Source organism: Microcoleus sp. S1D4, from assembly GCF_036700765.1.
Classification (GTDB): Bacteria; Cyanobacteriota; Cyanobacteriia; order Cyanobacteriales; family Microcoleaceae; genus Microcoleus.
Genome location: NZ_JAUBPP010000005.1, coordinates 115,343 through 208,393 on the forward strand (window position 1 = coordinate 115,343; position 93,051 = coordinate 208,393).

The 93,051-nt window shown below is 45.5% G+C and carries 89 protein-coding genes, 1 tRNA gene and 1 pseudogene (1 of these 91 running past the window's edge); 37 read left to right on the forward strand and 54 right to left on the reverse strand.

All coding sequences use genetic code 11. From position 1 onward, the window contains the following. On the reverse strand, positions 1-814 hold the 5' portion of the coding sequence (locus QT998_RS07510) for an ATP-binding protein (RefSeq protein WP_333092262.1). It extends 491 nt beyond the left edge of the window; 814 of the gene's 1,305 nt are visible here — the first part of the coding sequence; it begins with the start codon at positions 812-814; the stop codon falls past the left edge of the window. Positions 815-940: 126 nt separating this feature from the next. On the opposite strand from QT998_RS07510, the gene QT998_RS07515 reads away from it, so the two are divergent. Then, a complete protein-coding gene (locus tag QT998_RS07515; RefSeq protein WP_333092263.1) occupies positions 941-1,264 on the forward strand; it encodes a TMEM14 family protein in 324 nt (107 codons plus the stop codon). 233 nt (positions 1,265-1,497) lie between these two features. Here QT998_RS07515 and QT998_RS07520 read toward each other — a convergent pair whose 3' ends face one another. After that, positions 1,498-2,520, reverse strand: a complete 1,023-nt coding sequence (locus QT998_RS07520; protein WP_333092265.1) for a hypothetical protein — start codon at positions 2,518-2,520, stop codon at positions 1,498-1,500. 120 nt (positions 2,521-2,640) lie between these two features. Here QT998_RS07520 and QT998_RS07525 point away from each other — a divergent pair, with 120 nt between their 5' ends. Then, positions 2,641-4,125, forward strand: a complete 1,485-nt coding sequence (locus QT998_RS07525; protein ID WP_333116109.1) for a hypothetical protein — start codon at positions 2,641-2,643, stop codon at positions 4,123-4,125. 227 nt (positions 4,126-4,352) lie between these two features. On the opposite strand, the gene QT998_RS07530 is transcribed toward QT998_RS07525, so the two are convergent. Together QT998_RS07530 and QT998_RS07535 are read right to left on the reverse strand one after the other, a co-directional pair. Beyond that, on the reverse strand, positions 4,353-6,875 hold the full coding sequence (locus QT998_RS07530; protein ID WP_333092268.1) for a protein kinase domain-containing protein: 2,523 nt from the start codon (positions 6,873-6,875) through the stop codon (positions 4,353-4,355). A 391-nt stretch (positions 6,876-7,266) separates the two neighbouring features. Beyond that, the gene (locus QT998_RS07535) at positions 7,267-7,464 is read right to left on the reverse strand and encodes a hypothetical protein (protein ID WP_333116111.1); all 198 of its coding nucleotides are present in this window, start codon (positions 7,462-7,464) and stop codon (positions 7,267-7,269) included. Positions 7,465-7,594: 130 nt separating this feature from the next. Here QT998_RS07535 and QT998_RS07540 point away from each other — a divergent pair, with 130 nt between their 5' ends. After that, positions 7,595-8,833 carry a glycosyltransferase gene (locus QT998_RS07540; RefSeq protein WP_333092269.1) on the forward strand — a complete coding sequence of 413 codons (1,239 nt, stop codon included), beginning with the start codon at positions 7,595-7,597 and terminating at the stop codon, positions 8,831-8,833. Between the two features lie 282 nt (positions 8,834-9,115). Here the strand turns inward: QT998_RS07540 and QT998_RS07545 are convergent, their stop codons facing one another. The 10 genes from QT998_RS07545 to QT998_RS07590 form a co-directional block, all read right to left on the reverse strand. Beyond that, entirely contained in the window at positions 9,116-11,383 is a 2,268-nt protein-coding gene (locus QT998_RS07545; protein WP_333116112.1) for an FdhF/YdeP family oxidoreductase, read from the reverse strand. A 217-nt stretch (positions 11,384-11,600) separates the two neighbouring features. Then, the gene (locus tag QT998_RS07550; RefSeq protein ID WP_333116115.1) at positions 11,601-16,787 is read right to left on the reverse strand and encodes a WD40 repeat domain-containing protein; all 5,187 of its coding nucleotides are present in this window, start codon (positions 16,785-16,787) and stop codon (positions 11,601-11,603) included. Between the two features lie 494 nt (positions 16,788-17,281). Beyond that, on the reverse strand, positions 17,282-17,587 hold the full coding sequence (locus QT998_RS07555) for a hypothetical protein (protein WP_333092273.1): 306 nt from the start codon (positions 17,585-17,587) through the stop codon (positions 17,282-17,284). 515 nt (positions 17,588-18,102) lie between these two features. After that, on the reverse strand, positions 18,103-18,795 hold the full coding sequence (locus QT998_RS07560; RefSeq protein WP_194011497.1) for a response regulator transcription factor: 693 nt from the start codon (positions 18,793-18,795) through the stop codon (positions 18,103-18,105). 391 nt (positions 18,796-19,186) lie between these two features. Beyond that, the gene (map, locus tag QT998_RS07565; protein WP_194011501.1) at positions 19,187-20,014 is read right to left on the reverse strand and encodes a type I methionyl aminopeptidase; all 828 of its coding nucleotides are present in this window, start codon (positions 20,012-20,014) and stop codon (positions 19,187-19,189) included. 326 nt (positions 20,015-20,340) lie between these two features. Further along, a complete protein-coding gene (locus QT998_RS07570; RefSeq protein WP_333092274.1) occupies positions 20,341-22,428 on the reverse strand; it encodes a hybrid sensor histidine kinase/response regulator in 2,088 nt (695 codons plus the stop codon). Between the two features lie 7 nt (positions 22,429-22,435). After that, positions 22,436-23,143: a chemotaxis protein CheB gene (locus tag QT998_RS07575; protein ID WP_333116120.1), complete on the reverse strand. Its 708-nt coding sequence runs from the start codon at positions 23,141-23,143 to the stop codon at positions 22,436-22,438. Further along, positions 23,115-23,942 carry a CheR family methyltransferase gene (locus QT998_RS07580; protein ID WP_194067749.1) on the reverse strand — a complete coding sequence of 276 codons (828 nt, stop codon included), beginning with the start codon at positions 23,940-23,942 and terminating at the stop codon, positions 23,115-23,117. Before QT998_RS07580 ends, QT998_RS07575 begins: the two co-directional genes overlap by 29 nt. A gap of 404 nt (positions 23,943-24,346) precedes the next feature. Then, the gene (locus QT998_RS07585; protein WP_333116123.1) at positions 24,347-30,163 is read right to left on the reverse strand and encodes a HAMP domain-containing protein; all 5,817 of its coding nucleotides are present in this window, start codon (positions 30,161-30,163) and stop codon (positions 24,347-24,349) included. Between the two features lie 329 nt (positions 30,164-30,492). Continuing rightward, positions 30,493-32,547, reverse strand: a complete 2,055-nt coding sequence (locus QT998_RS07590) for an FAD-dependent oxidoreductase (protein WP_442921948.1) — start codon at positions 32,545-32,547, stop codon at positions 30,493-30,495. An 830-nt stretch (positions 32,548-33,377) separates the two neighbouring features. Here QT998_RS07590 and QT998_RS07595 point away from each other — a divergent pair. The 4 genes from QT998_RS07595 to QT998_RS07610 all read left to right on the forward strand — a co-directional run bounded on the left by QT998_RS07595 (position 33,378) and on the right by QT998_RS07610 (position 35,908). Continuing rightward, complete coding sequence (locus tag QT998_RS07595) at positions 33,378-33,548, forward strand: hypothetical protein (protein WP_333092279.1); 171 nt, start codon at positions 33,378-33,380, stop codon at positions 33,546-33,548. Positions 33,549-33,663: 115 nt separating this feature from the next. Continuing rightward, on the forward strand, positions 33,664-34,176 hold the full coding sequence (locus tag QT998_RS07600) for a hypothetical protein (protein ID WP_333116128.1): 513 nt from the start codon (positions 33,664-33,666) through the stop codon (positions 34,174-34,176). A gap of 93 nt (positions 34,177-34,269) precedes the next feature. Next, entirely contained in the window at positions 34,270-35,034 is a 765-nt protein-coding gene (locus QT998_RS07605) for an HpcH/HpaI aldolase family protein (protein WP_333116130.1), read from the forward strand. Positions 35,035-35,239: 205 nt separating this feature from the next. Then, positions 35,240-35,908 (forward strand): 2OG-Fe dioxygenase family protein, encoded by a 669-nt coding sequence (locus QT998_RS07610; RefSeq protein WP_333092283.1) that lies wholly within the window; start codon positions 35,240-35,242, stop codon positions 35,906-35,908. Between the two features lie 119 nt (positions 35,909-36,027). Here QT998_RS07610 and QT998_RS07615 read toward each other — a convergent pair. Beyond that, a pseudogene (locus tag QT998_RS07615) lies at positions 36,028-36,350 on the reverse strand (Uma2 family endonuclease); the annotation flags it as partial. 113 nt (positions 36,351-36,463) lie between these two features. On the opposite strand from QT998_RS07615, the gene QT998_RS07620 reads away from it, so the two are divergent. From QT998_RS07620 to QT998_RS07630, 3 genes are all read left to right on the forward strand, one after another. Continuing rightward, on the forward strand, positions 36,464-37,042 hold the full coding sequence (locus tag QT998_RS07620) for a Uma2 family endonuclease (protein WP_333092284.1): 579 nt from the start codon (positions 36,464-36,466) through the stop codon (positions 37,040-37,042). An 86-nt stretch (positions 37,043-37,128) separates the two neighbouring features. Beyond that, positions 37,129-37,440, forward strand: a complete 312-nt coding sequence (locus QT998_RS07625) for a DUF4258 domain-containing protein (protein ID WP_333092286.1) — start codon at positions 37,129-37,131, stop codon at positions 37,438-37,440. 2 nt (positions 37,441-37,442) lie between these two features. Next, positions 37,443-37,691: a YgiT-type zinc finger protein gene (locus QT998_RS07630; RefSeq protein WP_193974639.1), complete on the forward strand. Its 249-nt coding sequence runs from the start codon at positions 37,443-37,445 to the stop codon at positions 37,689-37,691. 107 nt (positions 37,692-37,798) lie between these two features. Here QT998_RS07630 and QT998_RS07635 read toward each other — a convergent pair whose 3' ends face one another. Both QT998_RS07635 and QT998_RS07640 read right to left on the reverse strand, forming a co-directional pair. Continuing rightward, positions 37,799-38,200: a hypothetical protein gene (locus QT998_RS07635; protein ID WP_333116133.1), complete on the reverse strand. Its 402-nt coding sequence runs from the start codon at positions 38,198-38,200 to the stop codon at positions 37,799-37,801. A gap of 33 nt (positions 38,201-38,233) precedes the next feature. Beyond that, positions 38,234-39,169: an ATP-binding protein gene (locus QT998_RS07640; RefSeq protein ID WP_333116136.1), complete on the reverse strand. Its 936-nt coding sequence runs from the start codon at positions 39,167-39,169 to the stop codon at positions 38,234-38,236. Positions 39,170-39,384: 215 nt separating this feature from the next. Here QT998_RS07640 and QT998_RS07645 point away from each other — a divergent pair, with 215 nt between their 5' ends. Then, entirely contained in the window at positions 39,385-39,900 is a 516-nt protein-coding gene (locus QT998_RS07645) for a hypothetical protein (protein WP_333092291.1), read from the forward strand. Between the two features lie 71 nt (positions 39,901-39,971). After that, positions 39,972-40,286 carry a hypothetical protein gene (locus QT998_RS07650; RefSeq protein WP_333092292.1) on the forward strand — a complete coding sequence of 105 codons (315 nt, stop codon included), beginning with the start codon at positions 39,972-39,974 and terminating at the stop codon, positions 40,284-40,286. Positions 40,287-40,390: 104 nt separating this feature from the next. Here QT998_RS07650 and QT998_RS07655 read toward each other — a convergent pair whose 3' ends face one another. The 15 genes from QT998_RS07655 to QT998_RS07725 form a co-directional block, all read right to left on the reverse strand. After that, complete coding sequence (locus QT998_RS07655; protein ID WP_333116139.1) at positions 40,391-41,284, reverse strand: hypothetical protein; 894 nt, start codon at positions 41,282-41,284, stop codon at positions 40,391-40,393. A gap of 75 nt (positions 41,285-41,359) precedes the next feature. Then, a complete protein-coding gene (locus QT998_RS07660; protein WP_333092295.1) occupies positions 41,360-41,581 on the reverse strand; it encodes a hypothetical protein in 222 nt (73 codons plus the stop codon). Then, positions 41,582-41,755, reverse strand: a complete 174-nt coding sequence (locus QT998_RS07665) for a hypothetical protein (protein WP_333092296.1) — start codon at positions 41,753-41,755, stop codon at positions 41,582-41,584. Next, a complete protein-coding gene (locus QT998_RS07670; protein WP_333092297.1) occupies positions 41,752-42,126 on the reverse strand; it encodes a DUF433 domain-containing protein in 375 nt (124 codons plus the stop codon). The genes QT998_RS07665 and QT998_RS07670 overlap by 4 nt, the downstream gene beginning before the upstream one ends. A gap of 62 nt (positions 42,127-42,188) precedes the next feature. Beyond that, on the reverse strand, positions 42,189-43,184 hold the full coding sequence (locus tag QT998_RS07675) for an AEC family transporter (RefSeq protein ID WP_333116143.1): 996 nt from the start codon (positions 43,182-43,184) through the stop codon (positions 42,189-42,191). A 375-nt stretch (positions 43,185-43,559) separates the two neighbouring features. After that, a complete protein-coding gene (locus QT998_RS07680; protein WP_194010468.1) occupies positions 43,560-43,766 on the reverse strand; it encodes a glycogen debranching protein in 207 nt (68 codons plus the stop codon). A 281-nt stretch (positions 43,767-44,047) separates the two neighbouring features. Next, complete coding sequence (locus tag QT998_RS07685) at positions 44,048-44,533, reverse strand: GNAT family N-acetyltransferase (protein ID WP_194067756.1); 486 nt, start codon at positions 44,531-44,533, stop codon at positions 44,048-44,050. Between the two features lie 338 nt (positions 44,534-44,871). After that, on the reverse strand, positions 44,872-45,945 hold the full coding sequence (locus tag QT998_RS07690) for an RNA polymerase sigma factor, RpoD/SigA family (RefSeq protein ID WP_333092300.1): 1,074 nt from the start codon (positions 45,943-45,945) through the stop codon (positions 44,872-44,874). Between the two features lie 85 nt (positions 45,946-46,030). Next, complete coding sequence (locus QT998_RS07695) at positions 46,031-47,281, reverse strand: IS110 family transposase (protein ID WP_333116146.1); 1,251 nt, start codon at positions 47,279-47,281, stop codon at positions 46,031-46,033. Positions 47,282-47,533: 252 nt separating this feature from the next. Further along, entirely contained in the window at positions 47,534-48,025 is a 492-nt protein-coding gene (locus QT998_RS07700; protein ID WP_333116149.1) for a hypothetical protein, read from the reverse strand. 13 nt (positions 48,026-48,038) lie between these two features. Beyond that, the gene (locus QT998_RS07705) at positions 48,039-48,815 is read right to left on the reverse strand and encodes a hypothetical protein (RefSeq protein ID WP_333116152.1); all 777 of its coding nucleotides are present in this window, start codon (positions 48,813-48,815) and stop codon (positions 48,039-48,041) included. 5 nt (positions 48,816-48,820) lie between these two features. Beyond that, positions 48,821-49,222 (reverse strand): hypothetical protein, encoded by a 402-nt coding sequence (locus QT998_RS07710; RefSeq protein WP_333116155.1) that lies wholly within the window; start codon positions 49,220-49,222, stop codon positions 48,821-48,823. Between the two features lie 30 nt (positions 49,223-49,252). After that, positions 49,253-49,843 (reverse strand): HAD-IIIA family hydrolase, encoded by a 591-nt coding sequence (locus QT998_RS07715; RefSeq protein WP_333116158.1) that lies wholly within the window; start codon positions 49,841-49,843, stop codon positions 49,253-49,255. Positions 49,844-49,937: 94 nt separating this feature from the next. After that, the gene (locus tag QT998_RS07720) at positions 49,938-50,939 is read right to left on the reverse strand and encodes a hypothetical protein (RefSeq protein WP_333116160.1); all 1,002 of its coding nucleotides are present in this window, start codon (positions 50,937-50,939) and stop codon (positions 49,938-49,940) included. A gap of 36 nt (positions 50,940-50,975) precedes the next feature. Next, positions 50,976-51,227 (reverse strand): hypothetical protein, encoded by a 252-nt coding sequence (locus tag QT998_RS07725; protein ID WP_333116163.1) that lies wholly within the window; start codon positions 51,225-51,227, stop codon positions 50,976-50,978. 173 nt (positions 51,228-51,400) lie between these two features. Here QT998_RS07725 and QT998_RS27425 point away from each other — a divergent pair, with 173 nt between their 5' ends. The 4 genes from QT998_RS27425 (at position 51,401) to QT998_RS07745 (ending at position 53,169) form a co-directional block, all read left to right on the forward strand. Next, a complete protein-coding gene (locus QT998_RS27425; RefSeq protein WP_442921944.1) occupies positions 51,401-51,595 on the forward strand; it encodes a ribbon-helix-helix protein, CopG family in 195 nt (64 codons plus the stop codon). 230 nt (positions 51,596-51,825) lie between these two features. After that, positions 51,826-52,104 (forward strand): HU family DNA-binding protein, encoded by a 279-nt coding sequence (locus QT998_RS07735; RefSeq protein WP_333116167.1) that lies wholly within the window; start codon positions 51,826-51,828, stop codon positions 52,102-52,104. A gap of 105 nt (positions 52,105-52,209) precedes the next feature. Continuing rightward, a complete protein-coding gene (locus QT998_RS07740; protein WP_333116170.1) occupies positions 52,210-52,602 on the forward strand; it encodes a hypothetical protein in 393 nt (130 codons plus the stop codon). Between the two features lie 33 nt (positions 52,603-52,635). Further along, positions 52,636-53,169, forward strand: coding sequence for a hypothetical protein (locus QT998_RS07745; RefSeq protein WP_333116172.1), 534 nt, complete (start codon positions 52,636-52,638; stop codon positions 53,167-53,169). A 4-nt stretch (positions 53,170-53,173) separates the two neighbouring features. Here the strand turns inward: QT998_RS07745 and QT998_RS07750 are convergent, their stop codons facing one another. Beyond that, a complete protein-coding gene (locus QT998_RS07750) occupies positions 53,174-53,860 on the reverse strand; it encodes a hypothetical protein (protein WP_333116175.1) in 687 nt (228 codons plus the stop codon). A gap of 2 nt (positions 53,861-53,862) precedes the next feature. Further along, positions 53,863-54,435 (reverse strand): tyrosine-type recombinase/integrase, encoded by a 573-nt coding sequence (locus QT998_RS07755; protein ID WP_333116177.1) that lies wholly within the window; start codon positions 54,433-54,435, stop codon positions 53,863-53,865. 213 nt (positions 54,436-54,648) lie between these two features. On the opposite strand from QT998_RS07755, the gene QT998_RS07760 reads away from it, so the two are divergent. Genes QT998_RS07760 through QT998_RS07775 form a run of 4 tightly spaced genes read left to right on the forward strand, consistent with a single transcriptional unit; the run spans position 54,649 to position 59,621 of the window. Further along, positions 54,649-55,194: a hypothetical protein gene (locus tag QT998_RS07760; protein WP_333116180.1), complete on the forward strand. Its 546-nt coding sequence runs from the start codon at positions 54,649-54,651 to the stop codon at positions 55,192-55,194. Continuing rightward, positions 55,194-56,015 (forward strand): hypothetical protein, encoded by an 822-nt coding sequence (locus QT998_RS07765; RefSeq protein ID WP_333116183.1) that lies wholly within the window; start codon positions 55,194-55,196, stop codon positions 56,013-56,015. The genes QT998_RS07760 and QT998_RS07765 overlap by 1 nt, the downstream gene beginning before the upstream one ends. After that, positions 55,948-58,092: a hypothetical protein gene (locus tag QT998_RS07770; protein WP_333217964.1), complete on the forward strand. Its 2,145-nt coding sequence runs from the start codon at positions 55,948-55,950 to the stop codon at positions 58,090-58,092. Before QT998_RS07765 ends, QT998_RS07770 begins: the two co-directional genes overlap by 68 nt. Next, positions 58,092-59,621 carry a hypothetical protein gene (locus QT998_RS07775; protein ID WP_333116187.1) on the forward strand — a complete coding sequence of 510 codons (1,530 nt, stop codon included), beginning with the start codon at positions 58,092-58,094 and terminating at the stop codon, positions 59,619-59,621. Before QT998_RS07770 ends, QT998_RS07775 begins: the two co-directional genes overlap by 1 nt. Here QT998_RS07775 and QT998_RS07780 read toward each other — a convergent pair. Next, entirely contained in the window at positions 59,613-59,822 is a 210-nt protein-coding gene (locus QT998_RS07780; RefSeq protein ID WP_333116190.1) for a hypothetical protein, read from the reverse strand. The genes QT998_RS07775 and QT998_RS07780 overlap by 9 nt on opposite strands. Before the next feature lie 175 nt (positions 59,823-59,997). Between QT998_RS07780 and QT998_RS07785 the strand changes: the two genes are divergently transcribed. The 3 genes from QT998_RS07785 to QT998_RS07795 all read left to right on the forward strand — a co-directional run bounded on the left by QT998_RS07785 (position 59,998) and on the right by QT998_RS07795 (position 61,365). Next, a complete protein-coding gene (locus QT998_RS07785; protein WP_333116193.1) occupies positions 59,998-60,318 on the forward strand; it encodes a hypothetical protein in 321 nt (106 codons plus the stop codon). A 75-nt stretch (positions 60,319-60,393) separates the two neighbouring features. Further along, positions 60,394-61,071 carry a hypothetical protein gene (locus tag QT998_RS07790; protein ID WP_333116195.1) on the forward strand — a complete coding sequence of 226 codons (678 nt, stop codon included), beginning with the start codon at positions 60,394-60,396 and terminating at the stop codon, positions 61,069-61,071. Positions 61,072-61,074: 3 nt separating this feature from the next. Next, on the forward strand, positions 61,075-61,365 hold the full coding sequence (locus QT998_RS07795; RefSeq protein ID WP_333116196.1) for a hypothetical protein: 291 nt from the start codon (positions 61,075-61,077) through the stop codon (positions 61,363-61,365). 337 nt (positions 61,366-61,702) lie between these two features. On the opposite strand, the gene QT998_RS07800 is transcribed toward QT998_RS07795, so the two are convergent. Then, positions 61,703-61,996: a KGK domain-containing protein gene (locus QT998_RS07800; protein ID WP_333116198.1), complete on the reverse strand. Its 294-nt coding sequence runs from the start codon at positions 61,994-61,996 to the stop codon at positions 61,703-61,705. A gap of 317 nt (positions 61,997-62,313) precedes the next feature. On the opposite strand from QT998_RS07800, the gene QT998_RS07805 reads away from it, so the two are divergent. Next, positions 62,314-62,520 (forward strand): hypothetical protein, encoded by a 207-nt coding sequence (locus QT998_RS07805; RefSeq protein WP_333116203.1) that lies wholly within the window; start codon positions 62,314-62,316, stop codon positions 62,518-62,520. A 180-nt stretch (positions 62,521-62,700) separates the two neighbouring features. Further along, positions 62,701-63,141, forward strand: a complete 441-nt coding sequence (locus QT998_RS07810) for a hypothetical protein (protein ID WP_333217966.1) — start codon at positions 62,701-62,703, stop codon at positions 63,139-63,141. A 255-nt stretch (positions 63,142-63,396) separates the two neighbouring features. On the opposite strand, the gene QT998_RS07815 is transcribed toward QT998_RS07810, so the two are convergent. The 6 genes from QT998_RS07815 to QT998_RS07840 form a co-directional block, all read right to left on the reverse strand. Then, positions 63,397-63,468 (reverse strand) — tRNA-Met (locus QT998_RS07815). A 120-nt stretch (positions 63,469-63,588) separates the two neighbouring features. Then, a complete protein-coding gene (locus tag QT998_RS07820; RefSeq protein ID WP_333116208.1) occupies positions 63,589-65,268 on the reverse strand; it encodes an ABC transporter ATP-binding protein in 1,680 nt (559 codons plus the stop codon). A gap of 519 nt (positions 65,269-65,787) precedes the next feature. Further along, positions 65,788-66,372: a TFIIB-type zinc ribbon-containing protein gene (locus tag QT998_RS07825; RefSeq protein ID WP_194010472.1), complete on the reverse strand. Its 585-nt coding sequence runs from the start codon at positions 66,370-66,372 to the stop codon at positions 65,788-65,790. Between the two features lie 34 nt (positions 66,373-66,406). After that, positions 66,407-66,817 carry a heterocyst frequency control protein PatD gene (gene patD, locus QT998_RS07830; protein ID WP_194010473.1) on the reverse strand — a complete coding sequence of 137 codons (411 nt, stop codon included), beginning with the start codon at positions 66,815-66,817 and terminating at the stop codon, positions 66,407-66,409. 45 nt (positions 66,818-66,862) lie between these two features. After that, a complete protein-coding gene (locus tag QT998_RS07835; RefSeq protein ID WP_333118590.1) occupies positions 66,863-67,063 on the reverse strand; it encodes a hypothetical protein in 201 nt (66 codons plus the stop codon). Beyond that, a complete protein-coding gene (locus tag QT998_RS07840; RefSeq protein WP_333217968.1) occupies positions 67,060-67,341 on the reverse strand; it encodes a hypothetical protein in 282 nt (93 codons plus the stop codon). The genes QT998_RS07835 and QT998_RS07840 overlap by 4 nt, the downstream gene beginning before the upstream one ends. 70 nt (positions 67,342-67,411) lie before the next feature. Here QT998_RS07840 and QT998_RS07845 point away from each other — a divergent pair, with 70 nt between their 5' ends. Next, the gene (locus QT998_RS07845; protein WP_333118593.1) at positions 67,412-69,685 is read left to right on the forward strand and encodes a RelA/SpoT family protein; all 2,274 of its coding nucleotides are present in this window, start codon (positions 67,412-67,414) and stop codon (positions 69,683-69,685) included. 98 nt (positions 69,686-69,783) lie between these two features. On the opposite strand, the gene QT998_RS07850 is transcribed toward QT998_RS07845, so the two are convergent. From QT998_RS07850 to QT998_RS07860, 3 genes are all read right to left on the reverse strand, one after another. Continuing rightward, the gene (locus QT998_RS07850) at positions 69,784-70,140 is read right to left on the reverse strand and encodes a type II toxin-antitoxin system PemK/MazF family toxin (RefSeq protein WP_333118594.1); all 357 of its coding nucleotides are present in this window, start codon (positions 70,138-70,140) and stop codon (positions 69,784-69,786) included. Then, a complete protein-coding gene (locus QT998_RS07855) occupies positions 70,134-70,388 on the reverse strand; it encodes a hypothetical protein (protein ID WP_190657718.1) in 255 nt (84 codons plus the stop codon). The genes QT998_RS07850 and QT998_RS07855 overlap by 7 nt, the downstream gene beginning before the upstream one ends. Before the next feature lie 91 nt (positions 70,389-70,479). Then, on the reverse strand, positions 70,480-71,400 hold the full coding sequence (locus QT998_RS07860) for a glycine betaine ABC transporter substrate-binding protein (RefSeq protein WP_333118597.1): 921 nt from the start codon (positions 71,398-71,400) through the stop codon (positions 70,480-70,482). Positions 71,401-71,442: 42 nt separating this feature from the next. Here QT998_RS07860 and QT998_RS07865 point away from each other — a divergent pair, with 42 nt between their 5' ends. Next, the gene (locus QT998_RS07865; protein WP_333093046.1) at positions 71,443-72,810 is read left to right on the forward strand and encodes an aldehyde dehydrogenase; all 1,368 of its coding nucleotides are present in this window, start codon (positions 71,443-71,445) and stop codon (positions 72,808-72,810) included. Positions 72,811-72,956: 146 nt separating this feature from the next. Here QT998_RS07865 and QT998_RS07870 read toward each other — a convergent pair whose 3' ends face one another. Beyond that, complete coding sequence (locus tag QT998_RS07870) at positions 72,957-74,150, reverse strand: tetratricopeptide repeat protein (RefSeq protein ID WP_333133138.1); 1,194 nt, start codon at positions 74,148-74,150, stop codon at positions 72,957-72,959. A gap of 101 nt (positions 74,151-74,251) precedes the next feature. Between QT998_RS07870 and QT998_RS07875 the strand changes: the two genes are divergently transcribed. Together QT998_RS07875 and QT998_RS07880 are read left to right on the forward strand one after the other, a co-directional pair. Further along, on the forward strand, positions 74,252-74,398 hold the full coding sequence (locus tag QT998_RS07875; RefSeq protein WP_333118599.1) for a hypothetical protein: 147 nt from the start codon (positions 74,252-74,254) through the stop codon (positions 74,396-74,398). 344 nt (positions 74,399-74,742) lie between these two features. Continuing rightward, complete coding sequence (locus tag QT998_RS07880) at positions 74,743-75,093, forward strand: 4a-hydroxytetrahydrobiopterin dehydratase (RefSeq protein ID WP_333118601.1); 351 nt, start codon at positions 74,743-74,745, stop codon at positions 75,091-75,093. 8 nt (positions 75,094-75,101) lie between these two features. Here the strand turns inward: QT998_RS07880 and QT998_RS07885 are convergent, their stop codons facing one another. Beyond that, positions 75,102-75,851 carry a response regulator transcription factor gene (locus QT998_RS07885; RefSeq protein ID WP_333093049.1) on the reverse strand — a complete coding sequence of 250 codons (750 nt, stop codon included), beginning with the start codon at positions 75,849-75,851 and terminating at the stop codon, positions 75,102-75,104. 596 nt (positions 75,852-76,447) lie between these two features. On the opposite strand from QT998_RS07885, the gene QT998_RS07890 reads away from it, so the two are divergent. Continuing rightward, entirely contained in the window at positions 76,448-76,702 is a 255-nt protein-coding gene (locus QT998_RS07890) for a DUF6761 family protein (RefSeq protein WP_194010481.1), read from the forward strand. Positions 76,703-77,071: 369 nt separating this feature from the next. Here QT998_RS07890 and grxD read toward each other — a convergent pair whose 3' ends face one another. From grxD to QT998_RS07905, 3 genes are all read right to left on the reverse strand, one after another. Beyond that, positions 77,072-77,392 (reverse strand): Grx4 family monothiol glutaredoxin, encoded by a 321-nt coding sequence (gene grxD, locus QT998_RS07895; RefSeq protein WP_194010482.1) that lies wholly within the window; start codon positions 77,390-77,392, stop codon positions 77,072-77,074. Between the two features lie 199 nt (positions 77,393-77,591). Continuing rightward, the gene (locus QT998_RS07900) at positions 77,592-77,852 is read right to left on the reverse strand and encodes a BolA family protein (protein WP_194010483.1); all 261 of its coding nucleotides are present in this window, start codon (positions 77,850-77,852) and stop codon (positions 77,592-77,594) included. Between the two features lie 42 nt (positions 77,853-77,894). Beyond that, positions 77,895-78,518 carry a hypothetical protein gene (locus QT998_RS07905; protein ID WP_194010484.1) on the reverse strand — a complete coding sequence of 208 codons (624 nt, stop codon included), beginning with the start codon at positions 78,516-78,518 and terminating at the stop codon, positions 77,895-77,897. Positions 78,519-78,731: 213 nt separating this feature from the next. Between QT998_RS07905 and QT998_RS07910 the strand changes: the two genes are divergently transcribed. The 3 genes from QT998_RS07910 to QT998_RS07920 all read left to right on the forward strand — a co-directional run bounded on the left by QT998_RS07910 (position 78,732) and on the right by QT998_RS07920 (position 82,062). Further along, positions 78,732-79,052 (forward strand): type II toxin-antitoxin system HigB family toxin, encoded by a 321-nt coding sequence (locus QT998_RS07910; RefSeq protein ID WP_333118603.1) that lies wholly within the window; start codon positions 78,732-78,734, stop codon positions 79,050-79,052. Between the two features lie 158 nt (positions 79,053-79,210). Beyond that, the gene (locus QT998_RS07915; RefSeq protein WP_333093052.1) at positions 79,211-79,609 is read left to right on the forward strand and encodes a helix-turn-helix domain-containing protein; all 399 of its coding nucleotides are present in this window, start codon (positions 79,211-79,213) and stop codon (positions 79,607-79,609) included. Between the two features lie 125 nt (positions 79,610-79,734). Continuing rightward, positions 79,735-82,062: a S8 family serine peptidase gene (locus QT998_RS07920; RefSeq protein ID WP_333118605.1), complete on the forward strand. Its 2,328-nt coding sequence runs from the start codon at positions 79,735-79,737 to the stop codon at positions 82,060-82,062. Positions 82,063-82,431: 369 nt separating this feature from the next. Here the strand turns inward: QT998_RS07920 and QT998_RS07925 are convergent, their stop codons facing one another. Both QT998_RS07925 and QT998_RS07930 read right to left on the reverse strand, forming a co-directional pair. Next, positions 82,432-83,163 (reverse strand): WecB/TagA/CpsF family glycosyltransferase, encoded by a 732-nt coding sequence (locus tag QT998_RS07925; protein WP_333093054.1) that lies wholly within the window; start codon positions 83,161-83,163, stop codon positions 82,432-82,434. 202 nt (positions 83,164-83,365) lie between these two features. Further along, entirely contained in the window at positions 83,366-83,506 is a 141-nt protein-coding gene (locus QT998_RS07930) for a hypothetical protein (RefSeq protein WP_194010489.1), read from the reverse strand. Between the two features lie 114 nt (positions 83,507-83,620). Here QT998_RS07930 and QT998_RS07935 point away from each other — a divergent pair, with 114 nt between their 5' ends. Continuing rightward, on the forward strand, positions 83,621-86,830 hold the full coding sequence (locus tag QT998_RS07935) for a glycoside hydrolase family 15 protein (RefSeq protein ID WP_333118606.1): 3,210 nt from the start codon (positions 83,621-83,623) through the stop codon (positions 86,828-86,830). A 212-nt stretch (positions 86,831-87,042) separates the two neighbouring features. Here QT998_RS07935 and hisB read toward each other — a convergent pair whose 3' ends face one another. Both hisB and fabI read right to left on the reverse strand, forming a co-directional pair. Next, complete coding sequence (hisB, locus tag QT998_RS07940; RefSeq protein WP_442921550.1) at positions 87,043-87,681, reverse strand: imidazoleglycerol-phosphate dehydratase HisB; 639 nt, start codon at positions 87,679-87,681, stop codon at positions 87,043-87,045. 298 nt (positions 87,682-87,979) lie between these two features. Then, positions 87,980-88,756 carry an enoyl-ACP reductase FabI gene (gene fabI, locus QT998_RS07945; RefSeq protein ID WP_194068175.1) on the reverse strand — a complete coding sequence of 259 codons (777 nt, stop codon included), beginning with the start codon at positions 88,754-88,756 and terminating at the stop codon, positions 87,980-87,982. A 318-nt stretch (positions 88,757-89,074) separates the two neighbouring features. On the opposite strand from fabI, the gene ntcA reads away from it, so the two are divergent. The 3 genes from ntcA (at position 89,075) to QT998_RS07960 (ending at position 92,928) form a co-directional block, all read left to right on the forward strand. Further along, positions 89,075-89,740, forward strand: coding sequence for a global nitrogen regulator NtcA (gene ntcA / locus QT998_RS07950; protein WP_442921548.1), 666 nt, complete (start codon positions 89,075-89,077; stop codon positions 89,738-89,740). Positions 89,741-89,817: 77 nt separating this feature from the next. Beyond that, positions 89,818-91,527, forward strand: coding sequence for a DUF3084 domain-containing protein (locus QT998_RS07955; RefSeq protein WP_333093060.1), 1,710 nt, complete (start codon positions 89,818-89,820; stop codon positions 91,525-91,527). Between the two features lie 312 nt (positions 91,528-91,839). Further along, on the forward strand, positions 91,840-92,928 hold the full coding sequence (locus tag QT998_RS07960; protein WP_333118607.1) for a formylglycine-generating enzyme family protein: 1,089 nt from the start codon (positions 91,840-91,842) through the stop codon (positions 92,926-92,928). Positions 92,929-93,051: the final 123 nt, after the last annotated feature.

A 93,051-nucleotide genomic window follows, 5' to 3' on the forward strand; every position in this document is an offset into this window, starting at 1 on the left:
CTTGCAAATCCGATTTAGATACTTCAATCAACCGCAAATTGCGAGATCCAAATTCATTTAGCAGCGACTTCACCAAAGAAGACTTACCAGAACCGCGACTCCCGTAGAGCAAGACGTGCAAAGCCGGATAACCCGCCAGCAAAAACTCCGTATTTTTCACCAGAGCATCGCGCTGCCAATCGCAGCAAACCAACTCTTTCAAATTTATGCGATCGGGATGCGAAATACCCGCCAACTGCCCAGAACGCCAGCTAAAAGCGCGATATTCGGCAAATAAACCAGTACCAAACTTTCGGTAATATTCTGCCAAAGATTCCGCAGCAGCAGACCATTTTTCCAGTTGTCCGTACAGGGGTTTATCGCCCGGTTCTGCTACAGTTTCGGAATGCCAAATCGGAGGCACTACGTCAAGTTGACCCGCTACCCGCACCCACTTGCTCAACTGTTCGCTGCTGCATTCGTAAATATTTTGCAGCACTTGTAAATCGTGTCGGGCGGCCTCTACCAAAGCGGGCGGCAAACTCGCAAAATCTGTTTGTTGAGCCTTGCGTGAAAAGGGATTTTCGTCTTTGAGAATTTCCCAAATCAGAGCATCTTTCCAACTCAGATTTTGAGCGGCCTGAACTTTGAACCAGTTGCCGTAAGCCACCTGACAGTCTAAAGCGCTGATTTCGCTGTGGTGGAGAGCTTGCAGCAAGTCGAGAAAGGCTTGAGCTGTGGGGCTTGTGAGGACTGATTGATACAGCAGCAGGGATGCTGCTTGGCGTTGGAGGTAACGGATTTGGGCGATCGCACCAGAGGTTAGGGCTGACATAAGGGCAATTGTATAACAGTTAGATATCTTGACTGGATTTAATAAATTTTCTAACAATTTGTGACCGAAATAGCAGGTCTCGCTGTATAAACTTAGATGCAAAGAGTAAAATTGTGAGGATTAAAAATGAATTTAGGTACAACAGCGGCGATCGGCTACGGCGTTTTGACACTGATTGGCGGCATCATAGGTTACATCAAGGCCAAAAGCCAAGCCTCCCTCATTTCGGGTCTGATTAGCGGTTCGCTGCTAATTTTTGCCGGCAGCGCCCAACTCATGGGACAAACTTGGGGTTTAACATTAGCAGCAGCAATCTCCGCTGTTTTAGCAGTAGTCTTTATTGTACGCCTGGTCAAAACTCGCAAGTTTATGCCCGCTGGAATGCTGATTTTAGCTAGTTTGGCATCTTTGGGCGCGATCGTTTACGAAATCGGCGGTCAATATCAATAATTTGTTGACTGTTGACTGTTGACTGTTGACTGTTGACTGTTGACTGTTGTTAGTGGTTATTTGTTAATTATTAGTTGTTCGTTCTAATAACCCATAACCAATAACTACTAACCAATAACTACTAACCAATAACCAATAACCAATAACCAATAACCAATAACTACTAACCAATAACCAATAACTACTAACCAATAACCAATAACTACTAACCAATAACCACTAACCACTAACCACTAACCAATAACTGCTTCAATATACTGCTCAATTTTCTTGAGTTGCTGCCGCTGGTATTCCATCCAATCTTTTTCCGCCACTCGCTCTTGGGCTGTTTCTTGCTGGTACCGAGCCTGCTTTTCTAAAAAATTATTGTAGAACATTATCGTTTTTTCAACTGTGTGAATTGCCAGTTTCACACGCTCCTCAAAAATTTCTAATATCAAATCATCTACGAGCGATTCAATTACCTTACAAGACTCTTCAAAATCGATCAAACTGATTCCCAATTTACTTTTATGAACCAGAGTTTCTACAGGCTCTTTCAGCGTTTCTTTAAAAGTTTTCGCATAAGACTCCGGTAAATATTTTAGAGGTTCTGTAAACTTCGACACAATCTCGCCACCTATTGATTGCAGTCGCTCTCTAAATCTCAATTGACTGTGGAGGTCGAAGCATTCTATACAAAATTCAATCTTTTCGATATCAATCGACTGTAATTCTTTAAAAATTAAATTAAGTTCATTTTCGACAATCAAAACCACTCGTTCCGCCTGGTAATTGACTTCACTCCGCAACTCTTTGTGCAAATTATCTTGTTCAAAAAAACCGATAGTATCTCTTTGAAACACTTGATAATTTTTGTCCCACAAAAACCACTGATTTTTTAACTTGGTAGTTTTGTCGCTCCACGCTTTGCGAGCTTTAACAACAGCATCATATTTGCCCTGTTTTCCTAAACTGCGAATTCTTACATCGCATCCGCTTAGTTCGCCAATTTGCTCCCATACCTCAACAGGAGATGCTTCAGCAATTCTGGGCTTGCTATTCCAGACATCTTCCGCCTGAGATATATCTTTGAAACATAATTCAAGTAACTTCTTGAGTCTGAGGGCAGACTGCTTCATTTCGTCAACGCAGTGTTCCACATCTAAGTTGAGGTGGGTAGCTGACTGTTTAATTTCCACGGACTTATATTCGTCGGCTAACAATCGATCGCTAAACTGAGTAATAGCCTGAAATACCTTGAGATATTCATTCATTTCCTTTTTTTCCTCATTTCCCTAAATAGCATACAATACAGAACATCTGCTTTTTTGAATACAAACTGAGTCACACCATTTTAGATTTTATATTTTAGATTTTAGAATTGGAAATGGGGAATGACAGATGACCTAACGGTTTGGAACACGGGCTTCATCAGTTGTATTCTTTTTTTAAACTGGTGTCACAATATGGATTATCTGTTCACCCCTGAAACTCAGGATCGACTCAATACTGGCGGCCTGATACAGCCTGCTGCCAAAACAGGAAAATTGCTCCCGGCAGCTAGAGATCCGGTGACGGGGGAGTTTGTCGAGATTGCCAAAGTTTTTTATCCATCAACAACTGCAACTCTATCCGATCGCGGAGTTTTAGGATTGCTCGCACAGTTAGCCGGAGGCGGGCCCGTGCAGCCGCTGGTAGCTCCCGTGTACGTGACTGTGGCACCGTTGCAGCTTGCTCAAACTCATCAGGGGTTTCAAAAAATATACAGAATGCTTAACTGTCTAAAAATTAATTTGGCGGTGATGCAAGCAACTGTTGCTGTGATTGGTCTTGGGGCTGTCTCGAATACGGTTTTGTCAGCAGTAAACTTCGACCAAGTATTAAAAATTAGAGAAGAGGCAAAGCACCAAAAGTTAAAAATTAAAGACGGATTTATCGATCTCAGACATATCCTCAAGGAGCGGGGAGTTGAGGTGATCCAGCAGATTTTTCAGGTGGCTCACGACTCTAATTTTGCAATGCACCGTCAGAAACTGGTTAACGGTTATGATATTTTTTCTAAGGCTGTCAAACGCTGTCAGTCTGCTTTGACATTGCCCGATATTAAACTTCGGAATTCCGAAATTAGTGGCGGGCGGGATATGCTGTTTGAGGCTTTAAATATTTATGAGCGTCCCAGTTTGTTGGAGGGGCTGTCTTCTGCCGGACAGATCCGGCAAATGGAATGTGTTTGGGCGATCGAGCAGGCGATCGGGCTCACGTTTGAGTTGCAGCGGGCCTATGATAGGGCGAGCGATCGCCTCCTAGGACTGCAATCAAAAATTCGTCTAGACCTTCTAACTGTTGTTAAAGGATGTCAATCGGAATCAGAACTAAATTTTTTATTTCCCGAAGTTACTAGGATTTTGGGTCACGATTTAAGTGTAATAGAATTTTGGCAAAATGAGGTTGATTGGATGCAAACTTTGTCTCCCAAAGAGCAGCACCAGTTAGCTAGTTTAGATCGACTCAGCGGTGATGATTTAAAAACCTACGTACACACTGCATTCGCGGCATTAGCTGCGGAACCCGCAGTTTATGATAATTTAAAGCACAAGTCTCACTTCCTATCCTTGCGTGACCAATTAGCCTTCGCTGTGAAGCCAGAAATCCGCCGGGGATACGAATTGTATGTCAGCCAGCGGGCGATCGCCACTGGCTATCAAGCTTTAGCTGGCTCGAACTTGCAAGAAATATCTGATTTAACTGTGGCGAACCTCTACTACTTTTTTAAAGTCCGAGAGGACTCAACTGAAAATTCTCCTAGTGAGGAGGAATTAGAAACACCTGCTTGGCACTTTCCCAAATCATTAGAAAATGAGCTTAATTACTCCAATTAAATGAGAGGCGATCCGTAGCAGCGCTAGCGCAATTATCTGTTTAACTGGTTCCCTGGCTTCAGCCAGGGAACTGAGATATAGAGGCTGTGCTTCCCTTGAAATAATAGAGGCAGAGCCTCCAGATCTGCATTACCAGGCCAGAGCCTGGTAACGAGTAGAATGAGATGATCCCCTCTTCCTTCTTCCCTCTTCCTTCTTCCTTCTTCCTTCTTCCTTCTTCCTTCAAATTACCTGAGCCACAACTTAATAGTATTGTCTTTAGAACCGCTAGCAATAGTTTTGCCGTCGGGACTAAAAGCCACTACATAAACCTCATCAGTATGTCCGGTCAAAGTATTCAGCAATTCTCCGGTAGCAAAGTCCCAAATTTTAATAGTTTTATCCTTGCTGCCGCTGGCAATAAACTTTCCGTCCGGGCTGATAGCCACCGAGACAATATCGTCAGAATGTCCCTTGATCGACCGAATTAAATCTCCTGTTTCGATATCCCAAATTTTAATAGTTTCATCGTAGGAACCGCTCACAATGGTTTTGCCGTCCGGGCTGACAGCAACTGACCTCACTTGGTCGCCGTGTCCCTCAAGAGTTTTGATCAAGTTGCCCGTTGCTACATCAACAATTGTAATTTTTTTGTCCTTAGAACCGCTAACTAAACTTTTGCCATCGGGAGTGAAAGCAACAGAATAAACAAAATCTGTATGGTCTGGCAAATTATAGATCAAACTACCAGTTGCTGCATCCGAAATTTTCGTGGTTTTGTCTCCGCTGCCGCTAGCAATCAGCTTGTCGTCGGGGCTGAAAGCGACTGACCAAACAGAAGCTGTGTGGTCGAGAAGGCGCGTCCCTTCTCCTGTTTTCAAATCCCAGAGCATCACTCTCCAAAAACCTGTTCCTGTCGCAAGTTTTGTACCGCTTGAGTTGAAAGCAACCGACCAAATGGTGGATGAATCTCCGGCGAAAGTGCGGATCGATTTGCCTGTAGCTAAATCCCAAATTTGGACGGTTTTGTCTTTTGAACCGCTGGCTAACATTAACCCGTCTGGACTGAAAGCAACTGCCCCGACGGCATCTGAATGCTGGGCAAAGTTTTTTACTTTGGCGTTTTTCCAGCGTAGGCCTGCTTGGCACTGTTGCTGTAACTTTTGGGCGGAATCATAGCTGCTGTTGGTGTTGGGAATTGTGGGGATTTGGTTGATGCAGCCTTCATAATTGCTGGCTTTATAGAGAGATTCAATTTGATTGAGTTGTTGGGCTTCTTGTTGCAATCCTTGCTCGCCTTCTTGCCATTTGAGATATCCGTAAATTCCGCCGATCGCCGCTAAGAGTGCTGCAAAGGTTGCTCCGGCGAGATAAGGATTGAATTTGCGAGGTTCTTTGAGGACAATTGCTGGTGGAGTCGCGATCCTCTCCGTTGGCGTAGCCCCCGTAGGGGCGGGCTGCGCTAACGACAAATCGGTTTTTCCGTTCAGATCCACCTCCGGGGATACCGCCAGAGTTGGCTGCAATTCTGTTTTCGGGTTGGGGTTGCGGTGTCCGTCCAACACTGTGGCGATCGCCTTGTACAATTTAGCGAATAAAGATTTAGGAACGACTAATTCTTCGATTCTCGCGGCATCTTCGTCGGTAAGCCCTAACACTTGCTGCAAGCGCTTTAACTCGTCGCGAGTTTCCAGAGAAAAGGGATATTCTTGCTGCATTGCTTCATGCAGCGATTGTTCGTAGCGTTCGCCTTTTTGCCTGTATTTGCGGTAAGGGTTCAATACCTCATCTTCGATCGCCTCTGCTTCGTCTGGTAGCAATTCCAAACTGACGCGCAATTCTTCTAATATTCTCCGCCCGACAACTGTAATGTCACCCCGGCTGCTGCTGCGCCGATCGACTTCTTCGCGATATATTGTCAGCTTGGGAATCCGCGCGCGCGATCGATCGCCAATTTTCCTCAAATCGGCTAAAGCTTCCGCCGCCGACTGATAGCGTTCCCGATAATCGTAGCGCACCATATTGTCCAAAACATCGGCCAGCGCTTGGGAACACACTGCTAAATGCCGCCAAACAATTTCGCCTTTATTAGAATTTTTCAAATCCCGCAGTTTCGGCAAATCGTAAGCCGGCAAACCCGTCATTGCTTGGATACCAATCATTCCCAAGGCGTAGATATCGCTGTTGAGTTGCGGGTTGTATTGAAATTGCTCGATCGGCATATATTCCAGCGTCCCAATCCGCACAGTTACCGGCGCTTGTCTTTGAGCAATGTGAATTTCTTTCACCGAGCCAAAGTCGATCAGCACTAACTTATTGTCAGAATAGCGGCGGATTAAATTAGCCGGTTTAATATCTCGGTGAATTACTCCCTGTCCGTGTACAAACACTAAAATTTCTAACAGTTCTTTCAGCAAAGGAATTAGCTTTTCTTCTGCTAAAGGCTTCCCCGGTACAATCTCCGTTGATAGCGAGTGACCAGGAATAAAAGATTCAACTAAGAAAAATTCTTCATTTTCTTCAAAATAAGCGAATAGCTGAGGAATTTGATCGTGTTGACCGAGCTTTTCTAGAACTTCTGCTTCTTTTTGGAAAAGACGGCGCGTAGTATTAATTAATTTCGGTTCTTTGGTACCCGGACGCAGGTGTTTGACAAAGCACTGCGGTTCACCGGGACGGCGAATATCTTTGGCTAGATAGGTTTGTCCAAATTCTCCTGTTTCTATGACTTCAATGATTTGATAGCGTCCATCTAAAAGTTGGCTCACCATGATTATAACGCAGCCTTTTTTTGGTTGATTTTCGCAAGAAACAGTTTCACAGTCGGTAGTTTTGAGTTGTAAGTAAGTCCGTCGATTTGAGATTTGAGATTTGAGATTTACTTCACAGATTCATCTGGAAACTCGAACAAAAGTCTAAAATTGTTGGCTTTCCAAACTCATAGCGTCGGGGGCTTCGGTTTTTGGGTCCCTCAGTTATTTTACATTTAAATTGCAGATTTTTGGCGAGCCCGATGCCCACCCGACCAGCATTTAACTGTATTCCACCGCAACTGCTCGCCGAATGGTAAATTGCCTAATATAGCGGTTATCAAAAAAGTGAGGTATGCCCAATGCCCGATCCCCGATAGTACCTCATACCAGAGCACAGAAAGGCTATACTTTATCTTTTTAACATCTGCAAAGCTTGATATCCTAAAAAGAAAAAACCCAACGCACCGAGTACCGCTATCGTGTCCGCCAACACATCGACTGTCAGAAATTCGCCCATTGCCATATCCTCTCTTGACTGATATTTATCCTCGGCTTTTAGGTCGCTGACCGGGTGAGGGGTAAGACCCCTTGCTGCGGGCGAAGCCAAAGATGCTCACAAATTATAGCAAAGGAGGTCGCTAAAATAACTTTCCGGGCGATCGACTAGCTTTTTGTTTTAATATTTTTTAATATTTAAGGAGACAAACTGTGCACCGAAATTTTGAGGTCAGTTCGCTTTGATATTGTTAACCCTGTTAATTTTTTCTCTCATTGTAAGTAGAGCTTACACTAAGAATTTGCGCCGATCGGTGCAAAATGCGCCTCGCACTGACAGCAGTTCGGCTCAGCAGTTACAGCCCTCTACCGGGTTCTTCCCCAAAGTTTCGGTAATCGTACCAGCATACAACGAAGCTGAGAATATTCGGGATTGCGCGATCGCCATTTTGGAGAGTACAGCGCTGACGGAGGACAACCTAGAGGTTTTGATTGCAGACGATCGATCGACAGACGACACTAAGTCGATCGCCCAAACCCTACAACAGGAACTCAACGACCCCCGCCTTAAAATATTAGCAGGTCAGCCGCGACCTACCAACCAATATTGGGCCGGCAAAAACTGGGTCTGCGCCCAAGCTGTTCAGGTAGCAACCGGAGACTTCCTATTATTTATCGATGCTGACGTGCGGCTCAAACCGGGGGCGATCGAAACCGCAATTGCCACAGCAGAAACAGAGAAAATAGACTTGTTTACCTGTATGCCAGCCCTGGTTTGCGAGTGTTTTGCCGAATGGTTGGTACAGCCATTAATGTTCAATCATTTAGCAGTTTGCTTCGATTTTACCGCTGTTAACGATCCTGCAAAAATAGACAGTGCTTTTGCAGGCGGCCCATTTATGCTATTTAGGCGATCGGCCTACGAAAAAATCGGCGGACACGAAGCCGTTGCCGGCGAAATTGTCGAAGATGTGGAATTAGCCAGACGCATCAAACGTGCGAATTTAAAGCTCGGACTTTATTCCGGGGCAAATTTGGCATCCGTGCGGATGTATCGGTCTTGGAGCGCCTTGTGGGAAGGCTGGACAAAGAATTTGTATCTCGGCGCTAACCGTAATTGGGGCATGATGGTTTACATGGCCGCCATAATGTTTTTTCTTTATCCGATGCCCTGGTTGGCATTAGGTATTTTGCTGGTTAACGGCGAAATTGCTAACATCATTACCGATCGCCAATTACCAATTACCAATTACCAATTACCAATTACCTTGTTAACTATTTGTTTATCGGCAATCGTAATTTGGCATCATTACACTTTGCGCCGCTTGGGTGCCGAAATTTCCGAGTGTTCGACGAAATACTGGTGGTTGGGAGGTTTGGGAGGTGCGTTAATTGCCGCAATTGCGATCGGTTCCGCCATCAAAACAGAAACCGGTTGGGGATGGACTTGGCGCGGGAGAGCTTTGCAAATCAACAATTAATCCCCGATTTTTGAGCTGACCAAAATTAGTAGGGTGCGTTAAATTCGAGATTTGCGATCGTGCCGGAAAACTCTAATTCTGACGCACCATCAATTCCGGGCGTGCGTCATATCGTTTCCGCTTGCATCGGAATGATTTTACCACAGAGAACACAGAGTACACAGAGTCCGAGAATATATATCTGAATCATTCTGATGCTACCGGATTTGATATCAGTCGGAGATTGTTTGTTCCGAAAATAATCATAGCTGACGCACCCTACATTTACTACTAATCCCAAATTTATGCGTATACCAAAGCAGGTACTCGCTTGTAAGCAGGCGTGCCCGATCGCTTTTCAATCTCTGGGTGAAAAATCACATTAACTTCAGGATAAAACATCAAAGCAGCACCCGCACGAACCGCCCCGTAAATCACCTCAACATTTTCCATTTTCCCCACATTTCCCTGCACCGTCACCCGCTGATGCTCTTGCATACCCGCGCTTTCTGCATCCTCGCGATTCATCAAAATGCAGTTTCGGTGCGGCATTCCCCGGTACTTGTCATCAATTTTGTAAACCACAGTATTGTGCTGAGAATAACTGCGTCCCGTCATCAACGCCACCACTAAACCGCGCACCGATTCCGATACACCAAAATCTTTAATTTCCGGTAATTTTAGTGCTGGTAAAGGCGCGACAAACATCTTGGCTTTGCCGGAATCAGTGGGGAATTTAGGTTCCATAAAAATCCGCTCGCTGATGGTAAATTCCTCTTTTGTATCATCAATTGTGGCCATTTTTTCATAGCCGGGAATTGTTTTAGCAATCAATTGTCGAATGTATCGCGTATCTTGCAGTTGGCGCCAGTTTACTGGATAACTGCCGTGAATTCTGCTCGCCAATTCGGTCAAAAAATGCACTTCTGGAATTAAGTCAGCCTCTTTGAGGTGAGTTTCGCCTTCATCATTGAAACGCACAAAGTTATTACCAGATTCTACCGTTGTTTTGTGGGGGTTTTCAAAGCGATTCAGCACGGGAATCACAATTGTATTGTGCTTTGCCAATCCGTTAAAATGCCCTAAATTCGGTTTGGTTGCGAGGTAGATAATAGTTTCAATCTTACCTAAAGCGCGTTTTGCTTGAGTTGAATCTGGGTTGGCTGCGTACAAGTTGCCGCCCAGACAGATTAACGTATCGACTTTGCCTGCATCTGCTGCTTCAATGAGCGATCGAGTTTCGTAACCCTTAACGCGGCTCAGGGGACGATCTAACAACTTTTCGAGAGCGGCTTGGATTTCTTTTTTAAGATTCACAGTCACGCCCATAGAGCCGAATCCTTGGACGTTTGAGTGTCCCCTCACCGGCATTAATCCCGCCCCTGTTTTGCCGACATTTCCCGTCATCAAAGCAGTGTTGGCGATGCTAAAAACATTATCTACGCCGTTTTTTTGTTGGGTAATTCCCATCGCCCAACCGAATACAACTCGCTTTGAATTGCCGATAATTTTGGCGGCTGCCTCAATTTCTGCTTGCGAAACCCCGCAAGTTGTAGTAATAGTTTCCCAGTCGGTTTCGCGGGCGTGCTGCACTACTGCTTCCCAGCCTTCGGTGTGGGCTTGCAAATATTTTTCATCCAGCAATCCTTGTTCGATTACAGATTTTTGAATGCCAACAAATAAGGCAGTGTCGCTGCCGGGAATTGGTTGCAAGTAGAGCGAGGAAATATCGGAACCGGGGATGAGCGACTTGACGGGAAATGCTGGAGAACCAAATTTGACTAACCCGATTTCCATCACGGGGTTGATGATAATTATTTTACCGCCTTTGTCGCGGATTTTAATCAACTCGTTCATGAAGCGGGGATGATTGTAGGCAGAATTCGCGCCCGCGAGCACGACGCAATCTGCTTGCTTCAAGTTTTCTAGACTCACTATTGAGGTGCGGGTAGCAAACATTTCGCTTAACCCGGTGGTTGAGGGAGCGTGGCACAAATCCGAACAATCTGCTAAGTTATTAGAGCCCATCGCCCGCATCATCAATTGCAGTAAAAAAGCCGCCTCGTTGGAAGAGCGACCGGAACTGTAAGATGCGACTCTTTCGGGGGTTTTGCGAAACGCATCCCCGGCAATTTGATAAACTTCTTCCCAAGAAATGCGATCGTAATGAGACGAACCAGCGCGCAAAATCATCGGGAAACTCAGCCTTCCCAGCCTGTCACATTCCATTGAAGTTAATTGCTGGAGTTCTGCAATATTGTGCTGTTCAAAATAGCTCGTCTTAACAGCAGGTTTAATTTCAGCGGAGATTGCTTCAACGCTTTTCATGCAGCGCTGAAGTTTTTCGCCCTCTTCATTAGTAAAGCCTCCTTTCTGCCCGCCAGTGCCCCAAGAACAGGACAAACAAGCACTATTGTGAAGCAAAGTTTTCCAAAGTTTCGGGCCTTCGGGGGACAAGGTATGTTCTGCCCAATATTCAATTACGGGTAAACCGCCACCAATGTCTGGTGTTTCCTCATTTTTCTCGTTGAAGGGCGGAACGGGTTGGATATTTTGGGAGTTGGTGTCCATGCGGTTTACCTTTTGTTTGAATTGCGGGTTGATGCGACGGGCGAACCGCCAAAGAATTTAAATTTATGACTAAAATTTTACCGCAATTTTACAGCTTAAAAAACCTGTCAACAGATAGATGTTTCAATCTCTATTTAAAGCTAGGTTTGCAGCATCGGAAAGCAACTTTTTCTTCATCCGCATAAAATCGAGTTCGAGAGGGATAATCCTTGAGGGTTTACTTCTTTTTATTGAAGGCTTGCTTCCCAAACCCCAGACAAAGCATTCGATCGCCCTCAGTAACATTCGGGTCATTCTGCAAATAATCTCCCACCCATTCGCAACTACGAGCAATAATATTATTCAGTTCCAAATTTTGCAAAGGTAAGAGAATTATAGTCTTATCCCTATTAGCAAAAGCCAGAGTTTTGCTATCAGAACTAAAAGTAACGCTCAACACCCGATCGCCCAATTCCAAAGTTTTAGATAGCAGCGCTTTCCTACCGTTAAAATTCCACAGCTTAACAGTATTTCCCGCACTCGCCGCCGCAATCAACTTCCCGTCTGGACTGAAACTAACACTTTCCACAGTATCGCTGTGGTCTAGTTTTTCAGTTAAATTTGCCGCCGTTCCATCAAACGCCCACAAATAAACTTTTTTGTCAGCACAAGCAGCAGCAATCGTCTTACCGTCGGGACTAAAAGTCACATTCCTCACCGTATCTTCGTGGTTGAGAGTTGTCAAACGCTTCGCCGACGAACCGTTAAATTGCCAGAGGTAAACTTTTTTTTCTGCAGCAATTTCACCCACATTGTTTTTCCCGCTTTCCTTGTTGTCAGCAGCCGTAGCAGTAGCAATAGTTTTGCCGTCGGGACTGAAACTAACGCTAATTACTGGATTGGTATGATCGAGTTTTGTCAGCAAAGTTGCTTTAGAACCGTTCCAGCGCCAGAGGTACAATTTGCGATCGGCACCGCTGGCGGTGGCAATTATCTTGCCATCTGGACTAAAACTCACGCTTCTAACAACGCCGTTATGCTTCAAAGTATCTAACAGTTTCCCGTCTAAACTCCAAACTTTCACCGTTTTGTCATTGCTGGCAGAAGCAACAGTTTTATTGTCCGGTGAAAAGCTCGTCCAAATTACAGAATCCTGATGACCTTTTAAGATTTTTAATAAACTGCCATCAGTGTTCCAAAGTCTCACTGTCTTGTCTCCGCTAGCAGAAACAATTGTTTTGCCATCTGCACTAAAACTGACTTTGTAAACCCAGTCTTCGTGTCCATATAAAATCTGATTCAACGGAGTTCTGTCCGGTTGCCAAATTTTTACCATTTTGTCCTTACTTGCGGAGGCAATCGTGCCGTCGCGACTGAAACTTACTGCCCTTACATCATCTTTATTTCCTCGAAAAGTGCTTAGCAATGTGCCGCTGCGACTCCAAACTTTTACCGTATCGTCGGCGCTGCCGGTGACAACTTTTTCGCTGTCGCTACTGAAACTCGCACTCAGAACTTCATCGTTGTGTCCTTTGAGAGTTGTGATTTCCTCACCCTTTCGGTTCCAAATTTTGGCTGTGGTGTCGGCACTGGCTGAGACGAGTTCTCGATTGTTTGGGCTGAATTTAACGCTGTATACAATGTCAGAATGTTTGGTTAATGTTTTGGGATTAATTTGAAATTTCTGGGTTTTACCTTGTCGGTTCCAAAGTTTGATAGTTTTGTCAGCACTTGCTGAGGCAATTGTTTTGCCGTCGGGGCTGAAACTCACGCCGAGTACCCAATCTTTGTGTCCGGTCAATGTTTGCAGCAATTTTTTGTTTCCCAGATTCCAGATTTTTACGGTGTTGTCGTGACTCGCAGAAGCTAGGGTTTTGCCGTCGGGGCTGAAGCTAACGCTGGTGACGATATCGCGGTGGCCGGATAAAGTAGCGATCGCACTTTGGTCATTATCTACTTGCCAAATTTTAATTGTGCGATCGGCACTACCAGTCGCGATCGTTTTCCCATCCGGGCTAAAACTCACACTCGTCACAATATCGCCGTGCTTAAAAGTCTTTAATAACTTACCTTCTTTGCTCCACAATTTAACAGTTTTGTCAGCACTTGCCGAAGCAACAAAATTGCCATCTGGACTGACACTTACATCCAAAACAGACTTATCGTGATGCTCGAAACGATTGCGTTCTTGCACTCCTGAAACAGCTTGTCTGAGCCTCTCAGTAATTTGATTTTTAGTATCCACAGGTAGCGCTGTACTTTTCTGAGAACCGCGACCGATTTTGATACTGTTTTTCAACACTGCTAATTGATTTTGATCGTTAGAAACCACCAAAGCTTCCGATGCCGAATTCAAGGCATCTGTCCGACTTGTTTCCGCTTCTTGTCGCGCGCTTTCTGCTAATTTTGCTTGATAGAATGCCATCCCCGAAACTCCTCCGAGTACCAGCACTCCCAACACCGCCACCCGCAATTGCCATCTCCGACTTTTGTAAAGTTGAGCTTCCGCTTCGTGCTGTTTGTCTCGGGCTTGGCGCTGTTTATCTCTAGCTTCCGACAGCAAAGCATCTCGCTCTCTATCTTTGCGAATTTGGTCAATTTCATCTCGGTTAATTTTGTTTTGCTTTCGCAATTCCTCAAATTCTGCCTTGTTATCTAATTCCTGTTGCTGGCGGATGAAGCTAACTAAATAGTCGTGAACCAGTTGATAAAGCTCTGCCGGCAGTTCCATCCACTGAAACACTAAGCCGGATTTTACTAACAGTTCTAAAACTAAATCTAACTTTTCAGATTCGGCAACTGTCGCTAAATCGGAGGCTAATTCGGCGCGAGTTTTTAGGGGGCGAATCTCATTTTCGTCTGTAAGGAAATACAAAACTCGGCGCACCGCCCCTTCATTTTCCGGGCCGCAATCTTTGATTACTTCTTCGAGGAAATTTTCGACTAATTTTTGTTTAGGATTGTTACCTAGTTCCTGATATTGGCTTAAAGTTCTAATGTTTTCTTGTTGCAGTTGAGCGCCGACAAGTTGTAGTTCGATCGGGCGGACTTCTCCCAATTCTCCAGCTAAATCTTTGACTAATTCTTCGATTAGCTCCGGTTCTAAGTTAAATTGCGATCGCTCAGTTAAAGTGTAAATTACCGAGCGCGCATCTGCTAGGGAAAAATTTCCCAAATAAAATAGAATATCTTTGCTAAGAACGTCCGCTAAAATATCATTATTGATGAATTGTGTTTGGTTTTTTGGTCGGGAAAATTCCAGCAAATAGTGCAGGTAATCTTCCCGCAAAGACAGGACGACTTTTAAATACTTGATTTTCAAACATTCCCGCAAGAAATCAAAAAATATCTGCCTTTCTGTTGGCTCTTTCCACACGAAAAAGAATTCTTCAAATTGGTCAAATATCAGAACTGTCACTAGATGTTCGGAATTGATTTGCAGTTCTTTGATAATTTTTTCGTATTCGATCGCCTGTTTTTTGACGATTATTTCTACAGGCTGTAAATCCTTAATTATCTCCAGATTTTCCGCAGTCGAAACAAGATTTGTACTGACTGCGCCTGCTGCTGGGGTCAAATCAACCTCTGCGGAACTCGGTACTGCTTCAGAACTTTCGAGATTGAATATTTCAGCTTTCGCAGCAGATAACTGTCTGGTCAATTCCTGGGGCCAGTTGTTGTAAACCTGCAGGACGATCGGCAAAACAGTCCGCATTTCTATCTTTTTTTGTCTAAGAGCGGGGACTAATCCCCCTGTGATAATTGAACTTTTTCCGACTCCAGACTGACCGTAAATTACTGTCAGTTTGTCTGGTGTATTGTTCATTCTATATATCAATCGGTTGAGGTCTTGTTCTCTACCGGAAGCAGTTATTTCGTCAGCAATGGTAGCAGCGGCGGTAACTGTTTCGGCGGGATCTATCGCTTCTCTGTGCGGCTGCAATTTTCCGGCTCCAATAAAAGCTCGAAACCGATAGGTATGTTCTACTCCTCGATAGTCTTGCTTGATTTGAAATGCTTTGAGATATTCTCCCCGCTGAAAATAAACTACTCGCAGCATTTCTAAAACCCGCAAATACAGTTGCGGGTTGTAGCAAGGTTTGGTTTCCGAGCGAGCAAACTCTAAATGGGCGATCGCCTCTTCTATCTCGCCCAACTCGCTCTGAGCCTCTGCTAAAATTAATAGATACAAGCCTTTATGCTGCGATTTTACAGGCATTCCCTGTCCCGTCGCTTTTAATTTGGAGTTCAGAACATCTAGAGCGATTAAAGCCCATTCTTTCGCCCCTTCCCAGTTTTTTTGCTCTAAGGCTACTCTAGCCAAAAAGCCATAATCTTGAGCTAAATTAACTGCTGAATTTTTCATATTTTGATGTAATCTCCGAGCTTTGATAGCTAAATTCCAGAGTGCATCCCAATCTTCTAAATGCTGCAATACTTCCCCGAGTTGATTGATGAATGTACCAACAGCATCCCACTGTCCCGCGCGTTCTAAAACATTAATACATTCCTGAAAATAATTCTTAGCTTCTGTCCAGTAAGGACGGTTATCGCTGCGGTTCTTTTCTGCTTGGAAGCGGTAGCAAAGACCGATGTGGAATAGCAGAATTCCTTCTAAAACCGGTGCGGGGTGAGCGGTAAATAATAATTCGCTAAATTCTGTTTGCGTCCCCAAGAATGCTACTTGATATTTCCAAAAATCGAGACTTTTTTGATACAATTTAATGGCTGCATCGATGCGGTGACAAGCATATTCTTCTCTGGCGCGAATAAATTGCAAATTTGCTTCGATGGCCGGTTCTAATCTGATGTTGCAAGTTTGCAAGTCTTGGCTGGCTGACTCTAGTTCTGTCAAAGAATTGGCTCCGAGAATGGCACAATTACTTAAGCGCCAATTGCCAGTTTCTAAAATGCTGGCAAAAATGCGATCGGCACTTTTTGCCAGAAAATCTACCAATTCGTCTGGGCCTTGCACAAATTCTACTGTTGTCGTCCAAGTCTCGATATCTGTTACTAACCGAATCATTTTTTTGAGTATTTTGTCTGTCACCCACAGCACTATGGGGAAGGGAAAGTTATTGCGAAATTCTTCCCTGACGTAGTTGGTAGAAGTCAGCACGCGATCGATCGCACTTACCGACTCCAATCCAAACACCATTAAAGCTGGCGGCCTGCTACCGTCAAGTTCGGTTTCTATCGTCGTGTAAAGAGTTTTAACAGATGCCGGGAGGACAATTTCTCGAATCTCAATCCCAGACTCCTCTCGCAATAGCCGTAGAGTTTCTTCTTTCATGGCACTATAATTGCACCGCACTAAAATCAGCGAAAATTGTCCCTGAGACATCGACAGAGTGCGAGAGAGAGTTTGCAGCGAACTTTTGTTTTGCTGTGCTGCGGTGTCTTGGCTGCAGTGCGAGTTAATCATAGTCTTTGAAAATTATGATGGAATAGATGCTCTAGAAAGAAGAAAGTTCGGGAACGGATTTTAGCACCTTACGGATTATCGGGTTTTTAAGCATGGATATCACTTTGATACAAGCGAGTTTGTTGCTACAAAACTAGCCCGATCTATGTCATCGTGCACGCAGACTAACCTCAGAAATCCAAAACCGTTCGTAGTGCGGAATTAAGTCCGCACTACGAACCAAATGTGCTAAACTCAGAAACCCGGTTTCTTCTTATATTTCTCGTTTTTCCAAAACTCGTAAAAACCGAGTTTCTAGCTCCCCACGCCCAAGCCTTGAAACTGTCCGATTGTTTTACTAGATATAGTTAAAGCATACCCGAAAAAATACATACTCTGTTATTCGCATAAGTTCAGGAAAATCTGCTGGATTTTACTGATTGTTTTACCCTCGCACAGCGAGAATTATACCTATTGGAAAAGCCGATCGCACAAACCGCACAAATCTGACTCAATCATTCACATATCCCGGAAATCCGGCATTGTCTGGTGGACTGACCCCTGGCCGCACTGAGATAAACTACGGCTGGCGGCTCCTCAATAGTTATAAGTGGCAGATTTTCTGTCATAAATTTAGTAATCTCCATATCTAAGTTAGTAGCTGAAAAATCAGGTTGATCCCAATCCTCGCTTTCTTCAATGGCGATTGTTGTTGGTAGCGCCATCTCAAAATCTAGCTCGTCGCCAAAACTTGAAACTTCTTTAATTGGATCGATTTTCTGAACAGTATCGGCGGCCAAAGCTTGATTTGTATTAGCCATTAGTGCGATCGGCAGTGCGATCATTGCACTTATCCTTTGTCGCGCCGTAATTTTCCGCATGAGATCCTCCTGGTATCAACTAAATTTTTCTCCTCTAAATTCAACATCCGCCACTACTTTAGATCCCTGTTATTAATGAATAGTAGTTTGTTGTCAGATAAAATATAATTCGAGCTTTGAAACTTCGCGCGAAGTTTGCACGGGCGGAGGCTGAGGGTATTTTGTCAAGGGTTCCTACTTCTGTTTACTACGTAAAAACTCTTAAACAGTCAGGTTTGCCAATTAAGTAATTCCCGAGCTCGATCGCCAGTGTCAATCCCAGAGTCAAAACGGTGAGAAGTTTGATCGCAGCCCCGCGCTTCCGCCTGCTAGCTGATTTGCTATACCATACCCACCGCAGATGTGTCAATAATTATATCTTAACATTTTTAATTTTTTGCAGCATTCTCGTTACCAGGAAGAGCCTGGTAACGCAGATCGGGGAGGAAGAGCCCTAAGCAAAGTCGAGAGGAATCCTACTTAGTCAAGCCGTGTTCGAGCGCGTAGCGAACCAACTCAGTACGGCTGTTAGTACCAGTCTTGCTAAACAAGCGGCTGACGTACTTTTCCACATTCCGCACGCTAGTTTCCAAACGGCGAGCAATTTCTTTATTCATCAAACCTTGAGCAACCAAATCCAAAACACTTTGCTCTCGCGGAGTCAAATCAATTTTAATCGGCGAAGCACTTTGGACGATCGAACTTCGCCCGCTCAACAAAGACTCAATTCTCGCCATTTGGCTAGCCAAAGCAGCAATATCAGGACTTTCAGCATTTTCGCCTGTCTCCTTAGCAGCCGCGCGGCGCGCTAACAAATTGGTGACAATTGCTACTAATTCGTCGGGATCGAAGGGTTTAGAAAGATAAGCATCGCAGCCGGCTTGATAGCCTTGAATGCGATCGCCCGTCATCCCCTTAGCCGTCAAAAACACCACCGGCAAAGCCTTATAACGAGGATCTTCCCGCACTTGCTTGAGAAACTGATAGCCGTCCACCTGCGGCATCATGATGTCTGAAATCACCAAATCAGGATTGTGCTGCTGCAAGAGTTCCCACCCATCCCGAGCATTACTGGCAACCTCAACCGAAAAATTGCTATCTTCCAAATAAGCTTGTACCGCTTCCCGCAAGCCCGGTTCATCATCTACCAATAATAATCGTGCTGACATATCCGTTACCCTTACGTTTGATCGCTATTATCTGTCAACTTAGCTGAATTTAACTATTATTGTCACTCCATCTATAGAAGCAATTCAAAAAATTGTGGTTCAACTCAAGAGTTTTGAGTTTTGTTTTGCTGCAACAGACAAGATTACCAAAATAGTTAGGAGTGGCTATAATATCATATCCGCTCAATTAACCGCAAAAACGCTTGGTTTGTAGTGCGAACTTAAGTCCGCACTACGAACTAATATTAGTATTGCGGTTAATCGATCCCAGATCAGCTAAAAACTCATCCCACAAAAATCTTTTTTTCTTGTGGGACGAAGATCCGCTTTGCGCCCTAAAAGTTGATGAAAAGGACTTTTACAATCTTGTCTATTCTTGAACTATTCCGACTTAAACTTTTGAACGATCGGTCAAAATTTCATAACCGGTGTCCGTCACCAACACAGTATGCTCAAACTGAGCCGACATAGCATTATCCACCGTTACAGCAGTCCACTTGTCAGCCAGCGTCCGAGTGTACTTAGAACCCGCATTCAGAATTGGCTCGATCGCCAATGTCATACCCGATCGCAATTTCACATTCGGCATTTCGCGAGTGCGGAAATTGAAAACCGACGGTTCCTCGTGCAAATTGCGCCCGACACCGTGGCCGGTAAACTCCTCAACGATACTAAAACCGTTGCTTTTGACATGATCTTCGATCGCACCGGCGAGATCGAGCAAATAAGCTCCAGCCTTCACTTGTTCGATACCTTTATAGAGAGCTTCTTCTGCGACTCTAATTAATTTTGCAGATTCCGGTGTCACCTCCACAACTGCGATCGTGATGCAAGAATCGCCGTGAAAACCTTGGTAATATGCTCCCGTATCTACTTTCAGAACATCTCCGGCACGAATTACTTTTTTGCGGCTGGGGATGCCGTGAACAACTTCGTTATTAATGCTGGAGCAAATCGAGCCGGTGAAACCGTGATAGCCTTTAAAACTGGGAGTTGCACCCATTTCTCGGATGCGTTTTTCGGCATAAACATCCAAATCAGCAGTAGTCATTCCCGGTTTCACAATTTGCGAAATTTCTTTCAGTACGGTTGCGACAATTTTCGCCGCCTGCCGCATTATTTCGATTTCGCGTTCCGACTTAATTTCAATGCCTCGACGCTGTTTTGTGACTTGGGGTTGTTTAGTTGGCGCGGAAAGCAGACTGCTAAAAATATTCATGTATTGAATGTCAGGTAATTTTGTAGTTGAAAGGCAGGTTAAAGCAAAAAACGGTAAATGTCCGGTTTTTTGGGGAAACACCGGTGTCTTGTTCCGAACTGTCGATCGCTCGTCCTTTCAGCTAGTTTAATATTTTTCTTGGTAATCGGCACGGGAAAGGGGGATATGGGGAGAGGGATCGGGAGAAAGGGGGAGAGGGGGAGAGGATTTGAGGATTTGAGGCTTTTTGATGTGCCGCCCGATCGCCCAATACAATTTAAATGCAGTACCACTTACCAAATCCGGCTTAGATACCCCGTCGCTGTCGATCGGCGATAGTTTTACTCTCAGGCGGTTTCAACCGCCGAGTCCCTTTGAGCGTCGGATCTGTGGCCTTTTAAATTGAATGATGCAACAGCTTTGAGGCCCACCGGATTTCTGAGGATTCCTGCGAGGTTGGCAATTCCTGCAATTAACTTAGTTACCTCAACAGGTTTAGATAAGTGCATCTGGAAACCAGCTTCCAGCGCTTGTCGGCGATCGGACTCTCTCACGTAAGCAGTCAGGGCGATCGCAGGCATTTTTCGCTCGCGCAGCACTTCCATTTCTTTCACCCGCGCGATTAACTCATAGCCGTCTGCTTGCGGCATTCCAATGTCGCTCAGCAGCACATCCGGCCAAAAACTCTCCAGTGCAGCTAGAGCCTCGGCCACCGATGCCGCCGATCGCACCACAGCTCCTTCATCTTCGAGTACAGCAATCAAAAAGTCCCGCGTGTCATCGTCATCATCCACCACCAGCAATTGCAAATTAGCCAAAGTTGGCAGAGCCTCTGACACCTCATCGAGTTCAAAGCAATCATCAACAGCACCTTCCCCGTTTCCCTCAACTGGCAGAAAAACCGTGAATTTCGCACCCTCGCCCGGATTATTCTCTGCCCTAACGTTACCGCCGTGCTGTTCCACCAAGTGACTGACGATCGCCAATCCCAGCCCCAAACCCCCGTAAGACCTCGTTGTGCTGCTATCAGCTTGGCGGAAGCGATCGAAAACATAAGGCAGAAAATCAGGATTAATACCAATTCCGCTATCAATTACCTGAATTTGCGCCTCATCGCCCACTAACTCCAACCGCACATCTACTTTACCCCCTTCAGGAGTAAACTTAATCGCATTAGAAAGCAAATTCCAGACTACTTGCTGCAAGCGATCGCTATCGCCTATAACTTTACCAACCTTTGAGTCAGCTTGAAATACTATCACAATTGATTTTGTCTCTGCCAACGGTTTCAGAGAATCAATTGCCATTTCAATCACATTTTTTAACTGAATCGGATACAAATTAAAATTTAATTTTCCGCGCAGAATTCGCGAAACATCTAAAATATCTTCAACGAGTTGCGCTTGAGATTTAGCATTGCGCTCAATAGTCTCTAGAGCTTTATCAACCGTTGCTTGGTCAAACTTTTTTGCCCTAAGCAGCCTAGACCAGCCGAGAATCGCATTTAAAGGAGTACGGAGTTCGTGGGAGAGAATAGCCAAAAATTCATCCTTCATCTGGTTAGCTCTCTCAGCTTCTTGCCGCGCTACTTGTTCGCGGAGCAGTCGGCCGCGTTCTTCCTCTGCTTGCTTGCGGTCTGTGACATCTCTAACAGTTCCAACGTGACCGAGCAGTATTCCCAAATCCGAAAACATTGGCGAAGACTGTACGTTAATCCAACGCACATCTTCGTTATCAGCTAATCGAAACTCACTCGAATATTCCTGACCTTCTTTAATCCAACCCGACCAATCTGCTACTACGCGATCGCGGTCTTCAGGATGAACCGAACGCTGCCAAACTGACACCAAACTTTCATCTAAAATTAACCCAGAAATCGCTTGACATCGGGGATTCAGATAAGTACAACGGCCTGCAACATCAGCTAAGTAAATTCCCAGGGGCGAACAAGCACATAAAGTCCGAAATCGTTCTTCACTTTTACTGAGTTCATTATTAACAGCAGCTAACTCTGTTGCTTGTCGCTTCACCTCGGCAGTTTTTTGGAACAATTCCACAAATACCGCCACCTTCGATGTCAATATTTCCGGTTCCAACGGTTTGAAGAGGTAATCCACCGCACCCAGAGAATAACCTTTAAATACGTGGGTGTCATTACTGCTGAATGCTGTGATAAAAATAATCGGAGTCGATCGCGATCGATCTCTAGAGCGAATCATTGTTGCTGTCTCAAATCCATCCATTCCCGGCATCTGCACGTCAAGCAAAATTACCGCAAAATCTTGATGAAGCAGACATCTCAGAGCTTCTGCGCCTGAATTTGCCTTGACTAAATTATAAGACTGGTTCTTCAAAATAGCTTCCAGAGCCACCAAATTTTCTGAGCGATCGTCAACTATCAGGACATTTACTCGATCTTCGGGCTGCACATTCATAAATTTTTTAATTTTTAATTGTTAGCAAGTTGACCAAACAGGGAGCGATTTGAGAAAGGGGTAAAATCCAGTCTACTTCAACATTTGCGATCGCAGATGCAGGCATTGTCCGGCAAAAAGCAGAAGCCGGTTCCTCCACAAATGTCAATCCTCCTTCAGCTTTAATTTTTGCCAGCCCAGCAGTACCATCAGAACTAGCTCCTGTTAAAATTATGCCAATAGCGCGCTCCCCAAAGGCATCAGCAGCAGACTCAAACAGCACATCGATAGAGGGCCGCGCGTGGCAGACAGGAGGATCAGTTGATAGTGCAAATGTAGTAGAAACGCGACTGAGGATTGGGGATTTTGAATTGTCTATCGGCTCCACCGCCGCGCTCTTCCATGCTGTACCGTCGTTTTCATCAAGGCTAAATTTCTCCACCCAAGGCAATTCTATGAGCAAGTGATAGTCAGCGGGAGCCAAGTAAACCCGGCCAGGTGCGATCGGCTCTTTGTCCTCGGCCTCCGTGATTTGGAGAGAGCTTTTCTGTTGTAAAAAATCAGTAAGCCTGTTGGGAGAAGTCTTATGGCGGTGTTGGACAATAACCACAGGTAAAGGAAAACTTTGTGGCAAATCTCCCAGCAGGACAGTCAGAGCATCTAGCCCTCCCAAAGACGTGCCAACAACCACTATCTCAAAAATATTTTTATTTAATTTTGCGGTAGATTTTGTCACTTCTTTCAACTGCTTCATAGTTTTTTTCATAAGGTGTAAAAGTGAGAGACTCCTGATGTCCTAATCCTAAAACTCCAAACATTCCCAAACTCTCATAAAAAAGCTTGTGTACCCGCTCTTGAAGCTGTGAATTGAAATAAATCAGCACATTGCGGCACACAATTACATTAAATTCATTAAAAGAAGTATCTGTTGCTAAGTTGTGGTGAGCAAAGACCATGTTATCTTTAAGTGAAGACCCAAAAATAGCATTTTCATAGGCAGCAGTATAATACTCAGAAAACGCTTTCTTGCCCCCTGCTTGGTGGTAAAGCTGCGTATATTCTTGCATTTGTTTCAAAGGAAATATACCAGCCTTGGCTGTTTTTAACACTAATTCGTTCATGTCGGTAGCATAAATTCGACAGCGATCGTACAGCCCTTCTTCTTGCAGCAAAATTGCCATAGAATAGACTTCTTCTCCCGTTGAACATCCAGCGTGCCAAATGCGAATAAAAGGATAAGTACGCAGCATCGGTACTACTTTTTTTCGGAAACTAATGTAAAATTTAGGGTCACGAAACATCGTAGTTACATTAACAGAAACATCCACCAAAAAACGCTCTAAACAGGCAGGATTATGGAGTATCTTTTCCTGAAGTCCAGAGACCGTAGTGAGCCGTTCCGAGCGAATAGTGTTCCAAATGCGACGCTTGATAGACGCAAGAGCATAATTACGAAAATCAAATCCGTAATAGCGAAATATTCCCTCTAGTAGGAGTTGAATTTCGATTGTTTCAAGTTCATGGGTTTCGGGCATTAGTCATTAGTCCTTAGTCATTAGTCATTAGTCCTTAGTCATTAGTCATTAGTCATTAGTCATTAGTCCTTAGTCATTAGTCCTTAGTCATTAGTCCTTAGTCCTTAGTTATTTGTTATTTGTTATTAGTTATTAGTCCTTAGTTATTTGTGATTTGTCATCAGTCCACAGCCTACAGTCCACAGCCCACAGTCCACAGCCCACAATCCACAATGACTAATGACTAAGCTGTAGCGCATTTAAATTGTATATTCAGGGCGGGCGGGACACCCCACAAGACGGGGAATTGTTTTTTGACATACAATTTAAATATCCGACAGCTTAATGACTAATGACTGATGACTGATGACTGATGACTGATGACTAATGACTAATGACTAATGACTGATGACTGATGACTTCCATTATCTATAAAGCCAAACGCGCAGCAGCGATAGCAATTGTTCCGTATCAACAGGCTTCGTGATGTAGTCAGATGCCCCAGCTTCGATACATTTTTCCCGATCGCCCTTCATAGCTTTCGCAGTAAGAGCAATCATTGGCAGCGAACCGAATTGAGGCATCTTGCGAATTGCCTCCATTGTTTCGTAACCGTCCATCTCCGGCATCATCACGTCCATCAACACAATATTGATGTCAGGCGTATTTTGCAACTGAGCAATGCCCTCTCTGCCGTTTTCAGCAAACACAATTTGCATTAGATGGCGCTCCAGCATACTCGTGAGGGCGAAGATATTCCGCACGTCGTCGTCAACAATCAAGACTTTTTTGCCCGCAAGTGTCGAATCTGTTTGATACAACTGCTCTAGCATTTGGCGCTTCGGTTCCGGCAAATTTGCTTGGACTCGGTGCAAGAACAAAGCAGTTTCATCCAAAAGCCGCTCTGGCGATCGCACATCTTTAATAATTATTGTTTCCGCCATCCGCTTCAGTTGAGTTTCTTCAGTTCTAGTCAACTCTTTGCCCGTATAAATAATAATCGGCAAACTTTTCAAATTCGGCTCTTGCTTGATCTGTTCGATCAGTTCAAAACCAGTCATATCTGGCAGTCCCAAATCGAGCACAATGCAGTCAAAATGCCCAGACTTCAAAGTTTCTAGCGCCTCTGCACCGCTACCCACAGCCGTCGTTGAAACATCGTGATTGCCGATTAAATCCACAATGCTAAGACGTTGCGTTGCGTCGTCTTCGACAACGAGCAAATTTTTCACCGGTCGATCCACAAAACCCTTAATATCAGTCAAAGATTTGCTCAGCGCCTCATGACTGACAGGCTTTTGTAAATAGGCGATCGCCCCTAACTGCAAACTGCGCTGCCGCCCTTCTTCAACTGATACAATGTGAACCGGAATGTGGCGCGTACTCGCGTCGTGCTTCAGGCGATCGAGCACCGTCCAGCCATCCATCACAGGCAAATTTAGATCCAGCATAATCGCAGTTGGCTTGAACTCTCGCGCCATCGCCAAACCGATATCGCTCCGCAAAGCAACCAAAGCTTTAAAACCCTGTTCCTGCGCCATATCCACCAGAATCCGAGCAAAATTGACATCATCCTCGATAATCAAAAGAATGCGATCGCCACTCTCAATATTTTCTCGGTCATCAGATATTGTAACCGACGGATAAGGCGCGATGGGCAAATGGAAATTCGGCGAAGGAACTGTCACAGAAACACCAGGCGGCAACTGGGGCGTTGGGTTGTCGGTTCCAGAATCGCGATCGTTCATTATGCCAGATTCTTGATAAGTTTGCGGCAGATAAAGCGTGAATTTACTACCCTCACCAGCGCGACTCGTCAACTTAATTTCTCCCCCTAACAGATTAGCAATTTCTCTACTAATAGACAAACCCAAACCAGTGCCCCCGTATTTCCGGCTAGTGCTACCATCAGCTTGTTGGAAAGCCTCAAAAATAACCCTGTGTTTGTCATCAGAAATCCCAATCCCCGTATCGCTAACCGAGAAAGCCAAAACAGTAGCAGAACTCGTTAAAGCTTCAACTTCTAAACTCCACCCTTCCCGCACTACTTCGACACGCAACTTCACCTCACCCCGTTCAGTAAACTTAAAAGCATTAGAGAGAAGATTCTTCAAAACTTGTTGCAGCCGTTTAGCATCAGTATAGATACCTTTTGGCAACCCAGCATCAAGCTCTATTTGATAACTCAACTTCTTATCCAGAGCGATTTGGCGGAAAGTTCGATCCAAATGCTCTCGCAAATCCCCAAACAAAACTTGCTCAATATCCACCGACATCGTGCCCGATTCAATCTTAGCAAGATCCAAAATGTCATTAATCAGCTCTAACAAATCAGTTCCCGCCGAATAAATAGTGCGCGTGTATTCAACTTGCTTAGAAGTCAAATTGCCGTCAGGATTATCAGAAAGCAATCGAGCCAAAATCAACAGCGAATTCAGCGGAGTTCGCAACTCGTGAGACATATTTGCCAGAAACTCCGACTTATACTTAGAAGTTAGAGCCAACTGTTCGGCTCTTTCTTCCAGCAACGCCCTCGCCTGTTCAATATCTCGGTTTTTCCGCTCAACTTCCTTATTTTGCAGCGCCAACAATTCAGCTTGTTCTTCTAATTCTTCATTCGTTTGTTGCAACTCATCCTGCTGATTTTTCAACAATTCCTCAGAAGCGCGGAGCGACTGCGCCTGTTGTTCGAGACGCTTGTTAGTTTCCGTTAGTTCCCTTTGCTGAGTTTGCAACTCTTCTGTCAAAGACTGCGACTGTTTTAATAACTCTTCCGTCCGCATACTCGCCGCAATTGTATTTAAAACAATCGCGATACTTTCTGTAAGTTGGTCTAAAAATGTCAAATGTATTTCGCTGAAGCGGCGGAACGAAGCTAACTCGATTACCGCCGTCACTTGTCCCTCAAACAATACGGGTAAAACCACGACATTCAGCGGCGAAGATTCTCCCAATCCCGAGCTGATTTTAACGTAATTTTCCGGTACTTCCGTCAACAGTATTCGTTCTTTTTCCAGGGCGCACTGTCCGACCAAACCTTCGCCTAAACTGAATCTATTTCCTAGATGCTTGCGTTCCCGGTAGGCGTAGGTACTTAACAGTTTGAGAAACGGATCGTGTTCTATAGATTCCATCAAAAAGAATACACCATGCTGAGCAGAAACCAGCGGCGTCAGTTCAGATAAAATTAGTTTAGAAACTGTTTCTAAATCCCGCTGACCTTGTAGCATTCGAGTGAACTTAGCCAGATTTGTTTTCAGCCAATCTTGCTCAGTATTTTTATGCGTGGTCTCCCGGAGATTGGCGATCATCTGGTTTAGATTATCTTTGACAATGGCAACTTCTCCTTCAGTAGCGACGGAAATTGACCTCGTTAAATCGCCTCTGGTAACAGCAATTGCCACTTCGGCGATCGCCCGCAACTGAGTAGTCAAATTCGCCGCCAATTCATTCACATTGTCCGTCAAATCTCGCCACGTCCCCGCCGCACCCGGAACCTTCGCCTGACCACCCAATTTCCCTTCAATTCCAACTTCCCGCGCCACTGTAGTAACTTGATCGGAAAACGTCGCCAGCGTATCGATCATCTCGTTAATCGTATCAGCCAGAGTCGCAATTTCTCCCTTAGCTTCCAGGATTAATTTACGCTTCAAATCGCCATTCGCCACCGCCGTCACAACTTTAGCAATACCCCGCACTTGCGCCGTCAAATTCTCCGCCATCGAGTTTACATTGTCGGTTAAATCTTTCCAAGTCCCCGCAACTCCTTTCACCTCAGCTTGACCGCCCAATTTACCCTCAGTTCCCACCTCCCGCGCCACCCGCGTCACCTCAGAAGCGAAGGAATTAAGCTGATCCACCATCACATTAATAGTATCTTTCAACTCCAGAATTTCGCCTTTAACATCAACGGTAATTTTCTTAGACAAATCTCCATTTGCTACCGCCTTCGTCACTTCCGCAATATTCCGCACCTGCGCCGTCAAATTTCCCGCCATCAAGTTAACAGAATCAGTTAAATCTTTCCAAGTTCCCCCTACCCCGCGCACATAAGCTTGTACGCCTAATTTGCCTTCGGTTCCTACTTCCCTCGCAACTCTGGTTACTTCTGAAGAGAAGGAACTCAACTGATCTACCATGATGTTAATCGTGTTTTTCAGTTCAAGAATTTCCCCTTTGACATCGACAGTAATTTTCTTAGATAAATCGCCATTGGCCACAGCAGTTGTCACTTCAGCAATGTTGCGGACTTGGGCTGTTAAATTCCCCGCCATCGAGTTAACTGAATCAGTTAAATCTTTCCAGGTTCCTGCAACTCCTTTCACCTCAGCTTGCACGCCTAATTTCCCTTCGCTTCCTACTTCCCTCGCAACTCTGGTTACTTCTGAGGCGAAGGAATTTAACTGGTCAACCATCGTGTTGACAGTGTTCTTTAACTCTAGGATTTCACCTTTAACATCAACAGTAATTTTCTTAGATAAATCGCCATTTGCTACAGCAGTCGTCACCGCCGCAATATTCCGCACTTGCGCCGTCAAACTACCGGCCATAAAGTTAACAGAATCCGTTAAATCCTTCCAGGTTCCTGCTACGCCTCGGACATCCGCTTGACCGCCGAGTTTACCTTCCGAACCTACTTCCCTCGCCACCCGCGTTACTTCTGAGGCGAAGGAATTAAGTTGATCCACCATCACGTTAATGGTATTTTTTAGTTCTAAGATTTCGCCTTTAACCTGTACCGTAATTTTCTTAGATAAGTCACCGTTAGCAACAGCAGTCGTCACATCAGCAATGTTGCGGACTTGGGCTGTTAAATTGTTGGCCATCGAGTTAACAGAATCCGTTAAATCTTTCCAGGTTCCTGCAACTCCCTGGACTTCTGCTTGTACGCCTAATTTGCCTTCGGTTCCTACTTCCCGCGCCACTCTGGTTACTTCTGATACGAAGGAATTAAGTTGATCCACCATCGTGTTGACGGTGTTTTTTAACTCCAGAATTTCACCTTTAACATCAACAGTAATTTTCTTAGATAAATCGCCTTTGGCCACAGCGGTTGTCACATCAGCAATGTTGCGGACTTGTGATGTCAAACTGCCGGCCATGAAGTTAACGCTATCAGTTAAATCTTTCCAAGTTCCCGCAACTCCTTTAACTTCTGCTTGACCGCCAAGTTTACCTTCGGAACCAACTTCTCTAGCAACTCTCGTTACTTCTGAGGCGAAGGAATTCAACTGATCTACCATGATGTTAATCGTGTTTTTCAGTTCAAAAATTTCCCCTTTAACATCGACGGTAATTTTCTTAGATAAATCGCCATTGGCTACAGCGGTTGTCACTTCGGCAATGTTGCGGACTTGGGCTGTTAAATTACCGGCCATTGAGTTAACTGAATCTGTTAAATCTTTCCAGGTTCCTGCAACTCCCTGGACTTCTGCTTGTACGCCTAATTTGCCTTCGGTTCCTACTTCTCTAGCAACTCTGGTTACTTCAGATGAGAAGGAACTCAACTGATCCACCATGACGTTAATCGTGTTTTTCAGTTCGAGAATTTCTCCTTTAACATCGACGGTAATTTTCTTAGACAAATCGCCATTGGCTACAGCGGTTGTTACTTCGGCAATGTTGCGGACTTGGGCTGTTAAATTCCCGGCCATTGAGTTAACTGAATCTGTTAAATCTTTCCAGGTTCCTGCAACTCCTTCCACTTCTGCTTGTACGCCTAATTTGCCTTCGGTTCCTACTTCTCTAGCAACTCTGGTTACTTCTGAGGCGAAGGAACTCAATTGGTCTACCATTGTGTTGACAATTTTGGCTGTTTGAAGGAATTCCCCTTTGAGTGGTCTTTCTTCTATTTCTAGGGGGATGGTTTGCGATAAATCTCCTTTTGCTACGGCCCGAATTACTCTGGCGGTTTCTGAGGTTGGTTGCACTAAATCTGTAATTAGGGTATTGACAGAATTGACGCTAGCTGCCCAGGAACCTTCAACGTTGCCGATGGTGGCCCGCTGGGCGATTTTGCCTTCTTTCCCGACAACTGCGCCGATGCGATCGAGTTCGGCGGCCATTCTCTGATTGAGTTCGATAATGTCGTTAAGTTCGTCAGCAATTTTCCCGGCTAGACCTGTTTGGTCTATGGGCATCCTAGCTGAGAAGTTTCCTTTTTTGACAGCTACTAAGGTTCTGAGTAGCTGTTTGGCATAAACATTATTTGGATTGGGTTTTGTTAGTTGTGCAGTTGACATTACTGTTACCTTTGGGGAGTTGGAATGGGTTTGGCGCGGCTCGAAGGCGTTGGTGGTGGAAGATATCTGGCTTGCGGGCGGCAAGCGTCGCTCTAATCAGTTTTTTTGAGATGGTATTGTTATTGTTTGACTAAATTAGTGGCTGATTGCTTCTGTCAAAAGGTTGATGCTAAATTGGCATGGATCGGGTAATATAATATCCTGTTGATTTACCGCAATAAGTAAGGTTTGTAGTGCGGAGTTTAGTCTGCAGCCGGAGAACGGACGGTCGTCCGATCGCGCGATCGCGCGATCGGTGTTTATGATAGTAATCTACTTACCAAGTGCGATTATTTCCAATTTTGCCACGAACTATTGAAGATAGAAGTACCCGGAAAGGCGATCGGGTTTTTATCTTGCTGCAACCGCAATTGCAAAGCCTCTAAATTCGGCTCGCGGGCGGGTAATTCGTCTACTAATTCATAGGGTAAAATCCGATTTTCTAGGGAAAAAGCAGCGGTAATGCCCGCCGCAGCGCCGGCAGACCATTCAAAAGAATGCACTCGATAAGCCGCCGCCGCTGTGTGGCTAGTAGCAATACTTTTACCCGCAACTAACATATTATCAATTTTTTGAGGGATCATTGCCCGCAGCGGTATTTGGAACGGATAAGCTTGCCCTTGGCCTTTGCGAGTGCCTTCGCGTTCGGTGTTTCCCGGCGCTTCCGGCGGGCTGTTGGTCATGCAGGGGTGAAAGTCGATCGCGTAATGACCGATACCCACACTATCAGGATAAATCCGGGCGCGCGATCGCGATTTTGTCTCCTCAACAGTCTGACTTCCCACCGCCAAAGCCGGCGCGTTCAAACCACCGACAGCCAACCACAAATTTCGATACTCTTCTTCCGACAAATTCTCGCGGTAAAAATCCGTCCTAAAGTCAGTCCGAGACATATCAACTTCCCACACTGTAAAACCTTGAGGTTGAGTCAAAGTCGGCCGCCCAACAATCCGCCTGCCTTCCCGCATATAAGGATATTTAGAAAGTCCGTGAACAGTCCCCATCGGCGTATCCAAACCGCTCAAAAAACGATTGTTTGGATAAGGCTTTTTCACTCCATTACCTAATTGCGAGTCAGTAGTTCCTGCTACCAACCAGTAAAAAAATCCTTTAGCATTTTCTTCGCCGCGGCGCAAAGTTTCTGTTCGTAAACCACCCATCCATGCGCCCGGTTGCAGTTGACCATTAGCCTCCAATTGCGCGCGAGAATAAATTAAATTATCCTCAGCAGAACCGGGACGGTAGTCATTCCCCCAAGTCCAGTTTTGCATGGAAATATCCCCAGGATAAATCGGGAATTTCTTGGGGTCGGAAGGGCGCGGCTCATCCGGTCTCATGGTTTTAATTTGGCGGTAGCTGAAAACTAGCGGAAAGCTGGCTAATCTCGCCAGTTCGTAACTGTAGTAAGGAGCGTATTGTTGATAGAAAGACGGCATTTGATGCTGCTGCGGTTCCTTCGTTGCTTCCATCGCAAAGGTGTAGGTAAAACCTTGTGTGCAGTAAGGGTCGCCTTCGGGGCTGGCGGAGGAAGGTTCGAGAGGGGAACGCGGGTCAATTCCCAGGCGGTAGGGAACATCGGCAAGTCCGATTAATTCGCCTGTTTCGGTAGCATCTACAACGAACCAATCGGCACCTCTAGGTTTTGAATTTGATTGGTTAGGTGGTTTGGGAATAAACCGAATAATAGTTTTGTTAAATCGCGCCGAATTTTCGTAACGGTAGGCATCTTCGATGGTTGTAGAAAGGGTTTCGGTGTTGATTGGCGGGGTGTTTTGGGCGGGTTTGTGTTGAATGGCGATCGCACTTTTAATTTGTTGTCCGCCAACGGCATTCTCCGCCACAGCCGGAGTAATTGCTAGTTCTTTAATTATGGTATTGGGAAACCATTTTAGCTTACCATTGCCTTTTTTGGCAGCATCTTGCAAGATGCCAAATAAAAGTTTGTGGCCGTCGTAGGGCATGAAACAGGAATAGCTAACCCAACAGCCGCCGGGATTTAGTCTCCCGTAATGTTCTTTGATTCGCCGCCGCAATTCTAGGTAGCCGCGGGGGTAAAATAAGAGCGATCGCTGAGTTTCTCTTTCATCGAGTGCGGAAGTTCCTTGGGAGGAAATTTGACCGCCTACCCAGTCAGTAATTTCGGTGATGCAAACGGTGCGCCCCGCCAGCAAACCTTCGTAGGCGGTAGCCGCACCTGCAAGCCCGCCGCCTGCTACGAGAATGTCGCAAGTTTCCTCTTTGTCGGGATTGCGAGTCTGTGCGGCGAATGTTGGGGTAATAACTGAGATTGAGGTAATTAGGCTGAGGGTGAAGGTGACGAGCGATCGACCTTTGAGCGAAAACATATACTTCGGAAGTTTCATCAGAAATTTTAGGTTAAATTTTAACACAAATCAATACACTTACAGCCAATGACCAAAAAGTGAATGAATTTCTATAATACTGGTATTTCCCGGTGCGATCGGGGCAGTTGTTTTATTTTAGACAAATTTTAACAACAAAACACAGTTTGAATATCAGGATTAAGTCAACGAGCAAAATCATTAAATCTTATAAGTATTTGCTACATTTTTAGATTGGTATATAGCCTTTTTCAGAAAGATGAGGTACTATCCGGGAGCGGGCATTGGGCATTGGGCGGAGCGAAGCGGAGGGATTGGGCATTGGGCATACTTCACTTTTTTGATAACCGCTATAATTTCAAGCAATCTAACTTTTGATGAAGTTTTGCATAAATCAGACAAAATCATTAAACACACCCAAAATTTCCGAAGGGCATAAAAGCCCAAAAAATATCAAATCCTTATCAAACAAACTTAGTTAGAGTAGTTGCGGGCATATTTAAAACAACATAATTTTAGCAAAAATTATTTTTTATTGTAGCACTAATCGACTATCAAAACTAACTCTAATAAAAACTAACGCAAGGTGAAACTGACTCGATTTTTCATCTGAATTGAATCGTCTAAATCATTTATTGATGCAGAAACCGCAGATGTTATACAGCTAAACACACCCTATAGCAGATAAGTTTAAGATATTTGGGGAAGGAGTGCAATGCAGGTCGATCCAGTGCGGAAGTTCCCTGAGAGGAAATTTGACCGGCAAATCAATAATGTCGGTGAAGTGCGCTGTGCGCCACGCTAGCAAGCCTTTTTAACTGCCGATTAGTTGATTGTCTCGATGGCGAGTCGGCGCGGGTAATGTTGGGGTAATAGTTGAGATTGAGGTAATTAGGCTGAGGGTGAAGCTGACGGGCGATCGACCTTTGAGCGACAATAGATACCGTCGCAGTTTCATCGCTGGTTGGGGCATTAATCTTGACATCAGCGAAAAATATTCATAGCATTTAAATGTTTGTTTTGCAGTATACTGGTATTTTGCGGTGCGGTCACGGCAAAATTGTTTTATATAATCGGAATTAATACCATCTACCACTATCTAAAATCAGGAGCGAGCTTGTGCTCAAAATAGTCAAATTTTTTAGAGCGTTGATTTTTTTTGAGAGTTTAACAATTACGACAAGTTTAACTTTTTCTGAAGTTTTGCAAAGGTTGGACGAAGTTGTCACTCCTCCCAAACTTTTTAGAATCATTCTACCCTTCGCCCCGCCACCTGCCAAACCTTATGAAGGCACAATTTCGGGAAATACCTTCCAAATCAATCGCATTGCGATCGGCCGCAATTTATTTTTGCCAATTATCAAAGGAAATATCGATTCTCAACCGTTCGGTTGTTCCATCAAAATCAGGATGGTATTGCATAAAATCGTGCTAGGATTGATGATTCTTTGGCTGTGGACTACTGGCAGTATTGGAACGTTTTCTTTATTTGCTTGGTTTGTCGAACCATCGGTGGGAGCAATATTTTTGCCAATTCTAGGAATGTTTTTTTTGGTCTGGTTTTTGTGCTTAATTCCCTTTAAAATAGAAGCAAAAGCAGCCAAAAAGCTTCTATCAATTCTTTTAACATAAATCAATTTATTCCTACTTATTCTGATGCTCTATAAAATCTAAAAAAATCCGCGTCAATTCGCGTTCATCTGCGCTAAAAAAACCATCAAATTTATGCGTCACAACCAACTCAAACAAAAAATAAAACAAGGCGAAACTGTTCTCGGTTTATTCATGAACTGCGCCTATCCAGCATTCATAGAAATCTGCGGTCACGCTGGATTTGATTTTGCCGTCATCGACATGGAACACGGCCCGTTGCACCCGCTTGCTGCTGAAGATTTGTGCCGCGCGGCAGACTGCACCGGCATTGCACCAATTGTTCGCGTCCGCAAAAACGACGGGCCGCAAATTCAACGAGCTCTCGACATCGGCAGCGCGGGCGTTCAAGTACCTCAAATTGAAAGCAAAATTGATGCGGAAATGGCTGTCAAAAGTGCTAAATACAGTCCTCTGGGTTCGCGCGGCCTTTCCTTTGCTACGCGGGCGGGACTTTACACCGCCGCAGGTACAAATATCACGGACAAACTCAACGAAGAATCGTTAGTTGTGATTCATGTCGAAGGTAAAGGCGGTATCGAGAATCTGGCAGAAATTGTTACTGTGCCGCAGGTTGACGTGATTTTTCTGGGGCCTTACGATTTGTCGCAGTCGATCGGCATTCCCGGCCAAGTGCGCGATCCCCGAGTCATCGACATGATGCAGGAGGCGGTACAAACCATCCGCAGTGCAGGCAAAGCGGCGGGTACTTTTGCCGAAAACCCCGAAATCGCCCAGCAGTGGATTGATGCTGGCGTTCAGTACGTTGCACTTGGGGTGGATGTGGCCGTCTTCCTGCGGGCCTGTCAGTCGCTGGTGAAGGCGGTCGATCGATTTTAGATTTTAGATTTTAGATTTTAGATTTTAGATTGCGGGAATGAATTCCTGTGCGCGTCGCTCGAATATCGTTTGCCATCTTTACGATATCTTTGCAATTTTTGTATTTTTTTTGATGACACTTACAAAAAACCTAAGCTAGACTAGAAACATACACCTCCTTAAGGCAAAATTAGGGAGGGGAGCAAGGCTTCAGGGAGAAAAATATATGAAAACGGTATTAGAATCCATTCATTTGGATTATGCTTTCATGTTTACTTTTAAAAAAGTAAACTCGATTAAGCTAGAAGGTTTCAAGGAGTTTTTTGACGATATGCCTGTCGATCCGTATGTCAAAGGTAAGTATCGTTCGAGAAGATTGTCGCGGTTTGCAGTCAACGGAAATGATTTAGTTAAGTTACCTCACGGCTATTTGTTTCAAAGTAAAGAATACAATCCGGTAGCGGGTGATATCAGGCGGGAATTTGCTGAATTGGACGATCGGCTAATTGCCTTCGATAACTTCAAACAACTAATTTTTGCTTTTTTCGACTCCTGCAAAATTCACCCGGAAGCTGAAATCGGAGTGCATCAAATCAGGACGACTTGTTCGCCGCACAATTTTGGCAACCCCGCACCGGAAGGCATTCATCAAGACGGTACTGATTTTATCGGGATTTTCTCGGTCGATCGCACTAATGTTGTGGGCGGCGAAACGCATTTGTATTTGGCTAAAAAAGAGAAGCCTGTTTTTAATAAAGTTCTGCAGCCGGGAGACTTGTTGCTGGTTGACGACCACCAATTTTTCCACTTTACTACGCCGATTAAACCGGAATTGGAAGGGGTGGGAACCAGGGATGTCTTTGTGCTGACTTCTCCGAGTTTGCTGATCGATTGAGGAGAGTTGGGAAATTGGGCGTCTTTCGTTCGATCGTTCGGAATGCGAGTCCTCTCTCTGGCGTTTAGTCGAGTTGCAAAAGTCAAATTGACTCCCCTTATTCCCCCCTTATTACAGGGTGGAGCCATGTATTTCCACCAAAGTACATAAGAGCGGCGAAAACCGTCGAGAGTTGCTGGTATGTTGGGCGCATAAAACCAATCCGGTGTTTCTGCGCCTTTCTCTGGCGGGTCGGTTTCTCGCCAGTAAATGCCACAATCTTGCCCGATCGCATATTGTCCCTCTGGATGCAGTCACTCGACAACTAACCCGATCGAATCTGTCAGAATGATGCTCTGGGGTGCTCCTGAAAATTTTTTAGAAATCTACCGTCTTCCTCTGGCAATTCGGTACATTCAGGGAATACAGGAGGCAAACCAGTAGCAGTTATTATTTTGTTCATCGTCTTTTCCGTGCAGTTATTGTTGATTGTACTGCGAAATTTTAGAGCAATTTGATTTAAGTTTTCAGCTAATATTCGCTAATATGGAAAAGCGATCGTAAAAGGTGAGTCAAATGGTTGTCGCAATTTCTAAAGCAGGATTGGGTACAGGTGCGGCTTTTCTGTCAAACGTGACATGGGAAACTCTGGAAAAGTTGGATGCAGATTTGGCGGACACTGGGGCGCGTTTAACTTATTTGGATGGGTGTTTAGAAATTATGGCTCCTTTTTCTGAGGAACATGAAGAACCTAAAAAAACTTTAGGTCAGGTTTTAGAGGTTTATATGCGGACGAAGGACATTCGTTTTTATGCCCGTGGTAGTACAACTATCGGGATGAAGGAGTTGGGTGCACGGAAGGAACCAGATGAGTCTTACTGTTTGGGTACGCGCAAGTCGGTTCCAGATTTGGCGATCGAGATAACAGTGACGAGTGGTGGAATTGATACGCTGGAAATCTATCGTCGGGTGGGTGTGCGGGAGGTTTGGTTTTGGGAGGATGGGGTAATTTCGGTTTATTGTTTGCGTCCAACGGGGTATGAGTTGGTGAGCAAGAGTGAAGTTTTGCCGGAGTTGGATTTGCGATCGATCGAGTTTTATTCGCGGATGGCGGATCAATATGATGCGGTGAATGCTTTTATGCGATCGATGTAGAAGTTGAGAAGTGCGATCGTATGGTTTAATTGCTTTTGGAGCTGGTGAAACCATCCATAGGTTATGTAAGATTTAACTTTCAACGAATGAATCTCAACGATATCGTAGAAGCAATATTAGAAAATCGGGTGCGAATTACGGACCATGCTGACGAAGAAGCAGAGAACGATAGTCTCTCATTTGATGAAATCTACTTTTCCGTCCTTTATGGTGAAATCATCGAAAATTATCCCAAAGAAAAACCTTATCCCCGATACTTAATCTATGGTGAAAGCTTTAGAGGCGATCCTATTCACAGTGTTTGGTCTTATGTTCCTAGTAATAAACTAGCCATCCTAATTACAGTTTATCGCCCCGATGCGAATCGATGGATTAATTGGATACAAAGGAGAAATTAACAATGCTATCTGTAGAAAAATGCCCTATTTGTGGCGGTGAAATAGTTATAAAAGAAGTCGAGAAACTTTTACGAGGTGGCAACCATACTGCTATTTTAAAAGTATCCGCTGAAGTTTGCCTAAGCTGTGGAGAACGCTTGTACTCTGTGGAAACAGTTAGGAAATTTGCCAAAATTAGACAGCAGTTACAGCGGGAAGAAACTCAAGAATTTCAAGCGATGGGGCAATCTTTTCGCGTTGGGTTAAGATAGTACCGGCGGTTGAAACCGCTACTATATAAACCCGGCGGTTGAAACCGCGTCTTGTCAAACAAAGTCTGCCTCCGCAGACTAAGAAATATAAAGGGGTGGAATGTTACTTAGATTGAATGAATGTATTGTTGAAATACACGATTAATCTGAAACTTGGATCGCCCTCCTACTAACACTTTTTGCACTAAGCCGCGCCGCGCTAAAGATTGTATGGCTTGCCAAAATTCAGATTTGGATAATTCACTGTCAGCAGGTTGTTGTGAAATATCTACAGCTTCATCTTGAGTTGCTAACCAGTAGCTTACATTTTTTTCGGATTCCGATAAACGCTCTAAGTGAGATTCTAAAAGTGGCTCTAAATCGCCTAAATAAATATCATTTTTATTGGCTAAAAACCGGGAAACGCTAGCGTCAAATAATTCGATAATTGTTGAGGCGATGATATTTAGCCAGGAAGGATGACCTTGATAAATGCCGATTAAGTCTGGCCATTTTTCCTCATCTGTCAATTCTTTTTCTCTAAAAATTTCTGCCGCTTGTTCTCATAACCCTTTGAGGTGTAAGGTTTGTGTAGCTTTGTTTCCGGCTTCTAAAGCAGTTATTTCTCTGGGTTTTTCCCAACTCAGGAGGATTAAACAACTCTGATGAGAGGATGTGGCAATTTGTTTGAAAAATTTGCCGTAGTCTTCATAGTCTGTTAAATATTGACCTGCTAATTGATTGCTTTTAAAAATATTCTGTACGTCATCAAGGATTACTAAACAGCGAGAAGATCGAAAATAATCGATGATTGTGGGTAATGGGGTTTGTGGCGATCGCCCAAACAATTGCTTGAGTTCGGTTTGGAGGGTTGTGAGTGTGGGTGTGTGGCTGAGGCTGCGCCAAATAATGCAATCAAATTCGGTTTGAATTTGTTCGATGAGTTTGAGGGCGAGATTGCTTTTGCCGATTCCGCTTAAGCCGCAGACGGTAATCAGGCGGGTGTGGGCTTGTAATATCCATTGTTTGAGGGTGGAGAGTTCGGAAGTGCGATCGTAAAAGCTGGTTAATTCGGGTGCGTCTGTTAAATCGATGATTGGGGATTGACTTTTGTTTTGGGGAGAATCTGGGGGATTGGGCGAGGGCGTTTTTGTATCTTTAATAGTTTGTATAAATTGACCGCCAATATTAATATTGTCAACTTGTAATAAACAGTGACCTGATTGAGAAGCTTGAGAAACCCGATGCTTTTTCTCTAACTTAGAACGAACATTAAATTTATTTAGGTCTTCTCCTAACTCCTCACGCAACTTTTCCCATAACTTAGCAGCTTCTTTTTTAACGTGAGATTCACTACAATTAAACTCTTTAGCTATTTGAGGATATTTTTGCCTTTGCCAAACACCCGTTAGTATTGCTTCGTGTAGGGGTGTGAGATGTTCTCCAGTTTTGTCAACAATCAAATTATTCACCCATTCTACGACATCTTCAACATTCATGGGTCAGGGTTGAGTGCGGTTGAGTGAACTATATCCTACTAAATCCTACTTTGTCAACTGAATTGTACCAATTATACTAAATTGGTTCGGGATGGTTAGAAAAATTGGATACTGAATGCTACGGTTTTGAGTTGTCAAAGGTAAATATTAATCAATATAATTATACTAAGAATATGTAAATCGTAAATTTTGCACCTAATAGGAGAATATAAACTGTGAAATCAAAAAAATTTTGGCATCGTTTAGTTGCCGTCATAACTCTGACTGTGTTCTTCCTAACTATCCAGGTTCCTATACTTTCTAACCAGGCATGGGCTGCAGGTGAAACTATTTTCTGTACTATAGAGACAGACAAAATGAGCCATACAGACCATCTAATTTGTAATGAAACTACTAATACCAATAATACCAATAATACCACAGTAATTATTCATCCGCCAGGTGATTCAGGTAAAGCTGAAGCCTTTGTAGCAGGAGTGGTTGTTGGAGCTCTTGGTGGTAGTGCAACTACAATTGCCACTGTTTCGGGTGCTGGTTCGGTCGCTGGACTAAGTGCCGCTGGAGTTACTTCAGGTTTAGCGGCAATTGGTAGCGTTGCAGGTGGTGGAATGGTCGCTGGATTAGCAGTTTCAGCTTCGGTTCCTGTGATAGCTGCTGTTAGTGTTGGTTATCTTGCCTATAAAGGTTGGGAATTGTTACATCCTCCTCAAAATGTAGAAATTACTCCCTAATAAATTTAATTTTTTTCAGTAGGAAGGATCGGCAACACTTCAGCTAATACAGTAGATAAGGATAAAATCTGATGGTTCACTTAGGTTCTGGCGAACAAAAAAAAGATACTCGTCTAATAGCAACTATTTGGATTTGGGTTTTATCTATCTTTTCACTCTTAGCTTGTGTGCCAATTTTAGCTCTTACAGAAAATAGTTTTTTCCTGCCTTTTGCAGTGCTTATTTCTGTTACTATAAGCACTGCATCTATTTGGTTTTTTGGAAAGCCCATAAATTCAGAAAATGATAAAAAACTTCAAATTTTACAAGCTAGAATTGAAAATTTAGAAACAATTTCTGATGTTATTGAGTTTGATAAAAAATTAATCAATGATAACGATAAATAAAAATATTTTAATCACAAGGCTTAGATGTAGGGTGCGTCAAATTGAGATTGATTTTAGATGAAAGAGTAATTTTACTTATGACACACCTTACATCTTACAAATCCCTACCTCCTCACTGGCTGAAATCCCTGCACAAAAGTTATCCAGCGTGGTACTTTATCACCTGTAATATTTAGGATAGGGATGTTGAAACTGCTGACATCGGGGCGACCGATTTCACCAGCCGAAAAAGTAATATTCGTAGGTTCTGATTTACCTAAACCATAGGCACTAGCTATTTGATTAGCAAGTCGGCAGGTTATTACAAAACTTCCCATATTAATCGTGCCACCCCCAGCCTCGTAATTCCAAGTAATACCAGGTGTTAAATTTCCCTGCTGACACATAAAGTGAGTGACTTCAAACATTTTAGCAATGTGAACATCATATCGCCTTAAGCGTCCTCCATAGGCCGATGCTCTGGTATCACTTTCTGGTACTACAATCGATCCAAATCCTTCGTCAAAACCAAGCTTCATCGGTAGTGCTGTGGAACTTGTAAGCGGTTGACTCGCTTGGGGTTGTACGCGAGTCGATGACATCTGTACTGGTTTGACAAATTGACTATTAGCGCGAATAAAACAACCTTGCGCCGCACCAGTAGTGTAGTTTTTTCCTACAAAAAGCCAAGGTAAACCCCTGGTATCCAGGAAAGTAACACCAGCATTTCCAGGAAAGCTTTCAAAACGCTGTCCCTGTTTTAAAACACCAACTACAGACCAATTAAAAACATCAAATGGAGTGCGGTTGTCAATACGCATGAATTCTTCTTTTGAAGAATTCATGCGACAATTTAACCCCTTTGGGTCAGGGTCTACTACTTCCCAATAAGTATGATAATATCTGCCCGTATAATCCCCTTGATTATTAGGACTTGGGAGAGGTGCAGTAGAACCCAGTTTAGCTGTTACTAATACCAGAAGAGTTGCAAGAGTAATGGTTTTTAATTCTTTTAACATGGTATCACTTTTTAAACAATACATCTATTGGCAATCAAATAGCGATCGCACTTTTTCAACAATCTCGACCCCCCCTCATGGGATGAAAAGCCGACTCACACCCATATAGCCATTAATACCAAGCACAATCTCAATTAGACTCTCAACACAACGTTCCCGATATTCCCAATCATTCAGTAATCTATCAGCATTTCCAATCGTAATCACTGGTAATGAATTAGGGGTATTTTCTTCGCGCATTACTTGTTCTAAAGAATCCTTGCCTTTCATACTGCGATTAGCCGTTAGCAAAATCATCTAATTTTCTTGAGCAAGTCGCCAAACTACCCTGTCATCGCTATCAATGGGTAATTCCATTTGTGCAAAGGTGACAAAACGAATTGGGATGATATCAAGCCAACCTTGATTAGCAATAGAACCAAAGAAAATTATGGCGTGTCCGTTGAGATTACGATCGCCCAAAAAAATCACGCTTTAGCATCAAGTTTTGCCTTCGCGGCTCGAAGCTTTTCCCATGCAGCTTCCGTTCCAGGTCTTGGTGGTTGCGCCGCAATTCTGGCAATCAGATCGCGATTTTTTTCTTCGTAGTACAGCCGGAGTTCCTCAGCTTCTTTAAGCACAATTTGATACTCAGCTTCAACATCAGCGCGATTTTGCTCAATGTAAGCTAAAGCGGCGTTAATTTGTGCTTCTGTAAGGTCAAACAATCCCCTAATAAACTTAGGCGGATATTGAGCAGTCACATAGTCCATGATGTCGTAGATGGTGATGCGCGTACCTGCGACCGTCAGTCCTCTTTCTGTACGGATAATCGCTGTTTGTTCGTTGGATATAGTTGTCATGCATGTAACCTCTTTGAAGTTATTTCTATGTTATATCACTTCTCAAAAGTCTTGCAACAACGTCAACTAAACGAAGCAAGCCACAGCGGAAGCATCAACAGCAAACCGAGGGAAGTGAGGGCGATGCTGCTAGCTAACAAATCGCGATCGAGCTCGTAGACTTCTGCTAAAATCAGCACCGAAAGAGCTGTGGGCGTTCCCGACATCAACACCAACACCAACCTCGGATCGCCGCTCAATCCAAAAAAACTAGCACCCAATCCGATCAGCACCGGCACAATTACCACTTTTAACAGCGACGGGATTAACGCTAGTTCAAAACTTTGCCATGTTTTAATCGATCTCAAACGGATACCAACCAGGAGCAAAGCACTGGCAATTACCACCCAAACTGCTACCTGCAATCCCGATTCCACTGTTTCGGGCAGGGGGATGTTTCTAGTATAAAAACCAATTAAAAAAGCCCACAGGGCGGGAACTGTTAGCACATCCCGGAGCTGAGTCCACCAGTGATTTTTTTGCTCCGAGTTCCCGAAATAGCTAGCAATAAATATACCGAAACAATAAGTTCCAATAACATTGTTAGTGACGCTGTATAAGACAGCCCAGTTGTTGTTATCGGTGCTGATGATAGATGGCGTGATTGCTAATCCGACAAAGCCCGTATTCCCTAACATCGCAGCTAGGATAAAACTCCCTTGGCTCGATCGCTTCAGGGAATTAAAATTTACTAATAATAAATTTACCAGAGAATTCTTGCCCTGAAAATAGGGCTTTTTGATGTGGGCCGCACTCAGCCTACGCAATAATACCCAAGTCAGCCAAGCACAACTCGTACTCAGAAATAACACGAATATGGCGATCGCCGGCGTGAATCCCACAGCACCCGAAAAATCGCTCTGACGGGCTAAAACTAGAATTTGCAGCGGTATCCCGATCCAGAAAAGAAAGTGGCTTAGCAGTTTAGGAAAATCAACTGGGATGTACTTAAACACCAGCAGTCCCAAGCCCGTCCAGATAATTAGAGGCGTATAAGCATGAAATAATGTCTCAATCATAAAAAATTAATTTGACAATTTGAAATGCCTTTATCTATTAATTTTAATCCTAAAATCAGTTTGAAAAATGCGATTTGTCGTTAGCGTAACCCTCGAAGAGGATCGCCCGAAGCAGACTTTTTCGTGCTAGGCTGCCTGCAGCACTCCGGCGATCCCAAATTCCCGCCCCAATTCCGGCAACCATCGGGCACCATCGACTCCCAGCCCCCAACGATTGCAGGCTTTTAGCTTCAAATTCAAAAAACTAGACTTCTGTTAACTTGACAAATGTGCGATCGACTTATCTTGCATTTTCCGAACTTATGTGCTGTGTTTTTCGGCCGTTGCGATGAACAGAAACAAAGCGAGACTAAAGCTGCTGATGACTTGCACTCATTAGTTCAATTTCAAAGCATTAACAGGCACCTCATCCCAAGAACTAACAGTCCGCAAGGTAGCAACCCAGCCCTGCTGCTTTTGATCTGCCGTCAAATTCTGCTCAAAAGATTCGTGACATTCCTTTGCTTGAGTCTCATCGCAACAAGCAATGCAAGAATAAAGAATGCCCGATGGATCGATTTGCTCGTTTACCCAAATAACCACGATCTGCTCTCTCAATATAAATCTACTTTTACTTAAATTTTCCTATATTTTGGGCAATTATTGACTGGAATTTACCTAGCAAAACAGGGGGGACGAGAAACTGGGTTTTTTGCGAAAATATTTCCTTCTCAATCGCAAAGCCCACAAAAACCCGGTTTCTGAGAATTGACGCACGGGTGCGTCGAAATCTAGTTTTTGGCGAAAATACAGAGGTTGCAGGCCGCAAAGCCCCCAAAAAACCCGGTTTCTGAGAGTCGGAGGACGATCGCCCGCCGATCGAATTACTTCGAAGCCAAACTCGCCAAAGACTCGCCAGCAACCCGGCAAATCCGCCATTCGGGCATCACATCAGCACCAATACCCTTGTAAAATCCGATCGCCAATTCATTCCAATCCAACACACTCCACTCCAAACGCCCGCAGTTTCTTTCAACTGTCAACCGCGCCAAATAAACAATCAAAGACTTGCCAATTCCCCGCCCTCGAAACTCAGGAAGCACAAACAAATCTTCCAAATAAATCCCCGGCTGAGTCAAAAAAGTAGAATAATTATAAAAAAACAGCGCCCAACCCACAACACGATTTTCCGACTCTGCGAGAATCGCTTCTGCAAAAGGTCTCGCGCCAAACAAATGATTTTCCAAATCAACCGCATTACCAGTAACGGCATGAGATAATTTTTCGTATTCAGCCAAAGCCTTAATCAAATCAAACAGCACCGGCACATCTGCGCGGGTAGCTGGACGCAAAATCACCTCATCAGACATAAATCAATTAAGTAGTAAGCGACAATCAATAATTAAAAATATAGCAGAAGTCAGTAGTCATTAGTCAGTAGTCAGTAGTCAGTAGTCAGTGGTCAGTAGTCAGTAGTCAGTAGTCAGTAGTCAGTAGTCAGTAGTCATATCATGTCCGGTCAATTGACCGCTTTAAAATTGGTTCGCAGTGTGGAATGCGAGTCCGCAACTGAGCGAGCGGACTCGCATTCCACACTGCGAAATGTTTTTCTACTCGTTACCAGGCTCCTGCCCGTTAACTGGTTAACCAGTTAACCATACACTCGATATTTAAGACTTTAAAAAAGGCCAATTCAATATTTTTTAGCTCATTTCAACCAGCCCTTCAATCGTTCCGTCACTTGAGGGCGGCGCAACTTTCGCATTGCCTTATTTTGAATTTGACGGACTCGTTCGCGGGACAAATTGAACAAACTGCTGACTTCTTCTAAAGTGTAAGGTTCGCCGGTTATCAAACCGTAACGCATCGCCACAATCTCTTTTTCCCGTTCAGTCAAAATACTGTCCAACACCTCCAAAATATCTTGGCGCATCATCATCTCATTCATCTGAGCTTCTGGAGATTGCGTCGCGCTATCTTCCAGAACATCCAAAAGTTCCGAACTTTCTTCCGTACCAATGCGGTGGTTGAGTGACAAAGATTGCCGGCGTACTTGCTGGAGGTAACGAAGCTGTTCAGCAGTAACTTCCATTTCTCTAGCAACTTCAGTTTCCGTAGGATTTCGTTGAAGAGAACGCCTTAAATCCCGATAAACTCTTTTGAGTTTATTTAACTGTTCGACAATGTGAACCGGCAAGCGAATAGTCCGCCCTTGATTGGCAATTGTCCGAGTAATTCCTTGGCGAATCCACCAATAGGCATAGGTAGAAAATTTGTAACCCTTCTCAGGATCGAACTTTTCGGCGGCTCGATTCAAACCTAAAGCTCCTTCTTGAATTAAATCTAGAAAAGGCACACCTCGGTTGAGATAGCGTTTCGCAATCGAAACCACCAACCGCAAATTCGAGCTGATCATTTTCCGTTTCGCCGACTGACACTGGTGGCGAAGTTGTTGCAGTTGACTTTCGCTCACCCCCAAAGCTGCAGCGAGTTCAGCTTTTGTTGGCACTCTTTCCAATTCCTGTTTTAAACGCTCTTCTACTTCCAGAAGGGCTACCAATTCTTGAACGCGACGAGCTAACTCCACCTCTTCGGTGGCAGTCAGTAGAGGATAGCGAGACATTTCTTTGAACAAAGCTCCCACGGGATCGTCGGCAGACCAGTTGTTGTATGCTGACGATCGAGTTACCGTCGGACGATCGATCTCGGTGTCCTCATCCTCTGCGATTGCGAGTGAGGCTTCGGGAGCCACCGCAAAACTGCCTAGGTCAGATTCTGCCATATAGTGCTTGGTGTCCGTGGGATGATTTGAAAAGTATCCCTTCACTGTAACAACGTTTTTACTGATTTAAGGACCTGTAGACAGATTACTCCTGCGGGTCTCTCAAGGTTATGCTGCACAACTCCTTAAACAGTTCGCGAATACAACGAGCGATTACTCGCTGTCGCGCTAGCTTGATGGGAGTACCGCCTTTTTTTCTTCGCTTCAAATTTTCGGCTGGCGACATTTGCTCTGCATCATTGCCTTGCCCGTAAGTAAAGCTTAGCGGCGGATTATTTCGACTTACTTCTAGGCGGGTAAAGCACCATTGCCACAGCGCTTTCCTGCAGAGCGCGCTGCCAGATTGTTTGCCTTTCTTTTTCTGACCGCTATCTTCCCGGACTACACCCATACCCACGGCCCGCATAAACCGGCGCTCTGAGAGTTTGAGCTTCGATTCTTTCCCGGTTTGGCGATTTTTGCGAAGCTTGACTTCTGGCTGACCGTCTTTGAGAAAATCTTCGATCGGATAAATTGCTCCTAGCAGATAGCCTCGAAGTTGGTACCCAAACCCGAATTTTGTAAAAATCCGCTGATACTCCTCAAACTGCGGACTGTCGATTAGTTCGATCAATTGTTTTTTGAGCTTAAAGATTTCTTCCTCAATCTCGCAGTATTGGTTCGCCGCCCACCGAGTTTGTGTTTCGATTCCAGTCCCGATCGTTGTTTCCAAAACACGATCGTACTTTTTCGACTTTCGGCGATCGGCCAGCCAACCCCACAGCAGCGGTGGCAATTCCTCTTGCAGTTTTGCCGATCGCACTAAAGCGATTTCCGGGCATTGCCACGCCAACTCTTGCCGCATCCTATTGATTATTGGACTCTGTAACCGATTAAGGTGCTCGATTCTCAGGCAGATGCTTTTGATTTGATTGACCAAGGGATCGCGAATCTTGAGATAATCGGAGTCCGACTTATCAAAGTACCAGCAGGCGATCGCAAAAGCATCAATATCATCCGTTTTCGCCCCGCTCTTGCCCTCCTTTCCCATTAGTTCCGCTCTGTAGTTAGGCAATTTGCTATTGGAAATCATCCTCACCTCGCAGCCCCAGTCCGCAAGCTTATTCATCCACAGCCGCGCATAGTTCATCCCGGTTGGTTCGCAGATGGCTACAGTTTTGTCGGCTTTGAAGCTTTCGATTTTGATTCTCAACCTATTCAAATTTTCAATGTTCGAGTGAAACGTTTCGATTTCGGCATCGAAATAGTCCTCACGGGGATTGCTGGGTTTTTCCAGCATAAAACACGCGGCGATTGACGACCGAGAAACGTCAATGCCTACGATTAAATATTTCATCTAGTTTAGGGAGTAAAAGGTTGAAGACAAAAAAGAGCCTACGAATCTCCCAAAAGCAAATTAATGCTTACTTCACTGATTAAGGCTCGTTGATTTTGTCTAATTGATGCGGGCTGGCGCTTACGAAGGAATGATAGCAATTAAGCTAATTTCACTTTTAAAGCGCCACTTGTCCGAGGACTCATCCCGCTACCCCCCTTATTAAGGGGAGTTTCGGCCGCTGAGTCGAGGCGACCATCTTCAGGCGGAAAGTCACTTTAGACCGATTCGGTAAAAATCAGCAGCTTCATCAGAGTTGAAAGCTTCGATTAGCGATTTTATTGCATTGTCTACGTCCGCAGTGGTTGCTTCTTGCAGGACATTTTTTGACGCTTCCGAGACCATTTCAACTGCGTTTTCGATGCTTGTGAATGTCAGTTCTGCCAGCACTCGCGTTGCGATATTAGAAGCGACTCCAGTCGAAAAAAGGATGGTTTTCCACTTTTCGGGAAGCTCGGCAATGTCGAGTTGTTCGTCCGCTAACTCGGCTTTATCTGGGATTATGCGAATCGAATTGAGGTTCAGTTCGCAACCCCCTAGACAGTTGTCTAGCACCTCCGCTAGTTCTTCCAGTTCCCGGTAATTGCCCTGGATTTTGAGAATCAAGTCGGCAATATGCACGTCCAGGGCTACGATTTCGGAATATATCTCAGGACGAACTGGAGGCAAGTCGGAATGCCGATAGGTGAAAGTATTGTGGTGCATGATTTTTTAAAAATTAGGATGAGTCCGACACTTTGTCGGATCTATTTGCGCGCGCTTGGGATTGGAGTTTTGCGTAGGCTTCGGCCCGATCGCAAATTCGCTCCTTTTCTGCCGTCAGTGGCACTCCCTCGTTTTCTGGCGGCTCTTCTTCTGGCGGTTCACCGTCCGGCACTTCTTCGCCGCTGATGAGCAATTCGAGGTACTTAGAGACTGATAGGCCGGCGGCTGTGGCTTTTTCTTGCAGGATTTGATAAGCCTTGCCGCCGATGCGGACTTGCTTGGCTTTATCTTCTGGATTCTCGTCCAGGGTCTCCGAGATTTTGGCCGCTGTAATCGCTTGCGGTGGAAAGCCATCCAGAACTGTTTGCCACTTGTCGGCTAGTTGGTTGCCTCCGTATTCGTCAATCTTGGCGAACTTGAGCAGAGGCAACGCTTGAGCCACTGAGGTTGGGAGAATTTTAAAGCCAGTCTTGATGAGTTCGAGCGTGACTTGGGCGGCCTGAATGATTTTCTTGCAGTAAAAGTGCGATCGCCCTAAAGCGCTTTTGCAGTATTCGGCAAAGTCGGAATATTGCCGTTTATATAAGCGGTAGCGCTTCACGGTGCCGAGCATTATACCTTGGCGCACGTAGTCTAGGAACGACTGCCTGATGGATTGAGTTATGCTCGCGATGTCGTTGTGTGGGGCTTCATTTAGGACTTCGCTCTCGAAGTCCAGAAGCGGCTGAAATTCCGCTTCTGGTAGCTCGCACCACTCATCCGAGAAATCGGAGTTGAGGGTTAATTGCATGGTGATTAAAATTCAGACTGACTGATGACTTTGACTTCAGCTAAAGAAGATTCTTGTGGTAAAAAGCGCTTGTCAAATGTCAATTTCATTGCCACTGGATCGACTCCCAGGTTTTGCAAGAATGACTTCAAAGTTTCATAATGTTCGGTAGCTCTTTCGATGTCTTGGAGGATTTTCTTTAATTTGTAGGCTTTGTGCTCTAGTTCTCGCTCCAATGCGTGCACCTCTTTGGCTAGGCGGTTTTCGGCATCGACTTCGGAAAGTAATTTGTCAATTTCAAGCTTTAGAGATTGATATCCCTCCGAGAGATTGTCCACGTCGCTGCTAACTTCGATTTTTCCGTCTTTGCGAAAGTTGTCGTATTCGTTTTTTTTGTAAACGGGAACGGAGATTTTTAGGAGAGTCATTGATTTATCCTGTTGATTCAATAAGTGAAGCTAAATGCCGAGAAACTGCATCAGCACATCTGGATCGAGATGCAGGCAGTCGATTTCTTTGATTCCGGGAGCGGAAAACTTAGCGTGCAGTACCGAGGCCCAGACGAATTTAATTTCGGCACTTTTAGCGCAGACTTCATCTTCCGGTCGATCGCCAATCATCCAGCAATCGGATAAGTCAGTCAAACCACGAGCGGCAGTGACTATCATTCCGTGCCCTGGTTTCCTGCAAGAAATAATTAATCCATCTCCCGATACTGGAGCCAAAAATTTCAGGGGTTCGTTATCACGAGAAACTTGCCAACAGTTTCCGCCATCAAAGCTTGGGCAAAAGAAGATTTCTGATAATTCAGGGAACATGGCCAGGGTGACGCGCTGCTCTTCGATCGCGCTCTCTAGTGATTTGTGTCCGGCTGCGACACCGGCTTGATTGGTAATGCCAATCAGCGCAATTCCTTTTTCCTGGTAGTAGGCTAGGGCCCTTTGCATACCTTCGATTGGCTGTTGGTCTGCTGGGTCACTGATGAAAGTTTCGCCCGATTTCGTCTGTCGCAAGGTTCCGTCTAAATCGAAAAAGATTGTTTTGCTCATGGCTGGTTACTGGATTGAGGTTGAGGAAGCGATCGCCTTGGATGGACGATCGCGCTGAAAGACAGATAGGAAGCAAATACTTTGAACAAAAAATTCATCGCATAGGGGCATCACCTCCCGGCGTTGGTGGGCCTCGCCCGCTCAAGTACATTGCGCTGCGGGCGAACTTCTTGATGCTGTTTGCCCGATCGCCCAAAACAACACTCATCGGCGGAAAACTGGGAGGCCTAGGCTTCGGCAACCGGGCGAAAATCCCTGTGTCGGGCGGCTCGTCGCTGTCGGTTTGTCGGTTCGGGCGATCGCACCAAGCATCAAATGTGGGGATAGAAAAGTCCGAAGTGTTGGAACATTCGATCGGCCGGGAAAGTTCCATCACTTCACGCATGGAGGGAGGATTTAGTGGTGAAATTTGGTCGATCGGCTCGTACCATTCGTCAGGGACTGGGGCCCACTCGCACATCGAATCCATAGATACAGTGAGCGGTTCAGGGTTTTCGATGTCCCAGTGAGCCATTGCTTCATTGAAAGCATCGATGCTGGAAAAATCGTCAGGGTCGGGCGGTTCATTTACCACTGGAAGCTCAAAGTCCAGCAAGTTCAGTTGCCCTTTCTCATCTGCATTAAAGCGGACAGGTTCGGCACATGGCGGGGCGTAACGGGCGAGAAAGTGGTCGGAGAAAGTGACACCGGGGGAGGTTTCGACTGCTTCGACTGCTTCGACTGCTTCGCTGATCGTACTTTGGCTCAGTTTTGGCTCAGTTTTGGCAACGGGGGAATCAGAAATAGTGTGAGCTTTGGCTTTGAATAGTGCCAAAAGTTCATGAGCCGTTGAAGTTTTGCGACTGACACCGGGGGAAGTTTTGGCCGCTGGTATGATCGCGCTTTCCGACAATTTCGACTCAATCCTTCCCTTGCCATCCCCACGGTTCGGCGGCTGTTCATCATTGAAATCGACCGCTGGTGCGATCGGTAAAACGGCCGGTTTGGGGTAGGCAATGCGGCCAAATTTGGATTCGATCGGTAGCTCCTGGGCTTGAACTTCCGGCGATGGGGGAAAGGCTATCAAAAGTTCACGAGCCACTTCATCGGCAGTCATATAAAGCCCCTCTGGCGGCTCTAAATCCTCGTTTTCTCAATAATACTCGCGCATTTCTTGAAGGCGATCGAGTTCTTCTTCGGAAAACTCGATCGCCTCCTCAACCGATTCAACTTCTGCGTCGGGGGAAACTTTCAGCAGTTCCAGCAGCGGGGGCTGGACTCCGACAAGCGCGTCGATCCAGTTTTGGCGGCAGCGTCTGTCGCTCTCTGGGAGTACGCTGAGCCCGTACCCGATAGCTTTGAGTTCCTTGAGTGATTTCTGTTTCAGTTCTTCCAAGGTGTACATAGTAGTTTAGGGAGAAAGGGCGGTTGCAGTCCCGCCCGATTAATTCGATTCTGGGGTATGCCGATTGCAAGCATTGCACGTGCAACAGCATGATTTATTATTGCACGTGCTAAAATAAGTGTCAATAGCAGCACGTGCGATAATTAAGGAGAGTCTTACTATGGCTAAAAACTATGGCAAATCAGGGAAAGAGGACGATAAACGCAACGGTACGCCTGGATCCGGAGGATTGGGAAGCGCTGGAGGGCAAAGCGAAAGCAATGGGAATGGAGTCCAGGACGGAATTGATCCGAGAAATTGCGCGGGGGTATATCGAGACACGAAAAGCTCTGTCGCCACAGGAAAAACAAGCTTTGGGAAAATGCTAAGCCAGTTGAGAGAGTTGCAGCGCTCCCACCTGGCTTATGTCGAATCTCATGAAGAGCGCCTTCAAATGAGGCTAAGAGCTGCACAAGAGCATCACCAGGACGTGATGGAACAAATGAAGCAACTAGAGCAAGAAATACTTTGTCTTCTAGGGGAAACTATTTAATAGCTGTGAGCTAGTGCTCTTGCCGGGACTAGCTAACAGTTACTAATAACTAATAACTGATAACCAATGAACAAATCGGAACTGGTGGAACTGCTGGCAGCCAAGACAGACACTACCCAGAAAGCTGCTAACGAACTGCTGACTGCCCTGATAGATTCCATCACCCAGACCGTCGCCGACGGCGAGAAAGTAATGATTGTGGGATTCGGTACTTTTGAGGCGAGAGATCGCAAAGCTCGTGATGGCCGCAATCCCAAAACTGGGGAACGGATGAAGATCCCAGCGACGACGGTTCCTACATTCTCGGCAGGCAAGCAATTTAAGGATGCAGTCAGCCGTTTGTAGACAGTTTGTGGACAGTCTGTAGACAGTGTAGACAGTGTAGACAGCTAGCCGATCGGTCGTGAAGGGCGATCGGCTTAATCAACAACTAGACAATCACTAGACATCATGAAACAGCCCGACCTCGACAAATACGCCGAAGAAATGAATGCAGTGCAGGACTTGCCGCCGGCATCTGTCGAACTCCCAGCGCTGGCAACGATCGCAATTATCAGTCACATCCAGCTAGCGAGTCGCCACCCGCAAATGATTGACGATGCTTTTGGGAAAATAGCGATCGACACGGCGCGGCAGTTGCAAAATTTGTTCGATCCAAAATCCGAAATCTACCAAATACTAGACCTTGGCTGGGATTCCGATGCGGACGACTTCTGGATGCCAGAAGGGAGTGATATCGCTCGTCACTGCGAATCTGTTGACGACTATGCCGGGGAAGACATCATGGACAGGTACATCGACCCCGAAGAGTTTAATAACGTCGATCCGCCTGAATACTACTAATGGTGGTCGGTTAGCACTAGACAATAATTAGACATGATCGACACTCAACTTTCACTTTTTGACACCGCCGCTACTGAATCGGGAAGTTTTTACAAACCTGGGGATTGGGTGAAAATTTACAAGGTTCCTGCAGTCGCTAAATACGTCAAGTGCGGTCACATCTATAAAATCCACGGAATCGATCCGATTGACGGGCGGCTGCAATTTTGGAATCCTTTTGCCAGTCAGTGGGATTTCCTTTATCCTTCCGAAGTCAAGCTTGCACTTCCCCCCAGCGATAAAAATGATTCTGTAACCCCTGTTGAGCCTGCGGTTACAGAATCAGATTCCTCCGGCGACGGTAAGTATTTAGCGCTTAATGCAGTTTCGACTTACCGACCGCGCGGCACGGCCCGCAGCGGCGAATATTACCGACTGTCTTACAAAGAAGGGGGCCGAGTGAAGCACATCCATATTCGCGGGGGTAACACCGATTCGCCAATTTCTCAGGCAAAAGTTGCCGAAGTGCGAGCTCTTTTGGCGGCCGGAGTGTCACCACGGGCGATCGGCGAATCGCTGACAAAATAACTCATTACAATAATTTTTTCATATACACCCGCAAAAATCCAGGCGCTGGCAGACTAATATTCCGGTCTGGATTGAGCTGTAGTTTGCGCCCTTGATTTAACCCGCCACGCACTCTAACAGTGTAAGGAAACTCTACGTGGGCATCAACGATAATTGGCACTCCATCAGAAAGGCCTCCCGCTTTCCAAAAGATACACCCCAATATCCCGCTACCGGAGTATTGATGCCATCCAACCAGACTATTCCCGTCAGCAGAGTATTGGAAGTAAAGAGTGATAAGCCAAGCTGTCGGCTTGCCTTGTTCTCCCAGTACTATCAAAGGCCCTATATCTTGCCAAGTATTAGCAATTAGATTGGGGGCCGAAACCTGAAAAAAGAAATCCGAGGTTAAAAACTCGGCTTGCGTCAGGTATTGAGCATGAGGGTCTAGCGCGGCTGCGTGAGCTGCGACTGCCGCTACAACTTCGGAATCACGGGCGATACTAGCCGGAATATCAGTATCGGCAAGGACTACGCCAGTTTGCAGATACCGGGAATCCCCTTCGGGCTGCGTCAAGTAAGCTGGGTGCGGGTCGGTTGCTGCTGCGTGAGCTGCGATCGCTCCTGTAACTTCTGCATCGCGGGCGATCGCTGCGGGAATATCCGCATCTGTTAGTGGCGTGGAAACAGCCGGCTTTAAATTTAAAAGCATATTTAAAAATTGTCTATTGCCGACTTTAATTGAGAGTCGCTGACTTCAATATATCTAATCAGTGACGACAAACTCCTGTGACCCGTCAATCTTTGAATTACTTTCATGTCATAGCCTTGTTCTGTGAGGCGAGTAATGAATCCGCGCCTAGCAGAATACAAGGAGAAGCCTTGATTCTCTAATCCCGCTTTTTTCAAGGCTCGCCGAAAAGCTTTGTCTATAGCTTGCCGGCTTAAATGTCGATCGGCTTTATAAAGAGAAGGAAATAAAAATCCATTTTCCGGCGGCTGGTAAGCGCTCAGCATCAATTTAAGAGCTCGGTGACTAAAAACTTCGCGAGTCTGTTTGTCTTTCCGGTTGCTGGCCGGGAAAAGCACTGAGTCGCGCGGTTGGCGCTTAACAGCGTCAGAGTATGCGTGATTAACATCCATACTCAAGATTGCTTTTGGCCTCTCGCCAGTATACCAAGAAATCGCAAAAAACAACTTGTGAGCATCTGTTACAAAATGGTTGCTGATTTGCTGATAAGTCAGCAGAGACAAAGGCGTAGATTGTCCGAATCCCGAAATTTTCACTGTTGCTAATTCCGTATAAATACACAGGAGACAGCAACCTTTTTGCTGCCACTTCTAACTTAATCGATAAAGCCGATACTGTCACGTCGTTTGAGTTTTGTGAAAAGTTGCTCTTTTATCTAAAACAGCAACTTCTTAAGAGTTTGGTCGTGCATAATCAAGCCGACAAAACTTACTTAAACTGGAAAAGTAAGATTATATGTCTTTTTTTATATGGCGGCTCATACATCAGGTTCGGGCGCTTCTGTTTCTGGGGTTAGCCACTCAGCCCCCCAAGGTGCGGCGAGTAAAGAGCGCTACGTATACGGAATTCTTGCACTCTTAGAGAAAGAAGAAAACGATTTAATAAGAATTGCCGACAGAACAGACAGGATAACCATCACAGCGAACCTGTCAACAAAAACAGCAAATATTGATTTGCTATTAAACGTTGCTGCCACAAACGCAGCGAACGGCAGCACCAACTACACAGCAACCCATTACTTGACGGGTTCAACTTTCACGAGCGGTACCGGTGGTAGCAGTGCCGCACCCAATCTTGCACAAGCGGCAATGGAGGCCGTAATTGGACTCAAACTTATCGAACTTGATAAAACTCGAAATCCTGACAACAAAAATGCAATTACCCGCTGCACTCACACGCTGGCTACAAGCGGTGGAAGTAATGCCACGTTTAGCGCTTTATTGGAATTCCCTATAGAAATCATCAGTTTGCCCGGTGGTGGCTCTGTAATTGAAGGAAAGGTGTATTTAACCTAGTGGCACAAAACCAATTAGAAAATACCAAAACTTTTCGGCGAAGCATCACGAGCGCCGACGGCACGGGAATTATTGAAATCCTCAACTGTGCTGATAGTTTTTTAGAATACGATGCTTTGTCTGCATCTTGCTACTTGGGAAAAAGCTTTTATTTAGAAGCTTTTAGCGGTGCGGTTTATTTGCCATCCTTGCAGCAAGCGCCTTTCCCAGAGATATTTCCCGAAATGAATTCAGCAGAAAAGATTGCTGCAATGCTTGCCGTTGAGGAAGAATATCCATTTTTGGGATTGAGATTTCATGCAAAAAAAGGTACGGGTAACTGGTCTACATTGTCAACGGTAAGGTTGCAAAACAAGGGAAGGGAAACGACAATTCCGTTCACTATCCCTTACCTTACAATTAATCAACTAAAACTCTTAAGCCCAGACGACAGGCTGGGTGTTTCTATTATTAATTACGGCTCTGGTGTATTAGGAGCCGGCGACTATATCAATTTAGAAGGGGATTTTAGATATTCTATTGACTTAATTGCCAAACCTAATCGATCCATTGGCGCAGCAATTCCTTACAGCGCCACAATCCCCACGACCGCAACTCAATTTAGACTTGGAAACACAAACAGAGCAATCCTCTACGCCACCAACACGGGAAACGCCGATATTTGGGTTGCCGGTAATTCCAGCGTCGCGGTGGGGAGCGGCATCTATTTGGCCGCTAACGGTGGCGGCAATCTAACCGAAGAAGTCTTGACTGGTGAACTTTGGGCGATCGCCGAAGGTTCCCCGTCTCGAATTTCCGGGATTGAATCAAGCTATGTCTAGGGTTAGCTCGAAGTCTAGCTTGTCGCCAAGCGTGACAAAAAAACCTGCGATCGACCTTAGCAAAAGCCGTGTAAACACGAGTCCCAAAAATGAAATATCCGCCACGTCCGGCGGTGTCGGTATCACTAGAGAAATTACCAGCATTGGAGGTTTGCAGATAACTGGTGGCGCATCCGTTGACATATCCCCCCTAGGCTTTGATGTCACTTCGGAGGATCCCGATACTGTTTCGGTTGCCGCTTCCGCCGAGATTCCTGGCGGCATCCTAGGTGTTAGTGGCGGCGTGAGTATCAACACCAGCACCGGAGAAGTTACAGGCGGCTCCATTGGCGGCGAAGTTGCCGGGATTGGACTAGAAATATCAAAATCTGAAAATGGTTTTGGGTTGGAAGTCTCTTTTCAAATTCCCGGAACTCCTGTCTCTGTAAGTCTTGGTTTTGAGTCTCCGTCACCAGCGCCACCGCCGACAATGCCTGGTAATGAAATGCCCGCAGATTGGGAGCCTACGACTCCACAAATGCCTAATTCTTCTCTTTCTCCCGGTTTATACTACGTTCGTAGAACATCGACTGGCACAGATGGTAGGTACTGGTACAGCGATGGAAACGGATTTACTACTTACGAAGTCAAACCGCCGCGCACGGGCGCGCCACTTCCCCCTAGTATTAGTCCCTCAGAATTTAAACCAGAATATTGTTTTGAAATTACTCAATCACAAATCAATTCTAGTACCACATTAGGAGGGGGTACTTATTATAGAACGGCTGGTGCGGATGATAGCTATTACCCCATGAATCGTTTCATCAATAGAATTGAGTCATCCTCTGCTGTTCGTTATATGCCCCCTTATGGGCTAATTAGCCAGCATCGGGAAATTTATTATCGGCGGATGATGATAACCAAAAATTTTGGTTATGCTAGCCCAAGCAGATATATTTTTAACGAAGGGGATATCGTCAATCCGCTCGACATATTAGGTTTCTACCAACTTTATTTTCCTGGAACTGGTTGGGGAGAGGGCTCTCATTGGGAATGGATGGAATGGCAATTAATAAGTAGTTACACAATAGAACTTGCTGAGTGTGGGGAAAAGCCCCCAGCACTATCGACACCGACTCCTTTCCCAAACCCACCACCAAGGAAGGAAGAAGTGGATACCTGCTGCCAAGAAAATCTCAAAATGTTAAGAGCCATATACAAAGGCTTAGGAATTGCTAAATTTCCCGGCAAACTTCCCGCAACTATTATTCAAGAAGTCGTAAAAAAAGGACAAAAACCCGCAGAACCGGAACAAGTTCCAATCGCAGATTTTGTTGATTTGCTCGACTGGCAATTCCGACGAGACGACGAACGCTGGGGTCAATGGGAAATCCAGATAGATGTCAAGGATGCTGACCTCACAAAGGAAGGCGACCAAGGTAAATCAATTAAATTTCCCAATTTAGCCGAATCAATTGCCGAACTGGAAGGGCAAATGCTCTCAGTAATGGCAAATGTAGATGCTCTAGTTGCCATTACAACTAAAGGCTTGGTCGAGTCGGGGATGGCCCGACAAGAAGCTATTAAAAGCTACTTAGCTGCAAAAGCCATCATCAAATATATGGCTTTCAAAAGCACTGAAATTGATGTACCGGTGCCAATGGCATTTACCGCTGGAGCTGAAACAATCAGCGCCTTGATTAAAGAATCAGAGGGTCACATCAAGGGAACCGACTACGTAGAAAAGGAAACTCTGCGCGATATATTGCTTGATTTGTTGCAGGCGGCAGCCGTAATCAGGGCCGTGCACTGGCAGAAGATTGATTCCAAGACGGACACCAAGTCTCAATTACTGAGTTTGTTGAAAGGAACTGTTGACTTGGCTGGAATAATTGCCAGCCCGAAAAAGTCAAATGATGGAGAGAAAAAGTTTGACCCAACACAAAACTTTGAAGACTTCCTAGACTCTGCAGAGGATGGATTTCGCAACACTACTGGAATTACCGACATTCAAAACCCTTACGGGAAAACACCAGACCGTCGCCCTCGAATCCGTCAAATTGGAGACAACATTTCACAAGCTGGAGGTGATAACTAATGGCTACTGCACCAGCTCCCAAAATTGGCATGATTTTGCGCGAACTTGCCTCTCGTAAAATTCGAGAATCGTCAACGGGCGGAAATTTAATTAGAACTTGGTCTGCCAGCGCTACAACGACTAATCAGGGTAGGGGCGGATTTCTAGAAACAATTTTTAACGGAGCTTTGAGATTTGGTAATTTTCTAATCTCTGGAATTGCAAGTTTAATTTCTTTCAGCTTCACTAAGTTGTGGAGTTGGATCGTGTCAGGTGTTCAGTTTATTTACAACTTCGACTGGAATATTAGCGACACGGCTATCGATAAGCAAATAGAAGGATTGTGGAATTCCTTTGGTGGCATTCTTGGGGGGGCTGTCGGGCGAGCAATTGGCTGGATTGGTTGCGGTTTGGTTCCTGCCGCTACAGTCTTCAGCTTCAACCAATCAATGGGTGCTTACTTGCTAAAGGAGGTAGGAGAGCAAGCACTAGACGAAATGTTAGACGCTGCCAGCGAAGTGATAAACGCGGGTTTCAGAATGGGAACTCAAGCTACGTTTTTGTGGCTTTATAAAGATGCGCGTCGGGCCTTGAAAGACCCTTCAAATCCTTTTGGCAAAGCGTTGCGAGGCATGATGGGGGACAAAAAGGTTGACGATTGGGGCACGGGCGAATCTTGGACTATGGCTAAGGCTGTGGAGAAAAAAATTGAATCAATCCCTAGTGCTTTCTGGCGCAATTTTGCTGAAGAAGCTTTTGAAGAAGGCACGGAAGCCTGTATTGAGGCCGGGTTTGCCGTAGCTGGCGGCATTGACGCATGGTTAGCTCAGCAGGCTATGCAGAGAAATTCCGTGCTAGGGAGCGATCGCACTGTGGAGATTGTTCCCGATCGCAGCGCGCCGGACGAGCGCATTATTTTGAGCGGTCCGGAAGCCGTGCTGCGTCCAACAATCGTTAACGTGCTCGCAACTCATCAAATGCTTGGCAATCGAGATGTAGGGGTACTTATTAATGGAACTCCGGTTGACGAGACTATCAGACCGGGGACTCAAGAGCGGCGACTAATGATTGAATTTAAGGAAAAGACAGCGCCGCCGTGGGTAATGCCAAGCGGCAAAAGGGCACGCCGCCGACAAATTACCGTATTTGACGTGAAGCGGGGACTCAGTTGGGAGGAAGTGAAACTAGCCGCTAAACAGTACACCAGCGGGCAGCGGCTGGTAAATGCTCAACTCGACAACGGGCATCAAATGCAGGTTTATGCCAGCACCGAAAATGAGGGGCTGCAAAAAATCAAGGAATTACTGAAACTCTCTACAGCCGAAATTTTGCCCAACGGTGTCCGGGATTCTGGCTATGTAGATCCAACGACGCGGCGGCGAGAACTGCCGTATTTGGTTTACCCAGCAAAAGCTGTGCTTGTGTGGAAAAAGCGATCTCCCGACTTGGACGGGCGCGAAGATTTAAACGGCCGCTTGTGGACTGAGCAGCGCATTGAATTTGACTTGTGGTCAGACAATGAACCTGCGAATCTGCCAGTCCTAGGGTAAGGAGTTTTGGGTTAGTAAAAACTCGCGCTCTTTTTCGAGCTGCGATTTCACCTCGCTCATCGTCATGCCGGTTTCGCGCGCTAGTCTCGCAAGCAAGCTGCCGCGAGGCCTGTACTTGTAAGGTTTTCCCCACTGGCTATTTTTGCGCGCCAGAGCTTTTTTGCTGTCAGTGCCAAGTTTTTGATAAAGGATTAAGTTCATGTTACAAAAATTTACAATATGTCAATTTGATCGAGAGTAGTACGGATCAACCCTAGGGTTGAGCGCAACACCTGCTAACTCCAAACCTATACAGAACCAGCGATACAGCCATTGACACCTCAATGTTGAGACTATTAAAGTGAAAACACAGCACACAGCACCAACATAAGATTTTATGTCAATTACCGTTACCGCGCTTACTCCCAACCTGCCCGCCGGTGTCACTCTCGATCCAGCGGTTTACCCGGGGACTGCCCAAGCTATCAAAGTGATTGTTGACTTATTGGAAGCCTTCAATAAAAGCCAAGCCGAATTCAACGCAACCGCCCCCGCTGGCACAGACGTACTTTCTTTGGCAGCAGGTCTTGGCAACGAGCAAACTATTTTTTGGCCGCCCGGACAAACCACAACTACGGCGGTAGTTCGCCCTAAAACTTACACGCTAACAAGTTACCAAGAAAGCGCAATTACCGAAGTTTATCCAGTAATTGGTTAATCGCAACTACCCAACTCATTGGGTAGATAAAAGAATAATTCCAGGCTAACAAAAATCACTCAAAAAAAACCAAACATGGCTATTACAAAAATTTACGGCGAGCGCAATTTACGCGCCGTGTCAATTCCTCTCGGCGGGTCTACAGCTTTTTACGTTTTTAAAACGAATGTTGATGCGAGTGAAGTTACTGAACTTGGACAAATTGACGCAGCAACACTACTTGGTGGAGGTCCTGCTGCACCTGTATTTGTAGGGATTGGCAAAAGTGGCAGACCCAGACCGGCGCGGCTAAAAAAGAGAAAAGAAGGCATTACCTCGTTAGCCAGTACCGCCAACATTGCGACTGCTATTGCTTCTAGGAAGTGGCAAATGGTAAGACGCGCTGTTTTTCAGGGCAAAGTTGCACAAAAATCTACTTCTTTTGGAACTCCAATTGCAGGGGGAGACGCTGCGAAAGGCAGCATATTAGTAGCGGTGACAACATCGGGACTCAATTGGGCGTGGCGGATGCCCGCTCAGCAATTTAATAAGATTTCATCCGCTCAAGCAACGGCATTAGGAATCAGCATTCCTAATACCGATCTAGAATTTCGCAACTTGGTAGTTAACGCCAATCTGCCGCGCCCAGGACGTGCTTTCCATGTTTTGTCAACTACTGACAACACATTTCGCGTTGAGACTTTTATCGGCGATAGCGCAACCTTACCCGACGGCTGGACGGGTATCGGTCAAGCGCTTAAATACGGAGGTTAATTAATGCTGCTTTTGCCTCATCACTATGAGTTTGGCGAAACGCTTGCAAACTTGCCATTTTTTTATCAAGAAATAGCAAGTAAAACCTGCGAAGTAATGCACGTAATCCAGGGGAATCCCAACCATTTGCCGAAAATTGTAAACGGCAACAGGCTTCAAGAATTCTTGCTAGGCGGAGAGATAGACGAACAAGTTGAATTTGTCGATGCTTACGCAAACAACGAACCAGAAGAGGAAGGAGAAGACGCAATTATCCCTTGGGATATTTCTGATGTATGGCTTGGCTCGATTTAGGTATTGTAAACCCGCAAGAAAACGATTGGCAGCTAACAAATCTAAGCGCTGCCAATCAAAATTTAATTCGCTTGACTTATATTACGACGGGGTTGATTTCGTCAATAAAATCTCGCTTGCTAATTCGCAGATTGTGGCAAATAGATGGCGAGCTACCAATTGAGGAAAAAGCAAGCATTGTCTACCCTTCCCCGAATCGAATTTTGTTAAACTTGCCGGCTCTTGCCGATTATGTTGAATCGGGGCTTGCGACTTACAAAATCCAGGTTAAAAGGTATTATCCTTTTCGTAGGTCAATTATTAGCGAGCCGTCATACGCATTAAAAATCGAAGTAAATTAAGATGCGTTATCACTAGGTTCATCTGGAGCAAACTCTAAAAGGATTTTAACCCGAACTTTACCTGTAACCCAGCCGTTTGACCCAACCTTGAGAAAACTGCACCGCACGCCCGTTTTCGTCCAAAAATCGAAACCCGATCCAAACACGTTGCTTTCTAAAAAGCTTGCAATAGTTTCTAGAAAGTCATGGATCGTATAAGTTTTATCACTGCGAACACGAAGAGTTGCTTGTGGGTCTAACACGCAAAACACGTGATTTTCGCTGTCCAAGGGTTCAAATTGAGGTTCCATAGTTTTATTGGTAAAGACAAACTAAATTTATCACAATGAAAAGCCTTACCGATATTGTTTCGTTAGTTGGGACATTTTTAACCTCGTTAATTAGTCTTATTGTCCTTTGGAACGTAACTAGGGGAGTTTTGACGCTTTTGGCGAATATTCAACGCAAGCTTACTGTACTTCGCAGCTTGTACATAAGCCAAAGAGCTGAGGTTCGCGATGTTCAAAACTATCTTAAAATCCATCACGCATATCATGTGCGCGGAGGAATTCACGAAATCCAAGACGATTTGTTAAGGGAATATGACAACGAAAATACGGGGTTTTAAGTGGACAAATACGCTTATCGCTTTACTGTTGCGTCTTTAAATGTCTCAATAATAATGCTTAGTGCAGCAGCAATAGTTTTAGCTATTCAAGATAAAGACCCAACTGTTTTAGCGCCTATACTTGCGCCAATTGTTCCCACTTTGATTGGTTTGTTGGTTCCACCACCAAAAAAATTATTGTCGCCAGATGACTATACACGAAGCTAACCAATTGCTAAGCAACAAGGCAGTTAGCCGACGGCAATTATTAAAATGTTATCAAGACTTGTGCAAAGAGTACGGGTATATACAAGGAATGTCGGTTGCTAATTTGCGTGATTTGGTATCAGGCAGAAAAACACTTGCAGAAATGCAGTTACTAATTGACCAGTTAACAGAGCGATTAGAATGAATAATCATCATTTAATTTTTACAATGCCATTGGCTCAATCGCCAGAGCTAATTCATGGAAATTTGCAACTTGTTTATCCTGACGGACAAGCGATCGACTATCTTGCAACTTCCGGCTGTGCCGATTATCAGCGCCCTGGTGATGAGTGGGTACGCGGGAAGGGCCCAATTCCTGCCGGCGAGTACGAAATACCAACTGAGGGTTACTGGCTAGACACGCGAGGAGTTGAGGGCCTGTTTTTTCACATCACGCCCGATCCTGTGATTTCAATTCACGGTATGCGCGCCGAGTTAGGGCTGCATTTTGATGCCAATGTGCCCGGTACGGCTGGCTGCATCGGAGTAGTTCAGCAGTTTGGGTGGCGGCGGTTGTGCGATCGGCTTGCTTCGATCGCAAATCTCGGCATTAAGTCTTTGCCGCTGACGGTGAAGTATTAAAGCTCAAACGCTATATGTAGTGCTGTCATGAAGCTGCACGAACACTACATCTAGCGTTGTTAATCCCTGATAGGGTTTTAGGTAATTGCCCAGCGTGTAAGACTGCCCTTTTTTCAATCCCTAATAAGGGGCGCTGGGAGGCTGGTATCCCGCAAGACTTTTACAGCGCAAGCTTACTGCCAGCCATTTACATTGTATCTAAAATTTGGCCCGCTTTAGGGCGCGGGCACACACTTGACTTGACCGTCAGTGAAATGGGAAGTGCAGGAAACGAACCTGCCTAAAGCAAATCATGAATTTGCTGCCTAACCGCTCAGCCAACTTCCCTCTTGAATACCAGCATAGCAATTATCTCTGGGGATTCACTTTAACCAATTTAATCAGAAATTTCCGAAATCCATCTAGAAGCTGGTGGCTGATATCAAATTTCCCCAATTTTAGATTGGTTTATTGAGTCCGAGCCAATAAAGGAGCTGCTTGCAATAACTGCTGAGTATAAGGGTGCTGCGGATTAGTAAAAATCTCCCTAGTCTTGCCGATTTCCACAATTTTTCCGGCATTCATTACCGCAATGCGATCGCAAAAAAATCTCGCCACCCACAAATCATGGGTAATAAACAGATAAGTCAAATTAAATTCCTGTTTCAACTCCAACATCAGCTCTAATACTTGAGTCTGCACGCTAGCATCCAGCATACTCACTGGTTCGTCGCAAATAATCAGTTGCGGCCGAGTAATCAAAGCGCGGGCGATCGAAACCCGCTGCTGTTGTCCGCCTGAGAGTTCCCCCGGATAGCGGCGAAAGAAATCCTCCCCTGGAGTCAAACCCACCCGTTCTAACATTTGCATTACTTGTTTTTTAGCTTCTTGGGCATTAGCTAATTTGTGAATCAACAAAGGGTCAGCAATACTTTGCCCGACAGTCATCATCGGATTCAAACAAGCGTGGGGGTCTTGAAATATCATTTGCATTTGGCGGCGGTGCTTCCTGACAGCATCGTTACTCAGAGCAGTGATATCTATTCCTTGAAATTCAACCTTGCCACCAGTCGGAGGAATCAAGCGCAAAATCGTGCGCGACAACGTACTTTTGCCGCAGCCTGACTCCCCTACCAGCCCCAAGATTTCTCCCCGTTCTAGCTCTAAACTAACGCCATCTACGGCTTTAATTACCTGCTGTTTCCGAGAAAATAACTGCTCTAATAAATTGCTTTCTAAACTGTAATGTTGCTGCAAATTTGTAACAGTCAAAAGAGGTAAATTTGACTCGGACTTAAGGCGATAATTTTCCTTCTCCCCTCTTCCTTCTTCCTTCTCCCCTCTTCCTTCTTCCTTCTGAATGTGCAAAGCTGCTTTCAGGAGCGATCGAGTATATTCATGTTGCGGGCGTTCAAAAACATCCAGCACCGACCCAGTTTCCACCACTTTGCCGCCGTACATCACCGCAATGCGATCGCAATACTCAGCCACCATCGCCAAATCGTGAGAAATCAACAAAATAGCCGTTCCCCGTTCCGCGCAAAGTCTGGTTAATTCCTGCATAATCTGAGCGGCGACAGTTACATCCAAACTTGTAGTCGGTTCGTCCGCCACAATTAACTTCGGATCGAGCAAAAGAGCCAAAGCAATCGCTACTCTTTGCCGCATTCCGCCACTAAATTCGTGGGGAAATTGCGACCAGCGAGAGGCGGGAATTTTCACAGCTTCCAAAATCTTGATCGCCCGTTGCTTAGCCTGCTTGCGATTCAAATTCGGTCTGTGAGCCTGCAAAGTCTCGATACAGTGTTCCCCGACAGTCATCAAAGGATCGAGACGAGTCATCGGATCTTGAAAAATCAACGCCACAGCTTCGCCCCGAAACCGTCTCAGTCGCGAAGCATCCATCTCAAACACCGACTCTCCAGCAAAATCAACCCGCCCCTCAATCTGCGTCGAATCCGGTAGCAACCGCATCGCCGCCCTTCCCAAAGTTGACTTACCGCACCCAGACTCCCCAACCAATCCCAGTTTTTCCCCTGCTTCCAGCCTCAGAGAAACGCCGTCAACCGCCCAACCGGATTGGCCCCGCCGCTGAGGATAAGCTACTCGCAGATTTTCAATGGAAAACAAAGAATAGTCATTAGTCATTAGTCATTAGTCCTTAGTTATTAGTTATTAGTTATTGTTATTGGTTATTCGTTATTAGGTGTTAGTTACTGGTTATTGGTTGTTGGTTGTTGGCTATTGTTATTGGTTATTCGTTATTAGGTGTTAGTTACTGGTTATTGGTTGTTGGTTGTTGGCTATTGTTATTAGTTGTTGACCGTTGTTATTAGCTGTTTGTTACTGGGTATATCATGTCCAGTCATATGATTTTTAATCGTTAATCCTTTGTAGTAAAAACACAGAATCATCTGTCGGGGTGACGGGAGAAATCTATACTTACTACAAACATTTTTTAATGATAATTGAGCAAACATGATATTAGTTATTATTTATCAGCAGTCAGTAGCTAGTTAGTTGTTAGCCATTAGTCAGTATCTAATAACTAACAACTAATGACTAATAACTAATGACTAATGCCAACTGCCAACTGCCAACTGCCAACTGCCAACTGCCAACTGCCAACTGCCAACTGCCAACTGCCAACTGCCAACAGTCAACAGACTAAATTTCCCTTCGCTTCAACTCAGCTCTCCGCAGTATATAAGTAGCCGCACAATCAACGTGCGGATGGTCTGCTAAAACTTCCGCCAGTTCCAACACATATCCGGCAATATCCGGGCCTAGCTTATCTGTGAGCACTTGACGTTCCCGAGATGCGAGTTCTTGGACGCGGGCCTTGGCTTGCCAATTGGGAGAAAACATCTTGTCAATCTCGGTGTGGAATCCCAGACTTTCGAGAATATCCCACTCGCCGTTATCGCACCAAATTCCCCCGCACAGCATACAGCGCTCTATGTAAAAGGGCACTCTGCTGAAGGGAACTTTTGCCCGCGACAAATAATGACCGTCTTCGGGACACAGGGCTGCTTTGCTGTCGTAGGGAGACGGCGTGAATTCTATGCCGAGAGTGCCTGTCGCCTCTGGCTTCTGGGATTTGTTGTACCACTGGCTCTGCTCTTTCTGCCAAGCTTCGTATTCTCTGCCTGGAATCCAGATACCGTAACAGTTGGGACACCACTGCACCGACATTCGGCCGGCTAGGGTGCCGCCTTCTAAGTTGGGATGTTTACATTTTGGACATTCCACCACTTGATTTCTCCTTGCCTTCTCAATTCCCTGTTTATTCAGTTATTAATTCTGCATCCGGGCGGGCCCGCTCAGAACCAGAATTTTTTTGCAGCAGCGCGCCGCAGTAGCCAATTAGCGTGTTTAGTCGCTCAGCAGCCGCAGTTTGCCTCGCCTGTGCTGTCGCTGGCTGCTTCGCAGCCTGCAAAAACGTGACATCTGTCCTCAATAACCGCAGTTGCTTGTGAATTTCCGTCAAATAGGACTGCTCTGGAGGCGTTTCTGAGGCGTATAACTCACTGCTGTTAGCTTTCATAATCTGGTTTCCGAAAAATTGTTGCACTTTTGTGTATTCTGCAGCCAGCGCAGCCCGATCGAGATTTTCCTGTGCAGCAGTTCTTTGTAGCTGTTCGAGTGCTTGCTGTAATTCTTGGTAGCACTGGCGGCGGTCTTCGGACAATATCATGATTTTGTAAACAAATTTTTCTTTATAATCAAAGTAGATTGTTGCTTAAGCTTTGCTCATATTAAGGGAAGCCGTGCATTTTTGCAGCAATTCCCTGTTTGTTGAGAAAATTTCATCACGCTGCCAGCGTGACTCGATCGGTCTAGCTCGTGCTTTTAGTTTAGCGTTGCCTGTGAATGCCGATCGCCCGCTACCTCCAACAACAGGTACTGCGCCCCCGACTCCCGCGTCATGGTCAATCCTCAAATTGTAGACTTTTGTTCGAGATCCCAGATTGCATCTGTAAAGTCAATCTCAAATCTCAAATCTTGAATGCCCCAATCGACTGACCTCAACTGCTGCCGCCAAAATATTCTTATTTTACCCGATCGACCGATCGCATCCGCGACAGTGGAGTCAATATATTTTCCTACCTGCGAGGGGGGGGGGAAACTCAAAATTAAATCGATATAGTTAAGACAAAAATCGATGATTTTTGAGAATTGCCAATTGTGGCATTCAATTAGTTTAGTATTGCTACACACATAATTTCGGAAATTCAACCGAACGCTGACTTTTAACCATTTGTATTTCTAATTTTTAAAGGTGTACCCGATGAACGCAAACACTCTCACTGCCTCTCCTTCGATCGATCCTGCCGTCGTTCCCGATTGGCTGCAAGAATGCCTGAATGGTCAATCGCAGACTGATGCGGCCCCTAACGCCAATTGCTCGACTGACAACAGTTTAATTTGTCGGGCCTTTGAATTTGCCCGCGACTTGCACGAAGGACAATACCGCAAATCGGGAGAACCTTACATTTGCCATCCCGTAGCTGTAGCTGGGATACTCCGATATATGGGCGGCAACAACGTCATGATTGCCGCCGGTTTTCTCCACGATATTGTTGAAGATACAGATATTACTCTCGAAGAAATAGAACAGCGGTTCGGCGCAGAAGTGCGACAATTAGTCGAAGGTGTCACCAAACTTTCTAAATTTAATTTTTCCAGCAAAACAGAGCGCCTTGCTGAAAATTTCCGCCGAATGTTTCTAGCAATGGCTAAAGATATTCGCGTGATTGTCGTCAAACTAGCAGACAGACTGCACAACATGAGGACTTTGGAGCATTTGTCCGAAGAAAAGCAGCGCAGTATTGCCCTAGAAACCCGAGATATTTTTGCTCCCCTGGCGAACCGTTTGGGTATCGGGCGCTTTAAGTGGGAATTGGAAGATTTAGCGTTTAAATACCTGGAACCGGATGCTTATCGCGAAATTCAGGAATTGGTGGCCGAGAAGCGGGGCGATCGAGAAACTCAACTCGCAGAAGTGACAGATAGTTTGCGTGAAAGGCTTGACAATTTAGGCATTAAATGCTATGAAGTTAGCGGCCGTCCCAAACATTTGTACGGGATTTACGGGAAGATGCAGCGCCGCCAAAAAGGGTTTAAGCAAGTGTACGATATTGCTGCGGTGCGAATCATAGTAGAAAGCAACGATGACTGTTATCGCGCATTGGCGATCGTCCACGATTCATTCCGCCCGATCCCCGGTCGATTTAAAGATTATATCGGTTTACCAAAAGCCAACCGCTATCAATCCTTGCACACCGGAGTCATCGGCACCAGCGGCCGCCCCATCGAAGTACAAATTCGCACAGTAGCAATGCACCACATTGCAGAATACGGGATCGCCGCCCACTGGAAATACAAAGAAACCGGCGGTTCTAGCACCGCAGTCACCGGCGACGACGAAAAATTTACTTGGCTGCGACAACTCCTAGAATGGCAAAGCGACCTCAAAGACGATCGCGAATATTTACAAAGTATTAAAGACAACTTATTCGACGAAGATATCTACGTTTTTACTCCCAACGGAGACGTGATTTCACTCAACACCGGCTCAACACCCGTAGATTTTGCTTACCGCATTCACACAGAAATTGGCAATCGCTGCACCGGCGCGAGAGTCAACGGGCGGATGGTGACACTAGACAAGGTTTTAAAGAACGGCGATATTGTAGAAATCTTGAACCAAAAAAACGGCCATCCCAGCTCCGACTGGCTGAATTTTGTCAAGACAAACGGAGCAAAAAACCGCATTCGCCAGTGGTTGAAGCGATCGCACCGAGATGAAAACCTCGCTCGCGGGCGGGAATTGCTAGAAAAAGAATTAGGCAAAAACGGCTTAGAATCCTTGCTGAAATCCGAACCAATGCAATCAGTAGCTCAGCGCTGCAACTACCACAGCGTCGAAGACTTAATCGCCGGTTTGGGCTACGGCGAAGTCACCCTAAACCTCGTAGTAAATCGCCTGCGAGATTTAGTCAAAGTGCAGCAAAAAATAGAATCTGCTCCCGGAGGAACCCAGGAAATCCCCCTGCTAATACCTGCATCGACGGCACCGAAACCCGTACCGAGTTCATCTCCGAGCAAATCGCCGATCGCAGGTGTAGAAGGATTGCTCTACCATATAGCAGGCTGTTGCTGTCCCATTCCCGGCGAATCAATTATTGGAGTAGTGACTCGCACTCGCGGCATTTCCATTCACCGCCAAGGTTGTTCCAATGTTGAAAACGTACCGGGAGATAAATTAGTTCCCGTGAGTTGGAATTCCAGCAACCGCAACGAATCTCGCCCCAATACTTATCCGGTAAATATTCAAGTTGAAGCCCTAGATCGAGTCGGAGTTCTCAACGATGTTTTATCGCATTTAAAAGACAACAAAGTCAACGTCCGCAGCGCCCAAGTCAAAACCTATCCCGGATTCCCCGCATTAATTGACTTGTGCATGGACATCCAGGATAAAGAACAGTTCGAGCGGACTTGTATGCAAATTAAAAAAATGAGCGATATTTTGAATTTGCGGCGGCTGAGTGAAGGGACTTAAGAGGAGAGTCTAACTGTATTGTAGGGTGCGCTATTCGCACCCGATCGCTAGCTGAGGAGAGGTTGAACCCCATGAATTTTCAAAGGCTAAGAAAAGTGTTACTCAGGTTCATGAGGTTCCAATACCAGTCTAATTCCATCAATAATTTGACGAATTCGCTCGGTAGAGAGTGTGCCAATTTTCTCACCTAACTGAGATTTACTGATAGTCAAAATCTGCGAGACGTTAACAACACTCTGTTCTGGTAAATCAGCTTCTCCTGCTTCTAACAGGACATTTCCTGGTGAATTCGCCCGTCTGAGATTTGAAGTAAGCACACAAACAACAACTGTATTAATGCGGGAACGATTGAATAAATTGTTTTGAATGATTACATGGGGATGGACATAACCGGGTTCTGAACCTGAAGGCTCATCAAGTTCAATCCAAAAAATATCACCTTGATTTATTACCATTCCCCTTCCACCAGCCTGCGATGAGATCGACTCATCTTGCGAAGCAAAACTTGTTCTTCTTCAGAAAGAGGCGCTTCGCAAGCAGCATTAATTTTTTCTAACAGTTGTTGATTTTCGCGGCGGCGGATAAATTCTTCAAGCGCTATTTCGATCAAAAAACTCTGCGAAATTTGCATTTCGCCAGCTAATGTTTCGGCTTGTTCAAATAGAGATGCTGGCAATGAGATAGCAGTTTTGACAGTTGTCATAGCTTTATACCTTCATTTATTTATATGAGTCTAACTCATAGTATACCTAATCACAATACTCTCCAGCAAACAGACAGAAGAATGAAACCCTTTATTTCGCGGGAGTCGCAGGCTTTGAGTCGCCCAACTTTTGCTGCAAAAACTGCCGCGCCACTTGGGCGGCATCCTCCTGTTTTCCATCAACTTGATAGTTGAGTTTCCGCATATCTTCCTCCGAGATTTTGCCGCCCAACTCTGCTAGCACTGGACGCAATTCTGGGTATTTTTCCAAAATTTGCGATCGCACAATCGGAACAGCTTCGTAGGGCGGAAAATAGTTTTTGTCATCTTTCAGGACTACTAAACCCAAACTTTGAATCAAACCATCCGTCGTATTACCGGCAATCACATCTACTTCTTTTTGTTGCAGCGCTTGATAAAGCAATCCTAACAGCAACTCCTTCGGTTCTTCGGCAAATTTAATCCCGTAAGTTTTAGCTAATCCGGGAAATCCATCTTCTCTCTCTTTGAATTCCGGGCCGAAACCCGCGCGCAATTTTGGTGCAGCTTTTCCTAGTTGCGAGAGAGTTTGCAAGTTGAGTTTTTTGGCATCGTCTCCCCGCATAATAATCGCAAAACTGTTATTAAATCCCAGGGGTTCAGTCAATTCTGCTTGAAACTGTTTGGGATATTCTTGTTTGAGGTAATCGAGGACTTTTTGGGAGTCAGAAATTGGCTTTTGTTTGAGAATGTTGGTAAAACCCGTACCAGTATATTCGACGTACAAGTCAATTTTACCCGTTGCTAGGGATTGATGGCAAAGCGAGCCTCCGAGGTTGAGTTTGCGTTCTACTTTGATATCTGTTTTGGTTTCCATGTGAATAGCTAAAATTTCTGCTAGGATGACTTGTTCTGTAAAGTCTTTGGAACAAATAACAATTTGTTTTTGAGAACTAGAATTGCAGCTTGTGACTGCAAACAAGCAAAGTAATGATAAACAGGAAGATAAAAAATGGCTTTTTGATATTTTCATTTTTTTATTGTAACATTTATATATATAGATACAGGAGAAAATATGCTATTGAGTGTCAGCGATATTATCCGCCAGCAGCGACAATTTTTTGCGACTGGAAAAACTAAAGATGTGGATTTTCGGATTGAACAACTCAAACATCTCAAAAGTGCGATCGAACTTAATCAATCACGAATAGTCGCTGCTGTCAAGGCAGACTTGAATCGACCGGAGTTTGAGGCTTATTTTGAAATCGCATCCATTGCCGAAGTTAATTATGCCATCAAAAACCTGAAATCTTGGGTAAAACCGAAAAAAGTGCCAACTTCGATCGACCAATTCCCCGCATCAGCCCGCATTTACCCTGAACCTTTGGGCGTAGTTTTGATCGTCGGGCCTTGGAATTACCCATTTCAGCTCATGATATCACCTTTGGTCGGGGCGATCGCCGCCGGCAACTGCGCCATCCTCAAACCTTCAGAAATCGCCTCGCACACCTCCGAAGTTGTCGCGGATATGATTTCAAAAACCTTCGATCCCGCCTACGTAGCAGCCGTCGAAGGAGGCGTAGAAATCAGCAAACAATTATTAGCCGAAAAATTCGACCACATCTTCTTTACCGGAGGCACAAAAATCGGTAAAATAGTTATGGAAGCTGCCGCCAAACACCTCACACCTGTAACATTAGAATTGGGTGGCAAAAGTCCTTGCATTGTAGACTCAGATATTCAGATTGAATACACCGCAAAACGCATTGCTTGGGGCAAATTTATCAATGCCGGTCAAACTTGTATCGCTCCAGATTATCTGTTAGTTGACAAAAAAATAAAACCGGATTTGATGTCAGCAATTAAAACAGCACTTCACGAATTTTACGGCGAAGATCCTCAGCAAAGCCCGGACTATTCGCGAATTATCAATCAGCATCATTTAAAACGTTTGGTAGAGTTTATCAAAGATGGGGAAATTGTCGCGGGCGGCCAAAGTAACGCCGAAGATAGATATATTTCGCCTACGGTAATTGACAAGGTTTCTTGGGATTCGCCGGTGATGCAAGATGAGATTTTTGGGCCGATTTTGCCAGTTTTGGAGTATGATGATTTCGGGGAGGCGATCGCCCAAATCAACGCCCGCCCCAAACCGTTAGCTTTGTATTTGTTCTCGAAGGATAAAGAGAAACAACAGCGAGTTTTGCGCGAAACTTCATCAGGTGGACTTTGTATTAACGACACGGTAATGCAAGTGGGAGTGACAACATTGCCTTTTGGAGGAGTTGGCGACAGTGGAATTGGAAGTTATCACGGGAAAGCAAGTTTTGATACTTTTTCGCATTACAAAAGCGTGCTGCAAAAGTCTTTTTGGCTGGATTTGAAATGGCGGTATGCTCCCTATAAGGGTAAGTTGGATTTGATTAAAAAGGCGATCGGTTGATATTGCCTAAGCCCCAGATGCCGCCTAACCCCCCAGGCCTGTTTCATTATCCCGAAGTCCGGCAGGGGTTTCAACCCCTGCCGGACTGAATGTTTGACGTGTTTGTTGTTAACAAAGATCGCCTCCTTCAATCCCATATCCCTGTTCTAATCGGTGCTGTGGCATTCTCGATCGATTTTCTCCAAATCCTTGGCGGCTCCCAATTCTTGAAAAATTTGATGTGCTGTATCGTAATGTTGTTGAGCAACTTCTGTGTTGCCGCGCTTTCGCTCAAGTCGTGCTAAATCGTAGTTAACTTCGGCAATATGCCAAGTCATCTCCAGTTTTTGCATTTTTCCTAAAGCTTCTGTTAACAGTTGTTCTGCTGTATCTAGATTGCCTCTACCGAGCTCATTGTCTCCGAGACAAGCGATCGACTTTGCTATCCCTTCGCGCTCGCCCAATTCTGTCGTCATTTCCAAACATTGCCGAAAAAATTTCTCAGCTTCATCCCAATTGCCCCGCTTTTTCTCGATATCTCCCAAATTTCCCCAAGAAGATGCCATGCCCGAGCGATCGCCCAATTCTGTTCTCAATGCTAAAGATTGCCGATAGAGTTTCTCTGCTTCATCCCATTTGTCGCGACATTTTTCTATATATCCTAACGATGCCCAAGAAGATGCCATGCCCGAGCGATCGCCCAATTCTGTTCTCAATGCCAAAGATTGCCGATAGAGTTTCTCAGCTTCATCCCATTTGCCACGACTTCGCTCGATACTTCCCAACGATGCCCAAGAAAATGCCATGCCCGATCGATCGCCCAATTCTGTCATCATTTCCAAACATTGTCGATAGAGTCTCTCTGCTTCATCCCACTTGCCGTGACATCGCTCGATATCCCCCAACGCTCCCCAAGAATATGTCATGCCTGAGCGATCGCCCAATTCTGTTCTCAATGCCAAAGATTGTCGGTAGAGTTTCTCAGCTTCATCCCAATTGCCGCGACATCGCTCGATACCTCCCAACATCCCTAATGAAGTAGCCATGTCGCTCTTATTATCTTTTTTTTGTGCAATTGATAACGCATCTTGAAAATATTTTTCTGCTAAATCCCAATTCCCGAAATTCCGGTGAATTGCACCTATAGTTCTCAAACAATAGGAACGTTCGCGATCGTCAACATGAGGTAATATTTTTTCGTACAACTCTTGGAGTAAAGTCCAGTATCCCCATCTTTTGAGATAGTCATTCAAACTATACTTGATTAAGAAATATGCTTTCCTGTAATTGCCCAACAGAAACGCCAAATTTTGAGATTCTATAACATCTTGTAAATCTTCTAAACTTTGAGGATTTTTCATAATTTAACCAGTGTGGCCACCTGTGGGTAAGTCTTATTCACTTGACAAAAAAGTATCGCTGTAGTAAAGTCTATCCTCAAAATCGCATTTGAGTACCTCAAGTGAAAAAAATCTTATCATTTCTGGTCATTCCAGCGATCGCCTCTGCCTCCTTTGCTGGTTTCGTTCCATCCAGCTACTTGCTGCGACTAGAAACTTTAAAACTGGGAATGCTTCTGCTAACAAATAGTTCAACTCAACACATTTAGGCCAAAAACTTTGTCCTCCGCAACCACAAAGTAAACGAACTTGCCAAGCGAACCGGAGAAATTCAAAAAACCTTAGTGCGCGTAAAAGCGAAGCACCGATCGATCCTGGGCAAAGTGTACTAGAATCTATTGACAAGCATCCATATAGGACAACCGCAAATACTGAGCTTGTGCGGTGGAATGATAGACGAAAAGTTCAGCTACAAGGATTGCTCATCTGTTTTATGAACGATTTCCATCACAATGTCTACGTAACTCTTAACGGACTGTTGCCCTGTTCTAAGTCATTCAGATTAGAAAATGTCTATAATATGTTTTAGCATCTTCTCGCTAACAAGCCATTTATGGAACCTTTAGCAAAAGAACGCTGTGCCGCCTGCCGCCGAAACTCTCCCCGCGTCACAGCTTACGAAATTGTCCAACTAAAACCTCAAATTCCCGACTGGAATTTGATCGAAAAAAATGGCGTTCCCCAGTTAGAACGCACCTACAAATTCCCGGATTTCAAAAGTGCGATCGCCTTTACAAACAGCGTCGCCGAAGCCGCAGAAACTGAAGGACATCACCCGGCGCTGTTAACCGAGTGGGGGAAAGTTACCGTTACTTGGTGGACTCACGCGATTTCTGGATTGCACCGCAATGATTTTATCATGGCGGCGAAAACAGATGCGATCGCCCATCAATTCCTAACCTAAAATCAGATTTATCGGCTGACAATAGTCTCAGAAATCATCGCTCCGGGTTCTGGTGAATGCGATTGATTTGTATTCAAAAACTCCAGGTTTAGCCGGTAGCCGACATTCCGCACAGTTTGAATTAGGCTCGGTTGTCGCGGGTCGATTTCGATTTTTTTACGCAAAGAGAGTACGTGGGTGTCGATCGTCCGGGGGTTGTCAATAGCATCAGGCCAGGCCCGGCGCAGCAAATCCGATCGCGACAGCGGCACTCCGCCAGCTTGAGCCAGCACGTACAGCAGGCTGAATTCTTGAGGAGTCAGCTCGATGTTTTCCTCGTACAATCTGACTCGGCGCTGCACCAAATCAATTTTTAGCAGCCCGCATTCCAGCATCGCCGGCGGTATCATCGTGCGGTTGCGGCGCATCAGAGCCTCCACCCTGGCCATAAACTCTTGCATCCCAAACGGTTTAGTCAGGTAATCGTCAGCCCCCGACTTCAAACCTTCGACAATATCCGCTTCCGTATTCCGCGCCGACAGCATCAAAATCAGCGATTGCTGCTGCTTCCCCAGCCAGCGACAAAATTCTAAACCGTCCCCATCGGGCAATTGGGCATCCAGAATGACTAGGGTTGGCTGACGGCTGAAAAATATTTCCCTAGCGTGACTGATATCCGCCGACTGGTGCACCCAGTGACCGACTTGCTGTAAATGCCAGCCCAAGAGCGATCGCAGGTGCGGATTTCCTTCAACAATCGAAATACTTACAGATCCCACAGCGGCGAGCTTCCCTTATCACTAATGGCTACCAGGTTAACAGAGCTTTTGTCAAGGTTTTGTAACCATCGCTACTCAAGCTTTAGCTCTATTTATAGAGGCGAACAAACCGATAGTATGAATTTTAAAGATTTTGTCAAGTTGGGATCGTCAGCCCGCAGAAAGGTTAAATCATTCTGGCGGTGAGTTTACAATAAAAATAAGACAGCCTACAGCCGATCGACCCTATGCCCCAACCACCTGCTTTTACCGAACCCCGCGACAGGGCCCCTAGTGCTAGGAGGTTGACAAATCGCGCAACAGAAACTAAAATTCCTCCAACCGTTCGCTCGGTAGCCGGAACACTCACCCAGTGCGCTCATCAAATTCACCAACATCCCGACTCTACTAAACGCGCAGCGAATTATTTAGGTGCGCGCAAAAAAGTCCAGCCACTGCATTGCAGCGAGTGAAATTTTTTATGGAGGGTAGCCTGTTGAGCAGGGTAAAAACTTTTATTTAGCAATTGTCTCTGTTCTGAGCAACAAGCCCAGCCATCGAGGCTATTCCTAAATCCCGCCGTCATTATACACCACAAAGGATTTCTAACTCACACCATGCTACAAGATACCCAAACAATCCGGCACTACCAAAAACTCACCGACGCCCTCGTCGAAATGTGGAATAGAGGTTATCGTTTCGATGAGTTGCGCCTTTACTTAGATGGCTACCTCGCAGCCCTGCGACATTGTAACAGCCTGGAACCCTATCTGATTCACAGATTAGAGGAAGAAGCAGCGCGTTACATTCACGATCCGTCAAATTTTGAAATGCCACAGACACAGACACAAACTGAAGCAGACTACTATTAAATAGTAAATTCGGTTTGATAAACCCTGGATTATTTGGGAATTGGGCATCGGGAATTGGGCATCGGGAATTGGTTGTTTGTTATTTCTTCCTTCTTCCTTATTCCTTCTTGCCGATCTCCGTTACATCCCTTATATCCGTTACATCTGCCCTTACGAATCCGTTGCCGAACTTGCTTCTGCGGTAAATCAACCTAGTTCAACGTCAAACCCGATCGCTGTTAAGCCGTTGCAGCATTTAAATTGAATGTCAAAAAAAAAATCAAAGTCTTGTGGGGTGTCCCGCCCGCTCTGAATAGGCAATTTAAATGCGTGACAGCTTATATCCCCGACTTATTTAATAAGTCGGGGATATGTTTGTTTTGTCTAATTTTAAGAAGCCAAAGCAACTTCTACAATTTCTTGCAATTCGCCCTTTTGATACATCTCGATCATAATATCCGAGCCGCCAAGAAACTCGCCGTTGATATAAACTTGGGGAATTGTCGGCCAGTTGGAATACTCTTTAACGCCTTGACGAATTTCCTGGTCTGCTAACACATCTACAGTTTCGTAAGGCACTCCCAAAGTATTGAGAATTTGCACCACGGTATTCGAAAAACCGCACTGGGGCATTAATTTATTGCCCTTCATAAACACCATGATTTTGTTTTGCTTAACCAAGCCGTCAATTCTTTCCTGTGCTGTAGTCATGGTAGCTCCTAATATTGTTTGAATTTTTTTAAACGTTGACAGTTGTTTCTCAGGGCGCAGAAACCTGGTTTTTGGAGAAAATTTCTCGTTAAAACCATAGATTCCGGTTAACAAAACTGGTTTCTTTGGTTTCCAATTGTTTCTCTAGCAACTCTTGACACAAGCGCAAACTTGTGATTTCCAGAGAGCAGCTCAACAATTAAGCCACTGGACTTTTCGCTGCCCATTCTGCAGGAGTTAAGGTTTCCAAGGCCAAAGCGTGGATAGCTTCACTAGCCATTGCCTGTTTGAGAGCGCCGTAAACCAGTTGGTGCTGCTTTACTCGACTTTTGCCTTCAAAGGCGGCAGAGACTACTCTCGCCTGGTAGTGGTCGCCGCCGCCGGTCAAATCGTCAACTTGTATCTTAGCGTCGGGCAATTCTGCCTTAATCATTTCTGCTACTTGAGACGGTGTAACCATTGGTATTTGTGATAAAGGGCTGTATTGAGTATTTTAGTGGAACTATTTGTTAGACGATCGCGGTTGATTTGCAGCAGGCCGCGGATAGGGCGCATCCACAAAACCCAATTCTAGTAACTGCTGGTAAGCTTTTTTGCCCAAGTCGCGAGTTGGCTGCTGCGATCGAATAATCTGAATCAGTAGGGGGACAGCCAGTTCCGGCTTGTTTTGCGCCCGGTGTACCAAAGCCAGCCGGTAGGTAGCTTCGTCGCGCATTTGGGCTGTTTCCACAGCTTTGGTGCGGTTGCTGTCGGCCAAGCGGACATCAATTCCAGCAAAACTGCTGCTGAGTTGTTGGTAGAAGTTGGATAGTTGATTGAAAATTTGGCGGGATTCTTGGAGCTTTTGAGCGGCGACAGTATAATTTTGACTGGAAATAGCACCGCTGGCTTCTGTCATCAAGCGCTGACCTCCGGCAACGCTCAGCAGGCTGCTGTCTTGGGTCAGAGGGCGGAGGTTGTTGGGGTCTGTGGGGTCGTCGGCGGGATCGACTTGCTGTTGGTTATCTGGCCGAGAAGGTTGTTGTGCTTGGGCTTGGAGCGGTTGCAACAGGGTCAAAAGTGCGATCGCCCCGATCGTCATCCGGGCAGTGAAGCGAAGCCAGCAAACAGTTCCAGAATATACCATGAAATTACTTTGCGCCCAGCGCACTTTAAAAAGATATTTAGCTTGAGCCGATCGTACCATTGGCGATCGCAACCGGCTAAGTGTACACCAATTTTGTGTAAATGTCAAAGAGCTCGATCGGGCAAAAGGCTCTTTTGGAAAAATGAGAGTAGAGACTTGACAGTAGGTTCTCGTTGTGAGAACATGAAGATGTCGTGTAAAAACGGTACCCGAATGAGACTAATTTCTCGGAAAAATCTTGAGAGTGCGATCGAACCCTACCCCGACGATGCCAAGGCTGCGATCGCACTTTGGCGCAAAGCTATCAAAGATAACGATTGGGAATCACTAGAAGAGATTCGACAGGCATATTCCAAATCGGTCGATCGAGTCTGTGGATATACCATATTTAATATTAAAGGCAATCAGTATAGATTAATCGTAAAAATCAACTATACAGCCAGAATTATATATTTTAAAAGATTTTTAAGCCATGCCGAATATAACAAAATCCAGTGGAATGATGAAGATGAACTTAAACAAACAATAGGTTAATTCCCACTAACTATATATCGGAGGCTCATTAGAGAGTCCCTGATGTATTCAATGAATTCAAAACATTTAGTTCAAAGGTTAAAATCATGATGCCTAGAAACAAACACCCACCTCCTATTTGAGAACCCTGTCTAAGTAAGCAAGCAAAGGAATGAGAAATGAGCATCACAATTGAAAAAACAGCTTACGGTCAACTTTTGGCAAAATCTCAGCCTAAGCCAATCCTGAACGAAGAAGATAACGATATTGCCCTCGCAGAAGTCGATTTTCTGATGTCTAAGGAAGAATTAACACTAGAAGAAGAAACTTTACTGAGTCTCTGGGGGCTGTTGATCGAAGAATACGAATCAAAATATTACCCAAATCCAGAAGTGACTCCCCAGGATGTTCTATTGCATTTCATCGAAATTCGCGAACTCAAACAAGCCGATTTAGTGGGTGTGATTGGTTCCAAAGGAGTAGTCTCTGAGGTGGTTAATGGAAAACGGGCGATTAGCAAGGCGCAAGCTAAGGCGCTAGGAGAATTCTTTAATGTTAATCCTAGCGTGTTTATTTGAGATAAGAGATAAGACGGCGGTTGAAACCGCTTCTACAAAGACAAAACCTGCCTCCGCAGGTTGAAGAGACTAGGCGGTTTCAAACACCCGTTATTCTGCATCAAAATTAAACAGGAACATTTCTGATGGTACAACCAAGCAAACCAACCTCCGACACTCTCCAAAACTATCAAGGTATTGGAGTTCCCGAAGAAAGTCTGGCAGTGATTTTGCAGCGGGGCGGCGATGAATTGCTGCTGTCAAAAGTTCCCAATCGCTTTACAGTCCGCCCATCATCGATAGCATCAGCCTCAAACAATTGGGTTGCCACAACTGGGGCAAAACTTAACCGCCGCATCGGGCAAAGTAATCTCGAAGAGTATATCGTTGGGCCAGAAAACCTAGATGCAGCAATGCAAGCAGCCCGCGCTAGCGATGCTGTAGCTTTTGCCAGCCATGTTTATTGTCCGGCGAACAATCCGAGTACATTCTTTTATTTGACAGACCAAATTACTATTCAATTTGGCGAACAAGTAGACGAACTATCGCGAAAGTCGATCGCCCGTGCAGCAAATTTAACAATAGTCCGGCCAGTCTCAGGAATTCCCAACACCTTTGTCTGTGAAGTCAATAAACAAGCAACAGAAAACCCGGTCAAAATTGCCAACCGCCTGACAAGATATCCCGAAGTTCTGATCGCTGAACCCAATATTTTAGTAGAAACTCAGCAGCATTATAAACCCCGCGATCCGTTTTATCCCCAACAGTGGTATCTCAACAACCGAGGCGGCAACGAACTTGTCGGCGACGCTCAAATTTATGCAGAAGCGGCTTGGGATATGACTCGCGGCGCGCGATCGATCGTAATTGCGATCGCCGATGATTCAGTAGACTTGACACATCCCGATTTTCAAGGCCAAGGCAAAATCGTCTCACCCATCGATTTCAAAGACGGCGACACTTCCCCGATGCCCGTTGCCGAATCGGACAACCACGGCACAAGTTGCGCCGGTGTCGCCGCAGCAGAAGAAAACGGCAAAGGCATTGTCGGAGTCGCCCCCGGATGCGCCCTGATGCCCATCCGTACTAGCGGTTTTCTTGATGACGAGTCGATCGAAAAAATATTCAATTGGGCAGTGGAAAAAGGCGCAGCGATCATCTCTTGCAGTTGGGGCCCAGGGGCAGTTTACTATCCCCTTTCCCTGCGCCAGAGTGCCGTCATCACCAAAGCCGCCACCCAAGGGCGGGGCGGTAGAGGCTGCGTGATTCTGTTCGCTGCGGGCAATGCCAACCGCCCTGTCAACGGTACTGTAGATGAGAAAGACTGGCCGAATAACATTTTGGGCGATCGAACTAATTGGCTGGCAGGATTTGCCGTGCACCCCGATGTGATTGCGGTGTCTGCTTCCACTTCCCTCAACAAAAAAGCAGCCTACAGCAATTGGGGCAACAGCATTTCGGTGTGCGCCCCCAGCAACAACGCGCCGCCGGGAACTTGGCTGCCAGAAACCGGATTTATTGCGACTGCGCCGGAAGTGACGCAGTATTTGCCCGGTTTGGGGGTGTTTACTGCCGATCGAGTCGGTGTTGCCGGCTACGATCCGGGGGACTACACCAATACCTTTGGCGGCACTTCCAGCGCCACTCCAGTAGTCGCTGGAGTGGCAGCTTTAGTGCTTTCGGCCAACCCCCGTTTGACGGCGCGGGAAGTGCGGGGAATTCTCGAACAAACTGCTGATAAAATTGTCGATTCCCAGCCCGATCCGCAGTTGGGAAATCGGATGGGAAATTACGATCCTAATAGCCGCCGCAGCGATTGGTTCGGTTACGGAAAAGTGAATGCTTTAAAAGCGGTGCAAGCTGCGGTGAGAAAGGGCGGCGGCAATCCGAATATTGGCGGTGCGAGGTTTAGCGATATTTCTGGACATTGGGCGGAGAACTTTATTGAGGCTTTGGCTGCGGGGAATATAATTAGCGGTTTTCCTGACGGTTCTTTTAAACCTGATGACTGTTTAAATCGCGCTCAATATGCGGCGCTTTTGGTGAGTGCGTTTAGTCCGATTCCGAAGCGGTTGGCGACAAATTTTATTGATGTTTCTGCTAGTTTTTGGGCGAGAAGTGCGATCGAACGGGCGAATCGGGCGGGGTTTTTGTCTGGGTTTCCGGGGTTGAAGTTTGGCCCGAATCAGAATTTAACTAAGACTGAGGCGATCGTATCTTTGGTTAACGGTTTGGAACTTAAGGGCGGCAATCCCGATGTTTTGAAAGTTTACACCGATCGATCGCAAATTCCTAATTTTGCTTTAAGCGCCGCAGCCACAGCAACTGCTTTGAATATTGTAGTAAACTATCCGGCGCGCGATCGGCTTTCGCCGCAGCGGGACATTACCCGCGCCGAGATTTCAGCTTTAATTTACCAGACGTTGGTAGCAATTAATCGCGCTAGGGCGATCGATTCTCCTTACATCGTCTAGTCAATAAATTAACCACAATTATTGTAGCGGCGGGTTCACCAACAATCTATAATATCAGCCATAAAACCCGTAAACCCGCCCCCCCCCAACCCACATTTTGCGATCGACAGACTCATATCGTGTCCGATAAATTACCATAACAAAAAGGTTCGTAGTGCGGTAAATTCCGCGCTACGAACCAATTTTATCGTTCAATAAAATATTTGCGTCGAGCCGTGCTGAATCTGCCTTGAATCTGCGGTTATATTAAATCCTCTCTTCAGCGGAATAGTAAATTCACTATTAACAGTTAACAGTTAATAGTTAACAGTTGACAGTTAACATCATTCCGATGCAACCGGAAACGATATTACTCTATTAATTAAACTTTCACCCTCGCAAATCCCCCAAAGCCTTCAATGCAAACTGTGGCAAAGCCAACATCCTACGCCAGCGCCAAGGTTCTTGATAAAGCCGGTACAACCATTCTAAATGATTGTCGCAAAACCAAGCCGGTGCGCGGTCTTTGGTTCCCGCCCAAATATCGAAACTGCCGCCAACTCCCACCCAAATAGACTGCGGACAAAGGTGTCGGTTTTCCGCAATCCAAAACTCTTGGCGAGGCACTCCCAAGCCCACAAAAATCAGTTTGGGCTGCATTTTTTTGAGGTTTTCACGGAAGTCTTTTTCTTCATCAGCAGAAAGATAGCCGTGTTGAGCAGAAATCGACAATCCTTTCACTTTTTGCTGCCAAGTTTCTGCCGCCTTCGCCGTCACTCCCGGCGCACCTCCAAAGAAAAATACCGGTTCGGAATCGGGCAATTTTCCGGCTTCTTGCAGCAGCGATTCTGCTAGTTCAATCCCCGGATAGCGCTTTGCCGGTTTGCCGCGCATTCGCAAGTACAGCACCACTCCCGAACCGTCTGGAATCACGAGTTCTGCAGAGCGAATTACATCGCCTAATGCCTGATTTTTCTCGGCTTGCATTGCCATTTCAGCATTTAGTGTCACGACGTGACTTCCTAAGCCTTGATGCAGGCGCTCTATCAGCCAACCTGCGTAATCGTCTAATATGTGAACTGGTAGTCCCAGCACTGAAAATTGCGGGCGCGATCGATCCATATTTCTTTCTGTGAGATTTCTACACACCTAGTTATTTAAATTAGCTTAGTTTGGCGATCGATGCTAGACTACTTTTGAACGAAAAAAATCCGGTTTGTGCCACAAAGATTTTGGTAAGTCATCATTCCGTGGCCCAGAAACCGGTTTTTTTGTACGCGACGCGCAAGTCCATTAGAGTTAGGCTGCCAAGTGCGATCGCTCATTAACGTTCAATTTTCTTGACAGAGCCGTCAGCGTACCATTCCATCGGCACGAGTTCAATTTTACCATTAACCTTCACTGTAGAGTAGACAATTTTTACAAAAGGAACGCGGTTATTATTGTTGTTGTTGCGGCTGGACATGACAATCACCTTGTTTTGTTGTTGGCCGAATCGGAGCAGTGATAGAATCTCTGATATATTTAAAAGTCTATTCACCGCAATTGAACTCGCATCAGGAAAACCAAGGAAAACGAAATGGCGATCGCAACAAAAGAGCGACAAACGAAGTTAGATCATTACTACCAGCAAATCAAAAACGTCATCCTCAAGCGCCAGAACCCAATTACTGGCTTGCTTCCGGCGAGTACCGCCGTTAACGCTCACGGCGACTATACCGATGCTTGGGTGCGGGATAACGTGTACAGCATTCTCGCAGTTTGGGGTTTGGGTTTAGCTTACCGCAAAATTGACGGCGATCGCGGTAGAACCTTTGAACTCGAACACAGCACAGTCAAATTGATGCGCGGCTTGCTGTTTGCGATGATGCAGCAATCGAACAAAGTCGAACGTTTTAAAAATACTCAGTTGCCGCTAGATGCCCTACACGCTAAATACAATACTCAAACTGGTAGTATTGTTGTTGGCGATGACCAATGGGGACATTTACAGTTAGATGCTACATCTATATTTTTGTTGATTCTTGCTCAAATGACGGCTTCGGGATTGCATATAATTTTTACAATCGATGAAGTCAATTTCGTGCAAAATTTAGTCTACTACATTGGTAGAGCTTACCGCACTCCCGATTACGGAATTTGGGAAAGAGGCAATAAAGTTAATCGCGGCAATGCAGAATTAAATGCTAGTTCGGTTGGCATGGCAAAAGCAGCGCTGGAAGCAATAAATGGATTGGATTTGTTCGGAGTTAACGGTTCTCAAACATCAGTGATTCACGTTTTGCCCGATGAAATTGCCAGAAGCCGCGTAACTTTGGAATCGCTTTTGCCTCGCGAATCTAGTTCAAAAGAAGTAGATGCAGCTTTATTGAGCGCGATTAGTTTTCCCGCTTTTGCTGTGGAAGATAAAGAATTAGTAGAACGAACTAGAAATAAAATAATCGACAAATTGCAAGGCAATTACGGCTGCAAGCGGTTTCTGCGGGACGGACACCAAACAGTTTTGGAAGATGTCGATCGCCTGCATTACGAACCGACAGAATTAAAGCAGTTCGAGCATATAGAATGCGAGTGGCCGCTATTTTTTACTTATTTGTTCTTGGACGGCATATTTGAGGGAAATCAAGCCCAAGTCGAAGAGTACCAGCAGCGTTTGGAATCTCTAACAGTCGATCGCGCTGGTGTGCCACTTCTACCAGAATTGTACTACATCCCCGCCCAAAATATAGAAGCAGAAAAATTAAATCCCCGCAGCCAGCAGCGCCTACCCAATGAAAATGTTCCCCTAGTTTGGGCGCAAAGTTTGTATTTTCTCGGTCAATTACTCAACGAAGGATTAATCGCAGTTGGCGATATTGACCCCTTGGGAAGACACCTGTCAGTGGGCAGGCACAGAGAACCTTTAGTGCAAATTGCCCTGTTAGCTGAAGACAAAGATTTGCAAGCAGAATTAGCCACCAACGGTATTGCAGCGCAAACTCCAAAACAGGTAGAACCAATTCAAGTCCGCCAAGCCAAAGAATTATCCGCTATTTACGCGGAGATTGGACGCAACGATTCACTAGGCTTAACAGGCCGCCCCGTGCGCCGTTTGCGGAGTTTGACGACTTCCCGGGTGTTCAAAATTCGCGGAGAGGCGATCGTATTTCTTCCCTCATTCTTGGACAGAGAAGAATTTTACCTAACTCTAGACTACCATTTTCTAGTATCTAAAATTCAAAGCGAAATAGCTCACATTCACCGCCACTGGTATCAGTTGGGACGACCCACGGTAACGCTGATGCTGACTCACGCGATGCTCGAAACCGGCCGCGAAGCACTGCTGGAATTGATGAAGCAACTCCGCGACGGAAACTCAGGAAATACGCCTGTCAAACTCGGAAATATTAACCAGTTAATGCTGACTGCTGGCACAGAGAGAATAGATTTCATGCAATATTTTGAATTCACTGAATCTCCAGTGACAGGTGCAGTAGAAACCCCCACCTATCTGAGTTACAATCCCGAAAAAACTTGGCCATTGGGTCATACCCAAGAATTTAAATTAGAGTGCGAAACTAATCCTCAATTATTGCTCACCAGCCTGCAAAACTCAGAGAATTTGTACGAACAAATTGAGTTGCTGCATACGCTGATTCGCCTCAAAGGATTAAACTTTGATACAGGATTTGGCGGCGCGGAAGCAACTGTTGAAGTTGTGGATTTACTCAACGAAGTTTATACAAAAGCTGGAGAAAGTTCGCAATCAAAAATTCAATGGGCCGTTGTCCGTCACGCGGCTGGATTGCTGGACAAAGTTGATATCAGCTTGTCGGATGCGGTAACAGACATTTTGGTACGGCAAAAACAGATTGCTGTGGGGAAAGCCTACAGTGAAGACTCGCTGATTTCGCGACCTGGTTCTTACACGGAAGTCATGGACAAAATTCGCCAATTCTGTGGAGAAGACGTTCGCGATCGAGTTCTCACTCAAGAAATTCTGATTTACTTAGGCTTGCTAATTAAAGCCGAACCGCAGTTATTTAAAGGGTTGCTAACTCTGAGAGTGAGTTACTTTATTTTGCTGTTAACTAGCGAATTAGCCCGCGAATTGCGAGTTACGCAAAATGAAGCTTACGAATATTTAATGCAGCTAAGTCCCTTTGAAATTAAAAATCGCCTGCGCCAAGTATTGGCAGAATATGAGGAAATGAATCAAATCCTCAAACAGCAAGAATCATTGCGTGTCAAACAGCCGGAAAAAGATATTGAATGGGTAGTCGCGCCTGTGTTTGAGGAACCCAAAATGCCTGCAGGTGGATGGCGGCGCAAGCGGCAAATGGAAGGTGCAGTCAACCGCGTACCGAAGGATTTTTATCCGAGTGTTTGGGGATTGCTGCGGCACTGCAAAGGCTTAATTATTGGCGATAAATTAGAGCGTCGAAATCGCTTAGATAGCGATATTATTTTAGCGGAAATGACCCCAGGCGAAAAGAATTTCGCGCTCCAAATCGAGCATTTGCTAAACAAAATTGTAGCGCCGGAATACCGACAAGTCAATATTGAGGCGCTGATGGAGTTGGCGGCGATCGCCCAACGCAACCCAGAATTGCAAGTAGAAGAATACATCGTTTTAGATGTATTAGTCGGTCACGCAGTCCGGCTGAATTGGCTGGGAAGACACTCGGAAAGAGCAGATAAGTACGATGAAGATAAGGCGGCGGCGTGGCAAGGTTTTTACAATACTTCGCCCTACGTTTGCGCGAGTCACGTACTGGATGCTTTCCGTTTCTTGACGAAGTTTGGATAGATTGAGCTACCCCCTCGATAGATGGTTCGGCGGTTGAAACCGCAACTACAAAAACAAAGTCCGCCTCCGCGGACTAAGAAATAAGGGGGGATATTTAAGCTTGATTTGGTATTACACTTTACTACATCGCAGATATATTTTAGAGCCAGCGGTTTTGATTTGCAGGAGAGGATAATTCGTAGTAGCGCCCAAGCGCTACTGCAAACCCCAAACTACAAAACTCCTTTAGAACTCGGAATCCGACTGGCGCGCCGAGGGTCGATTTCTACCGCCATCCGCAGAGCTCGCGCAAAGGCTTTGAACGCGGCTTCGACAATGTGATGTGAATTTCCGCCCTGCAACTGTCGAATGTGCAGTGTCATCTGAGTGTGGTTCACCACCGCTGAAAAAAACTCTCTCACTAACTCGGTATCGTAGGTGCCGATTCGCTGGTTGGGAATTTCTAAGCTGTAACTTAGGTGAGGCCGTCCCGAAAAGTCTAAGACTACTTCAATTAAAGCTTCATCCAAAGGGGCGATGAAGTGGCCGAAGCGAGAAATGCCCGATCGATCCCCGACAGCTTTTGCTAGGGCTTGGCCCAAGGTAATTCCCACATCTTCGTTCGTGTGGTGGTCGTCAATCTCCAAATCCCCGATCGCCTGCACGTCCAAATCGATCAATCCGTGAGAAGCAATTTGGTGCAACATATGGTCTAAAAACGGAATCCCCGTAGACGCCTTGCAAGTTCCCACACCGTCGAGATTCAGGCTAGCAGTGACATCCGTTTCCAGTGTCGTGCGTTTCACCAACGCGGCCCTGGCTGGTTGAACCGAATTTGCAGGAGGTACTGGAGGGCGATCGATTATTTCCATAATTCCCAATTTGTCATTCATAGTTATTGTTGATAATTAGTAATTTGGGATTAGCACTTTTGTAGCAGACAACGGACAGTTAAGTAGTAAGACACAATTAATTACACAAAACTCTGGGCTACAAGCCTTGTCTAGTAAAGAATCAGCAAAAAATCAGTGTGTAATTAATTCTGTCCAATTACTTATTGACAGTTGACTGTTGGCAAATTTTGCTGTCAACTGTTTACTATCTAAAAACTTCGCTGACAACTGTCAACTGTCAACTGACAACTGTCAACTGACAACTGTTTAAAAGCTGTTACATTCCCATGATTTCGTAACCAGCATCGACATATAAAACTTGACCCGTAATCCCGCTAGAGAGATTGCTGCACAGAAAAGCCGCAGCATTTCCCACTTCCTGCTGAGTCACAGTCCGCCGCAGCGGGGCCACTTCCTCAACGTGGTGGATCATGTCCAGAATGCCGCCAACTGCTGACGAAGCCAGAGTGCGAATCGGGCCCGAAGAAATCGCATTTACCCGAATATTTAACGGGCCGAGTTCCGCCGCCAGATAGCGAACATTCATCTCCAGAGCTGCCTTAGCAATGCCCATCACATTATAATTAGGAACTACCCGCACGCCGCCCAAATAACTCAGCGTGATAATGCTGCCGCCCTCCGCCATCAGCGGTTTAGCCGCAGCACAAAGCCGCACCAGCGAGTAAGCGCTAATATCCAAAGCATTGGAGAAGCCTTGGCGGGAGGTGTTGGTGAAATCTCCTGAAAGTTCGTCCTTGCCGGCAAAGGCTAAGCAGTGAACCAGGATATCTAACTTGCCCCATTTGTCGGCGATGGTTTGAAAAGTAGACTCGATTTCGCTCTCGTTTTGGACATTGCAGGGCAAATACAGGCTGGGATTGAGCGGTTCGACAAGTTCGGCGACTTTGCGCTCGTGCTTGCCTTTTTCATCCTTCAAAAAAGTGATGCCGAGGTTGGCCCCTGCTTTGTGGAGCTGCTGGGCGATGCCCCAGGCGATCGAGCGATTGTTGGCAATGCCCGTAACAAGAGCATTTTTTCCGGTCAAATCTATCATCTGTATTTCTTCTCGAAGCAACTTGCACCGTTCTCGTGGGCTATATCCGACAACTCCGCCAGTTTAGACACAACTGATTCAGATTTAACTGATGGACAGACAATTGAGACACAATTGAGATTAATTTGGTTGTGGATCTAAATGGGCGGAATTGAAAAAGTTAAGAGAATGGCTAGATTTAATATCATACAGCGTGTGTTTAACTTAACATTAGATGGCTGTAACAGAATCCCTGGACATTGGAGGTTGGTCAGTATATTTACTCAATAAGCTTAATCGACAATTTACAAACTATTGATTAGTACAAAGGATCTAGTCGTGACACATGATAGACCGCTAGCAGCCGTGTTCCGCCAAATCAGCGGCGGGGCGTTTCCACCCATTGTGGAAAACTTTGAACGGGGCAAGACAATTTTTTTCCCTGGAGACCCGGCTGAGCGCGTCTACGTTCTGCTTAGAGGCGCTGTGAAGCTCTCTAGGGTGTATGAAGCAGGCGAAGAAATTACTGTGGCGCTCCTGCGGGAAAACAGCGTGTTCGGCGTGCTGTCTCTGATTACGGGACACCGCTCGGACAGATTTTACCACGCGGTAGCGTTTACGCCGGTAGAATTGATCTCGCTGCCGATCGAACAAGTCGAGAAAGCTCTCAAGGAAGACGCAGAATTGCCTATGGTTTTGCTGCGGGGACTTTCTTCTCGGATTTTGCAAACGGAGATGATGATCGAAACCCTCGCACACCGAGATATGGGTTCGAGACTCGTCAGCTTTTTGCTGATTCTGTGCCGGGATTTTGGCGTGCCCAGTACGGATGGGATTACGATTGATTTGAAGCTGTCCCACCAGGCGATCGCCGAAGCGATCGGCTCGACGCGGGTAACTGTGACTCGTTTGCTGGGGGATCTCAGACAAGAAACCATGATCTCGATCCACAAGAAAAAGATCACTGTCCACAACCCGGTGGCCTTAAGCCAGCAATTCACTTGATGCCGAGAAAGTATAGGATTTTGGATTTTGGATTTTAGATTCAATCCAAAATCCACCATCCTAAATTTAAAATCGGAATGACTGCTGGATACATCTTGGTATTTGTAATTTTAGTGTTGGGGGGTACGATCGCGACTGTCAGCGATCGTCTCGGGACGAAAGTCGGCAAGGCAAGGTTGAGTTTGTTCAAACTTCGCCCCCGCGACACTGCTGTTGTGGTGACAGTGATGGCCGGCAGCATCCTGTCAGCAATTACTTTGGCCATTTTGTTTGCTACCAGCAAGCCTCTGCGAACCGGGGTTTTTCAAATAGACGAGATTCAAAAAAGGCTCAACCAAGCCCGCAGAGAACTCAAAGAAACCACTCAAGAAAAAAATCGAGTTGAAACTGAATTAAATGGAGCCAGAACCGCTCAAGCGCAAGCTAAAGCCAATTTAGAGCAAATTAATCAATCGCTCCAAGCTGCTAATGCCGAGCAAGCTCGGACAGAAAAAAAATTAAACTCGCTCCGGGCCCAGCTCAACAGCGTGCAAGCAGCCAAGTCTAAAACCCAAGAGCAGTTAAGTCAGGTAGAAGCAGCTAAATCGGACACGGAAGAACAGCTTGCTAGCGTGGAAGCTGCTAAATCCCGCACCGAAGAACAGTTGAAACTGGTGGAAACTGCCCGATCGACTACAAGAGCTCAGCTCGATCGCACTGAGAACCAATTGAAAACAGTTTCCGATCAAAAAACAGCTTTGAGCTCGGAAATCGCCCAACTGCAAGCGGAACGCCAACAGTTGATCGAGCAGCGAGAGCAGGTGAAAGTTCAAATTGCCCAGCGCGATCGAGAAATTGCCAAGCGAGACGCAGAAATTGCCCAGCGGCAGGAAGAAGTTGCCAAGCGAGACGCAGAAATTGTCAATCGCAACGAACTAATTTCCCAGCGGGACAAGGAAATTGCCCAGCGGGTGCAAAATCTCGCCGATCGCGATCGCATAATTGTCGAGAGGGACAAAGTAATTGCCGAGAGGGAAGCTCTTTTAGAAACCCTCGCACAGCAACAAACTAAACTCGAACAGCAACAAACTTTATTGCAGCAGCAAGTGCAAGTTTTGGAACGGGACTTTCAGGCCATCCGCGAGGGTACAGTTGCGATCAGGCGCGGTCAAATTTTAGCTGCTGGCGTTGTTCGCATCTTGGAACCGGATAAGGCGAGTCGGGCGATCGATCGACTGTTGCAAGAAGCAAATAAAACCACCGTCGAACTGATGCAGCCGGAAAATGCCAAGGTTCGCAAACAGATTATTCAAATTACTACAGCAGAAATCGATCAATTAATCAGTCAGATTAAAGACGGTAAAGACTACGTGGTGCGAATCGTCGCCGGCGCTAATTATCTGCGAGAAGAAAAGGTAATTAAGGTATTTGCCGAAGCCGAAATCAATCGAGTTGTATTCCGCGCCGGAGATGTGATTGCAGCGGTTGCTGTCGATCCGGTGACTTTGACAAACGAACAGGTGCGGGTGCAGTTGCTGCAATTGATCGAAGCTTGTCAATTTCGCGCTCGCTTGATCGGAGTTGTCGGCGGCAGAGTGCAAGTTGCGGACAATCGGATTGAAACTTTAGGTGGTTTTATCGATCGATTGCAGCAGTACGAGAAATCGCTGGAGGTTCGGGCGATCGCCGCAGATGTCACGTACATCGCCGGCCCGCTGAAAATAGATTTAGTTGCTCTGGAAAACGGAGTCGTTGTTTTCCGCACCGGACAACAACCACCGGCCGGCCCAGATGTGAAAGTTAAGTAATAAGTGCGATCGACCTATCGAATTACACCCAAGATTTTGGGCAATAAAATTACAATTTTGCTTGACATTGTCGCGCCCTTCACATATCATTAAATCATGGCAATCTGTGCCGCCATATATATAGCAATCGCCACATCATGCGCCGACATAAATAACCTCAGAAATAGAGCCAATACCGGTCAAGCATAAATGGTTCAATTCCCATACTATTCAACCATCAACCATCAACTGCCAACTGCCAACTGCCAACCATCAACTGCCAACTGCCAACTGCCAACTGTCAACTGTTAAAATGCAGGAGCGTGCGGTGTAATGTCAGAGAATCAAAATCAACCCAGAGAATACGATGCCGTCCTTGGCGGTCAAAGTTCAATTCCTCTCAATGCTGCGGTACTCGGAGGGATTCCCGGCGTTAAAAGCCGATTAACTTCACCCATTGTCGAAGTGAGAATCGCCGCCCTCTCCGAAGCGCTCAAATATGGAGAAGCAGGTTTAGATTTGATAATTCAAGCATTGCACGATGAATCAATGCAGGTGAAATTTGCTGCCTATTCACTCCTGAAAGATCGAGATGACTTAAAGATTAAACCTCAGTTTCACGAATATCTCCCTACATTTGAATTTGATGTCATCACAGTCGATGCTGAAGGAAAAGAAAACAGTCCCAGAAAGTCTTTTGCTCATTACTTCCCTGAAGACTTAGGTAATGGAGTTGTACTAGAAATGGTTTACATTCCTGGCGGCAAATTTATGATGGGTTGGCAAGCACCAAAATCAGCTAGGTACGATAACGAAAGTCCGCCGCCTCAAGTAATAGTACCGACTTTTTATGCAGGAAGATACCCCATCACCCAACCACAGTGGCAAGCAGTGATGGGAAATAATCCATCGCGCTTTAAAGGTGAAAAACGTCCTGTAGAAAGTGTAAGGTGGAATGAGGCTGTAGCATTCTGCCAAAAACTTTCTGAAAAAACAGGCAAGATTTATCGCTTACTTTCAAAATCTGAATGGCAATATGCTTGTCGCGCTGGAACTACAACATCTTTCTATTTTGGCGAGACAATTACCAAAGATTTAGTTAATTATGACCGCCAACAAACAATGGATGTGGGGAGTTTTCCTCCCAATGCCTTTGGACTTTATGATATGCACGGTCAGGTTGGCGAATGGTGCAGCGATAAGTGGCAAATTAACGATGACGACGCAGGGACTGACGGAGGTTTTTGGAAAAATGAAATAAATAGTTACCGTGTGCTGCATGGAGGTTCGTGGAACTACCGTGCGCTCCAGTGCCGTGCGGCCTACCGCTGCTGCATCCCGCGCAACTCGCACGGGCACGGGGACGGGGGTTTTCGTGTTGCGGTAGCTTTGGCTGTCCCTTCCTCCCCGTCTTCCCTGTGAGGACTCTTCTCTACTCTTTAGATAGTAGGGTGCGTCGCCATCTACAATTTGCAAATCACATCGACAATCTCATAACGACGCACCGCCTGTACAGGGGTGAGAGAAACCGGGTTTGTGCGCGGA

Excerpts from the sequence above, each read along its gene's own strand:
- QT998_RS07515 (WP_333092263.1), top strand. The coding sequence starts at position 941 with ATGAATTTAGGTACAACAGCGGCGATCGGCTACGGCGTTTTGACACTG.
- QT998_RS07520 (WP_333092265.1), bottom strand. The coding sequence starts at position 2,520 with ATGAATGAATATCTCAAGGTATTTCAGGCTATTACTCAGTTTAGCGAT.
- QT998_RS07525 (WP_333116109.1), top strand. The coding sequence starts at position 2,641 with ATGACAGATGACCTAACGGTTTGGAACACGGGCTTCATCAGTTGTATT.
- QT998_RS07530 (WP_333092268.1), bottom strand. The coding sequence starts at position 6,875 with ATGGTGAGCCAACTTTTAGATGGACGCTATCAAATCATTGAAGTCATA.
- QT998_RS07545 (WP_333116112.1), bottom strand. The coding sequence starts at position 11,383 with ATGGACACCAACTCCCAAAATATCCAACCCGTTCCGCCCTTCAACGAG.
- QT998_RS07550 (WP_333116115.1), bottom strand. The coding sequence starts at position 16,787 with ATGATTAACTCGCACTGCAGCCAAGACACCGCAGCACAGCAAAACAAA.
- QT998_RS07555 (WP_333092273.1), bottom strand. The coding sequence starts at position 17,587 with ATGGCTAATACAAATCAAGCTTTGGCCGCCGATACTGTTCAGAAAATC.
- QT998_RS07560 (WP_194011497.1), bottom strand. The coding sequence starts at position 18,795 with ATGTCAGCACGATTATTATTGGTAGATGATGAACCGGGCTTGCGGGAA.
- map (WP_194011501.1), bottom strand. The coding sequence starts at position 20,014 with ATGAATATTTTTAGCAGTCTGCTTTCCGCGCCAACTAAACAACCCCAA.
- QT998_RS07570 (WP_333092274.1), bottom strand. The coding sequence starts at position 22,428 with ATGAATGTGCAGCCCGAAGATCGAGTAAATGTCCTGATAGTTGACGAT.
- QT998_RS07580 (WP_194067749.1), bottom strand. The coding sequence starts at position 23,942 with ATGCCCGAAACCCATGAACTTGAAACAATCGAAATTCAACTCCTACTA.
- QT998_RS07585 (WP_333116123.1), bottom strand. The coding sequence starts at position 30,163 with ATGTCAACTGCACAACTAACAAAACCCAATCCAAATAATGTTTATGCC.
- QT998_RS07590 (WP_442921948.1), bottom strand. The coding sequence starts at position 32,547 with ATGTTTTCGCTCAAAGGTCGATCGCTCGTCACCTTCACCCTCAGCCTA.
- QT998_RS07605 (WP_333116130.1), top strand. The coding sequence starts at position 34,270 with ATGCGTCACAACCAACTCAAACAAAAAATAAAACAAGGCGAAACTGTT.
- QT998_RS07610 (WP_333092283.1), top strand. The coding sequence starts at position 35,240 with ATGAAAACGGTATTAGAATCCATTCATTTGGATTATGCTTTCATGTTT.
- QT998_RS07620 (WP_333092284.1), top strand. The coding sequence starts at position 36,464 with ATGGTTGTCGCAATTTCTAAAGCAGGATTGGGTACAGGTGCGGCTTTT.
- QT998_RS07625 (WP_333092286.1), top strand. The coding sequence starts at position 37,129 with ATGAATCTCAACGATATCGTAGAAGCAATATTAGAAAATCGGGTGCGA.
- QT998_RS07630 (WP_193974639.1), top strand. The coding sequence starts at position 37,443 with ATGCTATCTGTAGAAAAATGCCCTATTTGTGGCGGTGAAATAGTTATA.
- QT998_RS07640 (WP_333116136.1), bottom strand. The coding sequence starts at position 39,169 with ATGAATGTTGAAGATGTCGTAGAATGGGTGAATAATTTGATTGTTGAC.
- QT998_RS07650 (WP_333092292.1), top strand. The coding sequence starts at position 39,972 with ATGGTTCACTTAGGTTCTGGCGAACAAAAAAAAGATACTCGTCTAATA.
- QT998_RS07655 (WP_333116139.1), bottom strand. The coding sequence starts at position 41,284 with ATGTTAAAAGAATTAAAAACCATTACTCTTGCAACTCTTCTGGTATTA.
- QT998_RS07660 (WP_333092295.1), bottom strand. The coding sequence starts at position 41,581 with ATGATTTTGCTAACGGCTAATCGCAGTATGAAAGGCAAGGATTCTTTA.
- QT998_RS07670 (WP_333092297.1), bottom strand. The coding sequence starts at position 42,126 with ATGACAACTATATCCAACGAACAAACAGCGATTATCCGTACAGAAAGA.
- QT998_RS07675 (WP_333116143.1), bottom strand. The coding sequence starts at position 43,184 with ATGATTGAGACATTATTTCATGCTTATACGCCTCTAATTATCTGGACG.
- QT998_RS07685 (WP_194067756.1), bottom strand. The coding sequence starts at position 44,533 with ATGTCTGATGAGGTGATTTTGCGTCCAGCTACCCGCGCAGATGTGCCG.
- QT998_RS07690 (WP_333092300.1), bottom strand. The coding sequence starts at position 45,945 with ATGGCAGAATCTGACCTAGGCAGTTTTGCGGTGGCTCCCGAAGCCTCA.
- QT998_RS07695 (WP_333116146.1), bottom strand. The coding sequence starts at position 47,281 with ATGAAATATTTAATCGTAGGCATTGACGTTTCTCGGTCGTCAATCGCC.
- QT998_RS07700 (WP_333116149.1), bottom strand. The coding sequence starts at position 48,025 with ATGCACCACAATACTTTCACCTATCGGCATTCCGACTTGCCTCCAGTT.
- QT998_RS07705 (WP_333116152.1), bottom strand. The coding sequence starts at position 48,815 with ATGCAATTAACCCTCAACTCCGATTTCTCGGATGAGTGGTGCGAGCTA.
- QT998_RS07710 (WP_333116155.1), bottom strand. The coding sequence starts at position 49,222 with ATGACTCTCCTAAAAATCTCCGTTCCCGTTTACAAAAAAAACGAATAC.
- QT998_RS07715 (WP_333116158.1), bottom strand. The coding sequence starts at position 49,843 with ATGAGCAAAACAATCTTTTTCGATTTAGACGGAACCTTGCGACAGACG.
- QT998_RS07720 (WP_333116160.1), bottom strand. The coding sequence starts at position 50,939 with ATGACTGCCGATGAAGTGGCTCGTGAACTTTTGATAGCCTTTCCCCCA.
- QT998_RS07725 (WP_333116163.1), bottom strand. The coding sequence starts at position 51,227 with ATGTACACCTTGGAAGAACTGAAACAGAAATCACTCAAGGAACTCAAA.
- QT998_RS27425 (WP_442921944.1), top strand. The coding sequence starts at position 51,401 with ATGGCAAATCAGGGAAAGAGGACGATAAACGCAACGGTACGCCTGGAT.
- QT998_RS07735 (WP_333116167.1), top strand. The coding sequence starts at position 51,826 with ATGAACAAATCGGAACTGGTGGAACTGCTGGCAGCCAAGACAGACACT.
- QT998_RS07740 (WP_333116170.1), top strand. The coding sequence starts at position 52,210 with ATGAAACAGCCCGACCTCGACAAATACGCCGAAGAAATGAATGCAGTG.
- QT998_RS07745 (WP_333116172.1), top strand. The coding sequence starts at position 52,636 with ATGATCGACACTCAACTTTCACTTTTTGACACCGCCGCTACTGAATCG.
- QT998_RS07750 (WP_333116175.1), bottom strand. The coding sequence starts at position 53,860 with ATGCTTTTAAATTTAAAGCCGGCTGTTTCCACGCCACTAACAGATGCG.
- QT998_RS07760 (WP_333116180.1), top strand. The coding sequence starts at position 54,649 with ATGGCGGCTCATACATCAGGTTCGGGCGCTTCTGTTTCTGGGGTTAGC.
- QT998_RS07775 (WP_333116187.1), top strand. The coding sequence starts at position 58,092 with ATGGCTACTGCACCAGCTCCCAAAATTGGCATGATTTTGCGCGAACTT.
- QT998_RS07780 (WP_333116190.1), bottom strand. The coding sequence starts at position 59,822 with ATGAACTTAATCCTTTATCAAAAACTTGGCACTGACAGCAAAAAAGCT.
- QT998_RS07785 (WP_333116193.1), top strand. The coding sequence starts at position 59,998 with ATGTCAATTACCGTTACCGCGCTTACTCCCAACCTGCCCGCCGGTGTC.
- QT998_RS07790 (WP_333116195.1), top strand. The coding sequence starts at position 60,394 with ATGGCTATTACAAAAATTTACGGCGAGCGCAATTTACGCGCCGTGTCA.
- QT998_RS07795 (WP_333116196.1), top strand. The coding sequence starts at position 61,075 with ATGCTGCTTTTGCCTCATCACTATGAGTTTGGCGAAACGCTTGCAAAC.
- QT998_RS07800 (WP_333116198.1), bottom strand. The coding sequence starts at position 61,996 with ATGGAACCTCAATTTGAACCCTTGGACAGCGAAAATCACGTGTTTTGC.
- QT998_RS07810 (WP_333217966.1), top strand. The coding sequence starts at position 62,701 with ATGAATAATCATCATTTAATTTTTACAATGCCATTGGCTCAATCGCCA.
- QT998_RS07820 (WP_333116208.1), bottom strand. The coding sequence starts at position 65,268 with ATGACTAATGACTATTCTTTGTTTTCCATTGAAAATCTGCGAGTAGCT.
- patD (WP_194010473.1), bottom strand. The coding sequence starts at position 66,817 with ATGATATTGTCCGAAGACCGCCGCCAGTGCTACCAAGAATTACAGCAA.
- QT998_RS07845 (WP_333118593.1), top strand. The coding sequence starts at position 67,412 with ATGAACGCAAACACTCTCACTGCCTCTCCTTCGATCGATCCTGCCGTC.
- QT998_RS07850 (WP_333118594.1), bottom strand. The coding sequence starts at position 70,140 with ATGGTAATAAATCAAGGTGATATTTTTTGGATTGAACTTGATGAGCCT.
- QT998_RS07855 (WP_190657718.1), bottom strand. The coding sequence starts at position 70,388 with ATGACAACTGTCAAAACTGCTATCTCATTGCCAGCATCTCTATTTGAA.
- QT998_RS07860 (WP_333118597.1), bottom strand. The coding sequence starts at position 71,400 with ATGAAAATATCAAAAAGCCATTTTTTATCTTCCTGTTTATCATTACTT.
- QT998_RS07865 (WP_333093046.1), top strand. The coding sequence starts at position 71,443 with ATGCTATTGAGTGTCAGCGATATTATCCGCCAGCAGCGACAATTTTTT.
- QT998_RS07870 (WP_333133138.1), bottom strand. The coding sequence starts at position 74,150 with ATGAAAAATCCTCAAAGTTTAGAAGATTTACAAGATGTTATAGAATCT.
- QT998_RS07880 (WP_333118601.1), top strand. The coding sequence starts at position 74,743 with ATGGAACCTTTAGCAAAAGAACGCTGTGCCGCCTGCCGCCGAAACTCT.
- QT998_RS07890 (WP_194010481.1), top strand. The coding sequence starts at position 76,448 with ATGCTACAAGATACCCAAACAATCCGGCACTACCAAAAACTCACCGAC.
- grxD (WP_194010482.1), bottom strand. The coding sequence starts at position 77,392 with ATGACTACAGCACAGGAAAGAATTGACGGCTTGGTTAAGCAAAACAAA.
- QT998_RS07900 (WP_194010483.1), bottom strand. The coding sequence starts at position 77,852 with ATGGTTACACCGTCTCAAGTAGCAGAAATGATTAAGGCAGAATTGCCC.
- QT998_RS07905 (WP_194010484.1), bottom strand. The coding sequence starts at position 78,518 with ATGGTATATTCTGGAACTGTTTGCTGGCTTCGCTTCACTGCCCGGATG.
- QT998_RS07910 (WP_333118603.1), top strand. The coding sequence starts at position 78,732 with ATGAGACTAATTTCTCGGAAAAATCTTGAGAGTGCGATCGAACCCTAC.
- QT998_RS07915 (WP_333093052.1), top strand. The coding sequence starts at position 79,211 with ATGAGCATCACAATTGAAAAAACAGCTTACGGTCAACTTTTGGCAAAA.
- QT998_RS07920 (WP_333118605.1), top strand. The coding sequence starts at position 79,735 with ATGGTACAACCAAGCAAACCAACCTCCGACACTCTCCAAAACTATCAA.
- QT998_RS07925 (WP_333093054.1), bottom strand. The coding sequence starts at position 83,163 with ATGGATCGATCGCGCCCGCAATTTTCAGTGCTGGGACTACCAGTTCAC.
- QT998_RS07930 (WP_194010489.1), bottom strand. The coding sequence starts at position 83,506 with ATGTCCAGCCGCAACAACAACAATAATAACCGCGTTCCTTTTGTAAAA.
- QT998_RS07935 (WP_333118606.1), top strand. The coding sequence starts at position 83,621 with ATGGCGATCGCAACAAAAGAGCGACAAACGAAGTTAGATCATTACTAC.
- hisB (WP_442921550.1), bottom strand. The coding sequence starts at position 87,681 with ATGGAAATAATCGATCGCCCTCCAGTACCTCCTGCAAATTCGGTTCAA.
- fabI (WP_194068175.1), bottom strand. The coding sequence starts at position 88,756 with ATGATAGATTTGACCGGAAAAAATGCTCTTGTTACGGGCATTGCCAAC.
- QT998_RS07955 (WP_333093060.1), top strand. The coding sequence starts at position 89,818 with ATGACTGCTGGATACATCTTGGTATTTGTAATTTTAGTGTTGGGGGGT.
- QT998_RS07960 (WP_333118607.1), top strand. The coding sequence starts at position 91,840 with ATGTCAGAGAATCAAAATCAACCCAGAGAATACGATGCCGTCCTTGGC.